This is a genomic window from Bradyrhizobium sp. USDA 4341, assembly GCF_054063755.1.
Genome location: NZ_JBSSGO010000002.1, coordinates 7,284,388 through 7,399,730, shown reverse-complemented (window position 1 = coordinate 7,399,730; position 115,343 = coordinate 7,284,388). Strand labels below are relative to the sequence as shown.

Sequence of the window (115,343 nt, the reverse complement as noted above, 5' to 3'; positions counted from 1 at the left end):
CCGGTGTATCGGCTCGAACCGATCGGGGGCAGTCGAGAGGGTGTTGCTGATGTCGTTGTGGCGCAGCGCGACGGCGGAGATCGCAGCGAACTCCGGCGTGCCGCCATGGTTGAACGCGTCGGCATCGATCGCGAGCAGCGGGCAGATCCAATCGAGCGGGCTCATTGAGACCGGTCCGGCTACGATCGCGGCAGCATAGCCGTCGAGCATGGGAATGCTGGTGGCGGCAGGATGGCGATCGATGCGAGCCTGGAGCCATCGCTCGAGGTCCGCAAGCGGCATCGCGGCTGACGGCATCGACGATGCTGCTTTATGGCGACGTGGGCTCATGCCGCTGCCTGCGGTGTGCGCCGGCGCGCCGCCTTCCAGTTCCAGGCGAGCAGCTCGTGCAGCTGATGGCTCTTGGTTCGCCCGGACACGATGCGCTCCAGCACATCGGCCAGGTAGGCCTGCGGGTCGAGCTCATGGAGTTTTGCCGTGTTCACGAGCGACGCCAGGATCGCCCAGCTCTCGGCGCCGCCTTCGCTGCCGCTGAACAATGAGTTGCGTCTTCCCATCGCAATCGGGCGCATGGAACGCTCGACTGTGTTGCTGTCAACCTCGACACGGCCGTCGCGGAGAAACAGCGTCAACCCGTCCCAGTGATTGAGTGCGTAGTTGATGGCCTCCGCCAGCTTCGATTGGGAGAAGAGCTGGCCGACCATTGTGGTCAGGCGCGTCCTGAGCGCCTCCATCAATGGAGCGGACCTGGTGCGGCGGGTGGCCAGCCGCTGCTCGGCATTGCTGCCGCGGATCTCTGCTTCGATGGCATAGACCGCCTGCAGGCGCTCGATCACTTCGCGAGCGAACGGCGACTGGGTCGTCTTATACACCTCGACGAATTTGCGTCGGGCGTGGGCGAGACAAAAGGCGAGCTGGATCGCGTCGCCATGATCGCGGGCGAGCGCTTTGTAGGCCGCATAACCGTCGACCTGCAGAATGCCGGAAAAGCCCGTCAACTGTCTGGCGATCTCCGCCGTGCCGCGGCCGTCGGCGAACACGTAGGCCACCGCCGGCGGCGAGGGGCCCGCCCCATGGCCGGTCATCCATCGCATGCGCCCAGAACTGGCAGATGCGCGGGCGATGTCGTCCGGGATCGAGCATCGGCATCGGCGTCTCGTCGCAGAACAGGCGCGGCGCAGCCTGGATGGTGCGCAGCTGGAGCTCATAGAGGCTCCTGAGCCACCAGGCCGCTCGCTTCACCCAGCCGGCGAGCGTCGCCCGGTCGAGATGGACACCCTGGCCGGCCAGAATTTGCACCTGTCGGTAAAGCGGCAGATACCAGGCGAAAACTTCGAGACTACCACGTGGCTCACGAGTGCCGTCGAGGCCATGCCGCTCTCGATTAGGCGCGGCAGCACCTTCGCCTGGATCACACCATCGGTGCAGCGGCGGCAGCTATACTTGGGACGGACCGTCCGCAACACCCGCAGGATCGCCGGGATGATGTCCAGCACCTCGCTGACGTCCTCGCCGATCTTGTGAAGCTGGCCCTGACAACACGGGCATGCGGTCGCCTCCGGCTCCAGCACCTGCTCGCAGCGCGGCAGGTGCTTGGGCAGCGCGCCGATGTTGCGGCGCGCCTTCTTCCGCAGTGGTTTGCCGGGCGGCTTTGCCGCGGCTGCATCGTCGTTGGCAGCTGCAGGCGGCGTGACGCCGGCCTCAAGGTCGCCAAGCTCAAGTGCGAGCTGCTCGGCCACGAGCGCGGCAAGCCGCTCCGAGCGCTTCCCGAAGATCATGTCCTTGAACGTCTGCATTGCTACGCGCAGCTTCTCGTTCTCAGCGTCAAGCGCGAGCACCATCTCGGTCAGAGCTGCTGGATCGGCCGGAAGAGCGTCGGGGCGAATCGCCATGATCAGACGATACATCCGTGTGACCCACGCTCCAGCGAAATCCTCACTTCTCAGCCGACAATGACCGGCTGCTTCACAGGCTTGGGCGACACACGCGTCCACTCGAGGCCGTCGAGAGCATCGCAAGCTGCGTCGCACTGAGATGCACAACGCCGTCGCGGATCGGTGGCCAGGTGAAACGCCTGCAACCACTTCGTTACCAACACCATGCCGCTGCCGTCCCACGCCAGAAGCTTCACTCTGTCCATGCGCTTGCTGCGGAACACGAAGACGTTGCCGCAATATGGGTTCGCGCGCAGTGCTTCGCTCACCAGCGCCGACAGCGTATGCACCGACTTACGAAAGTCGACCGGCTGGGCCGCCAGCACCACCTTGAGGTCTGACCGTAGCGCAATCACCGGATCCCTCGAAGCGCCGATAGCACCATCGAAAGCGTCGCCAGCTCCACGCCCGGCTCGACGCGGATGCGCGCCCCGTTCACCTCGATCTCGACCGCTCCACAGACCTTGGCCGGCGGCGCGGCAATCTCCAAGGGCTTCATCTTGCCCGGCGAAATACACTCGGACTCGCCAGCCCTCCCGCCATCGCTCTCGGCGCCAATTTGGATAGGCACGAAGTTCTGGGCTTTGCCGGCCATCGCCGCCGCTACCTGGCGTCGCCACACCGTGAGCAGTCCGCGGGGAAACACCATTGCGCCGCGCCACCTCGGAGATGTTCGTCCCCTCCTCAAAGCTCTCCGCCGCGATCCGGGCCTTCTCCTCGCGCGTCCACCGTCGCCGCCGGCGCTCCCCAGTGATCACCTCAACGCGGCGATAAGAGTCACCTTCCTGCCTGGCATCAAGCATGGCATTTGCCATCGCTTCACCTCCACCCATCAGTTCATCCCAGGCTGTATCCCAAGCGAACCGCGCCATGACGAGGTGGAGGCCTCATGCCGGTTACGGTTGACCATGCGATGCTTATCAGGATTTACGGCTCTGATTCGCAGGCGGAAGTCCGCTACAGGCCGGCCAAGTGCCTTGGCGCGGATAAGACGAAGATTGGCAACCCTGATCCGAAGCATTTCAGCACATCCTAAGCCGAGCGCAGCAACCACGCCATGCGCCGGTTCACGCGATCGCCGGACGCCTTCTGAAAAGGTCGAGAACCATGCCGCCGCGATTGCGCTGCGCACGATGTACGACAACTTCGTGCGCAGCCATCAGACGCTCAGGGTTACGCCCGCGATGGCCACTGGCGTGACCGACAAGCTCTGGGAGATGGAAGACCTAGTTGTGATGCTAGAGCAGTGGGCGCTAGCGAACTTCAAGCCGGAATATCAGTGGTCCGTCCTTACGACATCGGCAGGGGGCATTCTGTCAGCCTCCTGTGACGTCGCGGCGAGGTCGATAGCATCTTCGCATTGCAGAGCGAGCACGAGGCTCTGGAATGGGTGCGGAGAGTAGGGCCAAACAGGCCGCCAACTGAGACCTTGAATCGTTTACGGCGCGAACATTGCTATTCCGATGATGAGGAAGGGGCTCAGTCCGAATAGGACGACGCGGGCAAGGTCCTCGTCGAGGGTGACGTCGAGCGGCCAGTGCAGGCGATTTTCGATGCCCCAATGAGCACGGACGATGCGCAGGACCTCTTTGCGGCTGTAGGGGCGGCTCATCAGGAAGTAGCGCTCGACCGTGTCGTCCTGTCCCCGCTTGCTGGTGATGCGGGCGACAGCTTTGAGGCCCGGAAAGTCGTGCTTCTTGGCCATGCCAGGAACCGATGCGACCAGCGCCACACGCTTCTCGTTGCGTCCATGTTCCGCATCGATGGTGGTCAGCGAGGTCTTGCCCTTGCGTTTGACGGCGCGGATTGCGGCTTTGGCATCCTCCAACAGAGCGGGCTGGTTCGCCTTCACCGCCAGCACGTAGTCACCGCCCCGTGCCACAATCGCTTCGGCCATCCCGCGGTGGCAATGCAGGGCATCGGCCGTGACCACGCAGCCCTTGAGTTGCAGAAGCGCAAGCAACTGCAGGGCACCGTCGGCTTCGTTGTTGTTCGGCGCCAGCACATTGGCGAGCGCCATGCGCGTCTGCTCCGCCCAGGCGGTCACCATCACCGGCGGCATGTGGCTCCTGCCGCGTTCGTAACCCCGCCGCAACGCCTTGCCGTCGAGCGCGATCACCCCGCGCGGCCGCTTGATCTTCGCGCCTTGCGCAAAGGCCGTCATAAAACGCCGGAACGCGACCTCGAACGCCTTCGGATCGAGCATCCGGAATACCCGGCTGAACGTGTCGTGGCTCGGCAGGCCATTCTTGAGCTCCAGCACATCCTGCCAAAGATAGGCCTTCATCCGGGCAAACAGCGCCATGTCGGTGCAACTCGTCGCCCCGCACAGCGTCGCCATCAGTGCGATGAACAAGATCTCGGTCAGGTCATGCAGCGCGTTGTCGGCCCGCGGGTCGGGCAAATCTTCGAAGCACTCGGCAAATCGTTGCATCGGCCGCTCCCTCTAGATCAGGAGCGACCTTCAGAATCTCTTTCTCCCGATTTGGCAACTACTTGCAGCCGCGCACGTGCGATTCCCCTGCCCGGCCCCCGGGGACGCCCTCAATGCCGGCTATCACTATCTTGAGGTGAAGTGTCCCGGCTGCGACAACCACCAGACCGTAGCGCTCGACATCGTTCGGCGGCCCAATATCATGCTCATCCACGAGCTCGGGCGCTATATGCGATAAGCAATGCTCGGTCAGGGGCGCCCGTTTAAACGCAGCCATCTCGTCGTCTTGCGGACCACGAAGATCTCGGCCAGTAATCCACCTTCTGTTTGGTGGCCCAGGGATCGCTGAGAATTGAAGCTGTCTGCTGAACGACCTTACGCCAGCCCTGAAGCGCCGCGCGCAAGCTTGTCGAATTGGCAGCCAGCATTGAGCAGGTCCAGGATGGCCGCATCTACATCGAGCGGATACGCGCCATTTCTCTACACGCTCAAGGCCAGCGGACCGGAGTTCGGAGCTGGCATCAAGCACGCAGTTGAGAAGGGTTGGCTCGAGCTACACGAGAGCGGGACTTTCGTGCGTTTGCTGGAGCCGGGAAAGGCGCTGACAACGTAGACCAACCGGCCCCAGCCTGGAGGTTTTTCCGGATCGAAAAAACGAGCCGGAGGCAGCAGACCGGGCGAGCCGGTAAGGTCGCCTCAATTGGCTGCCGGTCTCCGCGCTGGCGAGCCTTGTTCTGGCTAGGGATCTTCAGAAATTGGTGCCGGTCGTCGTCTTTTTGCTTGCTCGTTCCTCGCTGGCCATACGGCCTCAGCGTCCGAGCCAGCCCCGGAAAATGCTTGAGGCCGTTTTGTCGTTTCCTGTCACGAACCTGTGGCACGGCCATTGCTAGGGTAGCGCTAACTGGGATTTCAGGGCTCAGTTTGAGAATGAAACGCTGCCGGGACATGTATTTCGAGCCCGGCTGCGCGGCGGCGATCAAGGTGACGCGCTCTCATCCTGATTGGGTTCTTCCGCACATTTGGTGCAGCTTGAGCGATTGGGTTGGATAGGTTGCTCGGTCGTTCTCAGGCAGCCAGAAGGACGCGTCGACGCAATAGCGGGTAGCTTGCCCGGCCATACATTTGACGTTTGATGGCTTTGATCCTGCTAATCTGACCTTCGACTGGACTGGTTGTCCAGGAGGTAGTTATTGCCGCTCGAACCGCATCGATGTCGCGCGCGATGCCGTTGGCGAAGCTCTTCAGCTTGCTGTTGCCTGCTTGCGTGATCCATTCATCGAGCTCGGCGACGTCGCTACCGTTGAGAAGGGACACAAACCGCTTCGCCAAATCCGCCGCCGTTGCGAGTTCCGGAGCTTGCGCAAACAGGTGACCGAGGAACAGCCTGGCTTCAGCATCGATTTGATCCAGATCTTGGCTTAGATACCAAGCACAGCGACGGCGCGTGGGAGCTTTCCAGGTCGGGTGCGGTTGTGCTGCTCCTCCCGAGTCTGCATGTGCACGCCTGTCAGCGGCCCATCGCGCAACGGTCACCCGACTTCCAGTATAACCATATTGCTGAAGCTCCCGCCAAAGCTGCTGGCCCACCTCGCAGCCGGAGGCCCACCGCGCTTCGAGCCATGCCTCAAAGGGCGCGAGAAGATGCGAAGGTCTGTGAGGACGCGAGTGCTCCGGCTCGCCGCCGGCGGCCAGCCAGCGCTGAACGGTGCGCCTGTCGACGCCGAGCAGTTGGGCGATCCTGGATGTAGGGTAACCTTGATCGCGTAGGCGACAGATTTCATCCCATCGTTCGCATCGCGCAGCCTCTCGATCCGCCCGCAACTGTACAAGGCCCGGCGGCCGCGCGGAACTACCGGTCTTCGCTCTTTTCGCGGACGCCAGGATTTGCACGGCGGCGGCTACGCTGTGACGATGGCGGCCGACCGCGTGGCGCAGGGCCTCACCCAAACTGTTGAGCAGGTGCCAGCGGTCCGCCACCTGCACCGCGTCGGGCGCGCCGCAGCATGTGCCATCAGCATAAAGTCCCGCACGATCACGCGCGACGACCTTGATCCCGGGCCAGCGCTTCAGCCAGCGCGCAACACTGTCGGCGTTACGATCGGGAAGCAGATCAAGCACGCAATTGCGCTCCAGATCGCAGATGATCGTTCCATATCGCTGGCCACGACGCCAAGCCCAATCGTCGATGCCGACGACGGTCGGAGCAACAAAATCCGGCAAGGGAGCCGAGTGAATCAATCGGAGCAAGGTGTCGCCGCTGATCGGCATGGCCAGTTTGCGCGACAGGCGTGCGCCAGGCTCACCGCCGACCGCAAAGCCGACCGCCAGTTGGCTCTCGCCGAGGCGGATTGTGCGTCTTGCTTTCGGCCGTACTGTTGCCGGTAGCCGCTCGGTGAATATCCGACGCAGGCATTGCGGATTCGCGCATCGAAACCGTCGCGCGTGAAGCCGGATTTCGACAACACGACCCTGCCACGGCAGATCGGCTAAGCGTCGCACGTAATGGCTGTGGATGCGACCCGTCTGGCAGCCGCAACAGGGACAGAGCGAGACCGCTGACTTCGGCCGAGCCACGAGCACCACCCTGTCGGCCTGCGGAAGGATCTGGACAATCGAAAGCTCGGGGGACACCAGCGAGCGGAAGGCTTGGAGCAAGGCGAATCACGAGCGTCGACTGCGATTCCGACCTTATGCCCTTATTCGCACTGTCCGTGAATCCTGCACTCTGCACCAAATGTACAGAAGAACCCCTGATTGTCGCGCCATACCCGGCAGCGTTATTTCGAGAAACTGGTGGCACAGCCGCCCGCGCCCTCAAGCTTATCTCGCAAGGCCGTGATCACGCGATGGACAATCCGTATATCCTTGACCGACAGCCCTTCTGAAAGATCGTTGATCCAGGGAGCCTGCAATTCCATTGCGGCTTCGAAGGCGCGCTGTCCATTCTCAGTGAGCACGACGAGCTGCGCCCGTCGGTGATGCGGGTTGACCTCAAAAGATACGAGGCCCTCCCTGTGCAGATCATTGATAATTCGCTGCACGTTTTGACGATTGCCGCCGAGGTCGCGTGCGAGCCAAGCGACCGGTTGGGGACGTTCGGCGGATACAATGGCGCCAAGCACCTGCCAGCGTGCGCTTGTTAGGCCAAGCGGGGCGACCAGACGGTCGCCGGTCGTCAGAAGTAGGCTGTAGAGCCTGAATAGATCGAGAACAAGGTCGGTCAGGGCGTCACCCTCGGGGGTTCGCTCGGCTTTTTTCATTTGTCACCATTGTCTTATATTGACATCATAGTGTCAATCTGTTATGTAATCATAATACCAATTAGGCATCACATATTAAATAGCGATGGAGGCACTCATGTCGTTGCTACGCCCACTGGACCCTTCCTTCCCGATCGACCGCCAGATTGCTATCGAGGCAAATTCGGTCGTCCTGGTGAACTTATTCACTCTCGACAAAGCCGATGAGGCGGCTTTTCTCAAAACCTGGCAGGACGACGCAGCGTTCATGAAGCGACAGCCGGGCTTCATTTCCACTCAGCTGCACAGAGCTCTCGGCGACAGCTCGACCTATCTGAACTACGCCGTCTGGGAATCCACCGCACACTTCCGCGCGGCCTTCACCCATCCTGACTTTCTAGCAAAAATCGCCACCTATCCGGCCTCGGCGATAGCTTCCCCTCATCTGTTCCAGAAAGTCGCCGTGCCCGGCATCTGCGTTGCCTAGCCCTGCTGTTTTTAGGAAGGGAAGATACTCATGATCAAGTTGATCCATCCTGTCGCTGGCGGCTTGGCTATCGCAACGATCGGCACTTTCGACGGTACTCAGCGAGCTGTTCGCGTCCCATCGACGTTGAAACGGTTCCCCCGGCCGACAGCGCCGAGGCGTTCTCATGACCCACTAGAGGAGCGCGCTATGTCCTGGAAGTGGAAGCCGAGTTGGTACATCTTGGGCGGCAAGGCCAGCATCGTGCAACCGGCCCTTCAATGTCTTGTCACAAAACGCTCGACTGTCCTTAAGATCGACGGCCGCCGCGCCCCCAAGCGGGCCCAGCCCGACCTGGTACTCGATCTGATCCGCAAGGCTGCAAACGCCCTTCTGCACCTAAGGCCGCGCAAGGTGCATCGCAGCCGGTTCAGCGAACCAAAAGGAAATCCGCGCAAGGCGAAGGACGAAGCGCCATTGCAGACGTCAGCAGAGGTTGTGCGCACCTATAGTGCTGTCGTCGACGCGCTCACAGCCGCGATTCTCAATGCAGAGGCCGCCTTAAACTGGTTGGGCACTCAACCGCCAGATCTGGAAGAAGCCCGGCGAGCACTTAGTACTATCGCTAAGGACGGTAAGCGAGCAGGCGAAATTATCGCTCGACTTCGAGCGCCGATGCAGGATGACGCTCTTGATCCCTAAACGCGCTCTGACCCGCACCATCCCGTTTATGGTGGGGTTGTCTAATCGCTGCTGAAAGGTCAAGCATATAATCTTGTTGAAGTGCTTGCCGGGTGTACGGTTGTCTTCGCGGTCGACAGTAGCCGGCGCATGATGGAGCTTCGCGGGACGAGCCCTTCAATGTGGACGACGCACTTTGCTGAGTCAGCGGTGCAACCCCATCAGCGGAATGGCTCTGTTTCATTTGATGTGACGACGGTTGCGCGGATCACTTTAGAGGCAGCGCGTTAAGGGATACCTTTGCGTCAGGGTGCCGGAATATTCAAACTCGAGTTGCCGCGCGCTTTGAATGACGAAGGAAACGATTTGTCGCCAGTGATGCGTCGCCTGGTGGGCGATCTCTTCGCCGATCTCCGCCGCCTCGAAGAACGGATCCGCGAAGTGACGCAGGAGATCGAAGCGGTCGCCGATCGAGAGGACGTCACACGCCGGCTGATGACAATTCCTGGTATCGGCGCATTGGGTGCGACCGCCATACTTGCCGCGATCGTGATGGGCTGCAGTTTCGCAAGGCCCGCGACCTTGCTGCCTGGCTGGGGTTAGTGCCCAGGCAATACTCGACCGGCGGAAAACAGACGTTGCTTGGCGTCAGCAAACGCGGCAACCGTTATGTGAGAAAGCTTCTAGTGCATGGCGCGCGATCCTGCCTCCGGCATTTGGACCGGACGCGCGATCGCCTAGGAAGCTGGCTCGACGGGCTCCAGGCTCGGATGCATCCGAACAAGGCCGTTGTCGCTCTAGCCGCCAAGATGGCCCGCATTGTCTGGGTGGTCTTGAACAAGCCCGGAGCACTCTACGAACGCAGAGATCCTGCTTTCGCCTGACGCTTCTGGCTTCGATTGCAAGGCTCGGGAACAGTGATGACGAAACAGTGGATCAACATGCCGTAAGCCCTGTGCAAAAAAGCGGGCTTCGTGCCCGAACCATTTATTGGGAACGGCGTGCGCGGATCTCATCATGGCCTGGCTGCAACAGCAGTCCACTCGCGAGAGGCCGGATACATTTATGCAACTGGAAGCGTCATTTTTGCTGTTACGAACCCTTGCACGGACGGGGCGGACCATACATTCTTTCCCAACAAGTCCTTCAGCGCTGCATTGTCCAGCATGGCATCAGCCAGCAACCGCTTCAGCCGGGTGTTCTCGTCCTCCAGCGTCTTCAGCCGCTTGGCCTCCGAGACCTCCATCCCGCCAAATCTGCCTTTCCATTTGTAGATACTGGCGTCACTGACGCCGTGCTTCCGGCACAGATCGGCAACCGAAACGCCAGCCTCGTGCTCCTTCAAAATCCCGATGATCTGCTCTTCCGAAAAGCGGCTGCGCTTCATGCTCTGGTCCTTGTCTTGGGCCAGAGCGAACTTCAACCTGGATTAAGCCTGAGGGGCAAGGTCAGCGGGACGCGAGCGAATGCGCGAGGAGTTGAGTGCAGCTTCCGCCCAAAATCCTTCCGGATCAGCTAGCGCACTCGCATGACGTTCCTGATAACGCTCACACCTAAGCCCCCAATGATTGACGGCTTGCTCATTTTGATTCCTTCACAACCACGTTGAGGGTCTGTACCGTCTCGGAGATTGTGTGATGCTGCGGATCCGCCCAATAGAGTCTTATTATGTGCCGACCAGGCTTGGCAGGTAGATCGAAAACATAGAGATAGCGGCCATCACCAAGCTGGATCAGTTGGTCTGCCATTGGCATTAGCTCGGTTTCGTCCATTGCAACATGCAGATGAACGCTCGGATTGGCAGAGCTCATGGTCATTTCTGCGATGTTATCGTCGGCTTGGAAAACGAAAGCAACACGCTCGCCGATGGTATTACCCGATTGCGGCAGGAGGATCTTCAATGCAGGCAGCCCGCCGGTATTTCCCGATCTCGCAACAGGCGCACCGTCAGACCCGTGCATATGGTGCATGCCCGGCTCATGGTGTTGTGCGTGGGCTGGAGCCGCGACCAGAGCGCCAGCCCCAAGAATCATGCACCAAATGAACTGTTCGAATCGATCGCCAACCCGGCTGGGACGCGATGATATTTGCATGCTTTCCTCCTTTGTTTGCGAGCCCTGAAAGATTTCCACTAATTCAGTGTACATGTTGAGTGGGTGGCGGAAGAATTTTGGACTCCCTATTGAGAACTCGGACCCGCGAGATCAGCTCGTCGGAATTTTCCCAACCACATTCGTCCTCCTCCTGCAACCAGCGCGCACGGATGTATCCGAACCTGTCGATTAGGAATTCCATAGAATGTCTTCCCATTTCCAAACGCTTGGGATCTCCACGATTTGTAGTGCTCCGGGAGAGCAGATCGTAACTTTCTCTAACCTCTTGTGCTCCATGCCGGACGTTCGGGACGCCCGCCGCCAACTTTGCGTCCGGCGACACGATAATCGCCCACAATCGTTCTTTCCGGAATCTTTTCTGCTCAAGGCGTAGCTGTTCAACGCGCATTGCATCGGACTTTTCGGGAAACACGAGCAGCACATTGCTTTGCTCACGGAAGTCCTTCAGCTCCCTCTCCGCCCCATTTTCGTCCTCTAAGAAAAAATTGGGAGCCCCCAGCCACGGATGATCGGGTACGATTTCAGGCGACAGGAGGCGCGCCTGAAATCCCTCTGAAAACGTCCGCAGGAAGTTGATCACATCCCAGCGGGCCTGTTCGTCCAATACATCAGCAAATCCGGGCATGCCGCTTTTTGGAATTCCATGGCTAAGCCACCAAAACATGTCGCCGGCCGTGTGCAGCGCAGTATGCGGTTCGCTCAAATTCGCGGGCGGCTTGGGAAGGGTCGATGCCGCCGGACCATCGCCAAGCCCTCCGCTGCCGTGGCAATCCGCACAATTCTGGGCAAATAGACGCTTTCCATTGGTTATTGATATCGTCGAATAGGCAACCGAAGGGCGGCGGTAAGTATCGGGATAGGCTTGCACGGATATCTGCGACAGACCGCCTGCGACCGAAATAACGGCGGCGGCGCTTGCCGCGACTGCTTTTACCTTTTGCGGCTTTCTCAAACAAACGAGCAGGCCCCAGAAGAGTGACAATAGTGCTAGTGAGAAGGCGCCCGCCGCGATAACGGGCGTCGGCCACGCCGGCCACGTGGCCTCGATCGAAAAGCGAAACGGCAGCCACCAGATGGGCTGATCATGTCGTGCTGGTATGACTGAAGAGAGCGCGGCTGCGCAGCCGACGATCAGAACACCGCAAAATAATTCAGTTGCTGCCCATCCAGCTCCTGCAAGAAAAGCCGCGGGTTTTGCTCCTACGGTTTCCATGACGGGTAGGAAGCGCGTGCGAATCCGATTGGCCACCAACAGGATGCATGCAAGTAGAGCAAGCTTCGTTATAATTAGTTGACCGTAGGTCGTGCCTAGCCACTCGCCAGCCGAACTAGCTGAGCTAAACGCGAGCACCAAACCTGATGTGACGACGACGACCACGAAACCGATTGCTAGTTGGGAGAAACGTCGCAGCGTCGCTGCGACATAGACGCGCCGAGTCTCCGTGGGGGTGACAGCGACCGAAGCCACCAGCCAGATCCAAGCCGGTAAGGCCCCAAGCCAAGCAGAAACCGCGAGCACGTGAAGTTGATAAGTCGGAACGAGCCAACGGCTGTCGTCTTCCCCGGCGGCGTGTCCAGCAAGTGGACCAATCAGCGCGATCAGTGCTGCTGTCCCGGCTGTCACGATTGAAGCTGAACGTTGCTGCTCCCTCGACCTGCCGCGAATTAGGATCGCTGTCGGCAGCAGCAAAAGAAGAGAGAGCGCTAACCTTGCAAGCGTGATCCGACCGTAATGTGTGTCAAATCCGAAGCTTTCCAGCGTCTGGCCAGCCGCTACTATCTCCAGTAGGGCCATATCTGTCGCAATCGCGACTTGAGCGATAAATAACCCGGCCGTAGCGAAGAGGTGAATGCCGGCTGCCCAGAGAAAGCTCACCTGCACTCGTCTTTGCCAAGCGGCAAGGAACGCATCGGAAGACGGCCCTGCCAGCAACAGAAAGAGTACTCCGCCTATGACCCATGCAAGCGCAATGTCAGCGATGGCCTTGCACAGAGCTGGAAACAATACCGTCATTCCGCATGCCTAACGTTCCTCGACGGTGAACTGATAGCCGTAGTCCACCACATGCCCGTCTTGCGAGAGCACGCGGTAATGAACCGAATAGCTGCCCGGTCTCATGTCAGATACTGCCGTTACCATGCACTTCGGATCATTGCCTGCTTTCAAATCGCCGAGCGTTAGCGACTGACCGTTGGCGTTCTTGAGCTCCACTTTCGAAAACTTGAGCTCTATGCGTTCGTTGAAGCACAGTTCGATCTGCTGCGGCGAATGAGCTAACACTGCCCGGCTCGCGGGATCGGACTTCACGAGAGCGGCATGTGCAGAGACAGCCGTCGGCAGGCACACGAGGCCAACGCACAGCAACGTGATGCCAAGCGCTGATGCCGGACGCCGGCTTGCGGACGAGAGTTCTTTTACCGTCCCTTGAATCAGCCTAGTTCGCGCCCTGCCGGCGCCGGCGGTCAAGTTTGGCGTGCCAGCATGATCAAGTGATGGCCCCGTCGCTACTCGGATGCAATCGCTCTTGTTTCCGTGTTTTTCGTGAGACATGCGTGTGCCCCTTATTGCAAGACAGCGGTCGACAAAGTGATAGCCTAGCTTTCCTTCCGCAACGTGGAGTACCAAAACATGGCGGCCCCGGCTGCCAGCGTTCCTAGAACGATTGCGAAACTGTCCCTATATCGGACCCAAATCCCGTTGCCGTAACCAACCGAAAACGGAAATCTCGATACGTATTTCGGTCCGTCGCCGACTGTCACGAGGCCCACAAAGCGCCCGGATTCGGGGAACGTGTACTGAAACGATAGTGAGCCTGTCGGATATTTTTTTGGCGGGATTCGAAGGACGGCCTCGCTGTCTACGTCGTTGCCGGCGTCTCGCAACAACCGCACCTCGATGGGCAGATCACGTAGCACATCGCCGATGGTATCCAAGACGATGACGGTGCGGCCGATTTCCGGAATGTCCTCGCAAAACTCCTGATTCCCCTGCTTGACCGGCTGGTATCCGGTAAAATGCATCATATAGGGCCCTGCGCGAAGCTTGCACACGTCTTTCTCCATCGATACTCCCCCGTGTGCAATCGCTGGCCGCGCCCCACCGCAGTCCAGGATGACGAGCAAAGATGGAATTCCAAGCACTGCGGCTTTTACTATGTTCAACCCGCACCTCCTTTCGGATTCTCAGCCGTGCGGTTGTCGGGATCGGTGAATACAGGGACCATGGGGCCGCTGACGTTTGAGATTGTCCGCTTGCCGTGCTCGTCATAGAAGAACAACAGTCCTCCCAACGTGTTGTCCGGATCGTTGATCAGGCTACTCAAGCGCTCCGTCTCCCATGCCGCGTCGGCCGCTTCGATATCGACTGTCTTCGTTTCACCCGGCTTGAGCGGTCGGCTGTCGCTCACCTTTAGCCCATTCGGAGGAAGCAATTCCTTGGGGTAATTCGGATCCACCGTCGCCATTGCCTGGCTAACCTCATGGTTGATGAAGCGCTGATTGGAAGTTAAGAGCTCGCCAAGCTGTGCTGACGAGCTCCCATTGTTCGTCAGTGTCACGTTCATACGAAGCGAGCGGCCAGGGACGTCATAGTTTGACTTGTTGACCGCAACTTTGACCTGCTCAGGCACTTCCGGTAGGGGCTCGACGGTTGCGCGGGACCCTTGCAGCGGCACCGTCCTTGGATAAGCGGTGTCGGTCGCCTGAAAGCCGAAGAATACGATGAGAATCGTCGCCACGAGCAAACCGGCCCCGAATAGGCGATCGGTGCTGGTAACGAGCTGAGATCGATCGCCGCCTTTTTCCGTCAACGCGCGAAAACGTGGCAGCAGGAGCGGCCGGCGCAACCACCAGACAAGCCACACGATGGCGATCGCAACCCACAAGCCATGCCAGAAGAACACCCTGCCAAGGCCCCAGGTTTCGAGATTGTCGATAGTCTCGCCACTGAGAGTTTTGATTGAAAGCTTGAAGTCGCTTTCGTTCCCCGTCACCGTCAGCCAGTTTCCCGGTCCGAGCAGCGGCCCGGCTCCCATCACGTTGATCATCGGATGGACGTGATGGTGGCCTGGCACTCGTCCTTTGAGCACTGTTTTGAATTCATAGTCCCGGTTCAACTCCAGTTTGGTGGACTGAATTGCCGGGACGCCATTAATGTAGCTCTCGGTTCGGGCTAGCACCGGGCCCGGCGTCCCGTTTCCCAGAAAGGCCGCTTCGGGAAGGGGTAGGTTGACTGGCCAGATCGGGAAGAGTCGGAACTTGCCGGTGACAACGATTTCACCGTTCACGGGAATTTCGTTCGTGCTCCACTTCACATCGTAAAAATGAGCCGTTCGCATCCGCAGAAACGGCTCCTGATTGCGCTCACCATGCGCCAGAGCAGCATCTGGGACGAAGGTCAGTATTCCAATCTGCATGATCGCCGCCGCTGCCGATAAGACTACACGCACGCATGAGCCTTTGCGGAAACAGAATGTTCTCATTTGGAGTCCTCCACAGTTCCAGCAGGATCATTCGGCTGCGACGAAGCGCCCTTGCAGGCTGGTACCGTCCACGGCTTTTTGGGCTGTCTCAGCTGGCTCATCCTTATCGGTGAGCCCCATGAAATTTTTCAGGGTGTTTGGCGTCGTTACCACGCGAGCGAGGAGCATTCCGATATGCCACCACGCCAAATACATCAGTATGGATACGAATGCCGAGAAAAAGGACGCGATAATGGCTGAGTGGCCACCAAAAGTTCGAAGCGTGCCCCGCTCTATCAGCCGGATATACTCAGGCAGGGCGGTGCGGGTGAAGGCATAGCTGATGTAATCGCCCACGGAAACAAGCTGCCCCATCACTTCTACGGGTAGCCGATATGGCGCCAGCCAAAACCAGTTAGTCGGGTAGAAAAGCAGTGCGAACGCAAAGGCGCCGGACATCGCCGTGAACAAAAAATTCCCGGTCAGCAAAAGAGCGACATCGAGGACTAGTGCGCCAGGTATCAGCAGCGCTGGAATGACCTCGCTCATCGGAAAGTACGACCACAGGTGGAAACCGAAATATCGATTTATCCACTGACCGAACAGGAGACAAACGACCGCAAATGTAGCGGCGATTGGAAGTCTAAATTTCGTCCAAAACACATACTGCAAAGCTGCAGGGAATGTTATGGCCATAATTGGAGTCAGGGTGACCCACCACTGTCTGTCTTTCCAATCGATCCACATATCCCAGTCCCCTGCGGTCAGCATGCAATGCAGGTGGAATGCGCCGGAGATGGCCAGAAAAAGGATGGCGGCGACGAGAAGGTCAAACACTCTTGAGATTCTTGCTGACTCTTTAGGCCATTCGAGCCCATACAGTCTCACAGGCGTTCCTCCTTGCATGGCTTCCTCCTAATTCTTTTACCGAGTTGAGATCGACCTTCCTGGAAGCCGACGCCCGACATGATTACAAGACGGCATGCTTTGCACATGCTGGGCTGTCAGCGATTAATGGTTCATAAGCGGTTTCAGCGCTGGGTGGCGACCGAAACTTCGTCCTCTTGGGAAAGCCGCCCGATCACTTCAAGCATGTGCATCGCGATCTGGATCAGGAGCCCACCCAAGGCCAGCACACTCCAGCCCATCACGACAAAACCCCAGTGCAAGGGATAGGAGAACACCTCTTCCATCAGGAAGAAGGCATGGCCCCACTCGTTGTAGCCTAAGTTCGGCAATATTAGAAACGGACCTACAACCACGAGCACGAATGGGATTGAGATCTGCGTTGCGAACTTCGGCAGCCTCGTCATCGCGTACAGAAATGATCCCACGCCAAACAGCACGTAGAGTGGCATGGTGCCGTAGAACAGCACGATGTGGCTCGGCGTGAAGCTTGTATCCCGGACCACAACCTGATGCCATGAGGCGTCCTGTTCGGCAAAGAAGCTGGTAGCGAACCAGACGCAAAAGGCATAGACGAAGATGAACAGGACCAGATTGAAGTAACGCCGGAGCTCTTCCCGCGGTTTGAGCGCGCCAAGATTGCGGTCTCGCGTGAACCATAGATACGCCCAAGTCACCACCCAGAGCAAAGGGATGACGCTAAGCTCAACCTTCAGCAACGTCATCCAGGCAGCATCGAACGCGGGCTCAGTCGAATCCAGGCCGGCACTCCAAGCATAGACCTGCTGAAAGATGCGCCAGAACACCATCAGCGCCAGCACCGCCAGAGTGACTCCTGCTGCAAGTTTGAAATTCCCCAACGGCTGAGTACGGTCCTCAGCGGCAGACTTGGCGTTATGAGTCATCGTGATCGACATCTTGTCTCCTCCTTGAGATTGCCTAAGGTGTGGTGTTGTTTACGAGGGTGGTGCTCACTCCGATCGTTGACCGCAAGGATAGGATCTGCCTTCACGCTCCCAGCTTTCTGGTTACCTCCTTGCGAACGGCGCACGCATACATGTTGATTTCGAGACCGGCCGGTAATTCGACGACTTTTGGGGCTTTCGACCGCCTGCTCGAGCAGGGCCTGCCCGATGCCCCTGGGCAAGGCCGCCATGGACCTGGCCCTCGACGACCATGGGTCGATGAGGCGGCCGAAGTCGTCGGCCGCCACGAAGTATTGTGCGTGGTATAGGCGACGAGCGCGACCATCGGCAGCGCGACCGACTTGTCGGTGCCGGTGACCTTGAACTCGCCGTTCTCGATGACGATGTCGGCCTCCGAAGCCTCCAGCGCATGCGCGGCGATCTTCTTGGCCTTGGCCTCCATCTTCTCCATCGCCTTGAGACCGACAGCCGCCGAGCGCGAGCCGTAGGTGCCCATGCCGAACTGCACCTTGTCGGTGTCGCCATGGACGATCGAGACCTGGCTGATCGGCACGCCGAGCCGCTCGGCGATGATCTGGCAGAACGTCGTCTCATGGCCCTGGCCGTGGCTGTGCGAACCGGTAAGCACCTCGATGGTGCCGACCGGGTTGACGCGGATCTCAGCCGATTCCCACAGGCCGACGCCGGCCCCTAAGCTGCCGACCGCCTTCGACGGGGCGATGCCGCAGGCCTCGATGTAGCAGGAGACGCCGATGCCGCGCAGCTTGCCATCGGCTTTTGCCTTGGCCTTGCGGGCCGGGAAGCCGGCATAGTCGATCGCCTTCATCGCGGCATCGATCGAGGCGTGGAAGTCGCCGATGTCATACGCCATGATGACAGGCGTCTGATACGGGAACGTGGTGATGAAGTTCTTCTTGCGCAGCTCGGCCGGATCGACCTTCAACTGCCGCGCCGCGGTCTCCATCATCCGTTCGATCAGATAGCTCGCCTCGGGACGGCCGGCACCGCGATAGGCGTCGACCGGCGTCGTGTTGGTGTAGACGCCGATCACCTCGGCATAGATCGCCGGGATCACGTACTGGCCCGACAGCAGCGTCGCGTAGAGATAGGTCGGCACTGCCGAGGAGAACAGCGACATGTAGGCGCCGAAATTGGCGTGGGTCTTCACCCGGAGGCCAAGGATCTTGTTGTCCTTGTCGAACGCCATCTCCGCCTTCGAGACGTGGTCGCGACCATGCGCGTCGGTGAGGAAGGCTTCCGAACGGTGTCCGGTCCACTTCACCGGGCGACCCACCTTCTTCGAGGCCCACAGCGCCACCATCTCTTCCGGATAGATGTAGATCTTGGAGCCGAAGCCGCCGCCGACGTCGGGCGCGATCACGCGCAGCTTGTGCTCGGGCGCGATGTTGTAGAACGCCGACAGCACGAGGCGGGCGACGTGCGGGTTCTGCGATGTCGTGTAGAGCGTGTAGTGCTCCTCGGCCGCGTCATAGTCGGCGATCGCCGAGCGCGGCTCCATCGGATTGGGCGCGAGGCGGTTGTTGGTGCCATCCATCTTCACCACGTTCACGGCCTTGGCGAAGGCGCCGTTCACGGCGGTTTCATCGCCGATGACCCAGTCATAGATCTGGTTACCGGGAGCTTCAGGGTGAAGTTGCGGCGCGCCGGCCTTGATCGCGGCGTGCACGTCGGCAACCGCCGCCAACTCTTCGTAGTCGACGACCACAGCCTCCGCCGCATCGCGCGCTAGATTCTTGCTTTCGGCGATCACGACCGCAACTGCCTGTCCGACGAAGCGCACGGTTTCCGGCGCCATCGCCGGCCATGCGTCCAACTTCATCGGGCTGCCATCCTTGAAGGTGATAGCCCAGTCGCAGATCAGGTTGCCGACCTTGTCGTCGACGATCTGCTTGCCATTGAGCACCGCGACCACGCCAGGCATCCCCAGCGCGGCGGAGGCATCGATGTTCTTTACCTTGCCGTGTGCATGCGGGCTGCGGATGAAATGGGCATAGGTCATGCCTGGCAATTTGATGTCGTCCACGAACCGGCCCCTGCCAGTAATGAACCGCTTGCCTTCCTTGCGCACAACGCTGGCGCCAATCCCATCCAGACCCATGTCTGTCTTCCCGAGCAAACTTTATTTGCGCACTTACGTTTTGAAAGCTCTCGATTGCGGAGCCGCGCTGCTTATTCGGCGGCCTGCGAAACCTTCATGCGGCCGGCCGCATCCAGCACCGCCTTGATGATGTTGTGCTAGCCGGTACAGCGACAAATGCTGCCTTCGAACTCGCGGCGGACGATGGCTTCATCGAGCAGATCACCATGACGGCGCACGATATCGACCGCCGACGCTTCGCGTCGATGGCGTCCCGTCGGGGTTAGCTCCCCAACATGTGTGATTCTTTCGTGAGGGTTCTTTCTGTCCGTCTTGTTGACGTAGCGAATGCGTGCGCGTTTAGCCATTCTCGTCTCTCCTGATCTCTCCTAAATCTGCAAGTCCTGAAGGACCAGCATAGACTAACGGTTGGATTCGGCGGCCACCAATCCAGGTAGGTCAGGTGCGCTCCCACCCTTGAGAATTGAGCGTCCGCCATCAACTGAAATTTCGCATTCACAGCATAGAAGACGATCAGCGGACCGAACTCGGTGGCGCAGCTGAGCATCATATGCGGTGCGTCTCGTCGTCCATCACCAGCGCTGGTTACCAGTACCGGCCGTTTTGCTCCCTTACACATCACGAAGGTTGGCAATATACAACCTGACGCTGCGTAAGCTTCAAGCCCCTGCGGGGCGTCCAATTATCCTATGCTGGCAAACGCAATGACCAGCCCATGCGCCTCCCCTGCCGATGCTTGGCTTGTGGTATCGACGGGCTGCCTGGGGTGATTACGCCTGCATTCGCTCGGGGAGCGTCAAGATGATCGTGCATCCCGCGGAAGGTGGTACAGGCAGTCGAGACGCGCAGCGGGTTCGCTGTGCTAATCAGCGCGTTATTGTCGAGGACGATCTTGAAGCAGCCATCGTCAAAAGCCGCTTTCATTTCCTTATGGGTGACGTTGCAGTCGTCCGGCAAGCCACCTTGAGCCTTGGCTTCTTGGACGCTCGCGTTGTATGTCAGTTCGTTCTGGAGGCGCGCGGCAATGTTCATCCTGCCGACGTCGATTGCAATGTCGCGGATGTTCTTACGCACATCTGGATTTCGCAAGGCCGTGAGCCCAATGAGCGTGAGGAGGTGCGCGCGATCGTCTTCGTTCTCTAGGTTGCGCACCTCATTGATACCGCCCTAGGCATCGGCCAACTTGGTCTCGAACTCCGACATGGCTGCTTCGAGCGCATCCGGATCCATGCCGTCGAGCGGGATGCGATTGAAGTAGTTCTGGCATGCCACATCCTGGGTGTTGTTCTTGTAGCTCTGCGCCTTCTTGCGGTCGAAGACCGATACGTGGTGAGCCTTCGTGAGCCTTACCATGCATATTGGCGAACTGGCGCAGGTAGCACTGTGGCACGCAGTGCTGCTTTATTGGCCGATTTCGAGTTTTTCCCATGCAGGCGTCCCCCCCCAGTGGCCATGTTGTTTCCCAGACTTGGCTTGTTTGTGCAAACGCAACCCGCGGCATCCAAATACTCGGACGACCAGCCAAGGTGACAAACCTACCGGCGCTGTTGAATGTTCGCTAGTGCCGCTTATGCGATGTCGCAGGTAGGGCGAGCAGGGTATGAACCTAATTTGACGTCGACAGTTTAGCTCAACCAGATGTAGGAGTATCAGATCAAGTCACGAATCTAGAATCTGTTCGTTTGGCATGCACGGCAATAAACCGGCCCTCAACCCACGCCACGGATGGCAGCCAGGACTGCTCCGCGAGATTGTGCTCGCGACAGCTAGCAAGATGTTGAGTCATGGGATTCCGGGTAACGCCACAGCTGTCGACGTTGCTTGGATGAACCACACGGAATCGAGGCCCTTAGTGTGACTGTAGCGTGAAATGTGATCGATCAGGTTCTGTCGAGCCTGCGCGTAGTTCGCCTGGTGTTTATTAAAAACCCCAAGTGAGCAAGTTACAGGGCCATCACTGAGCTCCCTGCGGAGTTGCACAAACACTCTCATAGCAAGCCTTCTCACCCTTGTAGTTGGCCAGCGCTTGCACCAACGGCGGCGTGACGTGCTGTTTCAGTTTGTCGGGGATAGGCTCAGGACCGCTTAGCGAGTTCAATGCCACCTCGACCAATTCGATTGCGCGATCCTTGTTGCCGCTCTCATAATAATACTGCGCGACCGCCCCATAAGACAGCCACTTGAGGCCACCGTCCCGGTGCGGCGGATTCAGCGCAAGAATGTGTTCGGACAACTCTTTGCCCATCGCAAGGCGCTCGGCAGACGGGAAGTGGGAGTTGTCATTCGCCGGATTGAAGAGTTGACGCAGCGCCTGTTCCATCCACGCCTCATTGTTTTTGTCGATCGCGTCGCGAGCGAATTGCCTCATAACCGGCAAGCCGGTCTGCATGTTGCGCAGCTTATGAAGCAACAGATCCGCATGGCGCCCGCGGAAGGCGAGGTAGTCCGGCATCACCGCGAGGGCCTCTTCGACCGCCGAAACCGCCTTTGCCCAATCCTCCGCCTTCATCGCGGCGAGAATCGGCTTAGTCAACGCCCGCCCGCGCGTCATTTCGTCCATTTCGCGTCGTCCGGTTTCGATCCGCTCTGTGTCGGCGGCTTTAGCTTCATCGCTGGTCCGCCAGCTGCCGTTAAGAACTTTCGGCAAGACGCCATCGAGCTGCATCGGAGGACCGATAAAGGCGATGTGGCCGTCACGGTCAACGACGAACGAGGTAGGAATCCCGACAGAAAAGCTGGATTCCATCCAACGCTTGTTCATTTCGCCTGTGGAGTCGAACCCGATCCGATAGTTCAGGTTCGAGAACTTGTCGGTCAACCACGCGTCCAGGCTTGTTCGGGCCTCGTCCGCCGTTGCAGCTTCTTCGTAAGCTGCGACGCCGAGCACCTCAAGTCCGCTGTCTTTGTATTTCTCTTGCAGCTCTGCTAGATGAGGCATCACTGCCGCACATGGTCCGCACCAAGTTGCCCAAAATTCGACGATGTACACCTTCCCGGGCTGGAAGCTCGTGAGGGGCTCGCCTCGCAGCCAGTTCTCCACCTTGATCGGGGGAGCTTGGGACTCCATGTGCAGCACCATGTTGCTCTCCAAAACCATTGCCACTCGTTGCGCGATTTCGTGTGCTAGCCTGTCTCTCTCAGAAACGGAGCACACGGGTTCAAGAGAAGGAGAGCATCACTCGTTTTGCGCATCTGGTGTGCGCTCAGCCCTCACTCCGTGTTCTGCATCCCAATAGCAACAGGCGTGCCAGCTCAGTCAGCACGCATCAAGCGCCTGACTACGCTTTGAAAACTCCAAGGCGCCCCAAACGCAGCCGGTGTTTTGAACCTGACAGACTTTGTCCCGAGTCAGAACTTGGACACGAATCGCGCGCTTCGCGCCACCAGAAAAGCTGGTTTGTGAGTCACCGAATGGAGCCTGCTAACCCCTTTCCCCGCCAGGCAGGATGAGAGGAGATCGCGATGCAGATCGGAATCGAAATAGCCAAGGCAGAGGACCGCGACGGGTTCGTGGTCGATGACGACGGAATCATTCGAGTGGGCACTGGAGCACGAGCTGCGGATCGGTGCGCCTTAAAAACTGCCAGTGCTCGCCAGCACGCCAAGCGTTTCCTGCACCAACTGGCACTTCGATAAATTTGCTGTTCAGCCGCGTGAATAGCGGCCGGACAGGAGTTTTCGCGGATGTTCGAACAAGGCTGCCGCCCGAAGCGAGCGGCCCGATGGTCATAGACATGCCAGAGAACAATGGTGTGCTGGTCGGTCGGACTACGGAGAATCAAGAAAATCGTGCTGGGCATGGCAGCCCTCATCGCGCAGGGAGGGACTAAGCTAACTTGCTCGAACTTTGATTGCGAATGCTTGCAGACCGTTTGGGAAGCGCCCGACCGCCAAGTCCGCTAGTGTTCATCAAAGTCCATCTCCGATGCGGGCGACAATGTGTTCGCTCTGGTATGAAATCTGCTGTCCCGTTTTTCTGAATAGGCACAAGCATCTATGCCGCGCCGTGGAGGACATAGAGGTTTCTCAACCTCCAAGCTAAGCTCGGATCCGGCGCGCGGGCTGCGGAGGGTTCAGCTCGACAAGCTGATTGACGAGGCTCGAAAACAACAGCCTGTCAAAATCGGCCCCCCTTTGCAATTTTCCGGCCTAGTCAAGAGCACCGCTTCGAAGGCCTTGCGTTGGTTTATTGTCCGGAGATCTCATAATGGTGCGCTAGCTTTCGAGAAGCTGACGAGCCTCGGCCCGATGCTTGGTTCGACGTTGAGAACGCCGTCCAGCCTTAACCGGCAGGGATGTTAGCGGCAGCGACAGCTGAACGGTGAATGTCCTGTGCGTTCCCCCGAGCTGCGGTGCTCAGAGCTGTAAAGAATGGACGACTAACTAACCTCGGAGCCCGCTTGGTCTAGGCCGACGGAAGATTGAACGCCATCTACGTCATCCAGGATTTCCTGCCTCAGCTTGGGCCCATGGCTTAGCCGCCGGCCCAATGCCGCGACGAAGTTATCATAGCGCGCTCCCGCTTGTGCCCGCGCGGCCTTTGCGGCCGGCTCGGGGAGTGGCGGTGTCGTCGTGAGCCAGAACCGGATGAAGAGTGCGATGGTCTCGACCGAAATCCCGACATCCCGCTCGAGGCGAGCGATCCGGCGGTCGATCTGATCGAGGCGCTTGGCAATAGCGGCCTCCCGCCGCTCGTCGGCGTCGGGCGACAGGAAGGACGCGATCGCGGCCTCTGCGATGAGCGATAGCGATTGCTCTCTGCGGGCCGCGTAGGCCGAGAGCGCCTTCATGACATCAGGATCGAGATAGACCGACATCTGGGATTTCTTCTTTGGCGTGGTCATGCCTGCCTCACAGTCCGAGATCGTCGCCCTGATCGAGCGACGCCTGGCGCGCGACGCCCTGCATCATGTCGTTGAGGCGCCCGATCCTCGGGGCATCTTCCTCGAGTTCGTCCGCAAAATCCGAGGCGAACTCGTTATCGAGGGGCTCTCTCCTCTCCACGGCGTCACGAACCAGCTCCGGCTGCTGCCGGCGGTCGGCCGTCTTCGGATCCTCTGCGTCGTTCGTGTCGTCGGTCGACGTCGGCGGTACGGTTGGGCGCGGCGGTAGGGGCCGCTTACTCCAGTCGTCCGGGCGGCAGTCGCTGGGCTTCGTCAGCGCCGGAGGCGCCAGGATGCGCTCCTGGAAACGTCGGTCCTCGTAATAGCGCGCCTTTTTGGCGCGGATCGGATGGAGGCCCGACATCATGACGATCTCATCTGATGGCGGGAGCTGCATTATCTCGCCGGGGGTGAGCAGCGGACGGGCGGTCTCTGACCGAGACACCATGAGGTGACCGAGCCAAGGGGCCAGCCGACTGCCCGCATAGTTCTTCATCGCCTTCATCTCGGTCGCCATGCCCAATGCATCGGACACCCGCTTCGCGGTCCTTTCGTCGTTGGTCGCGAAGCTGACCCGAACATGACAGTTGTCGAGAATCGAGTTGTTGGGTCCGTAGACCTAGCGCGCTTGCCTTCATGAAGGTTATTCGGAAACGAACCTTAAGCCGCAGCTCTGGACGAAGTAGCGCAGGCGTTTGCTCTTGGAGCCGCCGTGCGCCGCCGATTTGGGATCGCCGATGTTGACCTTCAACTCGGAGACAAGGAGATCGGCAAAGCCGGCGTCGGAAAAATCAAACCGAGGCCAGGAGATCAGACAAAGTCTTTGCGGTCGTCAGTGAGCCGCAGGTCGATGGACCGTAAGCCACTCACGACGTGCGTCCGCGCATCGGATTTATGATCTTAGCTCCGGTGAAATCTCTCTCGTTGTCCGTTACGACGGTACATTCGTTGGCTGCCGCAACCGCTGCGATGATCATGTCGAGCCCGCTGCGCGGCTGTCCGGCGATTTTGCCCTCCGCCATCAGGCGCGCCCAGATGAGCCCGGCCTTCTCATCGAATGGCAGAATGCGGCCCGCGAACAAGGCCTGGGGTCCCTCCGGACCGGAGAACCATGCATCGAGAGCGTCCCGCTTCTTCCCGCGCGGCTTTTCAAGGATCCCGCGCCGGATTTCCGCGATCGTTAGTGATGCGATGAATAGATCCTCGTCTCGCTGTGCTGCCATCCAGGCCAACAGTGACTCGGACGGCTGCGGCTTGACGACGTTACTGATGATGTTGGTGTCGAGAAGATAGCGCGTCACAGATCGACCTTGCGCCCTTCTTCGCGCGGGCGCGTCAGGTCGAGATCGGCACCGACCAGTGGCGAGCGACGCAATGCGTTCAAGATGCCACCGGGCTTGGAGGGTGAGACGGCCTGTTGAACCGTGCGGCGGAGATTACCAGCTTCCGGCCCTTCCTCAGTCAGCTTGCGCGCAAGCGCTCTGATGAGGTCGCGATCGGCCTCGAGGGCTTGGAGTTCGAACCGCACAATGCCGCGCTTCGTCAGCCGGGATCGGTAATTTTCGATCGCCCTTTTCTGTGCGCTCTTGCTCACTGATCGCCTCCATATTATATCCGGTTATATATCCGAATATTCGGCTCGCGGCAAGGCCCCGGCTCGCTTGTGACGGCGAGAGTACGGCGATGATAAGAGGTCGGAGACTATGTGCGACGTCGCGACCACCCAGATGGCGTTTTGGACTGGTCATCACGAAGATGTTTTTCCTGCGGCCGACTTTGCGACGTCTCGCTCTGCTGCGCCTCTGATTTCGGATCAGCGCGCGGGTGCGATGCAATGCATTGATATTACAAGACGTTTTCTCTTGTCTAACGGCTGCAATTCGTCATCTTCGTCTCGAGGCGGAGCAATCGCCGCAACGGCAAGGACGCAGTGGTGGCGCGACCGAAAGGAACGAGAGCCGAAAAGCTTCGCGTGGTTGTGGATGAGGCGCCCGAAGCCCCGGCTGCGTTCTCGCCATGTCCAAGCCTGATTCTCGCCTTATCAACGTGGTGCGATTGCTCGCGCGGCAAGCCGCGCGGGATTTCGTTCAAGCTGAAACGAACAGCCGGAAGCGTGACCGTCTCCCGGACTAAGGAGGCGTCTGCGCATTCCAGGGATGGTGATCAGGTGTTCCAGGCGATGGTGATCACGGATTCCAGTGATCGCGATCAGGTGCGGAGGCGAACACGGCTGACGGGTTTATGTGATGCTGGAAATGGCCCTTCGTCAAGGCTGGCGGGTTGGTTCGAAGATCGTTCCGGCGGTCCATGGGAGGGCCCCGTGCGCGGCGCGGAGTGCCCCCACGAGCGACGGAGCGACGCGCGCGGGAGGGGGGGCCTGTGGGCCGGCGGGGCGATCGTGCGCGAGGTGCTCACGGTTTTTTCTTTTCGCCAGCCTGACGCCGTAGACTGTCGCCTTTGAGGTCGATGCGGTGAGCATTGTGAATGATGCGGTCCAATATCGCATCGCCGACGTCATGCCATTGCGACACGGGGACCTGACTTGTGATCAACAAGGATCCCTTGTCGTAGCGATCATCGACGATCTCAAGCAGATCACGACGCTGGTCGGCGGTGAGCGGTTCAGGTCCCCAGTCGTCGAGGATGAGGAGATTGACGCGCTCGAGCGCGGCGATCAGGCGCGCCAGACGGCCCTCGCCGCGCGCCTGGGCGAGATCGGCGAACAGGCGCGATGTTCGCTTGTAGAGGACGGAAAAGCCGTCGCGGCAAGCTTTGTTGCCGAGCGCACAGGCAAGCCAGGACTTGCCGGTGCCGGTTGGGCCGACAATGACCAGGTGGTTGGCATCACGGATCCATTGGCAGGTGGCGAGGGTTTGGAAGAGCGAACGGTCAAGGCCGCGAGCGGTGCGATAGTCGACGTTCTCGATGGCGGCGGCTTGACGAAGCTTGGCACTGGTTAAGCGGCGCGTGAGGCGGCGGTTGTCGCGAGCGGTGACCTCGCGATCGACGAGGAGGCCGAGCCAATCGGCGTGCGGCATCTCGGCCGCCTCGGGATTGTTCTGTAGTTCGGCGAGGGTATCGGCCATGGCGGCGAGGGCGAGGGCGCGCAAGCGATCGATGGTGGGGTGAATGAGCATGCTGATCTCTCCTGGTCAATTGTAGTAACTGCGGCCACGGATGTTGGTGTGGAAGAGGATGGGCGCCTCCTCGGCGGACGGAGCGGTTCTGTCAGTGCCATTCTTGAGGATGGCGGCGACCGATTTGTCCGAACGGGCGTTGAGCAGAAGGGCACGGGCGCAGGCGGCGTCGACGCGCTCCTGGCCATAGCGCTTGACCAGCCCGAGAATGCCGATGCGGAGCGGAAACCCTGTTCCGGATGTGGTCGCGACCGCAGGATGACGTCGATCAGGGTGTCGGCGTCGAGGCCGACCTTGGCGGCTTCGGAACGAATACGCTCATGGGCCAGTCACGATAGCGGCGATGCGAGCTCGGCATATGCTCGGAAATCGTCGTCGGGCGATGCGCCAGCGTGCTGCGCAGATGCGACGCCACCCGCTTGCCGCGCAGGAAGATCTCGACGGTCTTTTGGGTAATGCGAGCCTCAACCTCCTGATGCAAGAGGTTGTGAGGGACGCTGTAGTAATGCTTGGCGATCTCGACGTGATAGTCGAGGTTGACCCGGCAGCGCTTCCACTCGGCATACTCGTACGGTTCATCCGGCAAGGGGGTAAGCGCCGGATGATCGAGCTCCTCGAACAGTTCGCGCCGACTTCGCCGCCAGCTCCGGAGAGGTCGATCGTTCAGCTCGACAAGGAGCGCGTAAATTGCCTCGTTGAGGGCGGCGAGCGAGAAGAAGCTGCGGTTGCGCAAGCGTGCCAGAATCCATCGCCCGACGATTTGGACCCCGACTTCGACCTTGGCTTTGTCGCGCGGACGATACGGTCGCGCCGGGACGATGGCGGTGCGGTAATGGCGGGCGAGATCGGCATAGGTCCGTTTGACCATCGGCTCGTGAAAGCAGGCCCGGGTAATGCCAGCCTTCAGATTATCGCTCACCGTCTGCCGCGTCGTGCCACCGAAATAGGCAAAGGCCCGAACGTGCGAGGTGATCCAGTCCGGCAGGCTCTGGGTGAGGCTGGCTTCGGCGTAGGTGTAGTTCGAGGCGCCGAGCACGGCGACGAAGATCTGCGTGCTGCGCACCTCGCCGCTGAGCCCGTCAACCACCTCCATGGTGTGACCGGAATAGTCGACGAAGAGCTTCTCACCGGCGATATGGACCTGGCGCAGGGTCGGCTTGAGGCGGCCGGCCCACTCCTTGTAGCGTTCGCAGAACCACGCATAGCTGAAGCTGTCGGAGTTTGCGTCGCAATACTCCTCCCACAACAGCATCAGCGTGGCGTTCGGGCGCGCCGCAGCTCGCGATGCACGAGCGCCCAGTCCGGATGCGGCCGCTCGTCGCTGAGCCGATCGGAAGGCGGCGGAAACAGGCGGTTCTCGAGCCGGACGTCGTCATCCAGCTCCGGCGGCAACGGCCAGGTCAGGCCGGCGCGGCGAGTTCGATTGAGGTACTTGCAGACCGTGCCTTGGGCCAGGCCCAGGCTGCGGGCAACGGCGCGTTGCGACATGCCGACGCTGTAGTGCAGGCGTAGAACTTCACGAATGTGGCGCATGGACAGTCTCTCGGTCGGCATCTCGATCCTCTGCGATTAGGCAAAAGACCAAGCTACCCGGGTTGCAGACTGTCAGCGGTGCGCGCCTCCTGGTTGCTCCCGATCGCGATCGCTGGAAATAGCGATCACGATCGACTGGAAATGGTGATCACGATGCTCTGGAATGGGTGATCACGATGGCCTGGAATGGGTGATCACGATCGGCTGGAACGCGCAGAGCACCCCACTCTGTCCGCCTAACGCCGCCGCTGGGGATACTGCCTCAGCCCTGTCGGACGCAGGCGCGGCTTGCTCCATCCTGCGTGAAGGCAGTGCTGGGGAGGCCTGTTTCCCCGACAGCGCGCTGGGCTGCGGAGCGTTTTCCGATCGAGATCCGAACTCACTCGCTCGGCGAGACTTTTGATGCGTCTTTGCCTGTTGATCTTCCTCCGACTTGTCAGCGGCGAATTTGAGGCTTCACGACACTCGCGCTCGCGAACCTCTCGGCACTGCCCGCAAGTATCGGGTTGGCTTTACGATCGCCCACCAGTCTTCCATCAACCAAATATACCGCATGCTGTTCTCGGCAATGTTGCGACGATCATTTCTGCCGGGTTATCACTCCGCTTTTCGTTGATTTCCCCAGCCTCGAGAATCATCACACGTATCCCAAGCTCATGATCGATGGCATGCCAAGTCGGCCATTCAGTACAGTGACAATAAGGGTGTAACAGTGAAGCATTTCAGATGTCGTTGTAAAGCGCATCACCTGATGTGGCATCACCAAAACTATTCCACAATCGGAGGATACTGCGACTGCGCACCAAGCTCGCGACGATCCCTTCGTCGCGCCCCTAAAGCTGCCCATGGAGACCTTTCAGTGCAGGAACCGCTGCTCGATTTGACCGTCGATGACATTGCACCATCGGGTGCGAGCCTGACCGTCTATGACCAGGAGCACTTGGCTACATACTGGCGGCTGCTTGACGCTGATGCTGAGGCTGCAGATTGGCGCGAGGTAGCGCGCGTTGTTCTTCACGTTGACCCTGCTCAAGACTGGGATCGGGCGCGTCGCGCTTTTGACAGCCATCTCGCTCGGGCAAAGTGGATAGCAGATGACGGTTATCGGCAGCTTCTCCGCAGTGACGCTCGGAACTAGACGAGTGGATTCACCTCGCAACCCATGACGCGTCAAGCCGGCGGAACCCGAATGTCGGCCTTTAAAGAGCCGACTCAATTAATTGAGCTCCAATAAGCAAAACAATCACTGTCCCCGGGTGCGCCCAAGCATGGATGGGAATGCCTTTACTGTGAGCCCTTGCGGCCTAGGCACCTGTTCCGGCGGCGTTGCGGATAACTGGTTCCTGAAAGGCTCACGGCTCGTGGCGGGCATCGCCTAAATACTTGGCGACGACCCGAGCCGATTTCCTCCGACATGTCAGCTACGCGAAATCCCGTCAGTGTATCCGATGCCTGACAGGCCTATCGACGATGGCAACACGGCTTGGCCGCGACGAACTCATATGAGTTCGCACAGAAGAACACGAGCCATTCATTCGCAGAGGCGGACACATTATTTCCAGTCACCTACCAACCTGATCAGTTGATCAAGAAGACAGCCACATGGCATGCATCCGCGTCTGTGAACCTCTCAAGAACGTTGACCTCGGATTGGGTCGAGAAGAATGAAACGGCTGCTCCTGGGCATGATAGTCATCGTCTTGCTGGTCGCAACTGTCGCCAGTCCGGCCGCGCCGCTCTGCGAGCGAAGCGGTTCTGATATCGGTCTCAATCGCGGCGATGGCCGTCGATGTTGGGAATTAGTCAACGCCGCAGATGTGGTCCGTGCGCCATCTCCTGCCCTGACGTATCCTGGTCCAACAGGAAGACCGGTCGGCGGTGAAATCGGCTTCCGCTGGCAGATCGCCAACTCGGTGTTTGGAATCGCGATGAACGGCACTGCGCCAGTCCCGAGGGCTCTAACGCTAAACTCATTCTGCCGGGCGTTCAGGGTGAACGCAAAATTGTTACCCGTAGCCCCGTTAAGGACCCACTCGGTGACGCCTGGAATGACGTCCTCCTGTACGCAACAGGCGCTACTGCGGTCGTCATCAATAAATATCAGGCCTGCGACCTTGCGACTCAGCTGCCGCTCGTCAACGGCAGCGAGGGCCAACAGGGCTGTGCAGCAGGCGTGGACATAAAGTCTTCTTTTCTGCCCACTTGGCAGCGCTGAGTACGATTGCGTGCTCATGGCCCTCCGATCGTTGGCTTTTGCTCAACCGGAATCGCAGGCTTTTCCAACGAGCTGCCCGTAGGAACTGCCCGCGTTGGGCAGAACATCAACGTCGGCTTGGTCCACGTGAAAACTAACGGCTGGATGTCGCGGGCGTGCTTGTTGGTGTGAATCCATGTCGAACGACAAGAGGCACTGATGTCCAGAATTTTGGCTGTTGGGACGGCTTTGCCACCGTTTCGGTTCTCTCAGACCGACCTCAAGGCTTTAGCGGGTCACCACTTCGTATCCAGAATGGAGAAGCTGAAGAGATATCTTACCGTATTCGATCATGCGCTAGTCGATCAGCGGTTCTTTTGTGTTACGCCCGAATGGCTTCTCGGCGAGCATCGCATAAGTGAGACCAACCAGATATATTTGGATTGGGCGAAGGAGCTCGCGTGCAAAGCGACGGTGCTCTGCCTCGACCGGGCTGGGGTTAAGCCCGAGCAAGTCGATCGGGTTTTGTTCGTCTCGACGACAGGGATAGCGACCCCTAGTCTCGACGTGGACCTGATCTTCAAGGTCGGGTTGCGACCAGATGTGGGACGGACGCCGATTTTTGGCCTCGGATGCGCTGGGGGAGCATCAGGAGTTAGTTTAGCAGGAGCCCTTTGCCGAACAACCAACGAACGCATTCTCCTCGTTGCTGTGGAGCTGACTTCCCTTACATTCCAACCGAATGATCTCACGCCAAAGAACGTTGTCGCCTCAAGCCTCTTTGGAGATGGCGCTGCCGCGTTATTAATCGGGCCAGCTGAAAGCGGCTCTGGCAAGCTGGATATCGTGAGAAGTACGAGTTTGCTTCACCCGCACTCGACTTCTCTAATGGGCTGGCATTTTGGCGACTCGGGATTTGAAGTCGTGGTCTCCGAGCGCATTCCGTCAATGATTAGCGAATTGATGCCACGTGCGATGAGCTCGTTGCTCGCGGAGGCTGGCGTCGTTCCTGGCCAAATAAGGAGCTTTATCTTTCACCCTGGCGGGAGAAAAGTATTGGAAGTTTGTGAGCGGGGCCTTGGCAGGTCCTCTGAGAGCTTTTTTTCCAGCTATGAGACGCTTCGACTTCATGGAAATATGTCGAGCGCAACTGTGCTATTCGTGCTGGAACACGTGCTGGCGCATGAGGAGCAAGCGCCTGGATCATACGGTATCTTAGGTGCCTTCGGGCCAGGCTTCTCAGCCGAACTGACGCTACTAAAATGGGCTGACACGGAAGCAGCACAGCCAAAGCCCGTCGACCTCGAGCCGCCGGGCAACCAATTGACGCGGGTTGCCTAGTCGTGATCGGCATCACCAAACTGTGCGCTTGGTGCTGTCGAGTGCTCGCGTGCCCGAGATGCTGCCGCTGGTCAGGTCTGCTCAGCAGCGTCCGCGAGACCGCTTGCAGTTACAGCATCGCTCCTGAACCGATCTGGCTGCCCCCTCTTAGGTAACCTCAGACGGCGATTTGATCAATTTCCAATCTTCGTCACGGTTTAGTCGCATGCACTGCCCTGCTGGCCTTGAAGGCCGGAAAGCGCTTTCGCTCGATTTTCAGGTACTCGCCGTTCGATGAATGACGCCTTGCGAGTGCAATAATTCGAGCCCGCTCCCGGCGACATTTAACATGTCGCACGTCGCGTCCACCTTCACATCGGTCGCATGCAGAAATTCCTGCACTGTCCGCACCGCGACACGTGCCAAGATCGCGGGATCCGATTCATCCTCTGCGGCCAGAGTCCAGACCTTCTCGGCAAGGCATGCATTCAACGAAGAGGTCCGCCTCAGTTCGGGCACCATCCGGACGGCATCATCAGAGCACATCCCAGCTCAGTACACACTTTATTTGAGACTATTTTGTAGGTCCCATGATGCTACTCAAAATAGACTCTGTTCGTGCCGGCTCCGACTCAGCCCAGCCAGTCCTTCCGAAAAATGCAATCCGGCATTCCTTGGCGCGTCCCTCGGGTGAGTGTCGCAGTCAGTCAGGCTGGCCAATTTGGCTCTCTTAGGTCTCTAAGCGCGTCAGCTTGTCGACAGCTGATCCTAGTAGAGCGAGAACCAGTGAGCGACACTATCTGCTCGGGATTGCGAACCGACTCAAACGGAGGGGACATGGACCCATTTAACAGCATCAACTCATTCAACCAAAATCGCGCTGCTCACAACGCCGCGGAGCCGCAACAGCAGCAAGCGGAGTTTGAGCCGTACTTGGATGAGGTGACGCAGCTTGATACCAGTGCGGTCGCAGGGGTTCCTATTTCTTCAGATCACTACTATCCTCATTTGTCTGACGAGGACCGTAGACTCACCGAGGTGTTGGAACTTGGGCACCATAGGGCCCGCCCCGAAGACGCAGTTACCAGACGCCTCGGGGGCGCCGCTGCGCAGCACAGCGCGCCGCAGGAAGCTTTAGGTTGGCTGAACGAGCTGACTGCGGAACATCACGGTCAGGATCCGCTGCGAGGGATGATGGGCGAAGCCATCCTAGCATCGTCTCTCATGCCAACCGCGCGCGATCACCAGGCACCGGATCCCGGAGCCGTGCATCACTTCAGCTGGAGCGATAGCTACCAGCCGGCTCCGACCGAACTGACCGGGAGCTCCCCCCTTTCAAGGCACGAGGTCCTCATGGGTGAGGATTACACGGGGCAGTTGAGGCCTGCGAAGAGGCAGAGGACGCTAAATCAGCTGGAAGGGGATGCCATTGGGCGCCAGCTGAGCGAGTCCGGCAATTCAGTCGCTCGTGTGCTGATGGAAGACGCCGGCGCACCGTCGCCTTTCGGGCCAGCGGTCGGTTCGCCGTTCGTCCTTCCCGCGGAAGACTACGTTCAGGATCAGCTGTGGGCGATGATGGAAGACGCCGGCCCATCGTCCTCTCGCGAGCCGACCGCGCGCCATCACCAAGCCCTGGATTTAGGAGAGGCCGTTCGTTCCTTTAACTCGCGGCACGACGACCCGCACGCGCCTGCTGCCCTTGACAGTAGCAGCGTCCCGCCGAGCCAGGACAGCCGCCCCACCCGTTTCGTGGTTCACAATGACCGCTACACCGCGCTGTTCGTGCCCGCGGCGGAGATGAGGCGAACCACCCCGCTCAATCCGCCAGGCACTGGCATTCGTCTCGGATCTCGGCCGGAAAACGTTCCGCAGCCCAGCGCGCGGCCTGCGAATCGAGCCTCGCCAGCGTTGCTTGGACGGTCGATGGAGCAAGCCGCTCCGTCGTCCGCCAGGGCCGCGACGACATCTCCGGCGGCCCGCGAGGTTTATGCTGCATCATTCGCCGTTCCCGAGGATTTTTCGCACGGCACCCAACCCGCCTCGGCCACGATGCTCTCGAAGCTCGGCCGCTGGGGCCTGTTGCCCGACGCGACGCAGCCGGTAAAACAATACGACATTCGCGGCGAGCGCTACTTCGCCATCGTGGGGCCGGGAGGTCCCAATGACGTTCGGCTCATCCATGAACAACGAATGGCGCCGACGGACACTCCCGACGCTAGGAGCCCGTCCAGATAGCTCTGGTATCGGGCTCGTTAATGGACGATAGCTTGCTCCAGCGACTCTTACGAGCTTGGCGACCTTATGGGCGGTGCAGATGAGCGCTACCCGTCCCGATGAACTTGCGCGCATCATCGCTCAGCGACTCCTCGTTCAACCGAACGGCCATCGCCTCTTGTTATTGAAGAGCCGGCCGCCAAAGCTGCGAAGAGAAACCTACGGTGTTCTTGACCGTACGTTTAGCGGCATTGCCCTTCGTAAGGCCCTCCTCAAGCCCCGAAATAAAGGAAGCATCCTCGGAGTAAAGAGGCTGCTTCCTGCGTCCCATTGAAACCCCAGTCGACTGAACTGGTGCCAACTGATGACGACGGTTCTGGTTGGTCCATCAACCCCAGATGCACATCCTGGTCGTGGCCTTCCGCAGCTCCTCTGGCCAACGCCGTGCTGCGGCGTCGTCGATTCGCCTCGAGTCTGTCAGTGCCGTATCTTCGGGATCAGCAATGGTCGGGATACCGGGTGCGATCGCCGTCGCTTTTACGCCGACCGACTTCCGCAGCTGAGCCAGTGCTACGCCGACGTTGCCGCCAAAGCCAGTGTCCTGGTTATAGCTCTTGATATCAGCATCCAGCGCCTCTGCGGAAAGCCGGCCAGCAATCCCTTCCTATTTTTTTAGGCAGAGTCGCCGAAACCTCTGAGAGCAGGGCATAGATCCTCCCAACTACGCCACCGACGCTCGCTCAGTTCGCTGAGATTTCGATCCGATAGTAGCAGCACCGAAAACAATGCAGAGATCGAAGAAAAATCGAACTTGTGGTGGAGGCGCGATTAAACGACCCTGCCAATTCTTGCAGGAGATTTGCGGGACTTAGGTCAGTTAGCTTGCTGGATGTTAGTCACTTTTGGAGATATTTCAGTGTTGATTGTTGAAACCATTTTGAAGCCAGACCGCTTTGGCGGCATCGGACTTTTCTCCGCTACCGCCTTCCACGATGCGCACTGCGCCTCATGGCTTGAAAACCTCCCGCCAGAAGGATGCTTTGAAGGCGGCTTGCAGCGTATCCGCCGACATTGGCGCGATCCAGGGCAATCGCCCGAACCACCGCACGCGACCGATATCGCAAAATTGCTGTAACAACATCCGAACTAGTTCAACGAAAGCCATAGAATGTCGATCTGGCGTCGTCGGAGCGCGTCTATGGACAGCAGTGAACGATTGATCGCTCCCAAGTTGTTCTCGCCCAGAGCACAACAGGAAGTCGCCATCTCTCCAAGACATCAATGTAAAGCGAACCGCAATTGAGCGGCTCCATCAGCCCGCCGGTCCCCTCGATCACTACCGGCTGCCCTCCAGGATCTCACACATTCTGTATGCTGATGACGAAAGCAAGACGGCCGACGGCGCTCACATGCGCGTGAGCGCGCCTTCGATCTCGCCTGCCTCGATAGCCAGGCATCTCGCTCGAAAAGCCCTTGCCGAGATGCGCGACGTACTGGATTCGGTTCAGTGCTGCTGCTCCCAACGCGACCGGCGCTTCCAATAGAACAAAGCCGTCCGCCATTGTCTTGTACGAGCATGGCAGAGTCCTTTGGCAACTCCTTTACTGTTGTCGCCGTGACGGCAGACAATGTCTCGGCGGACGGGCCAGAGCAGCGAATCTGGATCGCATTCGCCAAACCGAGCCAGGCTTCGACATTAGTGCTGTCCCCGAAGGTTGGACAGCGGAGGTTGTGGACATGGAATTGACGGACAAACAGCGACGAACGTTCGAGGAACTTAACGTCAAGCTCGGCGATGTTTACAGATTGAGGAAGTATAGCCTGCTGCATCGCAGCTACCTATTCAACGCTTACGCCGTTTGCTCTCAGCCTGTTCGCGGCCTTAAGCTGGTCTGCGATGTGATCGGAGATGTCGCCGATTTCAGCTTGCAAGTCGGCCTGGATGTTCGGAAACCGAGCCCGTAATAGCGAGACTCAGCCCGTTCGTTGAATATCTCAAGTGCGGCCCGAATCGAGCTCCTCTGGAGCGATCGGGCCATCATAGCGGGAACACCCTGGAGCGCGCGGGGCTGGCGTTGCTGGTGACCATGATCATCATCGGCGCGCCGATCATCGCGTTCCGGCAATTCTGGCGCCGGCGCCGCCGACAGCGATCATGGGCGCGATGATCGCGCTGTCGACATTGATACCGACGCCGACGATCCTCATCCTGCCGGTGCCGGTGTTGGTGCCGCCAGCGCTGGCCCGCTCGCACGCAGCCCCTTAGGCTGAAAGTGTCAACGGTCGTTTATAAGACCGATGCGGCGAATAGCGGCCACTCTTATCGAGTCTGCCAATTCTTTGGGAAAGCCCTTGGGGAGGCCCTTTATCACTTTCGCAAAGGCTACCTCGAAGTTTTCGACGAGATCCTCAAAGATTGCGTGGACTACGGCCGGCCCAACGCCGGAGATTTCGGCGGTCTGTAGGAAATGACGCGGCAAAATATCAGTCATTCCATAGTGGCGATTTTTGCCGACCCACATTGCAAGTTTAAAAGCTTTGCGCTGAATTTGTCCGGCGTCGAGGCTTGGTTGCGCGCTCAAGACATCATAAAGCGGCGTGAGTCGGAAGCGCCCGCCGGGGCTCAGGAATAGGCTAAAATTCTTGGCGTGTCCGTCGGTTGCGCCGATGAGCCAGAACACGATGCTGGCCCGCAAAAATGTCGCGATGTCTTCGGTCGGTTCATCGCTACCCTTGAGCAGTTGCAGGATGTCTTTCATGCCGGGGCCGCCATCCGATTGATATTTCCGGGTGGTGGGTACGGATAGAGCCTGGCAGCAATCTTCCTGAGGAAGGCGCAGCAACCTTTTATCATTGGTCCAGCGCCTATCGAAGCGCTCGACGATCAACGTGCGGCGACCACCAAAATCGGCGATCTCGACGTTCGCCGTTGGCACGCCAAGCGCGGCCAGCAGCTTAAGGCAGAAATATTCGTTCTCGACGCTGTTCGAGAGATCGGTCCCGTTCGGCAAACGACCGATTTGCGGTTTGAGAATGTGCGTCGTCGCCGTGGTACCAGTCGGCTTGTACCATTTGCCATCTCGCCGCAGCAGGGCGGTCTTCTCCTGGGCACCAGCGATGGAAATCCGGAAATCGTCGTCTTCCCCCATCCCAAGTGGAGCGCTCGCAAGGTTCTTGATGATGGCGGCGACATCGCGGTCGGTGACAGCCTTCCCTTCGATCGTACCGGCAGGTCCAGGATCGACACGCTGTGGAAGAAACTGGAGTGCACCAACGCAATCATGCCCGAGTGCAGAGAGCATGCTGTAGGCGTCAGTACCTTTTGCCCCCACCCGCTCCGCGACTCGTTTGCGTATCTGTTCGCTATCGGGCAACAGGTTGTCAAACACGGCGATGACAGGTGCGCCGATATAGCGGTCTTCGCGCAAGGGCAGCGATAGCGAGATTGGGAAGGTCGATTCCCAGGAGAGCCATTGCGGAGTGTAACGAAAATCGATCGCACCGCTGGACTCGCGCCGGAGCATGCCTGCCAGGCGTGCGTTGACGAACACATTCAGGGGCGCGTTTGCTGGAGGCCGGCCCATCAGAAAATGTCCTCGATGTCAGTCGAGGTGGCCTTGCTGCGGGTACGGACCACCAGTTCAAGATTGAGCGCGGCCAGCGCCTCCATGAGGGTGCGGAGCTGAATGGCAGGCTCGCCCGCTTCCAGTCGGGATACGGTGCCCTGACGCAGATGGATCTGCTTTCCTAAGCCTGACTGGGTAAGTCCGGCCTGTCGGCGGGCCCGCCGTAGAATGGCGCCGAGTTGCTTTTCCGTACGAGCAATATGCTGCGTCATGTGAATCTCCGCGTTCAATATACGCGAATCCGTATATATCGTCAATATACGCGAATCCGTATATCGTAGTGATATACGCGTAAGCGTATATGAAACAGATATACGCGATCGTGTATCGGCTATTCTCGATTGCGGGCCGTGCGGGGTGGTGCTTGGCAAGTCAGTGTTCGGCAACATTCCAAAATGTCATCGATCGCCGCCATCAATGCTGGCGTACTCGAGGCGTGCTTATCCGTCGTGCCAGATGGTCGCAAAGACGCATCTGCTGTTGGGATCGAAAATGCGGCTTGCTCGTCCTTCTTGATCTCCTTGCGCTTGGCCCGAAGCAACTGAGCGAGGCAGCGTCCCTCAACCGCATTGACCAGAAAGTGGCCGGTCGGTTTGTCCTTGGGTTCGGGTTCGACGACAGGAAATTGCAGCATGCCGAGGATGCGATACTGGCGGCGAGAGCTTCGACTTCAGCCTTTCGAATTTGGCATCTTACAAGCATTCTTGGGCGACTTCTTAAGGTTTGCCGCGCGGCACCATCACGACGGGCTGCGGCGGAGGTCTTGGTTCTGTTGTTTTTCTCCTTAAGCTGAGTTTGTGCGCAGCAAAAAAGCCGCCATAACCCCTGCCTCGCAGCGCGTAGCGAGGTGTGCAAGGCGTAAGGGCTGAAGGAAGTTGGAACAACTTTTTTGGGGCACCGCGGACCGTGGGGGGAGCCAAAACCGAAGGCCTGTCCTTGCGCCGCGCTGAGGGGCGACGCCCCTAAGCTGCTGCTGCGGCAGCGGCGATACAATGCTTTATAGAACAAAAGGCGCGCAGGGCTTGGGAATAGAAGTATTTCCAAAGCCTCGGGGAGAGTGGCGCTCCGGCGGCACCGGCCTTTGAGCCGCATCCGTCTGACGCGGCAGCGATAGCGACGGCGGCTGACCGCCGAACCGCTTCAGCGAGTGCCCCGGCGAGGAGAATCTTATGTCTTGCGCGAGTAATCGTGACCCGAGGCCGAGACAGCATACTCGGTGAGCTGGCGCATAGACGAGGTCGTCACCGCGTGTAATGGCGATCTGCGCAGCGCCCTCAAGGTTCTCTTCCTCGTCAATGAGCAGTTTGAGCACATTCTAAACTGTTTGAACGCCAAATCAGCATATGCGGCGGCATCAGCGACAGCAGGCGTTGCATTGCAGCGACAATCCCGACAAAGTAGGTGGCCGCACACAATTGGTAAGCAGTGGAACAAAAGCCGGGCCAATTGCCTGATCCTTTGCGCATACGCGCGCCGGCTGAACCCTGCGTGCATGCGCGGTCATCTGTGTGAAAACAGGCGCCTTCTGTTCGGTGCCCACCAAATTGTCGTAAACTCCCCATGCACAGAAGCACAACGAGTGCCGCGCCCAACAATTGCAGCGCGCCTATTCATCTTGCCGGCGATTGCCGCGATCAGCTCAAGCTTTGAACGGGCCGCAAGAAGCAGGCATTCTTATTGCACTCGTGAGCTTCGTCCTGGCATGCGTCAGGAATGTAGAGCACGGGGACGCGGGTCCAGCCCACATCAAGCTAGATGACGTGCAGAGCAAATGAAGTGCAATGCGCTCGACCTCGCTTCGAAGTGATCAGGCCGGTGATCGTGCCTCGGACGGATCGAGGATGGGCAAGCAATCTACTCGGCGGAAACCGGAGCCGGTCCTCGTTCCGGCAGACGAACCCTTGACCCGCCGCGCCGTGTTGGGTGCAACGATCGGCAATATTCTCGAATTCTACGACTTCGGGACCTACAGCTTTTTCGCCATCCAGATCGGTCAGGCGTTCTTCCCGGCAAGCGACCCGTTCGCCAGCCTCATGCTGTCGCTCGCAACCTTCGGCGCGGGTTTTGTGACCAGGCCGATCGGGGCAATCGTGCTCGGCTCGTATTCGGATCGGGCCGGACGCCGGCCCGCGATGACCGCCAGCTTTGTCCTGATGAGCGCCGCGATCCTTGTGTTAGCGCTCACCCCCTCATACGAAACAATAGGAGCTGCTGCTCCGCTCGTGGTCATTGTCGCGCGTTTGGTGCAAGGCTTCGCGCTCGGCGGTGAGGTTGGTCCGACAACTGCCTATTTGCTGGAAGCGGCGCCGGTCGAGGGGCGCGGTCTTGCTGTCTCGTTTCAGCCTGCCAGCCAACAGATCGCTGCAACGGCCGGGGCGCTTGTTGGAGAAATACTCTCCCTGACCATGACAAGCGAGGCACTCAACGCGTACGGATGGCGGATCGCGCTCTTGCTCGGCGCCGTTACGCTGCCGTTCGGATTTTGGCTGCGGAGCGGCTTGCCCGAAACGTTGCACCGGCCCCAAGCGCCGGCTCCGGGCGTTCACCCTGTAAGAAGATTGCCTGCCACTCGCCGTATTATGAGCTTGGGATTCGTCGTCCTGGCCAGTTGCACGATCATCACCTACGTCACGGGATATATGACCACCTATGCACTGAACACCCTACAAGTTTCTGCGCCTCTCGCCTTTGGCACGACGCTCGTTAGCAATACGGTAGGAATTGCTGCCGCGCTGCTGGGCGGCGGGCTCGCAGACCGCGCGGGCCGCCGGCACATCATGATATGGCCGCAGATCGCTGCGTTGTTGATGACCTATCCGGTGTTCTTCTGGATCTCAGAGAGCCGCAGTGCCCTCGCACTTCTCGGGGGTCTCGGCGCGCTCACACTTATCGGAACGATTCCGTACAGCGCCTTCTATGTGAGCATGGCCGAAGGTTTGCCCAAGAACATTCGTGGTGGCGCCTTCGCGATCATCTACGCTTTTGCGATAGCGATCTTCGGAGGCACAGCTCAACCAGTCGTCACCTGGCTGATCTATCTTACCGGGAGCGCGCTGGCGCCCGCCTGGTACATGCTTCTCGCTAGCGCGGCTGGGCTCCTTGCCATGCTCATGATGCCGGAGACGGCACCGCTCAAAATTAACAGCGCCGTAAACAAGCAAAGCCCGCTATAGCGGGGCGAATGCGCTATTTTTCCAACGTGCAGCAGCGCGTGCTGGGGCTCATCTTCGGCAATCCTCAGCACAGCTTCTATACGTCGGAAATCTTTCGAAGCGTCCGTTCCAGCAACCGGCCTTACTTACTATTTGCGCACCGCTGCAGAGCTTCACAGCGCTTCATGAGCTGCTCAAACGGCTCAGGTTCGCCGAGAAGTAATCCAGCGTCGATCGTCTTTTGATAATCGGCCTCAAGGTCCTTACGCATCTTTTCGTCGGGAACTAACTGAAGCTTGCCGGATACCGCGGCGTGATAGTCGATGACATTGCCGTCGCGATCTTTCTCCCGGAAGAACTTGCTCTTCCAATCGGCGACTTCCTGCGCCAGCACTTTGTCATCGAAGGCAGCTTGCGCAAATCCCTTATCATCGAGCTTCACGAGATCGTACCAATGGCGCGACACACGATCGCCCGCGATACCCTGAGCGCAAAGAACGTGGACGGCCGTTGCTTTCTCCCAAACGGTGCGCTTGGGAAGCATGATTTTTGGGGTCGCTACAGGAAACTCGAGTTCGGGCAGGGATTTCGCCGCATTGCAGGTGATCTCTCTCGTCTCGGACGGCTGACCGGTCGAGCGCGCACCGAATTCAAGCTTGATCCAGGGCGGAACATAGTCCGAGCCCTGGATCAGCTTTTCATAGTCGACATAGATGACATCGTTCTCAACACGGAACGTGACGTCGACTCCTGTAGCTGCTGCGTGTTTCTGTAGGACAGGAAGGGTCTTGTCTTTGACCCAGTCGGTGAGCCGCTCGCGCGCAAGCTTTGTCCACTTGTCGGCCTGGCTTCGCGAAGCGGGTATGGGTGGGTCGCCCGTGGCAAGCTCAGGAATGATCCGGCGGATATCGTAAGTGAGATCGATATCCTCCGAGAACCGTTCGATGACGTCGTAACCTTTGGAGAGGGACGTACCTCCCTTAAAGACAAGATGCTCACCCAATTCAGAGTCAAAGAGTCCTTGCAGGGTCCAAACGGCCCAGATGTCCTTCTCCAAAAGATGGACCGGGCGGCCTGAGGCGGTGGCGGCGACGCCAAGTGCCTCAAGCCTCTCGTCACGAGAGAGCGTCAGGTAAAGTTCAGCCATGATTTAGAAGGGATTGGCTGACGGATTTCGACATCCACGGAGGCATCGCGCGACGCAGCGCGACGAGATCCTGCAAAGTGTCGTCGGGCAGCTTGCGCTTCAATACCTTAAGAGCCTCGCCCGCCTCTCGCTCGCCGAGCCAGGCAAGAGCCCGGATTGCCTGTCCAGCAATCGAGTCTGTCGGCAGAAGCATCCAGTGCGGTGCATGCCGCATCTCAACCGTCTGTGCTCCGAGACGAAACTGACGATCAGGACCGGAGGTCAAATAGACGAGCTTTGTCGGCACTTGCGTAGTGAGACCAAGTTTATTCGCGGCCGCGGCTCCGTGTGGAACGATCGTTTCCGCGTGCGTGGAAGCCAGCGCTTCGATGACCTTTTCGGCAGCCGGCGCGCGTATGCCAAAACGTGTTTTCACTGGCAGAGCGTAGAGCCCATGGGCAAGACGCATCAACTCGTTGCGTTTGGCGAGACGCTTCAAAGCTTGATCGACCGCAGCACGGCTTCCCAAATGCAAAACTTCCTTAGCACCGATCAAAGTGCCTTCTGGAAGTGCTTGGGCGTAACTCAAAATACGCTCGGCGACGGTTTGCATGGCTTCCCTCCGTTGTCAGAAACATAAGCCAATTTCTGACAACGCGCAAGGTTTATCTTAATACACAATAAAAATCAATAACTTATCCGCTACTTGATATTACTCAGCAGGGGCCAAAATCAGAACGGCAAGTGAGCGTGTAGGGTCTCATTGCTCGGGGCATCGAACGGTGGGCTCAATCCTCAAGCCCTCCGTCGGCAAACGAGATAGAGGCGGCAGAAGCGCGGCGTGGAGGGCCAGGAAAAAACGTGGGATCGGACATCGCGAACGCGATTCCGACTCTCCCTTGAACACTCTATTATGGGTGCTGGGTATCGAAGAACACGCACACTGAAAGATTGGCCGTTGCACACTTCAGCGGTTAGCAGGGCACAAACTACAGATCGCGACTACCTTAGCACCACGCCCGGCTTGGATACTCAACGGAGCCCTGCTCGTCCGTCAGCCCGGAGGCTTCCGTCCTCAATAGTTCTTCCCTAAGATCTCCGCGCCTACTTCGGCCGAATAGCGGGGCTTTTTTGTCTCAACATAGCTTGCCGAAGTTCTTAGAAAGGCCTTCTCCGAAGACCCATCCCTCCCTCAAAGTGCCGGCACGGAGCCCTGAGGCTCGACAGCTTCCCTTCGGCAAGCTACAAAGGAACATACAGCGAACAAAACCCTTCTGGTTGCGAGTCCTCGCGATGCATCTCGACTGAAGTATTTCCCCAGTAGATCATGAAGTTAGGGGCAGCGCAGCTCGCCCCTTCTCTGGATGACGCCGATTCAGGAGTGGTAGCGATTGTCCTTGTTCCGTCATTTGCATGATGAGGCTTTTTTGGCCTTCTCGCGCGATCACAAGCACCTGTACGCGGCCTGTCTGCTCGACCTCCTTGAACGCTTCTTTTCAGGCGCGCCGTCGTTCCCAACTCCGCAGCAGGTCGTCCACGCCATCTACGACGTCATGCGCGCCAACCCGGCCCTCTGGAGCGAAGGCGATGACTTCGGCACCCTGCCGGAAATGATCTCGGCAGGTCGCCGCCGTATCCGGAAGGCCGACGTCGCGCTCGCGTCCGAGAAGGGCGACAAGGCGCTCGGTCTGGCGCGGCAACTCTACGCGCGGCTGCTCGCCTGGGGTTGGCTTGAGGAGGAGGAATACGGGCTCCGTGTCACGGTCGACATGGCAATGGGACCGCTGCTCGTGATCCAGCGGCTCGCGAGCCTCAATAAGGATCTCTCGCAGCGGTTCGGCGGCTTGATCGTGCAGATCCGCCTCAATCTCGAAGCCGTCGAAAAGCTGAGGCCCGAGATCACCGACCGCAAGCAGCGCGAAGCCGCGCTCGCCGTCCGCGAAGCACGCAACCAGGCCGACCAGTTTACCAAGAGCCTGCGAGCCATTCTGGCCGACCTGAAGCGGATCCGACGGACCGTCATGGAATCGAAGACAGTGGCCACCCGGCTGGAAGCCTTCTTCGAGGAGTTCGTCGACCAGCTCCTGCTGAAGGATTTCGAGTCCATCCTCACCGTCAACCATCCGTACCGCTTCCGCGATGCCATCGTCGATCTCGCACGGCGAATCTCCTACACCCCGGACACCATGCAGGTCCTCGCCGAGGAGTACACCGCTTCCAGCATGGCCGCCGACGTCGAGGACGGTCGAATGGCGGCGGCCGACGATCTGCTCGCAATCGAAAACATCTTCGAACAGATCGGCGAGATGTTCGAACGGATCGAGGCCTTCCGCAGGCAGCTCGAAGCCCGGGTCCGCAACACCATCAAGTACGCCGAGCGCGGCGGGCAAGGACTCGTCGGCCGGGCCGGCGACCTGGTGCGGCGGCTGGACGCTCTGCTGCGAGACGGCAGACACGACAGGGCGACCGTCGAGTGGAGTATCGAGCCGCTGCGGTCGCCCTGGTCGGAGCACCATCAGGCGCCAGCCAGGCAGCCGCGCCGCCCGGTCGAGGCGAAGGAGCTCGCCGGCCCGCCCTCGGACCCGTTGTACGAGCTGAGGAAGAAGCTCCGTCTCGAGTACATCGCTCGCATCGCGCCCCGGCCCGACGATGTCAGACGATTCCTTGAGGGCCAGGTGCCGCCATTCGCGACCAAGGAAGCTCGCTTCATGGAAATCGACACCGTAGACGACTTCCTCGCCTTCGATTGCGCCCGCCGCTATGCGCTGACGGGCGAGGTTCCGCCGCAGGTCGCGGCCGGATTCGATCTGGAGCCGCGCCCAGACACGCCGCCACACGACAGCGAATGGCTGCGTTGCGCGAACTTCCTAGTCAGGCGATCCGGCAGGCTCCGGAAAGCGGAGGAGCTCCATGCTCAGTGAGTTCGAACACGTCGAGCGCTCCTTCGGTGCGGAAAAGGCGGCCGACCTCCGCAAAGCGCTGCACTTCCTGCTGCGGCGGCAGTTCGTGTTCGCGGGAGATCCCAGAACCGGAACCGTCTACAACATGATCATGGACGGCCGCTTCCGCAACGTGGTCGATGGCTTCTTCGATAGTTGCGGATACCGCGTCCATCGCGATCCGGAGGCGCAGTGGGCCGGCATCGTCGCCATGGACGAGGACGTGCCGCTGCCCCGGATGAAGCTCGACGAAACCATCGTCATTTTGGTGCTGGCAGCGTACTGGCAGCAAGAGGTGAACGTCGGAGCGGTCGAAGACCGGGCCGTCGTGGTCGCCACCTTGAATGACTTGTTCGACCGCTACCGCGAGATGGCGCAACACGGCGGCGGAGGCGCGATCTCGGCCGCCCGCTTCCGCGACATTCTGCGCGAGGCTGCCCAGCGCAGCCTTGTCGAGATCGGCGACTTCGACGACGAGCAGCGGGACTGCGAGGTCAGGATCCGCCCGATGATCAAGCTGATCAGCGGCGGCGACGCGCTGCAACGGCTCGAGCGCTACGTGCGCAGCGAGGAGGCCCGTTTTCCGCAGCCCGCGGGAGACGAGGCATGATGGAGCTACGCCACCTTACGATGGTGAATTGGCACCTGTTCGACGTCGCGGACATCGACGTGACGGGGCACGTCGGCGTGCTTGGCGAGAACCGTTCCGGCAAATCGACGATCCTCGACATGGCCCAAGTCGTGCTCACCGGCGGCAGCCGGCGGTTCCTACGCCTGAACGCGGTCGCCGGCGACAGCGGAAAGTCGCGTAGTGGCTCGAAGCGCAGCGTCGTCGACTACTGTCTCGGCACGCTCGGCGAGGACCAGCGCCGGCGCGACGAGGCGCGCACCTACATCGCGCTCGGTTTTGAAGACACGGAAGGCGCGCGGCCGCCGGTCACAATCGGCATGGCGCTCGAGGCGCGGAAGTCAGACAGCAGGGAAACCGTGCTGGCGCTGTTCGTCACCGTCGGCGCCGTTCTAAGCTCCAAGGACTTCATCGAACAGCGAGGGAAGTTGCAGTTCCCGGCGCAGTGGGTAGACGTGCGCGCCCGGATCGTCGCGGCGGTTGGCGAAGGCAACTTCGTCAACCACCGCGATCGGGCCGGCGACTACGTCCGCGAGTACATGCGCCATCTCCTGCCGCATTCGCCCTACGGCGAGCAGAACGCAAGCGCCCTGCAAAAGTCGATCGTCAATGCGATGACGCTCGATCACAACCAGACGGCCACGCAGTTCGTGCGGAACTATATCCTCGAGGACAGTCCGATCGGGATCAAGGAGCTGCGCGAGTCGATTCAGACCTACCGCAATATCAGCGAAACGATCCGGAAAATGCGCCTCAGACTCGAAGCTCTGAGGGCACTTCGGGGGGTTCTCGCCGCACTCGAAGAGGCGCTCGAGACCAAGTTCAGGGAGGAGTGGATTTCCAAGCGCGCGGCCTGGCTCGCGGCGCGGGCGATCAACCTGGACTTTAAGACCAAAAGGCGTACCGAGATGGCGCGCCGAGATGCCGCAGCAAAAGAACTCGAATTCATCGAGGAGGACGTCAAGGCCATCGATCAGGAGATCGAACGCCTGACGGCGGCGATCGCCGAGCACGACGCCAAGACCGGAAGAAAGTCGCTGCAGCAGAGCGCTGATGTGGCCGCGCAGGCGGCGCACCGCGCCTCGGCCGAGTTTAAGGCAGGCCTGGATAACATCCGTCGCCTGCATCCGCTCCGGGCGATGTGTGCGGACTCTTTCGAAGACTTCGTGCCTGCGCTGGAGCGTCTTCTAACCGCCGCCGTCGGGGCAGACATAGCGGGCGTCTCAGACGAGCTCTCCGCGGCCGAGAAATCCTTCGCGACCAGCGGTGCGAAATGGCTGCCGAAGATCGACGAAGCGCGTCAGGCGATCATCGCGGAGCTTTCCGGGCTGCGAGTCCGGCGTGACGAGGTGCTCGAACGGGTCCGACAGCACGCCTCCGGAGGGGCGCGGGCCTATCTTGGCGACGACACTGAACTCCTCTGCCGAAGGCTCCGGCAGAAGGGAATGGCCCCGCGCGTGCTCTGTGACATCATCGAAGTCGCCGAACCCGAATGGGTGGGGGCCGCCGAGGCGCTCCTCGGCCGCGACCGGGAGGCGGTGTTCGTGGACAGAGTGGACATCAGCGCCGCCACGGCGATGTTCAAGGAAGGCCGCCGCGAGTTTCGCCACGCATCCCTCGTGAGCCTGAACAAGCTCGAGCAGTTCCGGGCCAAGCCGGAGCGCGGCAGTTTCCCCTCCATCTTCCGGAGCCAGGATCCGGACGCGATGGCGTTCATCATGCGCCGCTACGGCACGGTCCGTCTCGCCGACACGCTCGATCAGTTCAATAAGCCCGGCCGGGCCATCATGAAGGACGGCCTCTACGACGATGGACTCGTCAGGACCCATCGCTGGATCGAAGCCTCGCAGCACAAGATCGGAAAGGCGGCCCAGGCGAACGCCCTGCGCTCCCTGCAAGATCAGGCCGAGGAACTGGATCGGCTCCTGGCCGACAAGAGCAAGGAGGCCCAAGCCGCGGAGCAGGCCTTTGCCGCTCTGAAGAACATCTGTGAGGGGCGTGAGGACCTGAAGGCTTTCGCTGCGGCCTTCGCGGCCGCGCAGACCGAGATCGGCGAAGCCCATGCCAGACTCGATGCACTCGACGGCGCGGGCGATGGCGGCCTTCGCGACAAGAAGCGAGCGCAGCAGAAGCTGAAGGACAAGAGGCTCGACGAGAGAAAGACCCAGCAGAAGGCATTTGGCGAGCATGACGGCGAACTCAGATCGGCCGAGAGGAGGCTCGGAGATGGGGAGAACGTGCCGGGCTCCGAGCTCAACCTCCGGGTCGCCCGGTCGATCTACCGCAAGACCTTCCCGCTCTACTCCGCCGCGAAAGGCAGGCTCGTCTACCGCGAGCGCCTCGATGCCGCAGCAAAAGGCGGTTTTGTTGAGAAACACCGTGCCATCGCAGACAAGGCGGTTAAAGATGCCGACGCCTCGGACGTCGAACGCGTCCGGATCGAGCGACGGGTCCGCGAGCTCCTTTACGATTACTTCGATCAGTTCGGGATGAGCTCGCAAGTTGGCGCCGAAAGCGAGCCGCTACGCGAGGTGAAGCCCTGGATGGAGCAGCTCATCTCGGATATCGAGTCCAACGAGCTGCGCCAGTACGAACGGCAGGCCCGAGAAGCGGCAGAAAAGGCCTCGACGCTGCTCCGCGGCGAGTTCATCAACGCGCTCACGGCCCGGATCGGCAAGATGGAGCGGGAACTGCAGTCGTTGAACCGTAGCCTCTACGCACATCCCTTCCACAACGAGAGATATTCGTTCCATCGCACCCAAGTGGTGGAATTCCAGCCCATCCTGAAGATCATCGAGATCGCCAAGACCTCTCCGGAGGCGCTCGACATGCTGTTCCGGGGCGATGTGCCCGATGACTTCCCGCACAAGGATACGATCCTTGCACTCGAGGCGCTGCTAGAGGATCCCGACAAGGACTTCACCCAGTTTGAGGACTACCGCAACTTCTACACCTTCGAGATCCACATGGAGGATGTCGCTACCGGCCGCTCGACCCGCTGGGAGCAGCGGCGCGGCACCGGATCGGGCGCCGAACAGCAGGTCCCCATCTACGTCGCCATCGGCGCTTCGCTCGCCGGCGTCTACGGCAGCGCCGAGCGTCGTACGGGCAAGCCCGCCGGCTTCGCTCTCGCTATGTTCGACGAGGCCTTCTCGAAAATGGATGGCAAGAACCAGCGGCAGATGATGAGCTTCTATAAGAATCTCGGACTCCAATTCGTGATCGCGGCGCCGTTCGAGAAGCGGGTCGCCGTGCTCGAGCACATGGATACGATCGTGGAAGTGGACCGCATTGGCGAGCAGTCCAGAGCCACCGTGGTGCAACTGAAAGAGAAGGCCAAGCGCGAGCTGATGGCCATCGATCCGGACCTGATGTCCGAAGATGAACTCGCCAGCCGTCTGGCCGCCGAGTAGCCATGGCGCGGCGTTTCACGGACGCGAACGGCCTCTTGAATGACCTGCTCGATCGCTTCGAGGCCGGCGCCGCGAGCCCGATCGCCCACCCGGATTATGCCGCCTTCGCCTCGGTCGTCGCGGCGGACGCCTTTCTCAAACAGATCAGGGAAGCCGAAGCTACCGGCGCGGTGTCCGTTGGCTGGGGCCGAGGCGTCAAGCGGGATCAGGTCGCACACGTGCGGCTGGCCTCGGCGGAGATCCTATACCGATATCTCGACCGCACCCCCGCGTCGCGGATTGCGCAGGACGCTGCGGCAAGGCTTGCCGCCGGATCGGCGCTGCGCGACTCTCTGAAGAACAGCGCTTCCCAAATCGCCGAGGTCTGGGGACGGGGGAAGACGTGGCACGGATTCGCTTCGTCCGACGTCGAGATGCTGCGCGACGCCTTCGTTCTCGCCCAGGCCATCCTGGACAACAAGCATCTCGACGTCGACTACAAGACCTTCTCGCGACGGACGGTGGGTCACAGCAAGACGCTCGAACGCACCGAGGGTGCGGTCGTGCGGCTCCTGAGCGGTATCCTGGAGTTTCCGCCCGGCGCGCGGCCTCGCGAGGCACTGCGGGCAATTGGACTGGAACGCTTCGCGCCACCGCTGCTGGTCGCAGGAAAAATCAACCTCGAGGGAGCCGATCTCTCCAGGATTTCTCCACATTATCTCGGAATCACTCCCAAGGAAGCAGATCGCGTCCGTTTTCGGGAGCCGCCGGCGTACATTCTGACGATCGAAAACTTCGCAAGCTTCAACCGGCACATCGCCGAGGCGGATCCCGGTCGACTGGGAACGACGATGTACGTCGGCGGGTACCCCTCGCTCGCCACCCAGCAGGCGCTGCGGATGATCGCAGGGTCGGTATCCGAACAGACGCCAATCTTTCATTGGTCGGACATCGATCCCGACGGGACCTGGATATTCCACACCATCGAGCGCGCCATCGGCCGACCGATCCGCCCCCACCTGATGAGCGTCGAAATTGCCGAGCGCTCGGGACAAGTGCCGTCCAAAAAATCCGCACCCGCCAGATGCTCACCAGAGTCCGGTATCGCGCGGCTGGCAGCGTACCTGGCAGAAGATGGAGCCAAGACGCTTGAGCAGGAAGAACTCGATCCCGTTTTGCCAGAGCTTCGTTAGAAAATCCGTGTCGGTGTGAGGCCGACATCGTGCCGTCCGCAGTTCAAGGATCTCGGCCGGCGATGGTTGAACAACACCTGTGATCGGCAAAGCGGACGCCATGAGTAAGGCGGCTGCTTGCCGGGATCGAAAAACGCCGTCGGCACGCGCTCGACACGCCCCTAAGCACCGCCTGCTCTCCGGAAGAGATCGCGTCCACCGTTTTTCCTGAGTTGCATACCCACCCTCGTGGTCAAGCGCATGCGTGCAAGGGCGGCGCCTGCGATCCGGGTGACGACGCAGGACCATGTCCATCTCGCCAATGCCCGCGAAGGCATCGTGGCCGATGTTGCCGTCCAGACGCAAGTAATGGGTAGTGGGGCGATGTCTTACCTGTCGACGAGCTCATCAATCGCGACACATATGCGCAGAATTCCGTCTGGTGCAGCCTGAATTCAGGACGAAGGAGCCTGTTCCGACCGCAAGCCGGCCGATCGCCAACTTACGCCCGCCCCTGCCGCCTGGCGTCGCAGATTGGCAATCGGCACCCTGGAATACTTCACGTCTACCGGAGCACAGGGCCCCGATTCCATCATAGATGCCGAGGATGCTCTCTATGACGTGGGTAGCTCCTTGAACAGCGAAGGCATCTCGTCCGGCGATGCACCTTCTGTGCGGCGTCAACGCGCCGGGCCGATCATTCACTTCGCCCATGTCACTGACAAACCGCAGTCGGTGAGGTCGACCACGACGTCGCTTGTAGAAACGACGCCCTTGCGGTGAGTGATCGCCAGCACGGTCACATCTTTGGCTAGCGTACGGATATGGTTCATAATGTCCCGCTCGGTTTCTTCGTCGAGCGCGGAGCTGGCCTCGTCAAGAAGAAGGATCGCCGGCTCGCCATAAAGCGCGCGGGCAATAGCAATACGCTGGCGCTCTCCGCCGGAAAGCTTCAAACCACGTTCTCCAACGACTGTATCAAATCCTTCAGGCAAGGCCTCGATCAAGGGGAGAATAGCGGCTTTTTCCGACGCAGCACGAAGGCGCACTTCGTTGCGGGGCCGCCCTAGCAGGATGTTGTCGGCTAGCGACTCATTGAGCAACATCACGTCCTGCGGCACGACAGCAACTGCGGCATACCAATCCGCGCGTTCGATGCCCGCTATATCGGTTCCATCTACCAGAATACGACCGCGGTCCGGTTCAATCGATTTCAAGACGAGCCTAAAGATTGTCGATTTTCCAGATCCCGATTCACCGACAAGGAAGGTGATCCCACCCCGCCCAGCCACAAACGAGACGTTCGTAACGCCACGACCGTTGTCGTAGGCGTAACCAACGCCCTCGAAAGAGAGCTGGCCACCGGAGGGCGTGAAATCTTGAGCGTGAGATGGTCGCCGCTCTTCGGGTGCGGCCCATAGTCTAGCCAGAGGGATGAGGTCGGCTCGCGACCGCGCCGCGTCAGAGATGGCACGCGCAACCATCTCGAAAGGCATATTGAGCTGGAGTAAAAGCGTGTTGAATAGCACCATATCCCCGATGGTGACCGCCCCGACCTGGTATTCAGGTATGAGAAGAAGAAACGTGACCGCAAATTGTAGCGCGACGGCTGGGCCGAGCACGGCGATGTAGGCAACGCGTTGCAACACATAGGCGCGCCAGTTATCACGCACCTCGCGCGCCGTCATCGTAAAGCGCTGGCTCATCCAGGAATGACTGCCGAAATAGCGCAGGGTGTCCATGGAGCTCATGACGTTGCCAACGAAACGCGCATTGTCCTGTCCGGCTTCTCTGGCTCGTTCCAGGAACACGTACGCCCGACGCGTGGAACTCCACGTCAATGTAATCAGGACTGCCCCATAGACGACGACGATTGCAGCGATCTGGATATTGAGGAGCGCGCCGAGAGTAACGAACGTAAGTAGAAGTTGTGTTGCAGCAGGGATGAAGACCACGATCCCAAGCTGGACCAAAGCCGTCAGGGCGCTGCGCCCGCGCGCGGCCGCATTCTGTATTTCTACGGGATTGTGCTCAAGAAAAAAGGCTGCGGTTTTCCTCAGGATGCGATCAAAGAAGCCCGTTGCAGCGATGAAGCCCAGGTTCTCGGCTGTCATGAAGGACAGATACTGCAGCATGCGCTGCAATGCGGAGGCTACCCCAAGTAGGACCGCATAGCCTGCGAACCCCCACGCAAGCACCGACATGTCTTCCTCGCGCGGGAGACGGTCAATGAGACACGAAAATACATAGGGCGTTGCGACGCTGGTCGCGCTTGAGATCAGCACTACTGCGACAACGACGAGAAGCAACCACCGGTCGGAGCGCCAGTACGCATGCAAAATTTCGGAAACCGGTGATAACGTGCTGCCGTTCGACATATCTAGCGGATAGAGGAATTGGCTTTGCTTAGGTTGAAAGAGCCGACATAGCCCTTTCGCACGATGATTCCATGCGAGCGCATGAAGATGCTCGATGAGGACTCGCCAGACTTTCCGTTTACCATTGCTTGGCTTCAAATCAATCGATCCAGCACGGTCATCAACTCACCAATGCTGGTAGGTTGTCGTCCGCCTTCTCACATGAGAGATCATGTTTTGTGGCGGGATGGCTAAACGCCAGCTGCGAATTTTGCGATTCTTGTTTGGCGATTGCGAACTCGACGGAGCGCTATGGGATCCACCTTGAAGCGCGCCGAGGCAACGTTAGGCAGGACGTTTTAACTCAACGATTTTAGCAGCGGTTAAATCCCGTCCCGGCCTTGGTGACAAAGTGGACCTCAGCAGTGCGCGTTGCCTAATCGTTGTTAAGCACCCTGTCCTTATCCGCGCGATCCCAAAGCTCCGGTGGCGAAACTTGAACAGCTTCAGAGACAGGAACGCAACGGCTTTGATCAAATCGCAGTTGGCTTGGCCTTTGAACAGAGCCGGACGCACACATGTGCTCGGTAAGTTTTGATCTTTACCGGCAGGCGAGCCTTGGAGGCTTAGGGCGAGATAAATGTATTCGGGCGTTCTGAAGTTCGCGGCTATATTGGAAAGTATGGCACCCGGTGTGCTCAATCGGGAACACCGAGTAGCGACGTCCGCCTGTATCGTCCGCCTGCCTCTTTGCCTTTGGCGGACCGATTTCGGAGTTGCTCGGGATGCTCGCACGCGCGACGCGATCCAGCGCACTTCTTTTCCTGTCCACAGTGCTCCTCACAGACCGGCTGGCCGCGTCACCAAGAGCAGATCCAGCCAGCTCGACCAGGCGAAGCCTCATATGGGACGCGCCGAGTCGCCGGCGAGTCAAGACCGCGTTCAGCCTCTCAGACGGCGCTGCAGTGCCCGCCGATCGACGACGAGGTTCCTAAGGTTCAGGTCTGGCTGCGGACCTGCCGCTAATCGACTGACCAGTGCCCGGGTGCCATCAACCACGAAGACGCCGCAGTCATACTCATTCCTCTGCTGGCTTATGGGCGCGTCTTGCAGGTTGGCCCCGACTCGTTCAGCGATCGTTGCTGCGAGTCTGTCATTATATCCTAATATCCTAGAACTGAGTCATAGTGATAGGCAACCAGCCGGCCTCGAACGCGGCGATCCACCAGCAGAAACGACCAATGGGAGCCACGGCGATTGAGGTCTGTAGCGCTAGCATCATTCACCGGCAAGAACAGGAAATCGGCTATAGCCGGAGGAGGAGGAGGACGCGGCCGCTGTCCAGCGAGTGGCCGGTGCCTCTATCCTCGTTCTATGCTTGGTTGTCTTCCGTCTTTAGTGCTGCACGCACGACGGATCGGTCAAACAGAAAAATAAGTCGCAGATACCATCCAACGGGTCATCCGCGCATTGAGGATATGACGTATCGGCTACCTGCACCTTGGTGGCGACCGGTTGGGCGGCAACCTCAGCAACAAAGGTCGGCACCGCCGCCGTTCCAAGCGCGAGGGCGCTCGCAGTCACAACCACGAATTTTTTCATTCTAGAGTCGCTTCCCTAGGTTGGCCCCAGCCCGTCCATCACGTCTATATGACCGCACCGCAAGTGGTAAAATTGATTTTCTTGATTGGGTCTATCTACGGAATGGATACGTTCGGATATCTCGGCAGGACCTCGCCTTAAGTCAATCGGAGTCAGCGGAGCCGTTTATGCTCGAGCTCTCGCCCAGCCATCGAAGCTATCGATGCAGCTGTCGAAGCAATCGAAGCACCCTCGTTTGTTGATCATGGCACACTGTGCGTTGCAATGGTTGGAACCGCGCGGGTTTCCCGACGACCCCTGCGTCCCCTCGCGATTTGTGAATACGCGATTTCTTCACGGCCGATACGACGATTATGGGGATCGCTCTGGTTCCTCTTTGTTACGGCTGCGCTGCAGACCACACCGCAAGGCTTGCTCGGCTGTAGTGCCAAGTCCGGCTGGCAGTTCAACGTCTCGGTCGCAGCGCCTTAGCGTTGGAAGCTTAAGCTATTCGCCGTGTGTTGCGTATGCCTAGCTCGAAGTTGCGCCGCGCGGGTCTTGTTCGCCACCAATGCCCTGCGTGCCCACGCGAATCCTCGCGCTCCGTCAGGACTCCTTGCAGAGCACTATCTGCTTCCACGCAACCCCAAGCGGTCACGAGCCCGACGGCTGTGACAAGATCGGCTATTCGGACCAGAGCCCGCGTCTCGAGCGGCACTTTCGGGACATCGATTCACGATCGATGCAAGCCTGCCTCGGCAGCCTTCCTTACGCAACTTAAGCTCAGGATCGTTGCGCCTCCGCCGGGCTGCGTCTGCCGGCCTTTCGCACTGCCGGATTTAGCGACGATGGCGCCATCTCGCCAAAGTCAGCTCTGCGATGAACAATGGACGGTCGGCACAGTCGCAAGGGCTGGATATTCTTCAAGCAATGAAACTCGTCAGCTGATCGACAGCTAAACCCTCTAGCATGATACCATCTCTATCCGGACAAGGCTGGGCTTGATGGGCTCATAATCTGGAACAGAAGAAGGAGCTGGATCCCCTCAACATACCGCCCCGTCGAGAACCAGATCCGCTTCCGTTTTATAGCCGTTTGTGCACGTCTCGGTTTCCGACCCTCGCGACTCGCTCAAATCGGATCAACTTGTCCGATTGATATCGACAAGGCTACCAAAGGGAAAATGGAATGAACCCGTTTGACAATATCGGCCCGTCTGCGGCTTTTACGAATTACGTCGAGCCGCAACAGGAAGAAATGGGGCAAGCAGACTTTGAGCAGCGGCTTGGAGAGCCTCAGCCAATCCTCCAAACATCAGAGGCGGCCGGGGCCGGATCGTCCCGGACTGACACGAAAGGTAATTTGAGAGCGCAGGCTATTCAGGGGAACGAACGGTGCGCAGCTGCATCCTTTATCAGGACGCGCGCTCGGCTTGCCGCGACGCTGACCTGCGCAACCGTTGCGGAACTCAGAATAGAAATCGAACTCGCGGCGCAAAAATCGGCACGATGGTCAAAAGCAACTGGGCCATCAGCCGGCGGCGTCGATAGTGGCCGCGTTTACGACGAGGTGGTGGCATCGTCGTACGCTGAGCTGCAGCGCTTTCAAAATCACGCCAGCCATTGCAAGCCACATGTACTGGACCGTCAAAGCGCGATGGACCATCTGCGTTCCATGGCGGCTTTGCGTTACGACGCCGCCCCCTGGAATATTTGGGGAGGCCAACAACTTGATCTGGGTCGCGCAGCGGCAGCGCACATGAGAGGGGACACTTATTCTTCGCCTTTTGTATCACTGTCCGAGGAGGCCTCACAACTGCTCCTGTCGCCGGACGATGACAACGAGTATGGCGCCAAAGCAATTGCGGAAAGCGCGAACGAGTTGCACTCCTACACGGTGCCACGGGTCACCACCTGGACGGCCGAAGAGATCGTCAGTATCCTTGAGGACGGGACTGAGAATGATGAACCCAACCTTGCATGGGTGAGCGATACCCCAACCGAGGAGCGCGAGGTACTATTTCTGGGCGGGAATCTGGATGACTATCGGACCGCTAGCGAATCGAATCCGTACAGAAAGTCAGAGACGAGAGGCTGGGGCTAAAGGGTGCGAGAAAGCGCGACATCTCTTGTCGCGCTGCTCGGAAGCAGCGTTCCGCGGCATCTATAATGCCTGATCTGAGTGGCCTGCGGGGGAGTTGGTCGGGTAGCGCACGTCGACCATCAAAGTGTCCGCCGAGATCTGTACCGTCTTCAAATTCGTCGCACTTGTCGTCGGAGGAAAGCGAGGCATTTCGCTCGCCGATAGGCCAATATGGCCCGGTTATAGTCGCCAGAGCTCTACGCTCGAGTCAGCAAATGCCAGCAGAGCACAACGAGCTTCCCGCCACGCCGACGCGGTCGTGGCCGTCACAGGATCAGTGTTTGCAGAGAAGCAGCTCCGCCCTCACCGGCTGGGACACTCGGAAGAACGAAAAGCCCCAGCACCTTCTGGGGGCCTGGAGGCCGGGATGCTGGGGCTCTCGTCGCCTTATCCAAGTGAAGCAAACGGACAGGCGGGCTCATTGTGCATTGCGAAGTCGATTCGTCAAACCAGAGCGCATCGTTTTCTTTTGGCATGCCAACCATCCGAAGCAATCCCTCTGGAGGTTTACTTGTCAGTTGGCGGCGCACATGCAGGCCTTTCGCAACGAGCGCGACGACATCCGGCCGTATCGTCTTCGGGATCACGCACATGTTTCTCCGGCTGCCGCGCTCAGCGGCTGGCTTCGTGCCCGCGCCGATCTTCGGCGCCACCAATGGCCTCATATTGAGAGCTTACTTGCCCGTGATCGAAAATGATCCGGCTCTCCGGCCGACGAGCCTCTCGTGGATTTGGTGCGTGTTCTCTCCTCCGAGCTCCATCCGTTGGGGAGGTGGAACCTGAAGAGCCCGGTGCGGCTCAGGTAATCCGCCGAGCCGACCTGGAGGCATGAAAGCTGCCATCGAACGGCATGCTGCCGCAAGACAAGAAGCTCACTAGATTCCCAGTCGCCCCATCTGCGCTGACACGTGCCCAGCATCGGAAAGGTGGTACAACGCCTGGCCGCCAGCTGCGGTGCTCAACAATGACTTGCAAAACGCAGGTGTGAGCTTGCCGCGGTGGATCACGACGTTGTTGTGCCCCTCGGCGGCTCGAGCGTTCTGCCAGTGCCGATTATAGCCGCGCTGTTCATCGGACTTCACGTGGCAAGCGGCGAAGTCACGGTCCCCCAGCATTGGCAATTGCCAGGCATGTACCGGCCGCTTGGTATGGATGTGAACCCACATCGGGCTTGGCCTCGCACCACTGCTCAGCGCCTTGGGCTGCAGCTTGACCTCGAACAGCCTCCCTGGCTCTCCCTGCAAGGCGCGCGGTGGATCGACTGGCGCCAATTCCCCGGTCGCCCGCAATTGTTCAAGGTACCTTTGCGACGGAAACGCATAGGTCTTCATGCAATCGCTCGTGATTGCCGCCTTTCGCACGTTCAATGAGTTTGCCTGGCCCTGCACCTCGGACCGCATCGCCTTGAGCCGAAATATTTTTTCGTGCACTTCGGGCACTTGCACCGGCGTGAGCAGGCCCCGGCGGCGAGGCTCCTCCAGCGCGACTACACAGGCCTCAATCTCGGCAGCCTGCGTCTGCAAGCGCTTGCTGACGAGATCCAAGACGTGGTCGGCGTCCTCGGGCTTCATCTGGCGCGCTTGCGAGATGGCCCTTTGCTGAGCCGGCAGATCGAATTGCACCAGCTCGTCCAGTCGCTCGAGTAATCCCGCCAGCGCTTTCCTGGAGGGCGGAGCCTGCCACATCTGGAGGTGCTCGGTAGCAGAGGGTGACGCGCTCGCGCGTGCCTCCTCCGCGGTCGCGAGTTTTTTTGTACCTAGGTCCGAGAGCACGATAACCTTGCCGGTCGGGGCCGTGGCCGCATCGGGCCTGGCGAGTTGCGGCTCGGGCGGGCGCGCCGTCGAACTCCCCTCGCCTGCGGCCGCTGCGCGCCTTCCTTTGCCCTTTCTGCGCGCTCTGCTGCTTTCGCCCACCATGGCGGTATTTTCCGGCGGCGCAGCCCAAGCCGGCGGTTCAATTGTGGCTGCCAACTTTGGCTGCACTGCCAGCAACCGCATGACTTCGTTCGCCGTAAGCCACGCACTTTCCACGATCTGGTCCAGCAACTGCAACGGAAGGTCAGCTCCTGATCCGGCTTCCCTCAGCGTGGCAACCATGGAACTCACCCCTGAAGCGAATTCCGAAAGCCGCTCCATGACACCTTCCAGAACGGTGCGATGCTCGGCGTCGAGCGGTGCCCCGTTGCTGTTCAGAACGGCATGGCCGGTCGAGACGAATGCTGGAAAAACATCTTCGATGAAGGTCCCGAGCAGACGCACCCGCCCGTTCTCGTCCATGAGGGTTTCGTGCGCGTCTGGTTCCAACGTGCTCGCTTGCGAGTCAATCAAGAGCTCCGCGAGAGCTATCCGGGTTTGCAGATACATGCACTTCGTATTGAGCGCATGGCCGGTATGTAGCCTTAGTGCGGCCTCTTCAGCCTTGCGCATCGCGGGCGTAGCGCTTGGCAAGTCCGCAGTAGCTGCGCAGACGGATTGCATCCGCTCCAAGCGCAGTGTCTTCTTTCCCCACCACTCCATGTGGGCCGCATAATGTTCCGCCACGCTTGCAACCGAGCGGCTCAGCTGGTGGGGCGTTGCGGTGCCTTTCAACCTCTCGAGGCATCTCAACGCTTCTTTTCTCTTCTTCTCCAGTTGGTCAACAATCTGCCTGGCCACGGTGTTACACTGGGTGGCTGCGTCAAGCACGTCATCGCGGAGAAGGCGGGCCCGATCGTCGGGCAGAATGCGACGCGCCAAATTTGGGGGCAGATCGGCGTAGTACTCCAGAGCTGCTGAGCCTGCCCTGACGACTTGGTCGATCAGCTCTTGCGCCTCGGGCAAGTCCCGGGCGCGCATGGCCGCTCGACGACAAGTTTCAAGCTCCTCAAGGAGACTCTCCAATCTTTGCCCTGCTGCTTTGATCTCGTGCCGCGTTGGCGCCACCACATCTGAATCTGGTGGCTGGCTCGCGAGCGGCACGGCCCGCTCCTCAGGCCCGGAGCGCATCCGCTCCACGACGGCGTCGAAGGATTGACTGCGTTCCCCAGGGACGACGCCGAGTTCCCCGGTGCTGTCAGCTGCTGCCCCAACGTGCGATTTCCCGGATCGGCCAATGCCCGTCATGCTTTATCTCCGATTAAGTCAACGATGTGCAGCCTGTCTGGATAGACCGCTTGGCTGACGAGTAGCTGACCAAGAGCGTTCTCCAGGGATGCGCAAAAAAGCGCATGTCGCCTGTGGTTTCATTTCCCGTCGCAGCTCCAGTGTTGCTGAAGTGCGGGGATGACCGCGTGAGTTGCCGGATAGTCAGCTGAAGCACATGACCGCGGACTGACCTGTTCCGGTCGTGATCTGCTTTGCCGAATGCGACAGTACCGGCCGCGAGGCGATCCGTGATCATCCTGCCCCTGACCAGTGGTGTGTTCACACGAACTGGACGAAGCCATCCAAATGCTGGAGAGCACCAGGCAACGCTGTGGTCGGGCAGAAATTGGCCAGCGAAGATTGATCAAGACCTAGGGCCGGCCCGCACGCGTCTCACTATCCGGCAAGGAGACTTCGAGAAGAGTTTACGAAGCCAGCGGCCACGCACCGCCCCTGATGAAGCGTAGAAAGCCGATCAGCAACAACATTAGCCCCGGCCGAAGCGAGCAGAACCGACGATGCGCAGGTCTTTTGCAACTACATCTCGGCGAAGCTGGTACCCATCCAGGCTCAGTCAGATCAGCCTCATAGACATACGGCAGCGAGCGTACCAAGCGCACCGAGCATCAACCCGATCAGCGAACCGGTCGTCGGAACGTTTCTAAAGAGGAGAAGAGTGAGTATCGGCTCCACCACCAGAATAGCTCCCACCGATATTGCGACAATGATCCAGATATTCTTTAGATGCATGTAGCCCAGCGCGTATCCGAAAACGAGAAGGATACCACCGAAAGATATCAGGAGAAACATCGGCAGGAGCATTGTCACATCCCCGCCGGCCTTTCCAAACCGCCTTGAGGCAATCAACTCGGCGATGATCGAAATCGCTTCTCCAAGGAAAATCGCTGCCACCGCTACAATCTTCAATATCAAGCTCATCGGCTGTCCATGGCGGCCCGGATATGGGGAATTGGAGGGCACCGTTGGCGTTGCTTTTTCGCTTGTCCGGCGCCTGCACGGCGCCGGGCCGGCTCACCTGTCGCTCCTTACGCGGGCTCGTCAACGCCTGCCTGATTGTCGACCGGCTCGCGACATGCAGCGATTGTTTGGCGCCGATCAAGCCGCTTTCGCTAGTGGCGTCAACGAATGCGGTTCAAGACGAGCCCAACCGCACCGCGTGCCGCCTGCCGCCGACGCGATCAGGGACTAGGCTGCAATCCGCACTGGGAGTGAGGAATAGCCGTGCACGAAATTAGATGCGATTCGCTCGGGTTCGCCGACAACGCTTACGTCTAGCCCTGCACGCAATATTTCGTCCCAGAGGATATTCAACTGCAGTTGTGCAAGATGCCGACCAACGCACCGATGGATACCAAATCCGAACGATAGATGCTGCCGCACATTCTTGCGGTCGATCACAAAGCTGTCGCCATTCTCGATGACCTCTTCATCCCGGTTGCCCGAGATATACCACATAACGACCTTGTCGCCCTTGCCGATCTGCTTGCCACCCAGAATGCAATCTGCCGCCGCGGTGCGGCGCATATGGGCGATCGGTGTCTGGTATCGAATAATCTCCGACACGGCGCTCGACACGAGCGCAGGGTTATCGCGCAGTTTTCGTAGCTCGCCGGGGTACTGATTCATGAATAAGACGCCGCCGGTCATCGAGTTGCGGGTGGTGTCATTGCCTCCGACGATCAGCAGGATCAGATTGCCGAGAAACTCATCTGGCTTCATATGGCGCGTGTCGGGCGAATGTGCCATCAAAGAAATCAGGTCCAGGCGCGGCTCGGCATTAATGCGCTCGTTCCAAAGTTGCGTGAAATACTCAAGACATCCGGACAGGATTGTCCTTCGCTTTTCCCAGCTGTCGATGGCATGGCCGGCTCTCGGAGGTGCAACAGCTACATCTGACCAATAGGTCAGGAGCCGTCGGTCTTCGAAGGGAAAGTCGAAGAGCGTGGCAAGCATCTGCGTCGTCAGCTCGATCGAGACCATATTCACCCAATTGAACGGATCATTGCGCGGCAACCCGTCCAGAATCACCCTGACCCGCGAGCGGATCAGACTTTCAAACTTCGCCAGGTTATCCGGTGCAACTATCGGACTTACGGTATTGCGCTGCCCGGCGTGTTTTGGAGGACCCATCTTAATGAAGCTCGGGGTCCGGTGCTCGTCAGGCACATCGACGATCGTGACACCCTGTTCTGACGAGAATGCCTTATGGTTTGTATCCACCGCGACAATATCGCGGTACTTCGTGACGGACCAATAGGGGCCATAGCAGCTGTCTTGGCAGTAGTGAACGGGATCCTCCCTTCGCAGCCGCTCGAAGTACCCCCATATGCTATCATCCTGAAAGCGCTTGGCTTCGCTAACATCCAGCTTGCTCAGCGGGATACTCGACGCCTCATCGGCTCTACGTGCCGATCTCGCTTTCATGATGGTCTCCGCAGATTTTGTTCATTCGAGAGCATACGGGTCCGCATAGTCGCTCTCCACGACCGCCCTGATGTGTTGGTTGCGAGCATGTCCTCGCTCCAACAGAGTATCTCAAAGCGCGAGCCGGCCTCTCCTACCATTTCTGGCAGGACAGATCGCATTGACTTTCCAAGTCGATCCAATCCAGTGGACCTTAGAACCATCACGGCAACGCTGTCATCGCCTGATGATCGGCTATATCGTTGCTCGAAATCAAATAGCTGACATGCCACCACAGCTTTCCAGGTCTTGAAGATCTCAAATGCGAACCTCTTTGGCTCCTCACGGCCGCATTGAAGCTATTTTTGGGCCGCAGCGCGTGCGGCGACAATCATTAGCGCTGCTCATCCTCCATGACACTACTTCGCCGCAGCACCACCGAGAGTACGCAAATGTTCTGTTCGACCCGACAAACGCCTGCTTGATCCAACATCCTGGCTGGCAGCCCAGCAACTGAACGAGACAGGAGCTCTCGAGAACGATCGTCTCCGAGGCTACGATGCTCAATCGCTATCCACCCAGTTCATGGCCGCGGAACCATTCGCAAGGACGATGGCTTGCGCGACAAGTAAAAAGGATGGTCCGGGCCCTGGCACCGTCATAGGCAGAACTCCAAATAGCCCTTTCGCCCGGTCAGCTTCTGATCAGCATCACCGCTGCTCGGCAAGCTCTGCGCAGACCATTGCGACGAGGAGGCCAGGCCTGGCACCCGGCTCACGCGAAAGCTAGACGAGGATGTCAGTGACAGCGAACGGTACTATGCGCAGTCAGCACGTAGAAAGCGGTATTCGCCCCCGAGAGATCGGTGCCACGTTCAGCAAGCGCGTTGTCGAACCCGGCGCATTGCCGACCGCCCCTTGCTCTCCTTCCAGCAGTTCCACCTGAAAGGATCAAAGAGAATGACGGCATACCCGACGACGTTGCAGAATCTGCGCGCGGCTGATCCTGGTAGCAAGGTATTGGAGATAACCACGACCACCGGCTGCATCGTCAGATGTTCTTATTGCTCCCAGGACAAGTTTGCAGATCGCCAAAGGCTCGTATCCCAAGCCAAGCATCTGGGTGTTCAGGATTTCAAGCAATGTCTCTCACGCGTACCGACAGCTACCGGCATTAGTTTTGCCGGATATTCGGAGCCCTGGTTGCATCCGCATTGCAGCACGATGGTTGAGCATGCTTACGCACGCGGCCACGACGTCCGGATCTTCACGACTCTTGTTGGAATGAACGGAACTGACGTTCGGCGCTTGCAAGTGCTCCGGTTCAAGACTTTCGTCGTTCACGTACCCGACGACGGCACCTATATGAACAGCCGCCTCGTCGGAAAAAACTACATCAATGTCATGCGCCGACTGATTGAGGCAAACATTCCCTCAATTCAATTGGTGGTCCTGGGTAAAATCCATCCTGATCTAGCCGACGTAATCCCCGCCAAAACGCTACAACGCTTGCGGCCGCTGAGTAGCAGGCGAGGACGTATAGATCCGAGAATGATCACCTCCCGGCAGCCGATCGCCGGCACTCTGACATGCAATGGGAAACAGCAGCATCGGAATGTCCTTCTTCCAAACGGCGATGTTACTTTGTGCTGCATGGATTTTGAGCGGCGTCATGTCCTTGGGAATCTTTTGCGCGACGAGTACGAAGATCTGTTCGAAGGCCGGATATTTAGCGAAATCGCCGACCGCATGAACGGTACGGATGGCTTTCTGCTTTGCAGGACGTGTGAATTTGCCAAACCGGAGCCGGAATGTAGGAGCCCTGCCCGCGCGCTGTGAGAATGGCCATACCGATGGAAGCGCGCTGCACCAGCTGGACTAGCGCCAGAAGGCGGCGCGCTTCGGCGAAATGCACGACCGGGGACCAGCCCTTAGGAGAGCTCCAAGGACCGCCTATGTTCAACTGGTGCGACTGGAGGTGGTAGATGCTTTTCCCGCAAGATGACGGACGATTTGGCTTCGCAGTTGATCTCGTGCCTCTCGATCGATCCAAAAGCCGTCTTCGGTAATTCAACGAGCCACTCTCCAATGGGAGTTCGAACGTACAAGACAGCGTAACGGGCCTGACCCACATGCCCGCCATGACGAGACCAACGTTGCGCTTGCAATTCAGCGAGGTGAGTAGCTGCAGAATATTCCATCCACGATCGATTACAACGACATCGACTTGCCGATCTTGCCGGGAAAACCCGCCCACGGCGGCGCTGGTGCCCTCCCACAAACCATGCGATGTGGGTATCCGACAGACTCGTTCCCCGGGAGGTCCTCACCTGCACATCGTGAGAGCTGCCGCAGAATCAACTGCGACATTGTGCGCTGATTTTCCGCTCAATAGGACGCTCATAGCTCAAACAGTATTGGCCGGCTGCCGTTCTCATCATGAAGGATACGATGAAGAAGAGAAGCCTTCGAGAAGACGCTCTCCACGCAACTTGTCCGAACCATCGATTTCGTCAAGTTCGCCGAAACCAAGAATGCCGCCCCTCTTACGTTCTCCTCGCTTTGGATCATCGGCACGATCAACCTGCTAACGAGCCAGGCCAGCTTGCCACTCAGTTACAATGTCGCATTTGCGCGGCGCTTCCTCTCTTCGCTGTGGGCGGTCTGGTTTGTATTCTGTCGTTTGTCCCGCAGGTGTTGGCTCAGTTTTTCGAGACGGATGACGACTCCGTCAGCTTACTGTATTAGGGCGCCGCGCCGAGCACACATTCAAGCGCTGCCTTTGATCTTATTCCATATGCAAGGCGTTCCAACCCCTGAGGACCTGGGGTGCCAGTCTGGTATCGACGAGTTTGCTCCAGGACTTGCCTACTTCGATCCAGCGGCATTTTCGCGCGGGCAAGCTCTCCAGCACTTTTTGGGCAATAGGTGCGAGACTCGCAGCTTCGGAGGTTGGGTCGAGGCCAGCGTCTGCAAGGATTTTCACGGCTGCCTCTTTGGATCGCATCCACGCCGCTTCGGTGAACCTGCTCTCCGAGAAATACTCGAAACAGGTGCGAAACGTCAGAGCACGGCCGATGACCTTATGGTTTGGTAATCCCGTCTCACTGAGCCATCGGCGCAAATGGTCGCACCATTCCTTGTTGCTGAAGTCGAGAAGATTGCCACCTTCGAAAATCAAAAGCGCCGCCATGCCAGCGATTTCAAATCGTACGTCCTCATCTTGTTTTTCGAACCATTCGCGGATTGCTTGCAAGGGCGTCCTCGGCATCTCGGCCGCGCCGGTCCGTTTTAACGGGACGACGTTTTCCAGTGAGGGCATGCGCGGCCAAGGCTTCCCCTTTGCGTCCCATAAGACCCAACGCTCTGCGATCGCTTTTGCTTCTTCCGGTGATCTGGTCCGCCAAAGCTCCTTGAGCGCCTCGTCGACGTAGTATGAAACATCCGCCTTCAGGCCACGTGTACGCGCGATTGCTGCTAGGCGTCCGGCCTCAAGGAGCCGGGCCGCGAAGTTGTTCTCTGCGTTCATTTTCCGAGGTCTTTCGCGCCTCTCCAGCGCGTCCCGTTCATTCTGCTCTAACCGTACTACAAGCCCGCTATTCACGCCGTTGAAAGTTAGCGGCGACGTGACAAGACGCCCGCCGGTATCGGCCGAGCAGACGCTGTCTGCCTTATGTTAGCGCCGCTAACTTCAGTGGCCAGCCACGGCCGCAACTTGCGATGGTAGCCATGCCCGGAAAGCCCTAGGCATGGCTAGGGGTGTGCATTCTTCGTGCCAAGCAATCGTCGACAGTTTGGATGACGTTTGAGTTGGGTTTGTCTGCTTCCCGACATACTAAGGTCTCGATCCTAGCAGTAGAGCTTGTCCGCAGCGGGCTCATCTTGATGCTGCCGTCTCCGCAACCACGCGAGCGACGTCGCTGGTGGATCAAAAAGCCTTCTGCTTTCGCTATTGGCGCTTTAAATCGGCCCCCCTCCAACAGCGCTGGGCTCCCTCATGGTTAGTTTAGTCCGTCCGGTTCGTAAACAATTCCTGCTCCAAGCTGGTTGCGGCACTCTTAGACACACAACCTGCGTTCCAATCATCTCAATAGCAGTCTGGCCATTGGTGATTGTGCTTTCTATCTCAAGCGTCTTCAGAATCCTCCGACAACGACGGCATTTTAACGTCGCCGGCACGTGCATACGAGAGAGATGCACTGATACCCAATTAGGATAATTTTCATTCGTCGAATTTTGGACAACTTAATGAGCGTATCGCGTGCGGAGATCGACTCTAACAAACAGATCGTTCCTGTCCGAGGAGAATCATTTCTTTACTTTCTTCCATCGCCAAAAAGGGGATGACTGGCTCTCAACTCTTGACGAGGTCGATCGGCGCCGTGTTGTGTTTGCCTTAGTCGAATAAGTAATCTATCGAGTTGGCGCGTCGGCTTCGCCGACTTGGCTCGACGCGCGCCGAGCCTCCCATCCGGCCTTCGATTAGCCTCCTCGCGAGGGGCTCCGCCCCCGGCGCCCAGGAGGACCGTTGCGCTCGCCGCGGCCGTCTCCCCAGCCTTCCGCGCTGCGCTTGTGCAGGCTGAGTGATCCCCTCGGCAGCGTCGTCCCTGCGTGCGCCCCGGTCTCAGCGGGCTGGGCATGACGGTTCAGCGTGGAAGTCTGCGCTGAATCGTTGCCCCGAAAGGAAAACTGAAAAATCAAGAATTGCGTCCAAGCGGCAGCTTAAGCGGCGTGCAAACCCACCGCGGCAGTCGCGGCACGATCTTAAGCGGGATGGTTCAATCACTGTGACCACATTTGGAAGCACGAAACTCTCAGATGAAAGGACCAAAAAGACGTGGGATGCATGATACGAGCGCATTGTCGGGCGGCCGAGGAGTAAGCGTCATCATCGCAGGCCAGCAGCTTGATCGGGCTGAATCCTCACAGGATCGCAGATCAGGTGCGGACGTACTTTGGAAAGACCCGTCTGGAATGTTCAAATGGCAGGCCTGTCTCCGAACAATATGAGGATAGCCGGAACCGCCGATCTTCCGATAACTGAGGTTCAATGAGGATCGATGGCCGTCATACGGTACCTAAAGACAGTAAGTTCGTGCACTCGATGCGCTTCAGGAAAAGACGGCCAGAAACAATCTGGCCGTCTCTCACGATCGAAACCATGCGTCATGACCTGCGAAGGTGTTTGCGCGGTTAAAGGATCAAGGTTTCGAAACGCGTCCCCTGCACTGTCTCTTCGTTTACCAGATGAACTTAGCGCCATCCGGCAGTTCGCAGATGAATTCGCCCTGGTTCACGAGTTCGGTGGTCCCGACGACGAGCTTCGAAGCCCGCACCGTGAGCCTGCCTTCGCGGCTGAGGCTATGGCGGATGTACTCGGTCACGGCATGTCCGGAGCTGTCCACCGTTTGGTGGGCATTGGCGAAGCTAATCCCGTTCTGGGGGGTCACCCTGAAGGCATTGATGACCAGACCAGCCTGAGTTGCCGACGCAGCTTTGCCACCCTCCGCGGCTGTACAGCGGCTCATGTCCAGTACGAGCTTCACATTCTTGCCGGTCTGCAGGGCATGGAGCACCTCGGTGTATTTCGGCGAGGGCTCATCGGCTCTCGCCATCGTGCTCACGCCTACGGTCGAAAGCAAGGACAATACGATCGCCAGTCCTTTGCCAGTACACTTCATATGCTCTTCTCCCTCGATAAGTACCACAGATCGCACGCTGCAAGACGTCGTGTAAGCCGATTGGCGGATTTAAGACATCAAGCGTGCCTGCGACAAAGACAATTTGCCGCAACTAGGCGCAAGTGGTTGTAACGGCTATTCCGACGTCACAACCTCGTAGGTCAGGTTTGCTAAAGCGGCTCGCCCCCGTGCGAAATCGACTAGAACGATTTGATCGAGCGTCGGCCGCTTGGAAACCACAAAACGGCAACCGGTCGCGCTCGTCCATTGCAGGTCCGACGGCCGAGAGAACTTGAGAAGAACACGGCGGCTCCTCGCATCCGCCAGCTTGTCCATGCGATAGCCGGGCAAGGACTGCTGCCCCAGAGGGCGTACCCGCAAAGAGGTGGTGGTGGAGCGAACCTGGCGCGGCGGTCCGAACGAGCTCAGTCAAGGGACCCGATCTCGGCTCATTCGAAACAGCAACGACAGAGAGCACAAGACAGCGCCGACTTGTGATCCCTGGCTTTGCGCGTCTTCCTTCTGGCTGACGATCGCCTCACTGACCAAATCCATCCGGCTCACCTCAAAGGCCAAGGCAAATGGCTTCCTGCCTGATCCGTCAGCTTCTCGAAAGCTGCGCCTGCAATAATCTGCGCCAATCGCCGGCACTCGAATGGAGACTGAAATGAATGTTGATCCCCGGAATGCCGCCGACACTCCATTCGAGGTTCACGACGTGCTGCAGCAGCCGAGCCAGGTCGACGGGCAATCAGACGAGCTTAGCGCCCAGACCAGCGCACCGGCACACAGTTCCGAGGATCAAGCAAGTTTTGAGCAGCAGTTGGAGGACCTGGACCTAGATGACCAGGATTCGGCTTTGCCAAGGTCGGATTCAGTCTCGTCAGTGGCAAGCTCCACAACTGGCACGTCGTCGTCTGCGTCGAACCAGGCGGTCCCGGAAGCCGGTTGCTATCCAGCCACATCATTTGTCAGCGCCCGCGCTCAACTTGCCGCAACACTGACGGGTGCCACTCTTGAAGCGCTCCGGAACGAGATCAACCTTGCTGAGCAGCAATCGGCACGTTGGTCACCGGTAACCGCAGCCCCCGTCGATCGGGACCGCGTATTCGACGACGTGGCGGGGTCGTCATATGTCACACTGCGGCGCTTTCAGAATCAGAACAGCGATTGCAAGCCGCGCACGGAAGAAAACACGAGCGCAATATCGCATGTCCGTAACACGGCTCGGGATCATTCTTCCGTTGGATACCCGCTGGAGCGCTATCCTATGGACCGGGCGCGCCAAGCTGGCTGGCATATGCGCGGCCAAACAACCGCATCTGCCTTCGTATCGTTGGTCGAGGATCCGGAAAAACTCGCCGTTTCGCGCGATCCTTGGGCGAGAGCGATCGCCAACAATGCGGATGCGCTGCACACCTACACGGTACCGAAGTCCGCGATCTGGACGCCCGACGACGTGCTGAGCAGCATCGGGCTTGGAATGAATGCCGAAGATCCGGACCACATCGACGGGGATGTCGATTTGATGTGCTCACTCGGCAGAACTCCAACCCGAGAGACCGAGCGCCTGTTCCTGGGCGGCAATTTGGAGAACTATCGGACCGCCAGCGAAGCAAATCCCTACAAGCGCGGGAGTAATGAATAGATACTCTGTCGACCGCGCCATTTAGCAGGTTCATTCGGGTTCATGCACCAAGACAACCACCTCAAGGTAGACCTGGAGCACGGCACACCTCACGCGTAACAGTTTGAGCATAGGGCGTGGCGCGACCGATGTCTGATCAACTCGCCGATCGAACGGGGCAGCCCCCTACGCAATGCGCTACGGGCGGTTGAGGGCTCCGAGAGGGAAAGTCGCACTACGACGGTCGGGAGGAGCTGGCCGTTCGAGGCATCCTGGTATCTTGGCTGCGTTCCGACATCGCACGGCATCAATTTGTTAGTGGCCATCATGCGTGGCCGGAGGCGCGATGAGGTAAACCTCTGAACGCGAAGCATCGCCCCTTTTTGCTAGCTCGACCTGACATTGAACGCGCGATCAACGCTTTGGCCGCGATCGCTTCAGCTATTCACTCGTCTGCGACAGGCGATACTGTTGCAGCATGGCCGATCCGTCACCTGGATGTGTTCCATCAAAACAATCGATTTTGCTGGTCACACCTAAGCCCCTCATAGTCGACCGCGATCTATGGAGGCAGCATTCAAAATGACGTCTGGCAATCGATTCTCTCCTCAGTTCCTTGATGATCAAATTGGCTCGCGCGATCGCTCGTCCGCATCTCGGCTGTTAGCCCATGCCCGTCACGTGAACGCATACCTGCCCCGGTCTTCCCGCAATATTGCCACGCATGAGGCGGATCCATCGATCGTCCGATTGTGATGCCATGGCTTTGCCCAAAGCCTGGCACGAACGACTGGCTCTTCGTGCACATCCATGGCTCTGGCGCTGAGCTTGATCGGACGGCGGAATGCTCACGACCTGGATAGCGCAAGACCGCCATACGCAGGTCGATGGTCTGGTCCACACTGTGTCGCCGTTATCTCACAATGCTTTCGAGCCTGATGGTACCGCTACAAGCAGTCGTCAAAGGCACTTGAATCTCACGTAGCGTCAGATTGTAGGATTTCCGACAGTCTCGCGACAGAGCCCGCTCGCGTGAACTCTTCCTGACAGGTAGCAAGAATTGCGAACGTCTCAAAAACTCAATGCACGGCCGCTCCGCCCCGTTACACTACTCGATGGCTTCTCTTCAGAGCGTTCATCGTGCATCGCCTGTGCGCACAGTGGAGGACGACGCGCCCCACGCGTAGCCAGGCCAGGATCCAGCGGGCGAGAAGAGCGCGAGCAGTCGCAATTTTGTCCATGCCGGTCACACGCCGAGTTCGAGATCAGATCATTGTTTCGTGGTTTACCCCGTGTGACGACACGGAGCCTGCGTAACCACCTCAGGCGATGCGCGCTCGCAACGCCGGACTGGATTCCTCCTTCGTTCGCGGCATTCGCTCCGCGGCGGCATGGGAGGACTTCGGCGCGACCGCACTTCTGGACGGTTGGCACCTTGCGCGGCAATCACCGGCCAACGAGAGGATGCCTATCCAGCCGACAGGCGTATTGATCTTTCGTCGTGCATCTCGGCTTCTTCCAGCACATCGGCCAGATGCACAGCGCGTGAACTGTCTTAAAACGCGAAAAACCTTGCATTGTCGTGGCTTGACGACACTACAGGCTCAACAGCCTAGCAGGACCGACCGCGGATTAAGACGAATTGGGGGAGTTTCCAAATGTCAACTTCGCTAGTCTGTTCGGCCAATTCAGCCGCTCTCGCCTGCGATTTCGTTTCACTCGCGCGGTTTGGCGCAATCGCTCCGGCAGGCGGCGGCCTCGGCCCACAGATGCATCAGCGCGCTGCCAAGGCTTTCAACCTTGTTGGAAATCGCGGAGCCGACATGCAGGGTCTTTTGAACGGTGTCGCCGGCGGACGCGATGCGCGGCAGGCCGCCTATCCGATGACGATAGACCGGCAGACATTGATCGCCTGCCACTATGCTCCATCCTGGCATTTCCGACTTTTCGAATTCACGTCAAAGCGGCCGCCCACCGAGCCACATGGTCAACCGTGACACGCTCAAGTCCTGCCGAGGATGGACGAGAGGCAATGAATGCGAATTCTCCTGGTTGATCATCATGCGGACTTTGGCCGCGCCGTGAAGGAAGCGCTCTTGAATTGCGGCTTCGCCGTTGATGTGACGCGCACACTGGATGAGGCGTCGGCCGCGCTGGAATGCGCGAACTACCACATGGTCCTGCTCGAATCTGTCTTGCCCGACGGAGACGGACTGGATTGGCTGAAGCAGTTGCGGCGCGAGGGACGATCAATGCCGGCGATGATGATGAGTAGTCTCAATGATCTCAGCCGCCGAATTGCGACTTTCAATGCAGGTGCGGATGATTTCCTGCCCAAGCCCGTGTCTATCGACGAACTCATCGCCCGCATGCGAGCCATCCTGCGACGATCGACGCAAATGACGGCGCCGGTAGTGACATTCGGCAATCTGCATTTCGACCCGATCGCAAGGCAAGTCTCGGTTGGCGGCCGGATACTGAGAATTGCGCGGCGCGAAGTGTGCATTCTCGAACATCTGCTCAACCGCGCCGGCCGCACCGTGCCGCGCACATCGCTGGAAGATAGCTTGTATGCGTTCGACGACGAGGTCTCGACCAACGCGCTGGAAGTCGGGATTTATCGCTTACGCGCGCATTTGAACCAGGCCGGTGCGACGCTCAGGATCAAGACCGCGCGCGGGGTCGGCTACACCCTTGAACTCGTCGGCGCGGCATCGGCTGCCTAGCAATCTAACTTGAAAGCAACAATCCCTTGAAGGTCGTCAAGAATGCTGCCGGCGCCAATCTGCCGCCGATGGTCATGATCGCGCAACGCTCTGCCGCTCTGCCCCGCTTGTGGCACGTCCTGTGCGGACTTGCTCTGCTATTTCCGCTTGCCGGCGCAGCCGAGACAAAACGGGACGGCAAAGGAGAGCCGCCGCCACGTGCGGCGCCTGGCAGCACCACCGGCACGCTCAACCTCACTTCCTCACAGGGCAAGACGGTTCATCTGAACGCGCCGGCAGCGAGCATTTTTGTTGCCGACCCGGCGATCGCGGACTATCAGGCGCCATCGAGCAGCACGATATTCGTATTTGGTAAAAAATCCGGACGAACCAGCCTGTTCGCCTTGAACGAAAACGGCGAGGCTCTCGCCGAGCTGCGCGTCGTTGTCACCCAGCCGATCGAGGACCTGCGTGCCACGCTGAAGGCCGAGATCGGCGATTATCCGATCCAGGTCAGCTATACCCCACGCGGCGCAATCCTTGGCGGTACGGCTCCCAACGCCGATATCGTCGAGACGGCCAGGAAGGTGACCGAGCAGTTTCTCGGTCCGGGTGCGCTGGTCGTCAACAAGATTCAGGTGGCAGGTTCGCTGCAGGTGAATCTGAGTGTGCGGGTGGCAGAAGTCTCCCGCAGTGCCGTCAAGGACCTCAATATCAACTTCACGGCTTCCGGTCCGAACGGCGTTTTCCTTAACACCGGAAAAAGTGGCGGTTCCGGGCCGGCCCGCGGCGGCGGCACGATCGGCATCGGGTACAGCGCTGGCAATACCAACCTGAGCGCTATTCTCGACGCACTCGCCAGCGAGCACCTCGCCTCGATCCTGGCTGAACCGAACCTGACCGCCATGTCCGGGGAATCCGCAAGTTTTCTGGCAGGTGGCGAATTTCCGATTCCGGTGATGCAGGACAACCGGCAAGTCTCGGTCCAATTCCGACAATTCGGAATCAGCCTAGAGTTCGTCCCAACCGTCCTCAGCAATAATCAGATCAATATCCATGTGAAGCCTGAAGTCAGCGAACTGTCGAAAGAAAGCGAGGTCAACGTCAACGGAATAAAGGTGCCCGGCCTCTCCACGCGTCGTGCCAGTACTGTCGTCGAGCTTGCCAGCGGTCAAAGCTTCGCCATTGGGGGGCTCATCAGGCGCAATTTCAGTACCGACATCGACACTTTTCCTTGGTTAGGCGATGTTCCGATCCTTGGTGTGCTGTTTCGCTCCTCTTCATTTCAGAAGCAGGAGACCGAACTGGTCATCATTGTCACTCCCTACATCGTCCGACCGGGATCTGGCCCGGGCAAGATGAGCGCTCCAACTGATCGCATCGGGCCGCCTTCGGACGCAGGGCGCACCCTGACGAATACGCTGGCTGGTTCATCGAAGGGCCGTGAGGCGGCGCCCGGCACGGCCAGATCGGGTGCAACCGTCGGTGCCGGCTTTATCATTGAATGAGGACTGCCAATGACCTTGCGACACCTATGGCTTTTGATCGCAGTTGCGGCGGCCCTTGGCGGATGTGCAAATAGTGCTGCGATTTCTTCCGGACCGGCTGGACAAGCGGCTCGGGTGGAGCAGAAGACCAGTGTCCTGCTGCTTCAAAATCTTCGTCGCAACGAGAGGTACGGCCTGCGGGATTTCATTGCGAATGCCAGCCGCGGCCGGCGCGATGCACTCCAACTCGACGTCGCCGGCTCACCGCGGCTCGTAGCGCAGGTTGCCCATGAGGCGCGCGCGATGGGCCTTGCCCCCTACAATATCCGCCTGTCCGCCTCTCCCGTCGATCTACCCGCACATTTCGGGGTCCGGATCGAGGCAATTACCTACGAAGCACATCCTGCCGTCTGTCCGCCGCTCGCTGTCACCGGCCCTTCTCTAGGCGACAATTCGTTCGATCCAACGCTTGGCTGCTCAGTCCGCAATAACCTCGCAGTCATGGTCAACGATCCTGGCGACCTGCTAGGCAATGGCGCCGTCATGCCGACCAGCGGTGATCGTGCAGTGCTTCCCATCACAGCTCGTGGGCCCGCGGCGGCGACGGGCAATCGCAGCAATTTGGAGGATGGAACCAAAAACAGGGGGGCGCCAGAAACCCAATAAGCGGCTCGCAACATCCGGGCAGGACGAACGACGCTGGACACTCTGGTTTCCATATCAGTCTTGCGATGGGCCGACGAGGCTCCTGGAATCCTGTCTTTGCTCGGCCGTTGTTTTTGGATCGCGCAGCTTGTACCAGGTTCTGCGACATAGGGTCTTTGCCCGAAGGTCTGAGCGTATCGACGCTATACAAGGCCGGCGGCAAACACCGCCTTTGCGACTCTCTCGAAACAATCCATCGGAACGGCCTTGCCCATCGCACCTTTGCGGATCAGCTGCCGCGCCAACACATGATCCTCGACAATGCTCAGACGCTGGGCCCGCGCCTGCGCCAGTAACTGTGACGCCACCGCGCCTTCACCGCGGCACACCAGCACCGGGACGCCTGTCTCGCCCCGAACGTAGCGCAGCCCAATCACCGTCGCCGGTCCACTCAGTATCAATGTGGCCCGGTGGATGCCGAGCGGAGACTCGTTCGCCGACTCGCGACGGATCCTGCGGTGTTCACCCTTGATGTGCGGATTACCATCCTGTTCCTTGGACTCGCGCTTGGCCTCGCTCTGCGTCATGCGCATGTCGCGCAGGAACAACCAACGCTGAATGAGCAGATCGGCGAGCCCACCAATCAAAAAGGCGCCGGCAGCAATCGTTATCAGTACTTTCAGCTCGTTAAAGACAAAACCAAGGCAGCTTAAATCGCACACCGGTAAATAGACCAGTGCCCTCCAACCTGCGAGCACAGTGAAGAGGAACGTGGCACCAAGAACCAATACTTTGACGAGGGACTTTCCAAGCTCGACAAGCGAGCGCTGGGAGACAATCCGCTTCAGCCCTTTGACCGGATCCAATTTCTCAAAACTGGGTTTCAACGGCTCGACGGAAATCGTCAACCCGCCGTTGGCCAAGACGCCGGCCAAGATGGCCGCAACCAACGCCGCACCCAGGATGGGAGCTACGGCTGCCATAGAAAGGTCCATCAATCCGACCAACGCCTGCCCGACCGCGCTGTTGAACGGCCGGCCCTGCAGCTTGTCGATGAGCCGCACGGCTTCGCGCCATGCGTCTACGATCGAGCCCGCCCTGAAGCACAGGCAGCCGAAACCAGCGCAAAGGCTTGCCGCGGTCACAAAGTCGGCGCTGCGCGGGCTCTGCCCTTTCTTACGCGCGTCCCTCAGCTTCTTGTGACTTGGTGGAAGCTTTTTCTCTTCACTCGTGTCGTTCATTTCAAGAACTTCTCGAGCCACTCCAGCACACCGTCGAACTGAACGATCTCGGCTCCCATATATTCGATCAGGAAGACGGCGTAGCTCACCATGATGATGCCAAAGGCGGCATTCTTGATAGTCGGAGAGAGATCGTTCAGCTTGATTTGTGGCGCAAAGCGCCCGAGCAGCATGAGGGATACGTCGATCAGAAGCAGCAGAGCCAGCACGGGCCCGGCGACCAGGAGGGTCGTATGCATGATATGGTCGAGAAGCTTGATAAACTCCATTGCCCCCTGCTCGGTCAGGGGCGGTAGCAGTCGATACACGGGCCAGATCAGATAACTTCCGTAGAGGCACCTGACCATTGTCTGCAGGCCCCCCGATACAACGAAGATCGTAACCGCCGCAGTTCCGAGAAAGAGCCCCATTGCGGAGGTTTGACTGCGCGTCGCAGGATCGTCTACCTGGCTTGAGATGCCGCGCTGGGTATCAATGATGTCACCAACCGCTTGGATGCTCCAAAGTGGTATGCTGAGCAGAAAGCCGAATAATAGGCCGATAAATATCTCTTTCACACCGAGGAGCGCGACCGCAATCATACGGGTGCCGGGATCCAGCGTCTGCAAGCCGCTCTTGATTTGCATCAAGCAAGGCAATCCAATCACAACCGTCGCGCTTGCGCGGATCATCCCGCTAATGTGCGGCCGGGTGAATACCGGATGAACCAGCATAATGCCAAGCGCCCGGGCCGCGCCAAGTCCGGCCGCAACGACGAATTCGACGGCAGTCTGAACCAGACTTTGCGTCTCGGTGGGTGACAACGCATCCATTTGAGCTCAGCGCGCCGCTCGCACTCTGCTGGTCATCTACCTCGTGTCCTAGCGGTTGTTGCAGAGCGACATACCTAGCGCCAGGCCAGGTCATGAGCTTTAACTCTCCGCAGCCACGGCCGTCGCCAATAAGGTATGACCATTTCAAGATAGGACCCGCCGAATAGCGCCGCTGCAAGGCCAGCAAGCCAAGCTCCTTCGGGTCTCACCGGCCGCAGGGCGGTGCTGATGATCTGGAGCTTCGGAGCTTCCATCAATTTCAACAGTTTGCGGCGATCGGTCTCGGGCGGCACCTTCATCGCGGCATGATCCATCAGAACGTCAAAACCGTGCGGCCGCTTGAGATCAAAGCGGTTCGCCTGTCCCCCTAGTTGATAACTCGCCAGGTTAGACATCGAGGGCCAGGCCTTACCGCAGGTCATTCCATCGTGAGCAAGATTTGAATTGAGTGGATGTCAATTTCAGATGAGATCATTCTTCCTCCGAAGGCCCATCGAGCCGAACAGGACAGTTTGGATATCTATCTGTCCCATGCTAGTGAGGCGAGCTTTCGGTAAGCTGACGAAACTCGCCTCTTCTGGTCACGGTTCACAATGAGGACAGACAAACGCGACGCCATAGCTTAGGCTTGGTCAGCCTTGCGTTCCCCGCACTAATACCTCGCTGTGAGCGCGGGGAACTCAGTGAAGATATGCTGGGCTTGTTCGATTAGCGGCGCGCTCAGCACCGGGGCAAACAGAACGAGCACCGCGACGACGACGAGGAGCTTCACTGTCAGTGGCAAGGTTTGATCCTGCAGCTGGGTTGCTGCCTGCACGATGCCGATACCCAATCCGGCCACGAGAGCTGCCAGGAGCGGCGGCAGAACCCAGATCATGAACAGGACAAGTGATCGGCTCAGGTGGGTGAGGATGCTGGCTTCGTCCATCTCAACCTCCGGGCGTTGCGTAGCTTAACACCAATCCGTGCATGAGCCGCGACCAGCCGTCGATTGTGACGAACAGAAAGAGCTTGAAAGGAACGGATATCATTGTTGGTGACACCATTGACATGCCCATGGCCATCAGAATTGTCGTCACGATCAGGTCGATCGTGATGAACGGAAGATAGAGAAGGAAGCCAATCTCAAATGCACGCTTAAGTTCCGAGATCAAAAAGGACGGCACGAGAATTGCTAAATCATCAGCTGATGCGTTGCCGCGCATCTCATCCGACCAGATATGTTCCGTCGATGACAGGAAGAACGTGCGCTGTTCCTCAGTGGTGAACTTTTTGAGGTGGGCGCGCAGCGGCTCGCTGCCCTCCTTGGCGGCGATCAACCAGTCGTCGGCGGTTTGGTAGCGGAGTTGCGGATCGGTCACGCGATTGTAAGTCTGCTCGAACACTGGAGCGCCTATGAACACGGTAAGAATCAATGCAGCGCCATACAGGACGATATTCGGCGGTATGGACTGAGTTCCAAGCGCGTTGCGAACCAGGAAGAGAACGACAGAAACCTTTATGAAGGCGGTCGTTGTGACGACTGCGAACGCTAGCAGGCCAAGGCCGACCGTCGCCGCAAGAAGCGCAAGGATGCTCGGTTGAATGTCAACCATTGACTGCCAACCTGCTACGTAACCGGATCCCAAGCGCCTCACCGATGCGCACGATGTCGCCCCGGCCGATCAATTGACCGTTGGCTACAATATCGACTGGACCGTCCAGGGGCCGCCCAAGTTCGAACACGTGTCCCTCGTTGATGCTTCTCAACGTACCCAGCGGGATAGGCCAGCGGCCGCATTCAAAGACAAGCGTGATCTCAACACTGTCGATGTCGGCTTCCGAGGGCGGGATTGCTTGTTCCGTATGGGAGCGTATCGTCATATCTACATACCTTAGAGGATGGGGCTGCAGGCGGAATGGTCCGCGAAGGACAAGTCTGTCGTCCGCGGCCTGCGCCGGCGCCCACAACTTGTCCGCCGTGAGGATCAGCTGGCTATGGGCAAAGGGAATGACGTCGGGCAGCAGTGCGTCGCCGGGCTGTGCTTGGCGAAGGAGCCTGACAGGCGCCCGCAGCGAGCCGATCTCTCTCGCAATCACGACCGGCAATTCCGACGAAATCTTGCCTTGCTCTCGCGGTAATTGGCCAATCAACTCGCCCAACAAGCGGAACGCAGAAGGAATCAGACCGTCAAGAGGCGCGAACAAGAACAGGCGGGCCTTTCCTGCCAGCGCTCCGATGGCAACATCGAGCTCCAGATAGGGGTCTTTCGCCGTTGCGTCTTCGATGCGGATCAGCTGCACATTCGATGCGAGCACGTTCTCTAATCCAACGATCCAGGGTGCCAGTGCAAGCTCGAGAACGAGCGAGCGGGTGGGGTCGGAGGGTAAAGTAAGGCCCTGCTGGACTGTTGAAATCAGTGTCTCGACGAGAAGGCGAGGCAAGGACAAAACAGCTGTCTCGCCTCCGGCGCGAAATACGCAGTCGAGCATCGACATGGCATATGGCTCGGCCTGCCAGACAAGCCGGCTCACACGGATGGATAGCGGCTTGTCGCCAAGGCGGCTCTGCAGGACGGTGCGCCGTGCGGCAATCTCGTTGACCCACGAGACCACTTCATGCGCGAGCTTCACCGCTGGCTGAAAGAGTGCGGGTTCAGCCACGGCACTTACCGACAGGTTGCACAGGCGCAGTTCGCGACGTCATAACAGAACCAGCCATTAGAATGCCCCGCCGATCGTCTGGCTGCGCGAACCACCCTGATATCGGAGCAAAACTTCATCGTCGGCGTCGATTTCGGCCGCAGACTCCGAACGGACGGCGGTCGCGCGCTGGACATTTCCCTCAATCTCTTGCCATTTCTGGCTCGCCGCCGAACGCCCGGCCCATAGTGCCCGCGCTTCATTCACCGCCCGCTGGGTCTCCTCGTGCGCGATGCGTGCCTGCACAAGCGCCTGACGCGCCGATTCGATCTCTGCTGCCAGTCGCCCAAGGACGAGGTGACACCGTCGATCGAGTTCGGTCACGGACGTTGTCTCGAGCTGCGCCAGTTCCCGATAAAGTTCAGCTTCGACCTTGGCGCGATGCTTCTGCGTGGCTTCAAGATCCTCAGACGCCCGCTGCAGCGCGTCGGCTGCAATTCGGCGCTTGTCTTCCATGCTCGACAATTCACGAAGCGCGCTTCGCTCCCTCATGTCTTTCACCAGCCGCAATTTCGACGCTTGCACAGGATTCAGGCCGTGAGACGCGACATCCATGAAACGGTCTCCTCAAAGCTGGACGGCTCGTCCTGTCCCTGGCGCAAGAATGCGCGCAGTTCCTCGATTGACTCGATTGCCCGATCAGTCAGCGGGTCGCTGCCGGGCTTGTATTCACCGACCTTGATCAGGAACTCAGCTTCATTGTAGCGCGAGAGCAGATCGCGGAAGACGGAGGCCGCCTTGCGATGCGGCGCGGAGGCGACCGCATCCATGACACGACTTCGGCTCGACAGCACGTCGATGGCGGGAAAATGCTCGCGCGAAGCCAGTGCGCGCGAAAGAATGATATGACCATCGAGGATGCCGCGCGACTCTTCGGCGATCGGATCGCCCGTGCCGTCACCTTCAACAAGCACTGTATAGAATGCCGTGATGGAGCCCCGCTCCCCCATACCGGCACGTTCCAACAGACCGGGCAGCAGCGCAAAGACGGAAGGAGGAAAGCCGCGCCGGGTCGGAGGTTCTCCCGCGGCGAGGCCGATTTCGCGCATCGCACGGCTAAAGCGCGTCAGCGAATCCATCATTAGAACGACCTGCAGTCCTTGATCACGAAAATACTCCGCGAGTGCGGTCGCCATATGAGCGCACTGCGCCCGCTCCATTGCGGATCGATCGGATGTCTCAACGACAACGATCGTGCGCGCAATGGCATCTCCAAGATGACGCTCAATGAATTCACGCACCTCGCGGCCGCGCTCTCCTATGAGGGCAACTACGGTGACATCAGCGGCCGCCCCTTTTACAATTTGTGACATCAGCGTCGACTTACCGCACCCAGCATCTCCATAGATTCCGATCCGCTGACCTTCGCCACACGTCAGAAGCCCATCCAACACGCGAACGCCGAGAGGAAATGGTTGCTCGATGCTACGCCGTTTCATCGGGTTGGGTGCCCTGCCGCGGAGCGGACAAGTATGGACCGTCTTTATGGGCCCCTTGCCATCGAGTGGACGGCCGAAGCTGTCGATCACGCGACCGAGCAGGCCGGGCCCGACTGACACTTCCTGCATGCGCCCGGTTGGGACCACTTCCGCGCGGTGTGACAGGCCCACCATATCGCCGATAGGCGTCAGCAGAACCCCATCCGGCAACAAACCGATGACTTCGGCCTCAAGCGCCCATCCGGATGCGTGATCCTGCAACAGGCAAAGTTCTCCGACACGGGCCCCTGGTAATACGGCATGAAGTAACGTGCCGATCGCCCGCGTGATCCGTCCCCGCACAGCCCGCGTATCGACGTCCTTTGCTGCGGACCTTACAGATGCCAGCGCCGCATGCAAATCTCCTTCTCCGGCCGCTTGATCATGGTCTGATCGTTGCATCGTCACGATTCGCCTTCCTGAGAGGACGGATCAAGCCTGAGACGCAATTTGCGGAGCTGTGCGGCAAGTCCTAAATCCACATTGCCGAACTCGCTCCACAGAACGCACTGGTCAGGCCCCATAGCCGGGTCCGGATCAATTCTGACTCTCGGCCGACCATCCGTCCCGTCGAACGCCTGGAATTCATGTCTTAGTGCATCAGCGTTCACAGGAGACACGTGAAGGCATACTTCTGCGCTGCCATATCTTTGCTCGACGGCGTGACGAACGGTCCTTACCAGCATCTCGCCGGGATCAAAGGAGCCCAGCAGGTCGGTCAATATCTCAAGGACGAGCTGTGGCAACTCCTGCTGCAGAACGGCTTTTCGTCGGGCCACATCGGAAGCAGCTCGGGCGATCAGCTGTGCCATTTCGTCCGATCCTGACCTAAGACCCTCGGTGTGGCCGCGCTCCCGCTCTTGCTGATGGGCTTTGCTTGCCCAGCTGCGAACCTGCCGCAGATAGCGGTCGGCTAGCGCACGCGTCTGCACCGCATCGTACCAGATGCCGAGTTCCGCGGCTGGTATGAGTGGACCAAGCGGCCGTATCCGTGGGCTGTCTGGCCGGGCTATTTCATCGGCCGTCATGCCGCTGGCGCCTCGCTGGCCAAGTGGGCTACCACCAAAGACAGCAAACGACTCGCTGCGTTGTGGTGTTCGGCTGCTGGGGATTCGGCGGCGGTCCCCACAGGTAAACGGAAAAGGACGCGCACACGGTCAAGCTCTGATGCGTCCTTGAGCCAGGCACCAAGGCAGGCATATCCGTCATGTTCAATCTGGCTCGATAGTTTATGCGGATCGACAATCGATGTGGTCGCGACCGCGCCAGATAAGTGTCGGATTGAGAAAGCATGTGCTTCCGCACCAATATTTTCGATCAGAATCGCCACATCATGCTTTGACACAAGCTTCAGCACCGAGCGGGCGTGCCAGATACTGCCAGCGAGCAGGGCCGCCCGACGCGGATCATGCCCGAGCAGAACGTCCCTGCCCCAGTCAGTTCCGTTCGAGGCCTCCTCACTTTTCAGCAGCAATTCGGCCAGTCTTTGCTGCAGCCTCGGAGTCTTCTGCAACTGCAGTACTGTGGCCTCCGACAGGAGCCCATCAAGATGGCCGGCCAAACGGCTGGGATGGATCAAGGCGGCAAGCTCGCGCAGGCGATCGGAATGCGCGTTGAGTAAATGATTTTGGTCGGGGGATACCATCGATACGGACCTGAATGCCCGCCTACTTCGCATCGGAGGAGAGCTTTTTGCCGACGGACTGGACCGCTGGCTTGCTGGCACCACTGCCGAGATTCATCAGCTTACGCCAGGATTGGCGAAGTTGGCCCCCACGTGCGCTCAGCAGTACGCAAGATAGGATGCCCAATACGGCGAGCGCACCTCCTGCGCCGATCGCAATGGGAGCCGAGACGAACCTGGTTGACTCGTTTGAAGCTGCCGCTGGCGTAACCGAGGCCTCATGCTGAGTCCGCTCAACGGGCACGAACACGACCGCCACCTTGTCGTATGATAGACCTTCGATGCTGTTGGCGACGAGCATCTTGATCTGGGGCAGCAAGGCTGAGAGCTTCGCGTTGGAGGCGTGCCGAATGAAAACCGACGCCGAGGACGGGGTTGCATCCTGCCGCAAAAGATCATTCTTCGGCAGAACGACATGAACACGGGCGGAGAGAACCCCATCAATATCGTTGATCGTGCGCGACAATTCTTCGCTGAGGGCATAGACGTAGCGGGCCCGCTCCTCAACCGGAGAGGCAACGAGCCCCGACCCCTTGAACACCTCACCAAGGCTCTTGAAGGGCTGGCGCGGCAAGCCCTGGTCATTTAGCAACTCGATGGAATAGGCGAGCTGCTTTTCTTCGACCTGAATGGTGCTCGTCCCATCCTTGCCGATAACCCGGATGGCATCGACACCCCTGCTCAGCAGCAGCCCAAGCATCTCGTTGGCGTCACGCTCCTGAACTTTGGTATACAGATCGGTTTTGCAACCGGTGAGCATCGGTAAAAGCAGCAGCAGAACAAGAGCATGAAGCCGCTTGCTCGCGGGCCGACCGTTACCGATCTTGCCTTTCGTCAAGACAGCCAACGGCCCGCTCAGCCTGCTGATAGAAGCTTATTCAGAGATGAACTGACGGCACCTGTCCCTTTGGAGATGAGCGAAACCTGGACGACGCCGTTGTAAACATCGCGCAAATTCGTCAGCGCCGAATCGAAATGATCCGCACCTTCCGGCTTGCCCGCCGGATGCACCTCGACTTGCTGCGGCCGCAGCAGCGGTTGCGCGGCCGGCCCAAGCTGGAAACTCTTCGCGGGATCAGCGTCGCCGACGAGTGCCGGCGAAACTGCACCTCCAGGAAATGGTTTGCCCTGGTGGATAGCAGAAATGCTCTGAAGGACGCGATCGCCAAGCGGGCTCGCCGGCGTGACTGCGCGCTGCACTTCCGGCACCGATGACACCGGCACGCGCTCGGTCACAGAAGAGGCGCCCCCCTGTTTCAAGGCGGCCTGCGCGAGATTCTCGTGAAACTGAGCGTGTGCCAGCGAACAGCCGCTGGAGGCACACTCGACGGGGTTGGCGGAGACCGACGCAATTCCAAGCAACATGGGAGAAATCATTTCTGTCACGTTGTGAGATTAGCCATTCGCTGGCATGAATGGGCTGGCACCCTAGAGAGGCAAGCTGACCAAAAGCTGACGAGCATCTGTCATCGAATGATCACGGTTGGCTTCCAATTTCCGGCGAAGCGTCGGCCTCCAAATTTTGGGACGAATTCCAGTGCTTAGTCTCAAGTAGAAGAAAATCGCAGAAATGCTCATCTCGTCTATAAGGCTGCATATCTTGAAGAAAGTTCTCTATGTTGGTGTTTTCATTTGCTTGGGCGCCATCAAGGCGCTCGGCGCCCCGCTGGCGCTGCCGTCGACGCCGTATAGTTACACAGTGCTGGATCAGGACCTCGCGGCCGCGCTGCAGGAGTTCGGCAACAACCTCAATATCAGAGTCAATATCAGCACCGGGGTGAAGGGACGAATTCGCGGGCGAATGCCGGATCTCCCACCGCGCGAGTTCCTCGAACGGTTGACCAATCTCTACAATCTTCAATGGTACTACGATGGGCTGGTGCTCTACGTATCTGACGCGCATGAGGTGCAAAGCCGCCTTCTGGTCTTGAGTCCGATCAGCTTCGACGCATTCAAGGCGGCGCTCGACGCACTCAACATCTCGGACGACCGCTACCTCGTGAGAGCCGTACCGGGAGATGGCCTCGTCTTCGCGTCCGGTCCGCCTCGCTTTATCGCACTTGTGGAGCAGACACTCAAAGGACTGGTCGCGGAGGCACAAGCGCGACGAAACCCGAACGGAGCCGAAAAGCCACCGCGTGAGTCGGTTTTGATGCTGTTTCGCGGATCTTCCAGCGTGGTCGTTCGCGAAGGACGCCCCAATGACGCTCCTTCGCCCGCACTATCACATCAAGACGGCGCGGTTCACGCACCTGATACTGGCAAGAAATGAACGGATAATAACAGATAGGTTGGGAAGAGATGTAATTTCTACTCATGCCCTCTGTCAGCTTTTCGAAAGCCGCTGCTGTCATGATTAGAGGGCGGCTGTCCAGCGGCGATGCCGCAGGACAGGCAATAAACGTCCGGGCCCGCACCACGGGATGCGCGAGGCGGAATCCGGGCAAGCAGTATCCGTGACCCGCCTTGCAGCCTTAGCGCTTCATGCGAGCCTTTGAATGCTCTACGAAGTCCGTCATGAACTTCGTCGCATCGGTTGAGAGCCGTTTTGTTGTGCAAAAGGAGAAACAGGATGGACTTCAATGCGCTAAGCGGAGCAGACAAGAGCCCACCACCCCACTCGGCCTCATCGCCCGCCGATCGAAGTGAGTTTGAGCGTGAACTGATAGCGTTGCATGAAATGCCCGAGTACAGTCAGGACCTGATTTGGCAGGAGCTTGGAGGCCGACCGTCGCATGTCGAGCCATCATTGATCGGCGGCGAGCAGTCCAATTCCCGCCGAGCGGTCGCTCAAGATCGCGCGGACGCCTCCGATTTCGGCAACGACCCTGTTTGGCAAGATCTTGAGCCTGGACCCATGCAGGCGGGGTCGCCTCACGCCGGACGGCCCCAAGGGCGGCCCGCGCTGCCCGCACGCATCGCGCCGCCGGAACTTGGCGATTTCGTCATGGCGAACGGATATCTCGCCAGGGACAACTGGGTCTTCATCGGCCAAACAGATACGCCTGCTCAGATCGAGATGTTGATCAGCACGCGCGAATCCTGCGAAGAGCGGCAGACTCGTTGACCTGGCTGTCGCAGAGGAGAGCGACCGAGCACCCAAGCAAGCCGATGCCGAATTGAGGACACGTCGTCGCCTTGAGCGACGCCATTTCGCAACTAATTGTGAAATCCTCTGAGCGCCGTCAGCTTCTCGAAAGCTAATCGATCCTACCATACGGCGTGAATATCTAGACGGCGATGTGCCTATAGATTGTAGCGAAACTGAGCGCTGGGAGCGCTGTGCAATCGGAAGCAAGCGGTAGGAGCCATTGAAGCCTATCGACATTTCTTGCTCGTTGTTCGCCGCGATCTCAGGCTGCGCCACATAGCCAGTTTGTGGTGCGATCTCAAATCAGAGGACGTATGATGTCAGTCAACAATCTGCCGCTAACCACCAGCTCGAATTTGGCTTTGTCGGGGCTAGCCTCCGGGCCCTCGCCGGCGCGTGACTTTTCAGGCTTTGAGGCGGTGCTGGTCAGTTTGTCGTTGAAGGGCACGACTGACGAGCATTCCCCACCGCAGGGTCCGGCGGCCGAGGACTCGGCCAAGCAACTCACGGAAGAACTCACGCGAGAGGTGCGGAACATTATCCCGCCGGAGATCAAGGCCGCACTGGACGCATGTCAGGAGACCCCCGAGCCGTCCTCCGAGGAAGCCTCCTCCCCTGCGAACACCCCAAAGATCGCAGAAGCTCCCGTACAAAGCTCCAGAATCACGTGGAACAGCGGCACCCCGACTGAGGCCGAGCTGCAGATTGTGTCGGTGCTGATCCGACACAAGGACAAATGCCCTCTGGATTGGAAATCTCTGGGAGATTTGGCCAACGATCCTTCCACACCGCCGGATCTAAAGGCGGCGATCGAGGCACTGCAGCGGGACCCCGAGCTCTTCTACGCGATAGGCTCGCAAGGCGACGGCCACTGCGGCGGCAACATCAAAGCAGGTGATCTCTCCGGCTTCTCCGATCACCACCCGCAAGTTGCTGAGTTCCAGGAGCAGCGGGCAAAGAACTATACGCAAAACTACATCCCCTCCGACGGCAGCGGGAATGGCGAGCCATCGGTTATGATGCTGAGCGATGCATTGCGCGAGCTCTATCGCTATTCCGACAACCTGCCCAAGAACCTAAGCCTTTCGGATTTCAAGCAGATCATCGACGGCGAAGCTAAGACGGGCAAATGCCCGCCGCAGGTTCTCGCGGCCGCTCAATACTTCCTCGACCATCCGGATGAATGGAAGCAGTTGTACGGCGGCTCGATAGACAAGGTCCACAAAGAGGACTTCCTGCAGGTTGCTTCATCATCTGTGAATCTCACGAAAGCCGAGCTCGATACGCTCGACACGATCAGCAAGAGCCAAAGCGCCTTTTTCGGGAAGGGCGATCTCACGCGGGAAAAGCTGGCGAGCATGGCCGATGACAAGAGCCTCGCGCCCGAGGTGCGAAAGGCGGCCTCCCAGCTGCTGTCCGATCCTGTGCTGTTCGGGTTAATGAACAACGCGATTACGGGCTACAAAACCCACCACAAGTTCTTCGACTTCGGCGGCGGCCATACGGTCGATTCCGGCAATATCAGCAAGAGCGACTTCAACCAGTTCTTCAGCAACATGTCCGGTGCGAACCGCACCGTTCAGCATGTGAAGACGCATGCCGCCCGAACTGCCGCCGAGAAGGACGCGGTCGCGGACATGACGATGGGCGTGGCAGACCAGCCCGACATCAAGTCTCCCAAAAAAAACGGTGGCGCCTTCATGCACGCAATCAATGACGTGCTCAAGGTTGGCTCGAAGGTACTCGACTGGGCCGCGACAGCAGTCGGTGTACTTAGCTTCATTCCAGGCTTGGGCGAATTGGCCGATCTGGCGTCAATGGTGCTCGAATCCGAAGCGCAAGCTGCAAATCTTCTTCACACCGCCATCAGCGGTGGCAACATAAAGCAAGCGCTCGAAGAAGCTGGCCTGAACCTTGCGGCACAGGCGGTAGGCTGCATCGGCGGCCCTGAGGTCAAATTGGCAATGCGAGAAGGCTTGGTGAAGCAGGCAATTCAAGAAGCGGCCACGGCGGGGGTCAACCTCCCGGTTTCGGTAGCCCAGTCCTACGCGGAGGACTACCTGAACAACTTGAAGGCTCGCATCGAGTCCGAACGCATGCAAGCTGCAGGTGCTAACGCCTAGCCGGATCGCACTCTCCGTCAGGATCACGCTGAAAACGCCAGTCGAGCTTGTGCGGCTTACGCGCGGTCGGGTCTCCCTGCCGAGCAGTCGGTCCGCGCAAGCTCTACCATCCTCGATACCGTCCGCCGGATCCGAAGAACTTGTCTCGCTCTTCACTGCGCACAATTTATGCGGGCCCCGCTCGATCGCACGAGGCCGACCTCAAATCCAGTTTTCCGCTGCGAAGGTCAATCAACTGCATACGCAGCCCGGCAAGAAGGTCGATGCATTAAAACCGGCGACAGAACCGGTCAGAGCCGCGGAGCCTGCCGGCTTGCGCAAGGATCAGGAGCACGCTGATTGCGGAGCGCCAGGGCGAAGGACCGGTTCTCGAGCGACAGGCTGCTGTTCGCTCTGTATGATGGCGGGCCCCGATTGACGGATCCTTCATGAGCCCTCCAGGACCGAGGGATCGTCCTTGACCGCTGAATCACCGTCAATCTGGCTTTCCACCCCGCTCCAGACCAGGTCAAGCTCTGTCCCGCTGCGCCCGGCCGCAAGCAAATTGTCGAAAGACCCCGCGGGCATCGAAAGTGACGTCAGCCCGAGATTGCAGCACATCGACTTCAAACGCGATCTATTAATGGTCGCGTTAACATCCGCCTGTTGAAGCTTTCAACTTGATGAGCAGCGATCCGACCCGAACAAGCTCCACAAACGAACGTTTGTCCTGGTACATACCATCTGATCTGCGGCTTTCGTAGATCCAGCATTGGCACATGTCATTTTTTAGAACTCGTCAGCTTTTCGAAAGCTAACGTTTGCACATTGGTGGGCGGAGACTACCTCCCTTGGCACGATCGAATTGACATAGGAGACCCCGATGCGCGTTACGAGCTCTAGCCCCGCTGGGCACGTTGATGCCGACCTCCATGCGGCTGGCGGCAAAAGCAGCGGCAAAAAAGGATCTCACAAACCTGACGAGCGCGATGATCATGACCGATCGCCAGATGCGAACATTCCCGTAAGCGGCGGCGCGTCCACTCCAGGCGGCACCTCGCGAGAAGCCGCTATGCAGCAAGCATTCAGCGTCGCTCTGGGAGCCGTTGCTCTGCAGTTTGCAAATAGTGCAATGGGTCATTTCGACGACGTCATGGCTGAAACAGAAGAGGATTCCTGACGTCGCATGTTGCGGCATCAGGAAAATAGGAGCCGCACGTTGCGGCGAAATTCGAGCACACAGGAGAACTAGTATGACTAAGAGTGTTGGTGCGTCTCATACCTCGACTGCAGGTGGTGCAGCTGGCACCGTTACTGCTGCCGCCGGCTCCGCGACTGCTGAAGTTGCCGGCGAGGCGGCATTCCAACGGCAAATCGCCGCTCTGACTGCCACAAGCACCAAGGCTGCTGAAAGGGATGTGGAACTTCGCGTCGTCTCGACCGAGCTCTCGACCGTCAAGAAAGCAGCCGACGAGCGGGTGCAGTAAGGGATGAGGCGGGGCGATGTACGTCGCCCACTTTCCCGGGCTGCTTAGTCCGTGAAGTCTCAACGGGCCGTACGGTTTTGCCGTACGGTTCCGTTCGCTGTTCAGGAGAGCGACCGTGAGTGAACCACATTGCCAGCGCTTCGAAGTGCTGCTGGGGTGCTATTCTGGACTGACAGGGAAAGTGGGGGTCGGATCGTGTCTGATCGGCAGCAGCCTCGATGCTGATTTAATCTTTGTCGAACAAGGCCTCGAACCGCACCATCTTCGTGTCACCCCACATTCCAATTCGATCGAGATTGAGGCCCTGGCGAGCGACGTCCGTGTCGAAGGGCACGACACTATTTTGCCTAACGAGCCCGTCGTTGTCCCTCTTCCTGCCGTCCTGTATGCCGGCGAAATGTCGATCCAGTGGTCTATCGAGGATCTCGAAAAAGCTGGCTCTATCGATCGCCGGCGTGTATCGCTCGCCGGACTCGTCATGGTCGTTATCAGCCTTGCCGCGGTTGGTACATTCTCGACCAGTTTTGTACAGACCGATACGGCTACAGTGCCAAGTCCGCCTCCTGCTGCCGACGTTGCCCCCAAGCTGGTGCTCAACGCTCCTGATGCTCTGGTCACCGATGCAACTGCGGGGCTGCTGCAAGAAGAAGTTGACAGAGCAGGCCTTGTCGGCATCAAAGTCGGTTCTGGGGCCGGCGTTGTCACCGCCGATGGCAGCGTTACGCCCGCTGCACTTGCCACGTGGCAAGACATTCAGCAACGGTTTGATCGCGATAGCAACGGCGCTTATGCGCTCGTCAATGCAGTCGTCGTCAAGGATGAGAAGACACCCTCCGCAGTTGGACTCCAGGCTGTGTGGCGGGGCAGCGACCCTTATATCGTCATTGCTGGTCAGAAATATTTTGTTGGCGCGCTCTTGAGCAATGGATGGACCGTCAGTGGGATTGAGGAAGGGCGTGTTCTGCTGAGCCGGAATGGCCGGCTTGCCGCTCTATCCTATTAGCGCTTCAGGCCGCAGGTAAGGAAGCAAAGTGCCATGACTAGGCTGCCCCCGAATCCCGTCGAGCCTGGCACCTCTTTTCAGGGACCAAACGTTGATAATCATGCATCTGCCATCACGCCGGACAATTCTCGAGCCAAGTCCATCGGCGTCGACCGGACGCGTGGCAATGATGACAAGAGCCACAGCGCAACTTCCCGGCATGACGATGCGCCGGACCGCTTGGTTGACGCCACGATCGACAGCGTGCTCGAGCTCGGTTCGATCAATGCGATTTCGCGCGTCAATCTCGACGAGGCCCGCGCCCAACCAGGTCAGATCGAGCCAGGCTCGGAACTCGCTTGGCTTAACGGGCCTAATCTCGCGCATAGCCTGCTCTCTTTCGTGACGCCGCGGCTACGTCATTCGCACGTTCTGCGTCCTGATCAACACGGCCCTCTTTTGGAGCGTTTAGCCAATACGCTATCTGCCGCGCCAGAGGATTTGTTGGCACGTGAAGGAGCCGCCCTTCTGCAGCGGGAGCTGCAGCGGTTAATCTTGCTCCGGCAGAGCCACAACGGCTTGATCAAAGGCTAGCAATGGCCGAGCTAGACAAATTGCAGCACGTCACATCTACACAGCCGCCAAACGTTTCCGAAGCTGATGCTCTCGAGCTGGTCTCGGGGCCGGAGCGAGATTTGCTCTGCGTGCTTTCTTATATCTATCTTTCGTGCGGGCAGAGCGCAAAGAGCCTGGCTCTATTGCGGTTGGTTGCTCACGAACAGTCTCGAGACATCGACCTGCTGCGGATCCTGGCCTACGCTCTCATCTCGGAGCGTCGCGGTGACGAAGCACTGTCGGTATTGGATCGGCTTGACAAACTAGATGACGAACCGTCCTCATCTCTGCCCTTGATGCTGATGCGTAGCCACGCGCTTCGCCACGCCGGCCGCATGACCGAAGCGCAAGCCACCTTCAAGCGCTATGTTTCATTGCGGGCCAACACAGCTGCAGCTAGGCAACAATAAGGCTTTTCATGGCCAACGTTCTACGAAATCTCATTACGCGCGCGCCCGCCCACCCGGATTTGATGGTCGCGCTGATGCTTCTTCTGGCGATCGGAATGATGATCATGCCGATCCCGATCGTCGTGATCGATATGCTGATCGGCTTCAATCTGGGCTTTGCCATATTGCTGCTGATGGTTGCCCTGTATCTCAACACGCCACTCGACTTTTCGTCGCTGCCGGGCGTCATCCTGATCTCCACTGTTTTTCGTCTCGCTCTTACCGTTGCAACGACGCGGCTGATCCTGTCCGAGGGTGACGCCGGCAGCATCATCCATACGTTCGGCGATTTCGTCATATCCGGCAACATCGCCGTCGGCATTGTCATATTTCTGATCGTAACCATGGTGCAATTCATGGTTTTGGCCAAGGGCGCCGAACGAGTGGCTGAGGTGTCGGCGCGCTTCACGCTCGATGCGCTCCCGGGCAAGCAGATGGCGATCGACGCGGAGCTGCGCAATGGCCATATCGACCAGCACGAAGCCCGCAGCCGACGCGGCGCGCTGGAGCAGGAAAGCCAGCTTCACGGCGCGATGGACGGCGCCATGAAATTCGTGAAGGGCGACGCCATCGCCGGACTCATAGTCATCTGTATTAATATGCTGGGTGGCATCACGATCGGCTCGCTCTCCAGGGGCATGTCTCTTGAGGAGGCGATGCATCAATATACTATCCTGACAATCGGTGATGCGCTCATTTCGCAGATCCCAGCGCTGCTGCTGTCAATTACAGCCGCAACCATTGTCACTCGTGTCAACGGTCCTTCCAGACTCAATCTCGGCGCCGATATCGTCAACCAGCTTACGGCTAGCACGCAAGCGCTCCGGCTGGCCGCCTGCGTCCTGCTTGTGATGGGGCTCGTTCCTGGCTTCCCTTTGCCCCCCTTTGTCATACTGGCCGCACTCTTCTCCGCCGCCAGCTTTGTCAAGGTTGGCGTGCCAGAGAGCAAGATCGCTCCAAAGGCCGGCGTCAATCCCGCCGGTTCGGCTCCCGCTTCCACGCAGGGTCAGAAGCAAACTGTGCCGGCCGAAGCACTTCCGATTACGCTGTTGCTGGCGCCGAACCTGATGAAGGCAATAGATGTGGGGGAACTCGAGCAGTGCGTCGCACGGGTTTCAGCACTGGTCTCAGCTGATCTGGGTATCACAATTCCACGCATTCCCGCCCAAAGCTCCAACCACCTGGCCCGATCGCAATTCAGTGTGGCCGTCGAGGGCGTACCCGTAGAAGAGGGCGCTATTGACCCGACAAAGCTCTTGCTTGACGACGACGTAGCGAACATCGAATTGAGCGGCATCCCGTTCTGGCAGGATCCAGACACGAATCGGATCTGGATCGAACAGGGCCATGCGGCTGCTCTCAAGGCGGCCGGCATAGGGCATCACGGTCCGAGCGAAATCATCGCCTTGCGCGTCCGGTCCACGTTGACGCGCTATGCACAGCGCCTCGTTGGCATTCAGGAGACGCGTCAGTTGCTTGGCCGAATGGAGCAGGAATATGCCGATCTGGTGAAGGAGGTGCTGCGCACGACACCGATCCCTCGGATCGCGGATGTCCTGCGTCGTTTACTGGACGAGGGCATCCCGATCCGGAACACCCGCTTGGTTCTGGAGGCACTTGCGGAATGGAGCGAGCGGGAGCAGAACGCCGTGCTGCTCACCGAATATGTGCGTTCTGTTCTGAAGCGGCAGATCTGTCACCGCTATGCCAACGCGCATCGCGTTGTGGCCGCCTTTATCGTCGAGCGCGAGACTGAGGATATCGTGCGGGGTGCCGTGCGTGAAACCGCCGTCGGCCCATACCTCGTTTTGGACGACCGGCAAAGCGAGATGCTGCTTTCCCAATTTCGCCAGATCCATTCGAGCATCGCGCGCAGCCAGAACCAGCCAGTTATTCTGGGTTCGATGGATATCCGGCGTTTCGTTCGCGGCTTTCTCACGCGCAACGGAATCGACCTACCTGTCCTTTCTTATCAGGATCTCGCCGCAGATTTCACGGTCCAACCGATCGGATCCGTGAAGCTGGCAGCTGCCAAGGACAAGAGCCCTTCCCCGGGCAGTCTCCTGAGCGCTGCGAGTTGAGACGGCACAGCAGATCATCGTGAGCAGGTTATGAATTCAAATGGGACCAGACGTCGGCGGCGCTTGTGCTTCGTTAGTCCAGGCCCATGGTCGGCTCTGCCTGCGATGCTCACTATTGTGATGCTCACCGGTTGCGCGAGCCCGTCCGATCTTTCACGCCAGCAGTGGTCCACGTCAGACTTGGCAGGCGGCAAAGAGTTTGATCCCGCCATGCACGAGCGCATCTCGCGCGCTCTCGTTCATGCCGATGAGCAGAGTCTGCGCGCGACCCTGGACCAACAACCGGACAACGTCAATGCGGCAATTTCGCTTGCACGCGCCTTGTTGGCGCGCAACTCCTCAGATGAGGCACTTCAGGTACTCAATGAGGTACTGTTGGCAGCCCCCGGCGACCTGCGCGCATTGAATGCAAAGGGCGTCGTGCTCGATCAACAGGGGCGCCACGAGGAGGCGCAAGTGCTATACCGTCAAGGCCTCGCGATCGAGCCCACAAATTCAATGTTGCGCAACAATCTCAAGCTGTCGGCCGCACTTGAAGGCAAGACGGGTAGCCGAAACTCCAATCAGGAGTTGCAAACTGGCGACCAGTACGCGTTAGCCAGATCGAGATCTCACAGCCAACAGCGGTAAATCGCGGATGCCTACCATGTCGGTCGTCTGACCGACAGACAGCTGGATAATGATCACGTGCAGAGATTACAGGGCACATTTGCTTTCGAACGATGTTGTCGCGAGGAGCCCAACTTTATCGCGTACAATCGCGAGAGACGAGCGCCATCTCCTGGCTGGATGGCGTGAGCCGACACGCGCTCGCCTGGACGGAGCAGGCCTCTACCCTCAATTAGAAGCCAATAGGTTCAAACCGATCTTTCACACGACTGCCTAACCAGGTCATCCAGCCACAATTCCATATCTTGAATTTACCCATTCTCGGGTAGCGGATCTTTGAATCGTCCGGCCACTTCAACGAGGACACGCAGTCGAACAATCAAAATATCTCTCAAGCTCCGCAACTGCACGGTCTTCCCAATCTGCAGCTTGCGCCAGCAATGAGCCCCCTTGGATTGGCCGAAATGCGGCAGCCTGCCGGCACAGGCACGCTATCGCACGATAGCGGCGCACGTTTTTCATAAGGGCCAGTCCGGTCATGTGCAAATATTTCCCCTGTGGTCCCAGGTGAGAACTTGCTGCATAACAGTTTTTGATCCGTTAGCGGCAAGGACGAAAGGCGTGTGGCAGATTCTTGCCGGCTTGACAGCCGATGAACTTTCCCGAGGAGGACATCTTCCATCAAACGCGTCTCGGCGATGCCGGCCAAGGTCGCCGTTGCTCCGCGTTTGCTCGGCAACAAACTCAGCCAGGCAAGAGTATAGATGACGAACAGGATCGAGCGCGCTTCTCGGCTTACACATCAATCAAGCGACCTGTAATGCTGGTTGGCTTCCAATGCGAAGTCACAAGCGGCCAACGCGTTGTCAACCCCTCGACGAGGCCAAGGATTGGGATCGACTCCGACGCAGTTTGACATCCCTTGGTGCCAGTCCGAACCTCGGTCCCATGGCACACGACAGGGCTAATTCTGCGCGGTCCAGGCTGACCGATCCCTAGCCCGAACCAGCGGCGTCGCTGGAGCTGGGGACACTAAAAGTACCTGTCAGCATGACAGCCCCGAGGAGGCTGCACTCTCAACGTCGGCGCATCATCTTCCCCCTCCAATTGAGAGTCGGGTTTTCGATTTGCAGCCCTGGGCCACAAGCACTTGCTGCCCTTTCGGGTGGCGCTTCGGCCAAGGCAGACGTCTCCGACCTAGAATCAACTCGCCAAAGCATATAGGTGACGGCACGTGTAGTTTGCAGCAGACTGCTGTACGAGCGCTCGATTCACGATGGCACGCTGGAGCGCTCGTACCGCGAATAGGGGCACTCAGATGATCACGCCGGTTCGGCGGCACTGGAGTCCAAAAGAACTATTCAATTCTCTTACGCCAACGATGTTCAACGCTGAGCCGTCGGCTATATGTGCGCGTTGGAACAAATTGTGGCCTGACCTATACACGGAATATGACGCCCGGCACCTGAAACAAGAGTTAGCCGACCGAAACCTCATCGTTAGCGATGAAGCTGCGGCATTCTTCAACGCCTGGGCGATCGACGAGGAGCGCCACACCGATGGCTTCATCCGCACCATTGAACTCGTCGCTAATGGATCCGAAAAGGATCTTCGGGAGAGATTGGACGCTCGGTCGCACGATTTTGGTCCAATCGTTGAGCACCTGAAGGACGAATTCTCCCTCATGGTTATGATTGCGTTTGATGAGATGTGCACTTGCCGTGCCTATGCAGCAGAGAAGCCCTTCTATGACACCCTTGGTAACAACACGTTTCATCACTGGCTGAGGGAGGTGATTGCTGACGAGGCGGTTCACTCGATGAACGCCGTCAATGTTATCCGTGCGCGCTACCGCGACCGCATTGGCCAAGTGGACTCAATTCTCGATAATCTAATCCGCGCGACCGAAAGTCTACGCTATTCCGGCACCTTCGTCCTCGATTACTTCGGCGCAGTGTACTCTAAAGAACTGCTTGCCGACTCTCGCATCGTGACCATGAGAAATATCGCCAGGCCATTCTCTGTGTAGAGCAGAATGTTGACAGCGAGCCTATCGACACTTGAGTCGGCGCCACATCGCCGCCCTTCCCCGTCAATTTCCGTTGTGCCAGTTGGCTCCAGCTTTTCGTTTGCGTTCGAGCGTTTCGAATTTCGACGATCGCATCGGGAACGCCCGATCTTGTACAAGTCCGCCCTAGCTCGATAGATGCAGTTGTCGTCACGCGCGCAGTTGTCGGACCGGCGCACCGGCGATTTTGCGTCGTCGCGGATTTACGAACTGACGAGACGCATTCTAGCGAAAACGTCATCACGCTTCTGGAGATACTAGATCGGGCCACCCCATGTCGAACGAGCTAGATCCGCGACTACTCTCCAGGCAGTGCAGCACCACCTCAATCCTGTTTACATCGATGCTACAAGCTGACGCCGCGTAAGGTTCACGTCCTTCATGCCGATCCAACGATCGGTAGATAGAACGCTATCGCAACGATCATCAGGCTCACGGTTGATCCTTCGACGCCCGGCCTTCCGGCTACTCACGAACCTGACGTAAATCACGAGCAGGAGCGATTACTTGCTACTCTCAGCGTGCGCCGACGTCTCAGTCAGACCGCGCAACTCGCTCGATGTTGAAAACGTTGGTCAACCTGATGAGCTCTCGCGTCGAAAATTCAATTACCCTTCTTTCTGCCATGTTCTCACCCAAAGCAGTGACGCGCCGATTGCGCACTTCGCGCGCGGCAAGAGCGAGTGCCTCAGGAGAATTCGATGGTGAAGCCAGTTGTGATTGTGGTGGGTGCAGACAAGGGAGGAGTCGGCAAGACGACCGTATCACGAACGCTGCTGGACTACTTCAGCGTCAACAACGTGCAAACGCGCGCCTTCGATACGGAGTCTCCGCGGGGAACGCTGAAGCGCTTTTATCCCGAGATCACCGAGATCGTCGACATGACGACGACCGCGGACCAGATGAAGATTTTCGATACCCTGAACTCCGGGCTATCTGTCACCGTCATCGACGCTCGCGCCGGACTACTGTCCTCAGCGCTGGCCTCCTTGCGCGACATCGGATTTCTGGATTCGGCGCGGTCCGGCCAGGTTACCTTTGCCGTATTCCACATTCTAGGATCGTCTATCGCTTCGCTCGACGAGATCGAGGAGACCGCTACCTTCATGAGCGGCGCAAAGTACTATCTGGTCAAGAACTTCATCAATGACACTCAGTTCTTCCAGTGGGACCAGTCGACCTATAACTCCTATTTTCACCGCATCAAACAGGCGACCGAATTGACCATCCCGAAACTGAACGAGATGGCATATGAGCAGGTCGAAGTCGCATCCGTCCCGTTCGTAGATTTCGTGGCAAACAAGGGCCGCAACGATGAGCCCGCGAACAACTCTTTCGTGCTACGCGGTTATGTCCGGCACTGGCTGGCAAATGTCTGGAGCGAATTTGATCGCATCAACTTGACGGAATTGGCCGGCGCCAAGTCCGCTACGCGGAGTGGCGAGAAGTAGTCGCATATTCTTGCGGGCCAAGAGCAGGCCCATATACGAAACGAGATTGATCTGCTGGCTATGGTAGCGACCCCTATCTACATCATCTGCTCTCCTAGCCCGCAGGTCGGAAAAACCCTCATCGCTCGCGTCCTGAGCGAGTTCTTGCTGCTCAAAGACGGTGCCGTCCTGTCGTTCGATGTCAATCTAAAAGAGCCATCACTGCTCGATTACCTGCCTATGATCACCGAGACCGCGGATGTGACCGACACTTACGGCAAGATGCAGTTAATGGACCCGCTTATCGTCCACGACCGGGTACCCAAGGTGATCGATCTCGGCTTCCATGCCTTCGACGAATTCTTCAAGATGTGCGAGGAAATCGGCTTCATAAAGGAGACGGCGCGCCGTTATGTCGCTCCTATCATTCTCTTCATCGCAGGCGCTGACCGCATTTCCTTTCGCGGTTATGACATACTGCGGCGGCAGATTCCTCCAGCATCGCTGGTCACCGTCCACAATGAATTTGCGCTGCGCGGCGGATTACCTGAAGTCATGGATGGCGAGCGGGTGCTCCAGATTTCCGCGCTGCCGCCGTTTCTCAAGAGATATATCGACCGACTTGGCTTTTCCTTCACCGGATATCTGCGGGACGAAAAGGACTGGTCCACCGAGCTGCATCAGTGGATACGACGGAACTACACAATGTTCCGCGATCTAGAATCGAGTTTGATGCTGCGAAGATCCTATCGATCGCGGGGGACGAACATCGAGAGCCTGCGTTGCACAAAGGCAACTTGAGGCTGAGACTACTCGCCATCCATTCGTTAAGCTTATGAGCAGCCGTTTGACCGGCCGCCAATGGCTTTGGCCATAATGATATGCACTGTGCGAATCCCCGTCTGGATTGGGTGCAATCAAGCGTACTTTTTGTTGAGCTCATCCGCACCCAATCGCGCGACCGGCAACTGCCCTCTTGGGCTTTGCGGGCGACGAGACGCATCGATGATGCCAGCGGAGGAGCTCATAGCTCGAAGCCGAGCTCCCCGAGCACCCGGTCCATGACCGCGCCTTTGATCTCGCGGGCGATCTCGTTGCGTATCTGGGCGCCGAGCACCCGCTCGGCATCGGCGTCGCCTGTCAACCCATCCTCCGCCAGCCGCCGATCCAAGCGGGCTTGAAACGGCTCGCCCATCGCATCGACGAGCCGTTCCTGCATCTCAGCATAGTCTTCGGGCGCGATGCGCCTTAGCACACTTTCCCATGGCTGCCATCGGGTCGCCAGGAACTGCGCAAATTCGGTCGCTTCCTGGTTCCGCACTGCCGTCTCGGCCCTGGCGACATCGTCCCCGGTAACGTGAGAGACGCTCATGAAGCGCATATCGGGAGCGATGTGCCGCAGCTCCAGCGCATCACGCAATTGGGTTTGGTAGGCAAGGTAGACCTCGATCTCATCGACGTCCGTGTCCGGATCGGTTCGACGAAGCGAGTTGACGGTCTCGCGCGCGATTCGGTCCAGGGTCTCCAAGCGAAACATGACGCGGCCGTGCTGGAGCAGTTCGCCAAGGCGTCCGTCATAGGCGCCGTCCTCGACATCCGCGTTCACACGTGCGCTCTGCATGCCGTTCCAGGTCAAAGTGATGCGATCTTCGCAGCTCGCGCTCGCTCCGGAGGCCAGTTCGAAATACTGCTCGCGTAAATTCGGCCTGATGACTGCCTGCCGCAGATCTTCGACGACCGCGTGCCGGAACGCGTCGTTACCATAGTTCACGGTGCCGTGGAGCCTGTCGAGAAAGCGTGCATAATCTAAGGCACCCGGCTCTTCGGCGAAGGCCTGCCAAGCGGTTATTGCTGCCGGCTCGCCCTCGAGCCAGTGCGCGACAACCTCCTGCAGCGACCGCGGCTCAACTTGCACCGCGCCTGCGGTGTTCGAGAAGAAAACCTGCGGGCCGGCATAGTCTCCGGCATGCATGGCAGTCGCCAGGCCGGCCTGCACCGCGTCGGACAGAGGATTGTTCTCCAGATCAACACTCGCGTCGCGGCTTAGCTGTGTCAGCATAGTCTCGGGCACGCTGGTTAGCTGGTTGTTGCTGGCGCCAAGCCATAGCAGCTCGGCCGGAAACGTCTCGGGCAGACTGGTCAGCCGATTATGGCTGGCACTAAGCCATTCAAGCCCGGCCGGAAGAGGCTCGGGCAGATCGGTCAGCTGGTTATAGTCGACATTCAGGTGCTCGAGCCCGGCTGGAAGCTCGGGCAGACGAGTCAGCCGATTACCCGAGACGTCCAACTCCTGAAGCGTCGCTGGAAGGCGATCGGGGAGACTGGATAACTGATTGTTGTCGACATTCAGGCGCCGCAATCCAGGCGGCAGCTCTGCGGGCAGGCTGGACAGCCCATTGCTAATGGCATAGAGCCGCCGCAGACCGGGCGGAAGCTCGGGCAGGCCGGTCAGCCGATTATTGTTCGCGTAGAGCCGCTGCAGACTGGCCGGAAGAGTTTCGGGAAGGCTGCTCAGCTGATTGTCGTCGACATTCAGGCGGCGCAAGCCGGCCGGGATCGGGGCCGCCAAGTTGGTCAGTGACAGGGACGACAGATCTATTGGCTCATTGAGATCGCCCGTGTCCCTCCAGGCCCTCATTCGACTTACCACCAGCTGCCGATCCTCATGCTGCCCCTGCCCGTCTTCGGCAGCCCAATCCGTCAGGACCTGATCCGGCAAGTCGGCAGACGCCTGCGCTTCCGTCCAGGCTTCGTCCCATTGCGATGAGGCCGGTGACCCTGGTTCGGAGCTTTCCCAATCGGAAGCTTCGGAAGGAGTCTCAGTGCCAAGCTGTTCTGCATTCACAGATGTCGTCTCTTCGGTTGCTAAAGGAAGCAAATACACCGGGGCGGCGTATCATGAAGCCGGTAGAGCCCCGCTATGGATGCGCTTCATCGGCTGACGAGAGCACATCACGAAGCGGTCGCCACGCAGGGCTTGGTGCGATTACTCTGCGCCCGATGGCGACCGAGGACCAATCTCAGGGGGCCTCGCTCGCGGATCGGGTTGATACTGGAATCCATCTCCCCTTTCCTGCCATGCCTGAGCACATCGAGCCGGCCTTGCCAGCAATTCGGGACATTCAGCCTACGAGATATAGCTGTCGACAAGCTGACAGCCTCGAAGCGATGATCAATGCGCCGCCCAACTTTCCTTCGATGTTTCTCGACGCTTAGGCGCAGCGCTCCGCAAAAAGTCCGACGGGAACGAAACAGTTTCCAGCTCGGTAAATTTGGTGTCCGAGCGGCGGCACGCCGGCAGCGTGATGCTGACAGGACGGCGATGTTGCCGCTCCTGTGCGGTCGAGGCTACCCCTTCCTGTGAGACGTTGTGTTGATCGACGAGCCGAACGCTAGTAGATTTTTGCGCGTAACGCGCTCGCTCCTCACCGATGGCCAAGGCGCGTACCCAATCAGCAAAGCCGACCTGAATGATTAGCCTTCAGCTACTAACGACCGCGGACATGATCCTCAAGCTCGACTGGCGCTATCGCGGCTTGCGGCAAGCAAGCGGTGATTCGCTCGGGGATCCCTCCCGAGTCGAACAGACACCGCACATCACTGTCGGCATCGAATTTCCTTACGTTGCGCTCAGTGTAGCCAACCCTCACCGCGACCAACGAACTCAAGCACCGACTGCGCTTGGTTGATCTCGCGCGACACGCGCTTCAATATCCGTACTGCGACCTCTTCCGTCGCGATCAACCCCACTCTTTCGCAGGCCAGCCCGAAATGATACATCACCTGTTCGTCGGATGGCGTGATACGATTCTGAAACAAGCTGATCGTCAATGATGAGAGCATATGCTCGACGACGTCGTTTTCAGCCTGACTCACGAATCTACGTCCTTCTGATTAGTCGCTCAATATTGTACAATATGGGCGTCGCCGATAGAGCTATGACACCTCTCATTGTTCCGGGTTGTCGTGCCATGGCATCGCCCCATGAGTATCGAACACCACTAGCTGGCGCTTTCTTTCCTCGATCGCCCCATCTGGTAACATCGCTTCTCCTCTCACGGGCCTACGCGGTCTCAGACGCGAGTTGCAGCTCCCTGACGATCTCGGTCACCCTCCCTTGCCCGGCGGCGTGGTGCGGCCACTTGCTAAAGCCACACAGCAAATTCTCCGCTTCCAGCTTGGTAAAATTAAGGAGCCTGATACCGCGACCAAGGACCTCATTGACGATCGTGATCGTGGCTTGGCGAGCGGCACTTTCTTGTGGCGATCTGTTGAAGCCAATCAGCAGGCCCCTGAGATCCTGGGTAGTGAAATCCGAGAGCCCCGTCCTCCGATCGGCGCGGCGAAGGACCTCGCCTGCGAGCACGACGGTCACTTGACCGCACGGCAGCTCGTCCGGCCAGTTACTGAAGCCGCTGACTAGGTTCGCAAGTCCCTGCTGTGAGAACTCGCAGAGCTGAGCGGCGCGGCGCAGGACCTCGCGAGCGAGTGCGACCGCGGCTCGGCGAGACGCGGCCTCTTCGGGCCACTTACTAAAACCGTTCACCAGGTTTGACAGCCCCTGCTGAGTCAGATCGGGGAGCTGGGCAGCACGGCAAAATACTTCACCCGCGATCGCGACCGCAGCCTTACGGCAAGTCGCATCTTCAGGCCATTTGCAGAACCCGTTCACCAGGTTCGCCAATCCTTGCTGGGTATAATGCGGAAGCTGGACGGCACGGCGCAGGAGCTCACTTGCGATCGCGACTGTTGCCTGACGAGATGCATTCTCCTCTGGCCATTTGCTGAAGCCATTCACCAAATTCGCCAGATCCTGCTCGCTGAACTCGTGGAACCGCGTCGCACGTCCAAGCACTTCGATTGCAACCGCGACGGTGACTTGACCACAGGGCAACTCCTCAGGCCACTTGCTAAAACCGTTTACAAGGATGGCCAACCCCTGCTGAGCGAAATCGGCGAGCCGGCGGGGGCGCCGCAAGATTTCCAGTGCAAGCGTGGTCGCGGCTTGGCGCGAGGCCGCCTCTTCTGGCCATTTGCTAAATCCGTTTACCAGGCTCACCAACCCTTGCTGTCTAAATTCAGAGAGCTGATGGTGGCGGCCCGCTCGGCGGATGACCTCGCCCGCGATTGCAACCGCGGCCTGTCGAAAGTCACTCCCTTCCGGCCACTTGCTGAAGCCGTTTATCAGCCCTGCCAGGCTGAGATTGTTCAATTCTTGAAGCGATCTGCTTTCCTCGCGACAAAATTTGGCTATTCGGACCGCCCCATGGCGACATTCCGCTCTCCTGGCGTGCCTGCCGAATGATGCCGCAAATATGGAAAGCGCCCTGATACCGATCTTTCTCATCAGAGCATGGTCCAGCTGCGACACGCGAGAAGCTATTCTCTCGCAAGTATCCCGACCCGCCTGACCTCCAGCCCTTCGGCTCACCGCATTGCATGTCGTGGCATAGCCCCACGATTTCTCTGCACGGATGCTTTCCTCGAAACTCGGTAGAAATCTCGATTGAAAATCAACGGCTGCTTGTTGCAGAAACACCGGCAGGTCGGCCTTGCACAGTTGCTTGTCGCGCCTGACCACCGCAGTTGAGAATTCAACAATGCCGCCAGCACGATCGATTTCCCTTAGCGCCGTCGTGAGACTAGTTTGAACGGACATAGGACCTTCCGAGCTTTCATCGCAGCGCCCTTCGGCTATATGCGACCGGTCATCGCGTCTGGCTAGATATTTATCGTCTACGCTCTTTGAGCATCTGCCTGTGGGCGCCGGACTGTTCACTCAGCGCGCCTTGCTTGCGCGACTAAATGATCGCAGTTGTGGCAAGCCACACTTTGCTGCCCGCATCATTCCATCGTTCCAGCCATATGGCGACTCCACTGGCCAGCACTTGACAACTGCCCGCCCAGAGTTTCCGTGGCGATGGTGCAACTGCCCTTCCTGGCTATCACCTGCAAGCAACAAGATGGCAATCAGCAAGCCATCCCCCTCGATTTCGATTTGCCAATGAGCCGTCGACGCCTGCCCCTATCCTGAGCTTTGTCTTGACGCATCGGCAAGTCTACAACCTGTCGCAACGTGAGATTCAAGCTATAAATCGGCCTCCTGGAGCGGAGGCGGATTGTATGCGGCGGATGTCGATTGCAATGATTCCCTGTGGGGTGCTTATTTAGCGAGATACCGCGTCCAGCTGACATTTGCCGTCGATAGCTGAGATCCCACCCTTGGCTCATGCGCTTTGTTTGATCGATTCGCGAGCGCCGGAATCGCGGTCAGGCCCACCCGCCTTCCCCATAGGGAAAAACATCTCCGCCATACCATTTCTCATGCTGTGGATGAGGGATCCATTGGGAAAGACGATTGCCAATGCTCGGTGGCAGCGCGGGACTCCTCAACCATTAGAGAGGAGGCGAGCGCAATGAAGGCGCCACTCTTTATACCGCTCGCGCGGCCAGAGGACGACGTCGCTACATTCCGGGTCACGAGCTACTGGCCTACAGTTAAGCCGCGGCCAACCTGGGCCATCAACAAAGCCGCCGGGCGCTTGTAAGTTTTGGTGCCATAGATCATGGCGACATGCGCCCTAGTTTACCAGCTCATGCTCAAGCTGCCTAATGCCGGACGTGATTTAACATCTCTCCATCTTTCGTATCTCGCACGAAACTGTAGAGCGCAGGAATTGCGCAAGATACGCTATCACGGCGCGGTGAAAACTCGCGAATCTGCCGCGATTTCTCGTCAGACGCGCGGTGTAAGGTGATATCGATTAACAGGAGCCTTGCACAAATCGAACTGCTCGCCACATCTGCGCAGAAGCGGGTGGGCCGTCGCAAGTCCTCAGACGGAATTGTTCGGCATGAATGCGGAGCCACCGCTACTCATGAAGATCCGCGTGCTTACACTCGAATGCCAAAGTGAACTACATCTGCAATGACTTCGATCGATGATAGATTAAGTGAGATCAGGTGGCTGCGGAACGAGATCTGGCGCTGCCGTCGGTTACTTAAAACGGACCTATCTAGCGCGGAACGCAAGGACGTCGAGAAGCGCCTGCGTGAACAGCTGTCTGCCTTTGAGCGGCTCTTCTCGACGATGTTTCCTTTCGCCTTGAACCCTAAAGTGAATTCGACCAAGAGCACCACGACCGGGCCAAACGGCTCCACCGAAGCGCCCATCGAAGACACCGCAATGGCATCAAGCAGTTCCTTCGCGAATTCGATTGGGGATTAACCTCAGCGCTCTCCTCGACTCGATTCGCACCCTCGAGCCCAACCTGATCCCAATGTGAGAATATCGGGAAGACCGCGATCGAATGCCCGCCCCAACGCGAGCATTCCGGCGATCTTTTGCCAGTCCTAGTCGATCTAGTCACCTGCGGGAAATGCCAGGCCGCCGACAACAACGCCATAGATTGATGGACAATACGGACTCCTGAACGATGTGCGGCCTAACGACCTCCGACGTTGGAGCAGATTCGTCCGTCGGATCATTTCCAGCCAGCCGATGGCAACTTCACGGTTGCCTTGTCCGCCGAACGGGCTGCAGCGCAGATAGCGTGCAACCGCTGCAGTAGCACATCGAACCTCAAAGCGAACCATGACCTCGTAACACGCGCGGTGGCCCTGTCGATCGCCGAACGAGGTCAATCGGTTCACGACGTTCAGTGCCGCTGGTGGATGCGTCCGGCTCGACAGGGTGACGATTCCAGCCCGATAGACTTTCGAAACAGCAGGCAAGTCAAAGTCCGGCGCTAATTGGCCTGGAACACGTCACCGTGCGTCAATTTCTGTAACTTCTGCTCGGACGGATCACTCTCGATGGAGGACGATCGGAACCCTATTGAGGCGTCGTTTTCGTCCGCCGTTTCTGTCCGCCGCGGTTGGTATCGCGCGGCGACATTCGACGCCCAAGCTTTTGAAATTGTCCCTAAGACAAAACATGGCTGCGTCTACATCCCCACGTCCTGTGAAGCGCTCACAGAAGCGCATTACGTCTGGTCTGCACGACGTAAGGACTTCTTCGGCCCGCTGATCTCGCGCGCGAGCGTATCCTGTACACCACATGGCCGCGATCGCGATCGCAGCAAGGGTGGTTGCCGAGCGGTGCGCATTGTAAGTCCACCCCATTCGTCGTTTTTGATTCACCAAACCCCTCTTAAGCCGCATATCCTTCACTATGGTTCTTTGCCCAACGATCATCATCTGTTTACCGGGAGCTAGGCAACAGCTCGGCAGCGGCCGTCGCGGGGCCGCCGTAATCATTGTGGTCCCCCGAATCATCGTCTCGTCACGCGCAACACGTTCACTGCGAAGACCGAGACACGACAGAGGCTGGCTGCGCTTTGCAGCGCGCGCAATGGCGTTCCAGCCTTTGTGACATTCGCGATGCAAGTTCCCAATGTGGCGTTCCCTGATGCGAAAGTTCTGCTTCGCATTGCCTACAACCTGACGCTACGATCGATTCAAGAATTTTGAGCATCCAGCAAGTGTGAATACGCTCTGAGACCGGCACATCCGCATTGTGGACGAACTCGCACCAGCTGCACGCTTCACCGGCTGCCCCCGGGTGTGAAGCGTCGCCCGTGTTGGTCGATGATCGCTCGGCCTGGTGTTGGGTTGAAGGCGCGCTGGGACGATCGGCGATAAGTTGTCATCGACGCTGCTCGCTTGTTCGCCGTCCGAGTCAACGGTCTTGGAGCCTGCAGACGAGAGTTTGGCACGATGGTTTTCCGAGAAGCACAAGACTTTGGACCGGTGGGTCAGAATGGCTTGTTCTGGATTGTGACGGCCGCGGCTCTGACCGACGGCGGATTCCGCAGGCTCAAGCTGCCGCTGCCTATTGCTAGTGTGCAATTGCTCGACGCCAACTCAGCGGCTTCGACCTTGAGCTCCGCTGGCACGGCAGTTGCTACTCAGCGCGTGAGCTGGGTTTGGGTGCAGCCTCGCCGCAACGCGGAAGATATCATTCGTCGTTGATTGCTGCGGGTCTTTCTGCGGACGGACTGAAGCGGCCGCACAGCCCTATGCTCGCGATTGCATGATCTACGACGAAAGAGGCTTAATATGAGGAAACCAGCGGCAGGCCAGCTTTACATGGTGGGCAAGCTATTTGTCGTGGCCATTGCCATTCTGGTTTCGTCGGCAGCAGGTGCCAATGATGATCTAATGAGCGCCGCCAGGCGACTTTTCAAGCCGATCCCCTCAATGGTTCCAGCGGTGAAGGACAACCCGATCACCCACGAAAAGGTTACCCTTGGCAAATCCCTGTTCTTCGATCCGAGGCTTTCGGCGAGCGAGGTCATTAGCTGCAACACGTGTCACAACGTTGGGATGGGCGGGGTAGATGCCGGTCCGACTTCGATCGGTCATCGCTGGCAGCAGGGTTCACGTCGCGCGCCAACTGTCTACAACGCGGTCTTCAACGTGGCGCAGTTCTGGGACGGGCGCGCGGCAGATCTCAAGGCGCAGGCCGCGGGCCCTATCCAGGCCGGAGTCGAAATGAATGCGACGCCCGATCGCGTGCTCAGCACGTTGAATTCTATGACGGAATATGTCGTTATGTTCAGTAAGGCGTTCCCCAACGATGCGGCGCCCGTTACCTTTGAAAATGCTGCCAAAGCCATCGAGGCTTTCGAGGCGACCTTGATCACACCCACCGCCCCCTTCGATAAGTACCTTGATGGCGATGCATTTGCTCTCAGTGACCAGCAGAATGCCGGGCTAAAGCTATTCATCGAAAAGGGATGCTCCTCTTGCCACAACGGAATTAACGTCGGTGGACAGGATTACTTCCCGTTCGGCGTGATTAAAAGGCCCGACGCAAACTTGCTTCCGAGAGACGATAAGGGACGTTTTGCCGTCACTAAGAATCCTAGCGATGAGTATGTTTTCCGCTCCGCGCCATTGCGCAACGTCGCATTGCGGTCTCCCTACTTCCATTCCGGTCAGGTTTGGAGCCTCAAACAAGCGGTTGGCGTAATGAGTGAGGTTCAACTCGGCATAAAGCTGAGTGACAAAGAAACTGACGAAATTGTCGCCTTTCTAAATTCGCTTACCGGTCAGTTGCCGAAGATCGATTATCCGATACTACCCGCACGCACCAACGTCACCCCAAGGCCCTCTTTAGACGAATAGGCCGTCACGATCGCGAAACTCCATGTGATTAGCGAGAATACAGCGCAGTGACTCAGGCCGCGACGAAGTCAGGATTGTGTGGTCGAGCTAAAGCTGTCAGCCAACCCTCTAGGCCGCTACCCTTTCGCAGCTGACACAAGCACTCCTTGGGCGCGGGTCGACTTCATCTCGATCCTAGGTGGCTCAGCCCCGGAAGGAACAGCTGGCACTGCAACAAAAGCCGCACTGAGACGCGCCAAGTAACGCTGCTACGAGGGACCCGCGCCTTCCGTAGCTCGCGGGCGCCGCATATCATCTTACGTCGGCGATTTTCCAACCCCGGCTTCAACGATCAAGACGCCCTACCCTTGCGCAAGGAGCAAGCGCTACGTCGCAGCAATTTGCGACACCGTCCAATTATGCGAAAGGCACCACTTTCTCGGACAGGAGCAAAAGTGATGCGGCAGCCGCACGTTATTGGGAAACATCGCTCTGTACGATCTCACTCCAGTTGAGCAGGTCGGATTTGCGGGGAGCAGTTTTGCTTCCCCATTTGCGCAATGTTGCTACGCACGGCACCTTCGATCTCGTATGCGGGACGCGCAACGCCGACGGGCGGACGCAGGCGCATTCGAAGATGCGCACAAGCTCCCGGAGGCTGCGAGCTGAAATTGCCGCCTCAGCCGCGATGAGCTTCTTGAGAAGCCATTCAGTTGTGAATGGCCTTTTTGCCTGTAATGCTACAGAGCCCGAGTTTTGGGAGAGCTGTCGTGCGAAGTGTCATGGCGACAGCGACCAAAACGATCAGGGGTCCTTACGCCATCACCGCCTTATTTTGCCCTTCGGCAGCTCGCTCATTGCGGCATTCCAGTTCGGCGTCCTCTGACCGAGTATGTTGCAAACAAAGAAGTCCAGCAGCTTGAGCTCGGCGTAATTGCCCGGTGTTCCGTGATTGCCGCCCGGCACATAAAGCATATCGAAGAATTTTCCCGCCTTGATCAGCCGATCTGCAAGCTGCAACGTGGAGGACGGATCGACGTTTTGGTCCATTTCGCCGACGACAAGCATCAGCTTACCCTGCAACCGATGTGCGTTGTCGATCACCGAAGACTGCGAATATTCGACCCCGACCGGCCAACCCATGTACTGTTCGTTCCACCAGATTTTGTCCATGCGGTTGTCGTAGCAACCGCTGTTGGCCACGGCTACTTTGTAGAATTCAGGATAAAACAGCAGCGCGCTCACCGCATTCTGCCCGCCGGCGGACGTGCCAAAGATGCCGACATTGGAGATATCATACCAAGAATATCTTGCGCTGGCCGCCCTGTGCCACAGGATTCGGTCGGGAAAGCCGCCGTCCTTCAGATTCTTCCAGGCAACGTCATGAAAGGCACGCGAGCGGTTATTCGTACCCATGCCATCGATCTGAACAACGATAAATCCCAGCTGGGTGAGCGGTTCGACCCGGGTCGAGAAAGATTTCGAAACGGAGGACTGGTGTGGGCCGGCATAGATGTCCTCGACGACCGGATATCTCCTGTTTGGATCGAAGTTGACCGGCAGGTGAATGACGCCCCATATATCGGTCTTGCCGTCCCGCCCCTTGGCAGTGAAGCTCAGTGGCGGCTTCCAACCGACGCCGATCAGGTCTCTTATGTCGGCGCGCTCGACATCCGTAAGTTCGGAATTATCGCTGGCCCGGTACAACACCATGCGCGGCGGCAAGTCAATGCGTGACCACAGGTCGATATAGTAGCGCCCGCTCGGTGAGAACTCGATGTGATGATTGGCCTGCTCAGGCGTCAGCGCAGTCAGTCCCCTCCCATCGAAGTCGATGCGATAGGCGTGGACGAAATAGGGATCCTCCCCAGAGTTCATCCCGCTGGCGCCAAACCAGATCTGGCGTTTGATCGGATCGACATAATAGACCGCGCGGACCACCCAATCTCCTCTGGTGATCTGATTTTTGAGCTCACCGGTCCGGCCATTGAACAAATACAGGTGTTCATGCCCATCGCGCTCGGACGCCCAGATAATCTCCTTCCCATCCTGAACGTCGTACCGAAAGGTCTTTCCAGTACGTGGCTGCAGACGCCCGTACTCGATAAAGGTCTGGCTGAGCTCGTCAATCAAGGATCGCACCTGCCCGGTGGCGGCGTCCACCTCGACAAGTCGATAGAGCTGATGTCCACGTTGATTGTATTCGAAGGTAAAGCCACGTCCGTCCTTCCACCACTTGATCGGCGAGAGTGCATACGGATTTTGGAAAGCGGTGTTGTCGATTGCGATCACGCGCCGGCTGACGACATCAACCAGCACCGGCTGGGACAACGCCAGGGCATCACCCGGCTTTGCGTATGTCATCGACAAAGGCCTGGGTTGAATCTGGTCGGCTGGAGAAGATTCGACGTAGTGAATCTCCCTTTGGTCACCTGGACGGATCCGATAAGCAGCTAGGCGAATTGAGTCCGGAGACCATCTCAACGTCGACAAATCATAGTAGTTTCCTTCTGATCCGTCCCAGGTCAATGGGATGTCCTGTAAGCCGTCCTTGCTGCGCAGAACGATATTGTAGTTTCTAATATAGGCGTCCCATCTTCCGTCGGGAGATGTACTTGTCTTCGACGAATGATTGACAGCAGGTAGCGTGTCGTCAGCATTCATCCCCTGATGGACCTGCATACTTGTGCAGACATAACTTGCAAGTGCGCAGCTCCAGCGGGTATTCTCGATTTGGAAACTGAGCCTTTGGCCGCTATCGGTCAGCTCGAAACGGGCGAAGGGCAGATCGTCGGCTTTGTAGTTCTTATGGCTCTTCCTGTTCAGCGCCGCCGCGAGGCGAATCTGATCAAAAGCTGGTCGCTTTACACCTGTGGCAGCATTCACCAGCATGAACTGGCGTTTGCCCTGGGTTGTACGTCGGTAGACGAACGACTCGCCCTCTGGCAGCCAGAACGGCACTTCGGGTACATTGACGGTGAGTTGGCCATAGCGATCGCCGATCGTCAGCGCTCGCTCATAATCGGACTGAACCAGCGGCGGACGGGCGATTTCGTCGGCCAGGGCGTGCGCGGCAGCAGATTCCGGCTGGACCAGCATCGCAAGAACTACAAGAACTCCAGGTCGCATTTCATCCCACGAGAATGATAAACTAGTGCCAACCGCGGCGACCTGACCAATGTCCGATTGCCGCTCGGCCGCCGGTGATATGCAGGGGCCATGCCAGCTGACGCGGCGCGCGTGCCGGCTCTTTTCGATCTCAACGTCGTTTTCGCGCCAAGATCTGTAACTGTTCAACGCACAGCTGGTCGGAGGTCGAACACAAAGCGTATATCGCACGTGCTCTAGTGGTTGATTTCAGGCCGCAGCATGCTGAAAGACTTGAACTCCGGCTCCAACGACTGCCAGGGCAGCATGAAGATGCCATCGAAAGTCAACTGATTGGCTCCTACCGCCACCACATGCAAGGACGTAGCGATCTCCTCTTCGTTCCGCCACAGCTGCCGTGATTGTTGCAGCTGGTCAGATATGCGATCATCTTCGTCATCAGATCGCACGCCTCGCCCTCGACAGCAATTGCAACCGGACGCTAAGTGCCGCTGGTTGGACGTACATCATTTGGTCGACAGCTCTTTGACTTTCCGTGCTGTGCAAAGATGGGCTGCCAATGATCGAGCCTCTGTCGGCATCGTTGCAGATGACCCAGCCGGTCGAATCTGTCCTGCTCCGAGAACGCAACGTCGTAGTCTCGACACCTTGATGCGGGGGCTGATGCGCAATGGAGCGATGATGTTGCGGTGTGCTGCTCCTGATTAGAGAATGTTCCACGCAGCGGCACCGTTGATCGTTCGCGACCGAATCCACCTGTGTTCTGATGTGATCAGGAGATCGATTATGAGTTCGCGCGTGACGCCTCGCCCTCGGTTGCTGGGACGATCGCGCGAGGCTACGAACTAGGCTGGATCTGAACGCTGATGAACTAGCGATGAATTGTATCCGTGAGATGTCCGTCCAGGCGATCACGAAAGCTTCTAGATAACCAGTCAAGTTCCTCAGGTTGCCAAATGAGCCCCCCTTCTCTCCTCCGGCAGATCGGTAAGGTCTGACAAACTGGATCGCATCGCCTTGTGCATTATTGGCGAGTTTGACGGTCGCATGTTCGCCAACGCACCATCTCCAGCGCAAGTGACGATGGGGCCCCGCCCAGCTTCCATCTCATCGCCCTGCATGTGCGGTTGGTGACGCGAGCGTCCAAAACCCTACCATAAGATACGACCATCTAAGACGCCGGCTGGAGACCGATGCGAAGCACCCTTTGTCACGCCAGCCGCGCAGTATTCCTTGGAACGGCACGCGGATTGCTGGGCAACGAGCTGCCGCGAAGAAAGTGATCGCAGCGAACCCGGAGTCCAAAAATGAGGCTTATCCGATTGATCTTGATCGATCTGACTTTGATGCTGCTTGTACCCGGGAACGCAGAAGCCACGATTCGGGGCGCCGGCGCAACGTTCACATCTGCTACCAAAACTGTGGCGTCATTGGAGCGGATTTCGGCCCCCGAGCTAATCTTGAGCTCTGGCGCGAGCCGACAGCCTTCCTGCCAAACGTCACAAGCGGCGCAATTTCAGCTTGCAACGAACACCCTCGCTCCAGCCAAGCCAGCTGAGCATTCCACGATGCTGGAATTGGGCCCTCCCTGTGTGATCGGAAAGCGCGCAGGGCAACGTCCGATTGCCACGATCAACGACGGCCCGGAGATGCTCAACAAGCCGCTTGTCGTAACACCATCGATCTGTAATGCCGCAGCCGCACGTTATGGCCTCTTGGGGGCGGAGACGCCGCGCTGGAGCGGAACGGACTGGATTGTCGGAGGTATGGTGATCGCGGCGATTCTGCTCGCGATCTTGGTAGAAAGATACACCACAGGCGCGGGCACGTGAGAGAAGCAAAACCTGGCTATATCGAATTCGCCTTCGACGGCTCTCTCGCAAACATCCCGCTTGTGGCTCAATTCAGCGTACCCGCCAAAGGCGTCACGGCTATTTTCGGCCCGCCTGGCTGCGGCAAGACCGCGCTCGCACGCTGCATCGCCGGCGTGCAGCGTCTGCCGGGTGGATTTTGTGCAATCGATGGTGAGATTTGGCAGGATCAGACGACGTTTCGGCCGCCTCATCTGCGTCCCGTCGCTTATGTATTCCAACGACCAATTCTTTTTTCTCATTTGTCTGTCAAGCGCACCCTTCTGTTCAACGCGTCGAAATCGAAACCGACACTCATCGATTTTGATGGCGTGGTCGAATTGCTCGCCCTTACCCCACTGCTCGAGCGTTCGCCATCTCATCTTTCTGGTGCCGAGCGACAGCGCCTTGCCCTGGGCAGCGCGCTGCTAGCACAACCTCGGCTACTTTTGCTTGACGACCCGCTCATTTTGCTCGACCGATCCGCTAAATGCGAGATCTTGCCGTTTCTCGAGCGCATGCGGGAAAAGCTCCCCTTGCCCATGATCTATGTCAGCCATGACATGGCTGACATCGAGCGCTTTGCCGATCATCTCGTCATGATGAAAGATGGCGTTGTGACTGCGGCCGGGCCACTCAATGTCGTTCAGAGCGCCCCGGCGCTTGCCGCGCGCAGTGACGCGGCAGTCTGCCTTGATACCGTGGTCGGCGGCTATGACGGGCGCTATGGGCTGATCATCCTCCGCCTCAAAGGTGCGCGCCTGTTGATCCCTGGAGCGCCGCTTACGCCGGGCGCTCAGCTGCGGCTGCGGGTCGCAGCCGGCGAAGTCAGCATCGCGTGCGAGCCGCCGCGCGCCAGCTCCATCCTCAATGTGTTTCCGGCACGCATCAAAGCCTCTCTGCCGTTCGACGATGCTGAGGTCACCTTGGTCCTGGCTCTCGAAACTGGCCGTTCGGGCGTACCGCTTCTGGCCCGCATCCCGCGTCGCTCCTTTGATGCGCTACGGCTCAGCAATGGCACTGACGTATTCGCCGAGGTCGCGCGCGCCGTACCGGTTGCAGTCCCCGAGCGGTTGCTCGTAAGGCCTTCCACATCAGGAGGAGGCGTTCGACAGATAAGCGCCGATACGAGAAACGAACAGCAATCGGAGCACGACAGTGAGCGACAATCTTGATGAGATAGATCCGAAACATATTGCGGCGGTCTTCGACCGGCCGGACGATGTAGATGTGCTACAGGGCGATTTAGCCCAGGATCTCGCGCGGCGAGCCGTACGTGTCAGCGGCATCATTCGACGACACTTAGCGGGCGCAAACGGTACGCCCGGCCTGGTCGCAGGGGACATTACGTCAGGGCAAGAAATCTCGATTTCCGAGCAAGTCGGCAGCGCAGCTTTGTCTTATAAGCTCGATACAAATGGACATGCGAAGGCCGCAGCTGTCGTTTCCCGAGCTCTTCGCCACCTGGTCGATCTCCTCGCGATGAGCACATTTTGCCGGCAGGAAGCAGCTGGCGGCCGCCTGCGCACCGAATTCACTGACCCAATTGCCCGTGGCGTACCACTTCTGACAGCCGTTCTGGTTAGATGTCTTGCCGCCTGGCGAACTTTCACGGGTGATGTTGGCACGTTGCTATTTTGCGGTCGCCAAATCGCTCAGCGATGGTGGCGCGATATCTTCACGCGCCTAGCGCGCAGCTGGGCTTTCATTCCAAGCTGCGGCTATTTAGGCACGATGATACCGGAGCGCATGATGACTACTGTACGACCACCGGAGACGTCGGCTCCGAAATCGCCCGTCGGACTCCTCGCCGTCTCTGAAAACAGCCTTAGCTCCGGCCTCCGCTCGTCGTTACGAGACACCATGATGCTTTGATGCTTTGCGAACGACCGATTGCGGACGTTCAATCGGCGAGAAGTTACAGTTCAAGCAGCTGCGCGCGCTATTCGGTTGAAGCCGACATCAGCCCCTCAGTCTGTTCTGCAGTGCCTGCCGATCGACGACGAGGTTGCTAAGGTTCAGGTCTGGCTGCCGTCTTCCCGCCAACCGCCTGACCAGCGCCCGCGTCCCGTCGACCACAAAGACACCGCAATCATAGCCGTTCCTCTGCTGGCGCATGGCGTCGTCTTGCAGATCGGCCCCACCCGCGCTGCGAGCGTTGCTGCGGGTCTGCCATTGCGTCCCCGGGCGGAGTCGTAGTGGTAGTTATCCGGATTGTTGCGATTGCGGCGGTCCACCAGCAGCAACGACCAATGGGAGCCGCGGCGTTTGGGGTCTGTAGGGCTAGCATCATTCACCGGCAAGAACAGGAAGTCGGCTGTATCGTTACCATTCCGATCATTGACAGTGCGATGGAATGCGCTGAGCGCGTCGGCATTGGTACCCTGACCTACCTGGAAGGCTATGAGAGGATCCAAGAATCTAGTCCGGGCGGCGAGAACTGGATTGCTCAGCTGCAACTGCTGCGCCAGGAGTTCGTAGTCGCGCTGGATATGCATGTCGCTCAGCCGGTCCCAGGCTCCGAGCACCCGCCCGCTGCGGTCGCCGGCAGAGGCACTCGCAGCCGAACCGCCGACCCTGGCCTTAGGAGCCGAGGATGGGACAGGATGATGGGTAAGCTGAGCGTCGCGGCGTCCTCGCCGACCCAACGTGATGGAGTAGGTCTCACCGTTGATGGAGACCGGCTGGGGAGCCATCCGAGAACTCGGCAACAGCATTTTATTGTCCAGTACATCGAGCAGGAAATCCGGCACCGGCTGTGAGCCATGCTGCCAATCCTCGTCGACGAGATATCCAATAGCCGCCTGTGCGATTGAGACTCTACAACCTGACGCTACGTAGACTTCAAGCCTTCATTGCCGCCGCAGCGAGCCTGGTTGGGTATCATTCCCGTTTCAGGTGCGGCAACTCATCGCAGCCCGGTGATCTACTGCCGTTTCGAGCTGCCTTAATGCGCGAAGGGAGATCTGCAGCCAAGCCGCTGCACAGCGCAACTAGGACAATCGGCTCTTGAGAACTGATGGCATATCATTTGCTTCGCCAGTGTGGTCACCATGTCCGGAAAACAAACGTGCGAGGACCGTATGCTTGGAATTGGAA

At 58.8% G+C, this 115,343-nt stretch carries 92 protein-coding genes and 13 pseudogenes (2 of these 105 only partly in view); 43 read left to right on the top strand and 62 right to left on the bottom strand.

The window, feature by feature from the left end:
• The 7 genes and pseudogenes from ACVIGB_RS41005 to ACVIGB_RS40975 form a co-directional block, all read right to left on the bottom strand.
• A protein-coding gene (locus tag ACVIGB_RS41005) for a YecA/YgfB family protein (RefSeq protein WP_166213761.1) crosses the window boundary here: on the bottom strand, positions 1 to 297 show its 5' portion. 294 nt of this gene lie to the left of the window's left edge; only the first 297 of its 591 coding nucleotides appear in the window; the start codon lies at positions 295 to 297; its stop codon lies beyond the left edge, outside the window.
• Between the two features lie 29 nt (positions 298 to 326).
• Positions 327 to 1,085 carry an IS66 family transposase gene (tnpC, locus tag ACVIGB_RS41000; protein ID WP_456749297.1) on the bottom strand — a complete coding sequence of 253 codons (759 nt, stop codon included), beginning with the start codon at positions 1,083 to 1,085 and terminating at the stop codon, positions 327 to 329.
• 79 nt (positions 1,086 to 1,164) lie between these two features.
• Positions 1,165 to 1,299, bottom strand: a pseudogene (locus tag ACVIGB_RS40995) (IS66 family transposase); the annotation flags it as partial.
• Positions 1,239 to 1,892 (bottom strand): IS66 family transposase zinc-finger binding domain-containing protein, encoded by a 654-nt coding sequence (locus tag ACVIGB_RS40990; protein WP_456749296.1) that lies wholly within the window; start codon positions 1,890 to 1,892, stop codon positions 1,239 to 1,241. The pseudogene ACVIGB_RS40995 and the gene ACVIGB_RS40990, both read right to left, overlap by 61 nt.
• 50 nt (positions 1,893 to 1,942) lie before the next feature.
• The gene (gene tnpB / locus ACVIGB_RS40985; RefSeq protein WP_456718382.1) at positions 1,943 to 2,290 is read right to left on the bottom strand and encodes an IS66 family insertion sequence element accessory protein TnpB; all 348 of its coding nucleotides are present in this window, start codon (positions 2,288 to 2,290) and stop codon (positions 1,943 to 1,945) included.
• On the bottom strand, positions 2,287 to 2,583 hold the full coding sequence (locus tag ACVIGB_RS40980; protein ID WP_456749420.1) for a hypothetical protein: 297 nt from the start codon (positions 2,581 to 2,583) through the stop codon (positions 2,287 to 2,289). Before ACVIGB_RS40980 ends, tnpB begins: the two co-directional genes overlap by 4 nt.
• Before the next feature lie 34 nt (positions 2,584 to 2,617).
• Positions 2,618 to 2,737, bottom strand: a pseudogene (locus ACVIGB_RS40975) (IS66-like element accessory protein TnpA); the annotation flags it as partial.
• Positions 2,738 to 2,835: 98 nt separating this feature from the next.
• Here ACVIGB_RS40975 and ACVIGB_RS40970 point away from each other — a divergent pair.
• Positions 2,836 to 3,426: pseudogene (locus tag ACVIGB_RS40970) on the top strand (hypothetical protein); the annotation flags it as partial.
• Positions 3,427 to 3,432: 6 nt separating this feature from the next.
• Here ACVIGB_RS40970 and ACVIGB_RS40965 read toward each other — a convergent pair.
• Positions 3,433 to 4,368 (bottom strand): annotated as a pseudogene (locus tag ACVIGB_RS40965) (ISAs1 family transposase); the annotation flags it as partial.
• Between the two features lie 85 nt (positions 4,369 to 4,453).
• Between ACVIGB_RS40965 and ACVIGB_RS40960 the strand changes: the two are divergent.
• A pseudogene (locus tag ACVIGB_RS40960) lies at positions 4,454 to 4,717 on the top strand (hypothetical protein); the annotation flags it as partial.
• Between the two features lie 716 nt (positions 4,718 to 5,433).
• Here the strand turns inward: ACVIGB_RS40960 and ACVIGB_RS40955 are convergent.
• Both ACVIGB_RS40955 and ACVIGB_RS40950 read right to left on the bottom strand, forming a co-directional pair.
• On the bottom strand, positions 5,434 to 7,023 hold the full coding sequence (locus tag ACVIGB_RS40955) for an ISL3 family transposase (RefSeq protein WP_456718383.1): 1,590 nt from the start codon (positions 7,021 to 7,023) through the stop codon (positions 5,434 to 5,436).
• Positions 7,024 to 7,145: 122 nt separating this feature from the next.
• Positions 7,146 to 7,628: a MarR family winged helix-turn-helix transcriptional regulator gene (locus ACVIGB_RS40950; protein ID WP_456718384.1), complete on the bottom strand. Its 483-nt coding sequence runs from the start codon at positions 7,626 to 7,628 to the stop codon at positions 7,146 to 7,148.
• A 97-nt stretch (positions 7,629 to 7,725) separates the two neighbouring features.
• Between ACVIGB_RS40950 and ACVIGB_RS40945 the strand changes: the two genes are divergently transcribed.
• The 3 genes and pseudogenes from ACVIGB_RS40945 to ACVIGB_RS40935 form a co-directional block, all read left to right on the top strand.
• Positions 7,726 to 8,094 (top strand): antibiotic biosynthesis monooxygenase family protein, encoded by a 369-nt coding sequence (locus ACVIGB_RS40945; protein ID WP_283021242.1) that lies wholly within the window; start codon positions 7,726 to 7,728, stop codon positions 8,092 to 8,094.
• A 30-nt stretch (positions 8,095 to 8,124) separates the two neighbouring features.
• The gene (locus ACVIGB_RS40940) at positions 8,125 to 8,775 is read left to right on the top strand and encodes a hypothetical protein (protein WP_456718385.1); all 651 of its coding nucleotides are present in this window, start codon (positions 8,125 to 8,127) and stop codon (positions 8,773 to 8,775) included.
• Between the two features lie 270 nt (positions 8,776 to 9,045).
• Positions 9,046 to 9,638 (top strand): annotated as a pseudogene (locus tag ACVIGB_RS40935) (IS110 family RNA-guided transposase); the annotation flags it as partial.
• Positions 9,639 to 9,877: 239 nt separating this feature from the next.
• On the opposite strand, the pseudogene ACVIGB_RS40930 reads toward ACVIGB_RS40935, so the two are convergent.
• The 11 genes and pseudogenes from ACVIGB_RS40930 to ACVIGB_RS40880 all read right to left on the bottom strand — a co-directional run.
• Positions 9,878 to 10,141, bottom strand: a pseudogene (locus ACVIGB_RS40930) (transposase); the annotation flags it as partial.
• 193 nt (positions 10,142 to 10,334) lie between these two features.
• Positions 10,335 to 10,847, bottom strand: a complete 513-nt coding sequence (locus ACVIGB_RS40925) for a hypothetical protein (protein ID WP_456718386.1) — start codon at positions 10,845 to 10,847, stop codon at positions 10,335 to 10,337.
• Between the two features lie 43 nt (positions 10,848 to 10,890).
• Positions 10,891 to 12,882: a c-type cytochrome gene (locus tag ACVIGB_RS40920; protein ID WP_456718387.1), complete on the bottom strand. Its 1,992-nt coding sequence runs from the start codon at positions 12,880 to 12,882 to the stop codon at positions 10,891 to 10,893.
• A 9-nt stretch (positions 12,883 to 12,891) separates the two neighbouring features.
• Complete coding sequence (locus ACVIGB_RS40915) at positions 12,892 to 13,419, bottom strand: copper resistance CopC family protein (RefSeq protein ID WP_456718388.1); 528 nt, start codon at positions 13,417 to 13,419, stop codon at positions 12,892 to 12,894.
• 44 nt (positions 13,420 to 13,463) lie between these two features.
• Positions 13,464 to 13,931: a hypothetical protein gene (locus tag ACVIGB_RS40910; protein WP_456718389.1), complete on the bottom strand. Its 468-nt coding sequence runs from the start codon at positions 13,929 to 13,931 to the stop codon at positions 13,464 to 13,466.
• A gap of 95 nt (positions 13,932 to 14,026) precedes the next feature.
• On the bottom strand, positions 14,027 to 15,349 hold the full coding sequence (gene amoB / locus ACVIGB_RS40905; RefSeq protein WP_456718390.1) for a bacterial ammonia monooxygenase, subunit AmoB: 1,323 nt from the start codon (positions 15,347 to 15,349) through the stop codon (positions 14,027 to 14,029).
• A 27-nt stretch (positions 15,350 to 15,376) separates the two neighbouring features.
• A complete protein-coding gene (gene amoA / locus ACVIGB_RS40900) occupies positions 15,377 to 16,234 on the bottom strand; it encodes a bacterial ammonia monooxygenase, subunit AmoA (protein ID WP_456718391.1) in 858 nt (285 codons plus the stop codon).
• Between the two features lie 125 nt (positions 16,235 to 16,359).
• Positions 16,360 to 17,151 carry a bacterial ammonia monooxygenase, subunit AmoC gene (gene amoC / locus ACVIGB_RS40895; RefSeq protein WP_456749295.1) on the bottom strand — a complete coding sequence of 264 codons (792 nt, stop codon included), beginning with the start codon at positions 17,149 to 17,151 and terminating at the stop codon, positions 16,360 to 16,362.
• A gap of 91 nt (positions 17,152 to 17,242) precedes the next feature.
• Positions 17,243 to 17,311: pseudogene (locus ACVIGB_RS40890) on the bottom strand (hypothetical protein); the annotation flags it as partial.
• A 1-nt stretch (position 17,312) separates the two neighbouring features.
• Positions 17,313 to 19,279: pseudogene (locus tag ACVIGB_RS40885) on the bottom strand (xanthine dehydrogenase family protein molybdopterin-binding subunit); the annotation flags it as partial.
• A 71-nt stretch (positions 19,280 to 19,350) separates the two neighbouring features.
• Positions 19,351 to 19,512 (bottom strand): annotated as a pseudogene (locus ACVIGB_RS40880) ((2Fe-2S)-binding protein); the annotation flags it as partial.
• A gap of 568 nt (positions 19,513 to 20,080) precedes the next feature.
• Here ACVIGB_RS40880 and ACVIGB_RS40875 point away from each other — a divergent pair.
• Positions 20,081 to 20,422: a hypothetical protein gene (locus ACVIGB_RS40875; protein WP_456718393.1), complete on the top strand. Its 342-nt coding sequence runs from the start codon at positions 20,081 to 20,083 to the stop codon at positions 20,420 to 20,422.
• 24 nt (positions 20,423 to 20,446) lie between these two features.
• Here ACVIGB_RS40875 and ACVIGB_RS40870 read toward each other — a convergent pair whose 3' ends face one another.
• Both ACVIGB_RS40870 and ACVIGB_RS40865 read right to left on the bottom strand, forming a co-directional pair.
• Complete coding sequence (locus tag ACVIGB_RS40870; protein WP_456718394.1) at positions 20,447 to 20,632, bottom strand: hypothetical protein; 186 nt, start codon at positions 20,630 to 20,632, stop codon at positions 20,447 to 20,449.
• Positions 20,633 to 21,233: 601 nt separating this feature from the next.
• Positions 21,234 to 22,358, bottom strand: coding sequence for a TlpA disulfide reductase family protein (locus tag ACVIGB_RS40865; protein WP_456718395.1), 1,125 nt, complete (start codon positions 22,356 to 22,358; stop codon positions 21,234 to 21,236).
• A gap of 383 nt (positions 22,359 to 22,741) precedes the next feature.
• Between ACVIGB_RS40865 and ACVIGB_RS40860 the strand changes: the two genes are divergently transcribed.
• A complete protein-coding gene (locus ACVIGB_RS40860) occupies positions 22,742 to 22,915 on the top strand; it encodes a hypothetical protein (protein ID WP_456718396.1) in 174 nt (57 codons plus the stop codon).
• Positions 22,916 to 23,658: 743 nt separating this feature from the next.
• Here the strand turns inward: ACVIGB_RS40860 and ACVIGB_RS40855 are convergent.
• From ACVIGB_RS40855 to istA, 6 genes and pseudogenes are all read right to left on the bottom strand, one after another.
• Complete coding sequence (locus ACVIGB_RS40855; protein ID WP_456718397.1) at positions 23,659 to 24,123, bottom strand: CopG family ribbon-helix-helix protein; 465 nt, start codon at positions 24,121 to 24,123, stop codon at positions 23,659 to 23,661.
• Positions 24,124 to 24,130: 7 nt separating this feature from the next.
• Positions 24,131 to 24,778 (bottom strand): annotated as a pseudogene (locus ACVIGB_RS40850) (type IV secretory system conjugative DNA transfer family protein); the annotation flags it as partial.
• 250 nt (positions 24,779 to 25,028) lie between these two features.
• Positions 25,029 to 25,463 (bottom strand): PIN domain-containing protein, encoded by a 435-nt coding sequence (locus tag ACVIGB_RS40845; RefSeq protein WP_456718398.1) that lies wholly within the window; start codon positions 25,461 to 25,463, stop codon positions 25,029 to 25,031.
• On the bottom strand, positions 25,460 to 25,756 hold the full coding sequence (locus tag ACVIGB_RS40840) for a hypothetical protein (RefSeq protein ID WP_456718399.1): 297 nt from the start codon (positions 25,754 to 25,756) through the stop codon (positions 25,460 to 25,462). The genes ACVIGB_RS40845 and ACVIGB_RS40840 overlap by 4 nt, the downstream gene beginning before the upstream one ends.
• 817 nt (positions 25,757 to 26,573) lie before the next feature.
• On the bottom strand, positions 26,574 to 27,299 hold the full coding sequence (gene istB, locus ACVIGB_RS40835) for an IS21-like element helper ATPase IstB (RefSeq protein ID WP_456718400.1): 726 nt from the start codon (positions 27,297 to 27,299) through the stop codon (positions 26,574 to 26,576).
• 15 nt (positions 27,300 to 27,314) lie between these two features.
• A pseudogene (gene istA, locus ACVIGB_RS40830) lies at positions 27,315 to 28,853 on the bottom strand (IS21 family transposase).
• An 838-nt stretch (positions 28,854 to 29,691) separates the two neighbouring features.
• Between istA and ACVIGB_RS40825 the strand changes: the two are divergent.
• The 4 genes from ACVIGB_RS40825 to ACVIGB_RS40810 all read left to right on the top strand — a co-directional run bounded on the left by ACVIGB_RS40825 (position 29,692) and on the right by ACVIGB_RS40810 (position 35,695).
• A complete protein-coding gene (locus tag ACVIGB_RS40825; RefSeq protein ID WP_456718401.1) occupies positions 29,692 to 29,970 on the top strand; it encodes a DNA -binding domain-containing protein in 279 nt (92 codons plus the stop codon).
• A 1,275-nt stretch (positions 29,971 to 31,245) separates the two neighbouring features.
• The gene (locus ACVIGB_RS40820; protein ID WP_456718402.1) at positions 31,246 to 32,367 is read left to right on the top strand and encodes a type III polyketide synthase; all 1,122 of its coding nucleotides are present in this window, start codon (positions 31,246 to 31,248) and stop codon (positions 32,365 to 32,367) included.
• Positions 32,368 to 33,183: 816 nt separating this feature from the next.
• Positions 33,184 to 34,581, top strand: a complete 1,398-nt coding sequence (locus ACVIGB_RS40815) for a hypothetical protein (RefSeq protein WP_456718403.1) — start codon at positions 33,184 to 33,186, stop codon at positions 34,579 to 34,581.
• Between the two features lie 895 nt (positions 34,582 to 35,476).
• The gene (locus tag ACVIGB_RS40810; protein WP_456718404.1) at positions 35,477 to 35,695 is read left to right on the top strand and encodes a hypothetical protein; all 219 of its coding nucleotides are present in this window, start codon (positions 35,477 to 35,479) and stop codon (positions 35,693 to 35,695) included.
• A gap of 61 nt (positions 35,696 to 35,756) precedes the next feature.
• Here ACVIGB_RS40810 and ACVIGB_RS40805 read toward each other — a convergent pair whose 3' ends face one another.
• Positions 35,757 to 35,873 carry a hypothetical protein gene (locus tag ACVIGB_RS40805; RefSeq protein ID WP_456724955.1) on the bottom strand — a complete coding sequence of 39 codons (117 nt, stop codon included), beginning with the start codon at positions 35,871 to 35,873 and terminating at the stop codon, positions 35,757 to 35,759.
• Between the two features lie 424 nt (positions 35,874 to 36,297).
• Here ACVIGB_RS40805 and ACVIGB_RS40800 point away from each other — a divergent pair, with 424 nt between their 5' ends.
• Positions 36,298 to 36,525, top strand: a complete 228-nt coding sequence (locus ACVIGB_RS40800) for a hypothetical protein (RefSeq protein ID WP_456718405.1) — start codon at positions 36,298 to 36,300, stop codon at positions 36,523 to 36,525.
• A 311-nt stretch (positions 36,526 to 36,836) separates the two neighbouring features.
• Here the strand turns inward: ACVIGB_RS40800 and ACVIGB_RS40795 are convergent, their stop codons facing one another.
• From ACVIGB_RS40795 to ACVIGB_RS40785, 3 genes are all read right to left on the bottom strand, one after another.
• Positions 36,837 to 38,144 (bottom strand): type II toxin-antitoxin system HipA family toxin, encoded by a 1,308-nt coding sequence (locus ACVIGB_RS40795; RefSeq protein WP_456718406.1) that lies wholly within the window; start codon positions 38,142 to 38,144, stop codon positions 36,837 to 36,839.
• Positions 38,144 to 38,398, bottom strand: a complete 255-nt coding sequence (locus tag ACVIGB_RS40790) for a helix-turn-helix domain-containing protein (protein WP_456718407.1) — start codon at positions 38,396 to 38,398, stop codon at positions 38,144 to 38,146. Before ACVIGB_RS40790 ends, ACVIGB_RS40795 begins: the two co-directional genes overlap by 1 nt.
• A gap of 119 nt (positions 38,399 to 38,517) precedes the next feature.
• Entirely contained in the window at positions 38,518 to 38,820 is a 303-nt protein-coding gene (locus ACVIGB_RS40785; RefSeq protein WP_456718408.1) for a hypothetical protein, read from the bottom strand.
• A 1,207-nt stretch (positions 38,821 to 40,027) separates the two neighbouring features.
• Between ACVIGB_RS40785 and ACVIGB_RS40780 the strand changes: the two genes are divergently transcribed.
• On the top strand, positions 40,028 to 41,359 hold the full coding sequence (locus ACVIGB_RS40780) for an MFS transporter (RefSeq protein ID WP_456718409.1): 1,332 nt from the start codon (positions 40,028 to 40,030) through the stop codon (positions 41,357 to 41,359).
• Positions 41,360 to 41,480: 121 nt separating this feature from the next.
• Here the strand turns inward: ACVIGB_RS40780 and ACVIGB_RS40775 are convergent, their stop codons facing one another.
• On the bottom strand, positions 41,481 to 42,485 hold the full coding sequence (locus tag ACVIGB_RS40775) for a nucleotidyl transferase AbiEii/AbiGii toxin family protein (RefSeq protein WP_456718410.1): 1,005 nt from the start codon (positions 42,483 to 42,485) through the stop codon (positions 41,481 to 41,483).
• On the bottom strand, positions 42,478 to 43,077 hold the full coding sequence (locus tag ACVIGB_RS40770) for a DUF6088 family protein (protein WP_050420737.1): 600 nt from the start codon (positions 43,075 to 43,077) through the stop codon (positions 42,478 to 42,480). Before ACVIGB_RS40770 ends, ACVIGB_RS40775 begins: the two co-directional genes overlap by 8 nt.
• An 814-nt stretch (positions 43,078 to 43,891) precedes the next feature.
• Here ACVIGB_RS40770 and ACVIGB_RS40765 point away from each other — a divergent pair.
• From ACVIGB_RS40765 to ACVIGB_RS40750, 4 genes are read left to right on the top strand one after another with little or no spacing between them, the layout of a single operon-like run.
• Positions 43,892 to 45,385: a Wadjet anti-phage system protein JetA family protein gene (locus ACVIGB_RS40765; protein ID WP_456718411.1), complete on the top strand. Its 1,494-nt coding sequence runs from the start codon at positions 43,892 to 43,894 to the stop codon at positions 45,383 to 45,385.
• Positions 45,375 to 46,013: a DUF4194 domain-containing protein gene (locus ACVIGB_RS40760; protein ID WP_456718412.1), complete on the top strand. Its 639-nt coding sequence runs from the start codon at positions 45,375 to 45,377 to the stop codon at positions 46,011 to 46,013. The genes ACVIGB_RS40765 and ACVIGB_RS40760 overlap by 11 nt, the downstream gene beginning before the upstream one ends.
• Positions 46,010 to 49,444 (top strand): SbcC/MukB-like Walker B domain-containing protein, encoded by a 3,435-nt coding sequence (locus tag ACVIGB_RS40755; RefSeq protein WP_456718413.1) that lies wholly within the window; start codon positions 46,010 to 46,012, stop codon positions 49,442 to 49,444. Before ACVIGB_RS40760 ends, ACVIGB_RS40755 begins: the two co-directional genes overlap by 4 nt.
• A gap of 2 nt (positions 49,445 to 49,446) precedes the next feature.
• Complete coding sequence (locus ACVIGB_RS40750; protein ID WP_456718414.1) at positions 49,447 to 50,616, top strand: Wadjet anti-phage system protein JetD domain-containing protein; 1,170 nt, start codon at positions 49,447 to 49,449, stop codon at positions 50,614 to 50,616.
• 680 nt (positions 50,617 to 51,296) lie between these two features.
• On the opposite strand, the gene ACVIGB_RS40745 is transcribed toward ACVIGB_RS40750, so the two are convergent.
• From ACVIGB_RS40745 to ACVIGB_RS40735, 3 genes and pseudogenes are all read right to left on the bottom strand, one after another.
• A complete protein-coding gene (locus tag ACVIGB_RS40745) occupies positions 51,297 to 53,111 on the bottom strand; it encodes an ABC transporter ATP-binding protein (RefSeq protein WP_456718415.1) in 1,815 nt (604 codons plus the stop codon).
• 783 nt (positions 53,112 to 53,894) lie between these two features.
• Positions 53,895 to 54,259: pseudogene (locus tag ACVIGB_RS40740) on the bottom strand (Ulp1 family isopeptidase); the annotation flags it as partial.
• Positions 54,260 to 54,347: 88 nt separating this feature from the next.
• Entirely contained in the window at positions 54,348 to 54,554 is a 207-nt protein-coding gene (locus tag ACVIGB_RS40735; protein ID WP_456718416.1) for a hypothetical protein, read from the bottom strand.
• A 1,167-nt stretch (positions 54,555 to 55,721) separates the two neighbouring features.
• Between ACVIGB_RS40735 and ACVIGB_RS40730 the strand changes: the two genes are divergently transcribed.
• Positions 55,722 to 56,636: a hypothetical protein gene (locus ACVIGB_RS40730; RefSeq protein WP_456718417.1), complete on the top strand. Its 915-nt coding sequence runs from the start codon at positions 55,722 to 55,724 to the stop codon at positions 56,634 to 56,636.
• A gap of 914 nt (positions 56,637 to 57,550) precedes the next feature.
• On the opposite strand, the gene ACVIGB_RS40725 is transcribed toward ACVIGB_RS40730, so the two are convergent.
• From ACVIGB_RS40725 to ACVIGB_RS40715, 3 genes are all read right to left on the bottom strand, one after another.
• Positions 57,551 to 59,776 (bottom strand): hypothetical protein, encoded by a 2,226-nt coding sequence (locus ACVIGB_RS40725; RefSeq protein ID WP_456749294.1) that lies wholly within the window; start codon positions 59,774 to 59,776, stop codon positions 57,551 to 57,553.
• A gap of 606 nt (positions 59,777 to 60,382) precedes the next feature.
• Positions 60,383 to 60,736, bottom strand: a complete 354-nt coding sequence (locus tag ACVIGB_RS40720) for a hypothetical protein (protein WP_456718418.1) — start codon at positions 60,734 to 60,736, stop codon at positions 60,383 to 60,385.
• Positions 60,737 to 61,003: 267 nt separating this feature from the next.
• Positions 61,004 to 62,242, bottom strand: coding sequence for a cytochrome P450 (locus ACVIGB_RS40715; RefSeq protein WP_456718419.1), 1,239 nt, complete (start codon positions 62,240 to 62,242; stop codon positions 61,004 to 61,006).
• A 938-nt stretch (positions 62,243 to 63,180) separates the two neighbouring features.
• Between ACVIGB_RS40715 and ACVIGB_RS40710 the strand changes: the two genes are divergently transcribed.
• On the top strand, positions 63,181 to 64,059 hold the full coding sequence (locus ACVIGB_RS40710; protein WP_456718420.1) for an SPASM domain-containing protein: 879 nt from the start codon (positions 63,181 to 63,183) through the stop codon (positions 64,057 to 64,059).
• Positions 64,060 to 65,008: 949 nt separating this feature from the next.
• On the opposite strand, the gene ACVIGB_RS40705 is transcribed toward ACVIGB_RS40710, so the two are convergent.
• Together ACVIGB_RS40705 and ACVIGB_RS40700 are read right to left on the bottom strand one after the other, a co-directional pair.
• Entirely contained in the window at positions 65,009 to 65,749 is a 741-nt protein-coding gene (locus tag ACVIGB_RS40705) for a hypothetical protein (protein ID WP_456718421.1), read from the bottom strand.
• A 1,711-nt stretch (positions 65,750 to 67,460) separates the two neighbouring features.
• A complete protein-coding gene (locus ACVIGB_RS40700; RefSeq protein WP_050420720.1) occupies positions 67,461 to 67,901 on the bottom strand; it encodes a VirK family protein in 441 nt (146 codons plus the stop codon).
• Between the two features lie 667 nt (positions 67,902 to 68,568).
• Between ACVIGB_RS40700 and ACVIGB_RS40695 the strand changes: the two genes are divergently transcribed.
• Positions 68,569 to 69,549, top strand: coding sequence for a hypothetical protein (locus tag ACVIGB_RS40695; protein ID WP_456718422.1), 981 nt, complete (start codon positions 68,569 to 68,571; stop codon positions 69,547 to 69,549).
• A gap of 1,694 nt (positions 69,550 to 71,243) precedes the next feature.
• Here the strand turns inward: ACVIGB_RS40695 and ACVIGB_RS40690 are convergent.
• Complete coding sequence (locus ACVIGB_RS40690) at positions 71,244 to 71,447, bottom strand: hypothetical protein (RefSeq protein WP_456718423.1); 204 nt, start codon at positions 71,445 to 71,447, stop codon at positions 71,244 to 71,246.
• A 117-nt stretch (positions 71,448 to 71,564) separates the two neighbouring features.
• On the opposite strand from ACVIGB_RS40690, the gene ACVIGB_RS40685 reads away from it, so the two are divergent.
• Genes ACVIGB_RS40685 through ACVIGB_RS40675 form a run of 3 tightly spaced genes read left to right on the top strand, consistent with a single transcriptional unit; the run spans position 71,565 to position 74,386 of the window.
• On the top strand, positions 71,565 to 72,254 hold the full coding sequence (locus ACVIGB_RS40685) for a response regulator (protein WP_163152289.1): 690 nt from the start codon (positions 71,565 to 71,567) through the stop codon (positions 72,252 to 72,254).
• A gap of 26 nt (positions 72,255 to 72,280) precedes the next feature.
• Positions 72,281 to 73,741, top strand: a complete 1,461-nt coding sequence (locus ACVIGB_RS40680; RefSeq protein WP_456718424.1) for a type II and III secretion system protein family protein — start codon at positions 72,281 to 72,283, stop codon at positions 73,739 to 73,741.
• Positions 73,742 to 73,750: 9 nt separating this feature from the next.
• Positions 73,751 to 74,386 carry a CpaD family pilus assembly lipoprotein gene (locus ACVIGB_RS40675; RefSeq protein ID WP_456718425.1) on the top strand — a complete coding sequence of 212 codons (636 nt, stop codon included), beginning with the start codon at positions 73,751 to 73,753 and terminating at the stop codon, positions 74,384 to 74,386.
• A 182-nt stretch (positions 74,387 to 74,568) separates the two neighbouring features.
• Here the strand turns inward: ACVIGB_RS40675 and ACVIGB_RS40670 are convergent, their stop codons facing one another.
• The 12 genes from ACVIGB_RS40670 to ACVIGB_RS40615 form a co-directional block, all read right to left on the bottom strand.
• Positions 74,569 to 75,606 carry an EscU/YscU/HrcU family type III secretion system export apparatus switch protein gene (locus tag ACVIGB_RS40670; RefSeq protein ID WP_456718426.1) on the bottom strand — a complete coding sequence of 346 codons (1,038 nt, stop codon included), beginning with the start codon at positions 75,604 to 75,606 and terminating at the stop codon, positions 74,569 to 74,571.
• A complete protein-coding gene (gene sctT / locus ACVIGB_RS40665; RefSeq protein WP_456718427.1) occupies positions 75,603 to 76,418 on the bottom strand; it encodes a type III secretion system export apparatus subunit SctT in 816 nt (271 codons plus the stop codon). The genes ACVIGB_RS40670 and sctT overlap by 4 nt, the downstream gene beginning before the upstream one ends.
• Before the next feature lie 74 nt (positions 76,419 to 76,492).
• Positions 76,493 to 76,813 carry a hypothetical protein gene (locus tag ACVIGB_RS40660; RefSeq protein ID WP_456718428.1) on the bottom strand — a complete coding sequence of 107 codons (321 nt, stop codon included), beginning with the start codon at positions 76,811 to 76,813 and terminating at the stop codon, positions 76,493 to 76,495.
• Positions 76,814 to 77,070: 257 nt separating this feature from the next.
• Positions 77,071 to 77,346: an EscS/YscS/HrcS family type III secretion system export apparatus protein gene (locus tag ACVIGB_RS40655; protein ID WP_025038819.1), complete on the bottom strand. Its 276-nt coding sequence runs from the start codon at positions 77,344 to 77,346 to the stop codon at positions 77,071 to 77,073.
• Position 77,347: 1 nt separating this feature from the next.
• The gene (gene sctR, locus ACVIGB_RS40650) at positions 77,348 to 78,013 is read right to left on the bottom strand and encodes a type III secretion system export apparatus subunit SctR (protein WP_050420712.1); all 666 of its coding nucleotides are present in this window, start codon (positions 78,011 to 78,013) and stop codon (positions 77,348 to 77,350) included.
• On the bottom strand, positions 78,006 to 79,061 hold the full coding sequence (gene sctQ, locus ACVIGB_RS40645) for a type III secretion system cytoplasmic ring protein SctQ (RefSeq protein WP_456718429.1): 1,056 nt from the start codon (positions 79,059 to 79,061) through the stop codon (positions 78,006 to 78,008). The genes sctR and sctQ overlap by 8 nt, the downstream gene beginning before the upstream one ends.
• Positions 79,062 to 79,118: 57 nt before the next feature.
• Positions 79,119 to 79,655, bottom strand: coding sequence for a hypothetical protein (locus ACVIGB_RS40640; protein WP_456718430.1), 537 nt, complete (start codon positions 79,653 to 79,655; stop codon positions 79,119 to 79,121).
• Positions 79,631 to 80,986, bottom strand: coding sequence for a type III secretion system ATPase SctN (sctN, locus tag ACVIGB_RS40635; RefSeq protein WP_456718431.1), 1,356 nt, complete (start codon positions 80,984 to 80,986; stop codon positions 79,631 to 79,633). The genes ACVIGB_RS40640 and sctN overlap by 25 nt, the downstream gene beginning before the upstream one ends.
• Positions 80,983 to 81,606, bottom strand: a complete 624-nt coding sequence (sctL, locus tag ACVIGB_RS40630; protein WP_456718432.1) for a type III secretion system stator protein SctL — start codon at positions 81,604 to 81,606, stop codon at positions 80,983 to 80,985. The genes sctN and sctL overlap by 4 nt, the downstream gene beginning before the upstream one ends.
• The gene (locus ACVIGB_RS40625; protein ID WP_456718433.1) at positions 81,603 to 82,223 is read right to left on the bottom strand and encodes a nodulation protein NolU; all 621 of its coding nucleotides are present in this window, start codon (positions 82,221 to 82,223) and stop codon (positions 81,603 to 81,605) included. The genes sctL and ACVIGB_RS40625 overlap by 4 nt, the downstream gene beginning before the upstream one ends.
• A 22-nt stretch (positions 82,224 to 82,245) precedes the next feature.
• Positions 82,246 to 83,022, bottom strand: a complete 777-nt coding sequence (sctJ, locus tag ACVIGB_RS40620; protein WP_456724956.1) for a type III secretion system inner membrane ring lipoprotein SctJ — start codon at positions 83,020 to 83,022, stop codon at positions 82,246 to 82,248.
• Between the two features lie 95 nt (positions 83,023 to 83,117).
• Positions 83,118 to 83,639, bottom strand: a complete 522-nt coding sequence (locus ACVIGB_RS40615) for a nodulation protein NolB (protein WP_456718434.1) — start codon at positions 83,637 to 83,639, stop codon at positions 83,118 to 83,120.
• Between the two features lie 193 nt (positions 83,640 to 83,832).
• Between ACVIGB_RS40615 and ACVIGB_RS40610 the strand changes: the two genes are divergently transcribed.
• From ACVIGB_RS40610 to ACVIGB_RS40550, 13 genes are all read left to right on the top strand, one after another.
• Complete coding sequence (locus tag ACVIGB_RS40610; RefSeq protein ID WP_456718435.1) at positions 83,833 to 84,534, top strand: secretin N-terminal domain-containing protein; 702 nt, start codon at positions 83,833 to 83,835, stop codon at positions 84,532 to 84,534.
• Positions 84,535 to 84,834: 300 nt separating this feature from the next.
• Positions 84,835 to 85,329 (top strand): hypothetical protein, encoded by a 495-nt coding sequence (locus ACVIGB_RS40605; RefSeq protein ID WP_456718436.1) that lies wholly within the window; start codon positions 84,835 to 84,837, stop codon positions 85,327 to 85,329.
• 341 nt (positions 85,330 to 85,670) lie between these two features.
• Entirely contained in the window at positions 85,671 to 87,476 is a 1,806-nt protein-coding gene (locus tag ACVIGB_RS40600; RefSeq protein ID WP_456718437.1) for an HrpF/NolX family T3SS translocon protein, read from the top strand.
• Between the two features lie 862 nt (positions 87,477 to 88,338).
• A complete protein-coding gene (locus ACVIGB_RS40595) occupies positions 88,339 to 88,635 on the top strand; it encodes a hypothetical protein (RefSeq protein ID WP_456718438.1) in 297 nt (98 codons plus the stop codon).
• A 73-nt stretch (positions 88,636 to 88,708) separates the two neighbouring features.
• Positions 88,709 to 88,942, top strand: a complete 234-nt coding sequence (locus ACVIGB_RS40590) for a nodulation protein NopA (RefSeq protein WP_456718439.1) — start codon at positions 88,709 to 88,711, stop codon at positions 88,940 to 88,942.
• A 115-nt stretch (positions 88,943 to 89,057) separates the two neighbouring features.
• Complete coding sequence (locus ACVIGB_RS40585) at positions 89,058 to 89,945, top strand: SctD/MshK family protein (RefSeq protein WP_456718440.1); 888 nt, start codon at positions 89,058 to 89,060, stop codon at positions 89,943 to 89,945.
• A gap of 33 nt (positions 89,946 to 89,978) precedes the next feature.
• Positions 89,979 to 90,518 (top strand): hypothetical protein, encoded by a 540-nt coding sequence (locus ACVIGB_RS40580; RefSeq protein ID WP_456718441.1) that lies wholly within the window; start codon positions 89,979 to 89,981, stop codon positions 90,516 to 90,518.
• A 2-nt stretch (positions 90,519 to 90,520) separates the two neighbouring features.
• Positions 90,521 to 90,949: a type III secretion apparatus assembly chaperone SctY gene (sctY, locus tag ACVIGB_RS40575; protein ID WP_456718442.1), complete on the top strand. Its 429-nt coding sequence runs from the start codon at positions 90,521 to 90,523 to the stop codon at positions 90,947 to 90,949.
• Between the two features lie 8 nt (positions 90,950 to 90,957).
• On the top strand, positions 90,958 to 93,069 hold the full coding sequence (gene sctV, locus ACVIGB_RS40570) for a type III secretion system export apparatus subunit SctV (RefSeq protein WP_456718443.1): 2,112 nt from the start codon (positions 90,958 to 90,960) through the stop codon (positions 93,067 to 93,069).
• 105 nt (positions 93,070 to 93,174) lie between these two features.
• Positions 93,175 to 93,699 carry a tetratricopeptide repeat protein gene (locus tag ACVIGB_RS40565; protein WP_244978862.1) on the top strand — a complete coding sequence of 175 codons (525 nt, stop codon included), beginning with the start codon at positions 93,175 to 93,177 and terminating at the stop codon, positions 93,697 to 93,699.
• Positions 93,700 to 94,996: 1,297 nt separating this feature from the next.
• Positions 94,997 to 95,707: a hypothetical protein gene (locus tag ACVIGB_RS40560; RefSeq protein WP_456718444.1), complete on the top strand. Its 711-nt coding sequence runs from the start codon at positions 94,997 to 94,999 to the stop codon at positions 95,705 to 95,707.
• 740 nt (positions 95,708 to 96,447) lie between these two features.
• Positions 96,448 to 97,197 (top strand): hypothetical protein, encoded by a 750-nt coding sequence (locus tag ACVIGB_RS40555; protein ID WP_456718445.1) that lies wholly within the window; start codon positions 96,448 to 96,450, stop codon positions 97,195 to 97,197.
• A gap of 60 nt (positions 97,198 to 97,257) precedes the next feature.
• Positions 97,258 to 97,977: a hypothetical protein gene (locus ACVIGB_RS40550; RefSeq protein WP_456718446.1), complete on the top strand. Its 720-nt coding sequence runs from the start codon at positions 97,258 to 97,260 to the stop codon at positions 97,975 to 97,977.
• Between the two features lie 223 nt (positions 97,978 to 98,200).
• Here the strand turns inward: ACVIGB_RS40550 and ACVIGB_RS40545 are convergent, their stop codons facing one another.
• From ACVIGB_RS40545 to ACVIGB_RS40535, 3 genes are all read right to left on the bottom strand, one after another.
• Positions 98,201 to 100,021, bottom strand: coding sequence for an NEL-type E3 ubiquitin ligase domain-containing protein (locus ACVIGB_RS40545; protein WP_456718447.1), 1,821 nt, complete (start codon positions 100,019 to 100,021; stop codon positions 98,201 to 98,203).
• A gap of 785 nt (positions 100,022 to 100,806) precedes the next feature.
• Complete coding sequence (locus ACVIGB_RS40540; protein ID WP_456718448.1) at positions 100,807 to 101,052, bottom strand: hypothetical protein; 246 nt, start codon at positions 101,050 to 101,052, stop codon at positions 100,807 to 100,809.
• Positions 101,053 to 101,239: 187 nt separating this feature from the next.
• A complete protein-coding gene (locus tag ACVIGB_RS40535) occupies positions 101,240 to 102,835 on the bottom strand; it encodes a hypothetical protein (RefSeq protein ID WP_456718449.1) in 1,596 nt (531 codons plus the stop codon).
• A 1,269-nt stretch (positions 102,836 to 104,104) separates the two neighbouring features.
• On the opposite strand from ACVIGB_RS40535, the gene ACVIGB_RS40530 reads away from it, so the two are divergent.
• From ACVIGB_RS40530 to ACVIGB_RS40520, 3 genes are all read left to right on the top strand, one after another.
• Entirely contained in the window at positions 104,105 to 104,404 is a 300-nt protein-coding gene (locus ACVIGB_RS40530; RefSeq protein WP_456718450.1) for a hypothetical protein, read from the top strand.
• Between the two features lie 587 nt (positions 104,405 to 104,991).
• Positions 104,992 to 105,393: a hypothetical protein gene (locus tag ACVIGB_RS40525; RefSeq protein WP_456718451.1), complete on the top strand. Its 402-nt coding sequence runs from the start codon at positions 104,992 to 104,994 to the stop codon at positions 105,391 to 105,393.
• Between the two features lie 843 nt (positions 105,394 to 106,236).
• Positions 106,237 to 107,307 (top strand): cytochrome-c peroxidase, encoded by a 1,071-nt coding sequence (locus ACVIGB_RS40520; protein WP_456718452.1) that lies wholly within the window; start codon positions 106,237 to 106,239, stop codon positions 107,305 to 107,307.
• 801 nt (positions 107,308 to 108,108) lie between these two features.
• Here ACVIGB_RS40520 and ACVIGB_RS40515 read toward each other — a convergent pair.
• Entirely contained in the window at positions 108,109 to 110,415 is a 2,307-nt protein-coding gene (locus tag ACVIGB_RS40515; RefSeq protein WP_456724957.1) for a DPP IV N-terminal domain-containing protein, read from the bottom strand.
• A gap of 215 nt (positions 110,416 to 110,630) precedes the next feature.
• The gene (locus tag ACVIGB_RS40510; RefSeq protein ID WP_456718453.1) at positions 110,631 to 110,843 is read right to left on the bottom strand and encodes a hypothetical protein; all 213 of its coding nucleotides are present in this window, start codon (positions 110,841 to 110,843) and stop codon (positions 110,631 to 110,633) included.
• Between the two features lie 858 nt (positions 110,844 to 111,701).
• Here ACVIGB_RS40510 and ACVIGB_RS40505 point away from each other — a divergent pair.
• From ACVIGB_RS40505 to ACVIGB_RS40495, 3 genes are read left to right on the top strand one after another with little or no spacing between them, the layout of a single operon-like run.
• Positions 111,702 to 112,226, top strand: coding sequence for a hypothetical protein (locus tag ACVIGB_RS40505; protein ID WP_456718454.1), 525 nt, complete (start codon positions 111,702 to 111,704; stop codon positions 112,224 to 112,226).
• Entirely contained in the window at positions 112,223 to 113,419 is a 1,197-nt protein-coding gene (gene modC / locus ACVIGB_RS40500) for a molybdenum ABC transporter ATP-binding protein (RefSeq protein WP_456718455.1), read from the top strand. Before ACVIGB_RS40505 ends, modC begins: the two co-directional genes overlap by 4 nt.
• The gene (locus tag ACVIGB_RS40495) at positions 113,403 to 114,119 is read left to right on the top strand and encodes a DUF2478 domain-containing protein (RefSeq protein ID WP_456718456.1); all 717 of its coding nucleotides are present in this window, start codon (positions 113,403 to 113,405) and stop codon (positions 114,117 to 114,119) included. The genes modC and ACVIGB_RS40495 overlap by 17 nt, the downstream gene beginning before the upstream one ends.
• Before the next feature lie 143 nt (positions 114,120 to 114,262).
• Here the strand turns inward: ACVIGB_RS40495 and ACVIGB_RS40490 are convergent, their stop codons facing one another.
• Entirely contained in the window at positions 114,263 to 114,997 is a 735-nt protein-coding gene (locus tag ACVIGB_RS40490; RefSeq protein ID WP_456718457.1) for a Ulp1 family isopeptidase, read from the bottom strand.
• 330 nt (positions 114,998 to 115,327) lie between these two features.
• On the opposite strand from ACVIGB_RS40490, the gene ACVIGB_RS40485 reads away from it, so the two are divergent.
• Positions 115,328 to 115,343: the beginning of a peroxiredoxin gene (locus tag ACVIGB_RS40485; protein ID WP_456718458.1), read on the top strand. The gene runs 539 nt beyond the window's last position; only the first 16 of its 555 coding nucleotides appear in the window; its start codon is at positions 115,328 to 115,330; its stop codon lies beyond the right edge, outside the window.

What these genes read in the sequence shown, in the direction of transcription:
- tnpC (WP_456749297.1), bottom strand. Translation starts at nt 1,085, where the DNA reads ATGACCGGCCATGGGGCGGGCCCCTCGCCGCCGGCGGTGGCCTACGTG.
- ACVIGB_RS40990 (WP_456749296.1), bottom strand. Translation starts at nt 1,892, where the DNA reads ATGGCGATTCGCCCCGACGCTCTTCCGGCCGATCCAGCAGCTCTGACC.
- ACVIGB_RS40980 (WP_456749420.1), bottom strand. Translation starts at nt 2,583, where the DNA reads ATGGTGTTTCCCCGCGGACTGCTCACGGTGTGGCGACGCCAGGTAGCG.
- ACVIGB_RS40950 (WP_456718384.1), bottom strand. Translation starts at nt 7,628, where the DNA reads ATGAAAAAAGCCGAGCGAACCCCCGAGGGTGACGCCCTGACCGACCTT.
- ACVIGB_RS40945 (WP_283021242.1), top strand. Translation starts at nt 7,726, where the DNA reads ATGTCGTTGCTACGCCCACTGGACCCTTCCTTCCCGATCGACCGCCAG.
- ACVIGB_RS40940 (WP_456718385.1), top strand. Translation starts at nt 8,125, where the DNA reads ATGATCAAGTTGATCCATCCTGTCGCTGGCGGCTTGGCTATCGCAACG.
- ACVIGB_RS40925 (WP_456718386.1), bottom strand. Translation starts at nt 10,847, where the DNA reads ATGCAAATATCATCGCGTCCCAGCCGGGTTGGCGATCGATTCGAACAG.
- ACVIGB_RS40920 (WP_456718387.1), bottom strand. Translation starts at nt 12,882, where the DNA reads ATGACGGTATTGTTTCCAGCTCTGTGCAAGGCCATCGCTGACATTGCG.
- ACVIGB_RS40915 (WP_456718388.1), bottom strand. Translation starts at nt 13,419, where the DNA reads ATGTCTCACGAAAAACACGGAAACAAGAGCGATTGCATCCGAGTAGCG.
- ACVIGB_RS40910 (WP_456718389.1), bottom strand. Translation starts at nt 13,931, where the DNA reads ATGGAGAAAGACGTGTGCAAGCTTCGCGCAGGGCCCTATATGATGCAT.
- amoB (WP_456718390.1), bottom strand. Translation starts at nt 15,349, where the DNA reads ATGAGAACATTCTGTTTCCGCAAAGGCTCATGCGTGCGTGTAGTCTTA.
- amoA (WP_456718391.1), bottom strand. Translation starts at nt 16,234, where the DNA reads ATGCAAGGAGGAACGCCTGTGAGACTGTATGGGCTCGAATGGCCTAAA.
- amoC (WP_456749295.1), bottom strand. Translation starts at nt 17,151, where the DNA reads ATGTCGATCACGATGACTCATAACGCCAAGTCTGCCGCTGAGGACCGT.
- ACVIGB_RS40875 (WP_456718393.1), top strand. Translation starts at nt 20,081, where the DNA reads ATGATCGTGCATCCCGCGGAAGGTGGTACAGGCAGTCGAGACGCGCAG.
- ACVIGB_RS40870 (WP_456718394.1), bottom strand. Translation starts at nt 20,632, where the DNA reads ATGGTAAGGCTCACGAAGGCTCACCACGTATCGGTCTTCGACCGCAAG.
- ACVIGB_RS40865 (WP_456718395.1), bottom strand. Translation starts at nt 22,358, where the DNA reads ATGGTGCTGCACATGGAGTCCCAAGCTCCCCCGATCAAGGTGGAGAAC.
- ACVIGB_RS40860 (WP_456718396.1), top strand. Translation starts at nt 22,742, where the DNA reads ATGCAGATCGGAATCGAAATAGCCAAGGCAGAGGACCGCGACGGGTTC.
- ACVIGB_RS40855 (WP_456718397.1), bottom strand. Translation starts at nt 24,123, where the DNA reads ATGACCACGCCAAAGAAGAAATCCCAGATGTCGGTCTATCTCGATCCT.
- istB (WP_456718400.1), bottom strand. Translation starts at nt 27,299, where the DNA reads ATGCTCATTCACCCCACCATCGATCGCTTGCGCGCCCTCGCCCTCGCC.
- ACVIGB_RS40820 (WP_456718402.1), top strand. Translation starts at nt 31,246, where the DNA reads ATGTCCAGAATTTTGGCTGTTGGGACGGCTTTGCCACCGTTTCGGTTC.
- ACVIGB_RS40815 (WP_456718403.1), top strand. Translation starts at nt 33,184, where the DNA reads ATGGACCCATTTAACAGCATCAACTCATTCAACCAAAATCGCGCTGCT.
- ACVIGB_RS40805 (WP_456724955.1), bottom strand. Translation starts at nt 35,873, where the DNA reads ATGGAGCCGCTCAATTGCGGTTCGCTTTACATTGATGTCTTGGAGAGA.
- ACVIGB_RS40800 (WP_456718405.1), top strand. Translation starts at nt 36,298, where the DNA reads ATGGAATTGACGGACAAACAGCGACGAACGTTCGAGGAACTTAACGTC.
- ACVIGB_RS40795 (WP_456718406.1), bottom strand. Translation starts at nt 38,144, where the DNA reads ATGGGCCGGCCTCCAGCAAACGCGCCCCTGAATGTGTTCGTCAACGCA.
- ACVIGB_RS40790 (WP_456718407.1), bottom strand. Translation starts at nt 38,398, where the DNA reads ATGACGCAGCATATTGCTCGTACGGAAAAGCAACTCGGCGCCATTCTA.
- ACVIGB_RS40785 (WP_456718408.1), bottom strand. Translation starts at nt 38,820, where the DNA reads ATGCTGCAATTTCCTGTCGTCGAACCCGAACCCAAGGACAAACCGACC.
- ACVIGB_RS40780 (WP_456718409.1), top strand. Translation starts at nt 40,028, where the DNA reads ATGGGCAAGCAATCTACTCGGCGGAAACCGGAGCCGGTCCTCGTTCCG.
- ACVIGB_RS40775 (WP_456718410.1), bottom strand. Translation starts at nt 42,485, where the DNA reads ATGGCTGAACTTTACCTGACGCTCTCTCGTGACGAGAGGCTTGAGGCA.
- ACVIGB_RS40770 (WP_050420737.1), bottom strand. Translation starts at nt 43,077, where the DNA reads ATGCAAACCGTCGCCGAGCGTATTTTGAGTTACGCCCAAGCACTTCCA.
- ACVIGB_RS40760 (WP_456718412.1), top strand. Translation starts at nt 45,375, where the DNA reads ATGCTCAGTGAGTTCGAACACGTCGAGCGCTCCTTCGGTGCGGAAAAG.
- ACVIGB_RS40755 (WP_456718413.1), top strand. Translation starts at nt 46,010, where the DNA reads ATGATGGAGCTACGCCACCTTACGATGGTGAATTGGCACCTGTTCGAC.
- ACVIGB_RS40750 (WP_456718414.1), top strand. Translation starts at nt 49,447, where the DNA reads ATGGCGCGGCGTTTCACGGACGCGAACGGCCTCTTGAATGACCTGCTC.
- ACVIGB_RS40735 (WP_456718416.1), bottom strand. Translation starts at nt 54,554, where the DNA reads ATGAAAAAATTCGTGGTTGTGACTGCGAGCGCCCTCGCGCTTGGAACG.
- ACVIGB_RS40730 (WP_456718417.1), top strand. Translation starts at nt 55,722, where the DNA reads ATGAACCCGTTTGACAATATCGGCCCGTCTGCGGCTTTTACGAATTAC.
- ACVIGB_RS40725 (WP_456749294.1), bottom strand. Translation starts at nt 59,776, where the DNA reads ATGACGGGCATTGGCCGATCCGGGAAATCGCACGTTGGGGCAGCAGCT.
- ACVIGB_RS40720 (WP_456718418.1), bottom strand. Translation starts at nt 60,736, where the DNA reads ATGAGCTTGATATTGAAGATTGTAGCGGTGGCAGCGATTTTCCTTGGA.
- ACVIGB_RS40715 (WP_456718419.1), bottom strand. Translation starts at nt 62,242, where the DNA reads ATGAAAGCGAGATCGGCACGTAGAGCCGATGAGGCGTCGAGTATCCCG.
- ACVIGB_RS40710 (WP_456718420.1), top strand. Translation starts at nt 63,181, where the DNA reads ATGACGGCATACCCGACGACGTTGCAGAATCTGCGCGCGGCTGATCCT.
- ACVIGB_RS40705 (WP_456718421.1), bottom strand. Translation starts at nt 65,749, where the DNA reads ATGAACGCAGAGAACAACTTCGCGGCCCGGCTCCTTGAGGCCGGACGC.
- ACVIGB_RS40700 (WP_050420720.1), bottom strand. Translation starts at nt 67,901, where the DNA reads ATGAAGTGTACTGGCAAAGGACTGGCGATCGTATTGTCCTTGCTTTCG.
- ACVIGB_RS40695 (WP_456718422.1), top strand. Translation starts at nt 68,569, where the DNA reads ATGAATGTTGATCCCCGGAATGCCGCCGACACTCCATTCGAGGTTCAC.
- ACVIGB_RS40685 (WP_163152289.1), top strand. Translation starts at nt 71,565, where the DNA reads ATGCGAATTCTCCTGGTTGATCATCATGCGGACTTTGGCCGCGCCGTG.
- ACVIGB_RS40675 (WP_456718425.1), top strand. Translation starts at nt 73,751, where the DNA reads ATGACCTTGCGACACCTATGGCTTTTGATCGCAGTTGCGGCGGCCCTT.
- ACVIGB_RS40670 (WP_456718426.1), bottom strand. Translation starts at nt 75,606, where the DNA reads ATGAACGACACGAGTGAAGAGAAAAAGCTTCCACCAAGTCACAAGAAG.
- sctT (WP_456718427.1), bottom strand. Translation starts at nt 76,418, where the DNA reads ATGGATGCGTTGTCACCCACCGAGACGCAAAGTCTGGTTCAGACTGCC.
- ACVIGB_RS40660 (WP_456718428.1), bottom strand. Translation starts at nt 76,813, where the DNA reads ATGTCTAACCTGGCGAGTTATCAACTAGGGGGACAGGCGAACCGCTTT.
- ACVIGB_RS40655 (WP_025038819.1), bottom strand. Translation starts at nt 77,346, where the DNA reads ATGGACGAAGCCAGCATCCTCACCCACCTGAGCCGATCACTTGTCCTG.
- sctR (WP_050420712.1), bottom strand. Translation starts at nt 78,013, where the DNA reads ATGGTTGACATTCAACCGAGCATCCTTGCGCTTCTTGCGGCGACGGTC.
- ACVIGB_RS40640 (WP_456718430.1), bottom strand. Translation starts at nt 79,655, where the DNA reads ATGGATGTCGCGTCTCACGGCCTGAATCCTGTGCAAGCGTCGAAATTG.
- sctL (WP_456718432.1), bottom strand. Translation starts at nt 81,606, where the DNA reads ATGACGGCCGATGAAATAGCCCGGCCAGACAGCCCACGGATACGGCCG.
- ACVIGB_RS40625 (WP_456718433.1), bottom strand. Translation starts at nt 82,223, where the DNA reads ATGGTATCCCCCGACCAAAATCATTTACTCAACGCGCATTCCGATCGC.
- sctJ (WP_456724956.1), bottom strand. Translation starts at nt 83,022, where the DNA reads ATGCTCACCGGTTGCAAAACCGATCTGTATACCAAAGTTCAGGAGCGT.
- ACVIGB_RS40615 (WP_456718434.1), bottom strand. Translation starts at nt 83,639, where the DNA reads ATGATTTCTCCCATGTTGCTTGGAATTGCGTCGGTCTCCGCCAACCCC.
- ACVIGB_RS40610 (WP_456718435.1), top strand. Translation starts at nt 83,833, where the DNA reads ATGCTCATCTCGTCTATAAGGCTGCATATCTTGAAGAAAGTTCTCTAT.
- ACVIGB_RS40605 (WP_456718436.1), top strand. Translation starts at nt 84,835, where the DNA reads ATGGACTTCAATGCGCTAAGCGGAGCAGACAAGAGCCCACCACCCCAC.
- ACVIGB_RS40600 (WP_456718437.1), top strand. Translation starts at nt 85,671, where the DNA reads ATGTCAGTCAACAATCTGCCGCTAACCACCAGCTCGAATTTGGCTTTG.
- ACVIGB_RS40595 (WP_456718438.1), top strand. Translation starts at nt 88,339, where the DNA reads ATGCGCGTTACGAGCTCTAGCCCCGCTGGGCACGTTGATGCCGACCTC.
- ACVIGB_RS40590 (WP_456718439.1), top strand. Translation starts at nt 88,709, where the DNA reads ATGACTAAGAGTGTTGGTGCGTCTCATACCTCGACTGCAGGTGGTGCA.
- ACVIGB_RS40580 (WP_456718441.1), top strand. Translation starts at nt 89,979, where the DNA reads ATGACTAGGCTGCCCCCGAATCCCGTCGAGCCTGGCACCTCTTTTCAG.
- sctY (WP_456718442.1), top strand. Translation starts at nt 90,521, where the DNA reads ATGGCCGAGCTAGACAAATTGCAGCACGTCACATCTACACAGCCGCCA.
- sctV (WP_456718443.1), top strand. Translation starts at nt 90,958, where the DNA reads ATGGCCAACGTTCTACGAAATCTCATTACGCGCGCGCCCGCCCACCCG.
- ACVIGB_RS40565 (WP_244978862.1), top strand. Translation starts at nt 93,175, where the DNA reads ATGCTCACTATTGTGATGCTCACCGGTTGCGCGAGCCCGTCCGATCTT.
- ACVIGB_RS40560 (WP_456718444.1), top strand. Translation starts at nt 94,997, where the DNA reads ATGATCACGCCGGTTCGGCGGCACTGGAGTCCAAAAGAACTATTCAAT.
- ACVIGB_RS40555 (WP_456718445.1), top strand. Translation starts at nt 96,448, where the DNA reads ATGGTGAAGCCAGTTGTGATTGTGGTGGGTGCAGACAAGGGAGGAGTC.
- ACVIGB_RS40550 (WP_456718446.1), top strand. Translation starts at nt 97,258, where the DNA reads ATGGTAGCGACCCCTATCTACATCATCTGCTCTCCTAGCCCGCAGGTC.
- ACVIGB_RS40535 (WP_456718449.1), bottom strand. Translation starts at nt 102,835, where the DNA reads ATGTCCGTTCAAACTAGTCTCACGACGGCGCTAAGGGAAATCGATCGT.
- ACVIGB_RS40530 (WP_456718450.1), top strand. Translation starts at nt 104,105, where the DNA reads ATGACTTCGATCGATGATAGATTAAGTGAGATCAGGTGGCTGCGGAAC.
- ACVIGB_RS40525 (WP_456718451.1), top strand. Translation starts at nt 104,992, where the DNA reads ATGGAGGACGATCGGAACCCTATTGAGGCGTCGTTTTCGTCCGCCGTT.
- ACVIGB_RS40520 (WP_456718452.1), top strand. Translation starts at nt 106,237, where the DNA reads ATGAGGAAACCAGCGGCAGGCCAGCTTTACATGGTGGGCAAGCTATTT.
- ACVIGB_RS40515 (WP_456724957.1), bottom strand. Translation starts at nt 110,415, where the DNA reads ATGCGACCTGGAGTTCTTGTAGTTCTTGCGATGCTGGTCCAGCCGGAA.
- ACVIGB_RS40505 (WP_456718454.1), top strand. Translation starts at nt 111,702, where the DNA reads ATGAGGCTTATCCGATTGATCTTGATCGATCTGACTTTGATGCTGCTT.